This is a genomic window from Demequina aurantiaca, assembly GCF_000975135.1.
Lineage (GTDB): Bacteria > Actinomycetota > Actinomycetes > Actinomycetales > Demequinaceae > Demequina > Demequina aurantiaca.
In genome coordinates this window covers 1,439,220-1,554,562 of the sequence record NZ_BBRF01000001.1, presented here as the reverse complement: position 1 = coordinate 1,554,562, position 115,343 = coordinate 1,439,220, and the positions used below count along the sequence as shown (strand labels likewise).

Here is a 115,343-nt window from a genome sequence, read left to right as displayed (position 1 = left end):
CGTATTCCGGAAAAGGCCACCGTCGACGGACTCGAGGACCGCTGGAACGCGGCCTGGGAATCCCAGGGCACCTACCGCTTCAACGATGACGTGACGCGCGAGCAGGTGTACTCGATCGACACTCCCCCGCCGACCGTCTCGGGCTCGCTCCACGTCGGCCACGTCTTCAGCTACACGCACACTGACGTGATCGCGCGCTTCCAGCGCATGCAGGGCAAAGAGGTGTTCTACCCGATGGGCTGGGACGACAACGGCCTGCCCACCGAGCGCCGCGTCCAGAACTACTACGGCGTCCGATGCGACCCGACCCTCGCGTACCAGGAGGGCTTTGTGCCCCCGCACGACGGCGGGGACGGTAAGTCCGTGCGCGCCGCGGACCAGCAGCCCATCTCGCGCCGCAACTTTATTGAGCTGTGCGAGCGGCTGACCGAGGAGGACGAGAAGCAGTTCGAGGCGCTGTGGCGCCACCTGGGTGTGTCCGTGGACTGGTCACTGACCTACCAGACCATCTCACCGTCCTCGCAGGCCGTCGCGCAGCAGGCCTTCCTACGTTCGCTCTCCCGCGGCGAGGCATACCAGGCCGAGGCACCCACCCTGTGGGACGTGACCTTCCGCACCGCCGTGGCGCAGGCCGAGCTCGAGGACCGCGAGCAGCCAGGTGCGTATCACCGCCTTGCATTCGAGAAGGCGGCCGATGCTGAGGAGGCCACCGGCTCGTTCGATTCGGTGTACATCGAGACGACTCGCCCCGAACTGCTCCCCGCATGCGTCGCCCTGGTCGCGCACCCCGATGACGAACGCTACAAGCCACTCTTCGGCAAGCACGTGCGTACCCCGCTGTTCGATGTCGAGGTGCCGGTGCTGGCGCACCACCTGGCCTCGCCCGACAAGGGCTCCGGCATCGCGATGATCTGTACGTTTGGCGACATCACCGACGTCACCTGGTGGCGCGAATTGCAGTTGCCGACGCGGCCGGTGATGGGTTGGGACGGGCGATTCGTGTCCGAGCCTCCTCAGGGGCTTGAGACGCCCGCAGCCACGGCCGCCTACGCGGAACTCGCCGGAAAGACCGTCTTCTCCGCGAAGGCTCGCATTATCGAGATGCTCACCGAGGCGGACCTGATCGAGGGCGAGCCGCGCAAGATCAGCCACCCGGTGAAGTTCTTCGAGAAGGGCGACAAGCCGCTCGAGATCGTCACCACCCGCCAGTGGTATATCCGCAACGGCGGCCGCGATGCAGACCTCAACGCCGAGCTGGTCGCGGCCGGCAAGAACGTCGACTTCGTTCCCGACTTCATGCGCGTGCGCTACGAGAACTGGGTCAAGGGACTGACCGGAGACTGGCTGATTTCGCGTCAGCGTTTCTTTGGTGTGCCCATCCCCGTCTGGTACCGCGTCGACGGCGACGGCAACCCCGACTTCAACTCGCCCCTGGCTCCTTCCGAGGACATGCTTCCCGTGGACCCGCAGGCCGACGTGCCCGCAGGCTTCGACGAGTCGCAGCGTGACCAGCCCAACGGCTTCACTGGCGAGAAGGACATCATGGACACGTGGGCGACGTCTTCGCTCACCCCTCAGATCGTGTGCGGCTGGCGCGACAACCCAGAGCTGTTCGCGAAGACCTTCCCCATGGACCTGCGCCCTCAGGGCCAGGACATCATCCGCACATGGCTCTTCTCCACCGTGGTGCGCTCGCACCTCGAGCACGGCGAGTTGCCGTGGAAACACGCGGCCATCTCAGGCTGGATCCTGGACCCCGACCGCAAGAAGATGTCCAAGTCCAAGGGCAACGTCGTCACCCCCATGGGGCTGCTCGAGGAGCACGGCTCCGATGCTGTCCGCTACTGGGCGGCCTCGGCTCGCTTGGGCACGGACGCGGCGTTCGACACCGGCATGATGAAGATCGGCCGTCGCCTCGCGATGAAGGTGCTGAACGCCTCCAAGTTCGTGCTGGGCGCGACGGGAATTTCGACCGCCGCTGACTCATCCCTTGAGGCCGGCGTTGAGGCCGCGGCTCACGTGACCGGGGGCGCCCTGCGCGGCTCGGGTGACGCGGCCAACGACGCTGTGCCCGGCATCGTGACTGAACCGCTGGACCGCGCCATGCTCGCCGGCCTGGCCGAGGTGGTTGACGCCTCAACCAAGGCGCTCACCGCGTACGACCACACCAAGGCGCTCGAAGTTGCGGAGACGTACTTCTGGACCTTCTGTGACGACTACCTGGAACTGGTCAAGGCGCGCGCGTACGACGGCGCGGCTCCTGGCGAGGCCATCGATCCCTACGCGGACTGCTCGCGTGAGGCGGCCTCGGCACGAGCGGCATTGACCATCGCGCTCGAGACGTTCCTGCGCCTGTTCGCCCCCGTCCTGCCCTTCGCGACCGATGAGGTGTGGTCGTGGTGGCGCGAGGGTTCGGTGCACCGTGCTCCGTGGCCCGTCGCGGAGCCCCTGAGTGACGCGGCCGGCGCCACGCACTCCGCTGGCGCTCCCGACCCCAAACTCATCTCGATTGCCGGCGCCGCCCTGGCGACACTGCGCAAGATCAAGTCCGAGGCCAAGGTGTCACAGCGCACCGAGATTGCCTCGGTGGATCTGCTGGTGCCTGCGGCTCAAGTTGCTGCGGTCAACGCCGCCAAGCCAGATCTCATGGCCGCCGGTCGGGTCCGTGCCATGCAGGTCATCGACGCGGTCACCGCGCTGGAGCCCGGCGTGGATGGCATGCAACCGGAGGATGGTAGCCCCGACGAGATTGCGGACACCACCGTGATGCGTACGGAGAACGCGGAACTAGTCCAGGACTAGCCTCAGCCAACTCCCCCGCCACCGAGCCTCCCTAGCGGTCTGGGTCTGGAGTTGGGGCAGGGTCTGGGTCTCCTATTGGTCCGATCTCGCACGTTTTGGGGCCTCCGTGCGCCCTATTGGTCCGATCCAGCACGTGGCGAGCCTAGGCAGCAGGACTACGGCTGGCGAGAATCGCAAGTAGACGTTCACGGCACCACTGCGGTCTGTCGTGCAGGTCCCGATAGCTAAAGCGCACCGTCTGAATTCCGAGTGATGCCAGGTCCGCATCGCGGCGTAGGTCGCGTTGCCAGAGGTCCGTTCCAGAGTGGAATGAAGCGCCATCCGTCTCGACTGCGACGCGCGTCTCCTGGTCGTACATATCGAGCCGATACTCCCTGCCGTGTGCAACGACTCGATGCTGCCTGACAAGCCGATCGAAGGGCTTGCCTACAAAAACTCTTTGGGCCGCGTGCCACTCAAGATAGCTCTCAGCCCCCGCAGCACACTGAGCAACCGTGCGCAGCAATGCCCGACGGCCTTTCACTCTCGGCAAGGTATCAACGGCCTCGACAATCGCGGTCGAGCTCGCTCTTCCGGTCGCCATCGAACGCGCCACCACGCTGACCCCTACGTCAGGAGCGCACTCACCAAAGCCTTGGCAAATCGCGATCTCGGTTGGCACCACCGACCAACGCCCTACGTGCTGAACTGGCGCGTCGTAAGTCACTCGCCTCACTCGCACCCACCCGGGACGCGCACGCATGCGTCGTTCATGCCACACCACCACCTCGATCCGCGGTGGTTCCTGATCCAGTACGCCATGCAGATAGAGAGCTGCCAGCCCGCCAACGGCACTCGACGGCCCTGCCCATAAGATGGCCGCATCCACGCGCGTCTGGAAGGACGCTGCGTGAGTTGATCCGGCGTAGACATTCGGTGCAAGTCGCGTGACATGGCCGGCCTCCAGACCCGCCCGCAACTGTCTGCGGCTGAAGATCGCTTCCAACTCGGCGGCGCTGTACGCCTGCCAGGTTGCCCGGAGCCAGGTCGCCAAGTCTTGGCCCGGTGTAGGGATGTTGAGTGCTCGCAAAGTGACCATCAACCCAGTGCAGTACTGACAACGGCATTCGGCGCGTCAAGGCTCCAACCTGTGGACAGGCGCAATGCACGTGCACGATGTGCACATCAGTCTCGCGGACGACAGATCTCGTGTCATATCGGACCAACAGCGCGCAGAGACCGCTGAGAGCGTGCGAAATCGGACCAATAGCGGGTTGAGGGGTGGGGCCGAGGTAGCGGGTTGGGGGTGGGGCGAACCCCGCCGGGCAGAACTAGGCAAGCGGAACTAGGCAGGCGGAACTAGGCGGCGCCTGATTCTTCTATCTGCTCCACCGAGCGAGCCACGAAGGCCGGGGTCACGCGGTTGAGCACCACGTCGCGCGTGACTAGCACGCTGCCGATGTCTCCGCCGGGGACCTCGAACATGGTGTCCTGCAGGACCTCTTCGAGGATGGCACGTAGCCCACGCGCACCCGTGCCGCGCTCGAGCGCCTGCTCGGCAATAGCCGCAACGGCTCCCTCGTCGAACTCCAACTCGACGTCGTCCAACTCGAACATGCGCTGGTACTGCTTGACCAGGGCGTTCTTGGGCTCGGTGAGAATCCCCACCATGGCGTCCACGTCGAGCGGCGAGACGGTCGCGATCACGGGCATGCGGCCGATGAACTCGGGGATCAGGCCGAACTTGTGCAGGTCGGCCGGCGTTACGTGGGAGAACAGATCCGAGTTGTCGGCCTCCTTCAGCGAGGCACCGAACCCAATTCCCTTGCGACCCACGCGCGACGAGATGATCTCCTCGAGGCCGGCGAACGCGCCTCCCAGGATGAACAGCACGTTGGTGGTGTCGATCTGGATGAATTCCTGGTGGGGGTGCTTGCGCCCACCCTGCGGCGGAACGGAGGCCGTCGCTCCCTCGAGAATCTTGAGCAGCGCCTGCTGGACACCCTCACCGGAAACGTCGCGTGTGATGGACGGGTTCTCCGCCTTGCGCGCGACCTTGTCGATCTCGTCAATGTAAATGATGCCGCGCTGAGCCTTCTCGACGTCGTAGTCGGCGGCCTGCAGCAGCTTGAGCAGGATGTTCTCGACATCCTCACCCACGTAGCCCGCCTCGGTCAGCGCGGTGGCGTCGGCGATGGCGAACGGCACGTTGAGCATGCGGGCCAGCGTCTGCGCGAGATAGGTCTTACCGGTTCCGGTGGGGCCAATAAACAGCACGTTGGACTTAGCGATGTCCACGCCGTCCTCGGTGGCCTTAGCCTCACCTGCGCGCACACGCTTGTAGTGGTTGTACACCGCGACGGACAGCGCGCGCTTGGCCTGGTCCTGACCGATGATGTATTGGCCCAGGAAGTCGAAGATCTCGCGTGGCTTGGGCAAGTCGGTGAATTCTGCCTCGACCGCCTCGGCAAGCTCCTCCTCGAGGATCTCGTTGCACAGTTCGATGCATTCGTCGCAGATATAGACGTTGGGGCCCGCGATGAGTTTCTTGACCTGCTTCTGAGTCTTGCCGCAGAACGTGCACTTCAGAAGGTCACCTGTGTCGGTGGGACGAGTCATCGGAAAAGCTCCTTTCGCGCCCTCAGCTGCAGCGCCATCTTTACCAGGCTACAGATGCCCCCTGACACGCGCCTGCCGACTCGCCGCTACGTTTCAGGCGAGACACATCACAGATTCGGAACCCGCGCCCCTTTGGATGGGCCCAACGCCGGCCGATGCGCCGCCCACCTCCCCATGTACCTCCCCATTCGGGTAAGTTTCCAGTAGGCACAAGACCACGCGCAACGCATCCGGACGGAGATCCCATGACCGCCACTTTAGGCCAGCACACGGCAGACTCTCACGACCTGATCCGAGTCCGCGGCGCCCGCGAGAACAACCTCAAGAACGTGGATCTGGAGATCCCCAAGCGCCGGCTCACTGTATTTACTGGCGTGTCCGGCTCCGGCAAGAGCTCTCTTGTCTTCAAGACCATCGCCGCGGACTCGCAGCGCCTCATCAACGAGACCTACAGCGCGTTCTTGCAGGGCTTCATGCCCACCCTCGCCCGCCCGGACGTGGACTCCCTCGAGGGCCTTACCACCGCGATCATCGTCGACCAGGAGCGCATGGGCGCCAACTCGCGCTCCACGGTCGGCACCGCGACGGACGCCAACGCCATGCTTCGCATCCTCTTCTCCCGCCTGGGTGAGCCGCACATCGGCTCCGCGCAGGCCTTCTCCTTCAACGTCGCATCGATGTCCGGTGGCGGAGCATTCACCACGGAAAAGTCGGGCAGGACAGTCAAAGAACGGTCCAGTTTCTCCGTCACGGGAGGCATGTGTCCGCGCTGCGATGGCATGGGCGAGGTCACCGACATCGATCTCGCGGAACTCTACGACGATCAGAAGTCCCTGGCAGATGGCGCCATCACCATTCCCGGCTACACCGCCGATGGCTGGGCCGTCCGCCTCTACTCCGAGTCCGGTTTCTTCCCCGCGGACAAGCCCATCGGCGCCTTCACCAAGAAGCAACTCAACGACTTCCTATACAGGGAGCCCACCAAGATCAAGATCGGCGGCATCAACCTCACCTACGAGGGCCTGATCCCCAAGATCCAGAAGTCCATGCTGTCCAAGGACCGCGACGCGATGCAACCGCATATCCGCACGTTCGTCGACCGTGCCGTGACCTTCCAGACCTGCCCCGAGTGCGACGGCAGCCGCCTCAACGAGGGCGCGCGATCGTCAAAGATCAACGACACCAACATCGCCGATGCGTGCGCCATGCAGATCACCGACCTCGCCGATTGGGTGCGCACCATTACGGACGATGCCGTGGCTCCCCTGCTCGTCACGCTCCAGGAGCTTTTGGATTCCTTTGTTGAGATTGGGCTCGGTTACCTCTCCCTGAATCGCCCGGCGAGCACGTTGTCCGGTGGCGAGGCGCAACGCACCAAGATGATCCGCCACCTGGGGTCCTCACTCACGGACGTCACCTACGTGTTCGACGAACCCACCGCCGGGCTGCACCCGCACGACATCGAGCGCATGAATGCCCTGCTACTGCGCCTGCGCGACAAGGGCAACACCGTCCTGGTGGTGGAGCACAAGCCGGAGACCATCGCGATAGCCGACCATGTCGTGGACATCGGCCCCGGCGCCGGTACGGACGGCGGCGAGATCTGCTTTGAGGGCTCCGTGGACGGACTGCGAGCCTCGGACACCATCACCGGCCGCCACCTGGACGACGCCGCCGACACCAAAGAATCTGTCCGCAAGCCCACGGGCGCCATCGAGATTCGCGGCGCCAACTCGAACAACCTCCAGGACGTCGACGTCGACGTCCCCCTGGGCGTCCTCACCGTCATCACCGGTGTGGCCGGCTCCGGCAAGAGCTCGCTCATCCACGGCTCCATCGCCGCACAGGACGACGTCGTCGCCATCGACCAGGGCGCCATCAAGGGCTCGCGGCGCTCCAACCCCGCGACGTACACCGGCCTGCTCGACCCCATCCGCAAGTCCTTCGCCAAGGCCAACGGGGTCAAGCCCGCCCTGTTCAGCTCTAACTCGGAGGGCGCGTGCCCAGTGTGCAATGGCGCCGGCGTGATCTACACCGACCTCGGCGTCATGGCCACCATGGAGACACGCTGCGAGGAGTGCGAGGGCAAGCGGTTCCAGGCCGCGGTACTCGAGTACACGTTTGGCGGTAAGAACATCTCCGAGGTGCTCGGCATGTCCGTCGCGCAGGCGGAGCAGTTCTTCCAGGAACCGGATGCCAAGACCCCCGCCGCCCACACCATTCTCAAGCGTCTGCACGACGTCGGCCTCGGCTACATCAAGCTGGGCCAGCCCCTCACGACCCTGTCCGGCGGCGAGCGTCAGCGCCTCAAACTCGCCACCCACATGTCCGAGAAGGGTGGCGTCTACATCCTCGACGAGCCCACCACCGGCCTGCACCTCGCGGACGTGGACCAGCTGCTTGGCCTGCTCGATCGCCTCGTCGACTCCGGCAAGTCGGTCATCGTGATCGAGCACCACCAGGCGGTGATGGCGCACGCCGACTGGATCATCGACCTGGGCCCCGGCGCTGGCCACGACGGCGGCACCGTGGTCTTCGAAGGCACGCCCGCGGACCTCGTCAAGGACGCCTCGACGCTCACCGGCCAGCACCTGGCCGCCTACGTCAAGAAGTAACGCCCACACGGCCGATGCCACGGTCACCCGAGCGCGCAGCCCCGTCACGGCATCGGCTTGGAAAGAGAAAGGGCGGTCCGGGCCGAAGCCCGAACCGCCCTGCCCTATTGAGTAAGTCTTAAGATTCGATGCCCTCGACTGCCTTGACCTTGCGGCTCTCCAGAACCTGGTCGACGAGGCCGTACTCCTTGGCCTCGGCTGCGGTCAGGAAGCGGTCGCGCTCGATGTCCTCGCGGATCTTGGACGACTCCTGACCCGTGTGGAACGCGAGGGTGTCCTCGAGCCACTCGCGCATGCGAATCATCTGCTCGGCGTAGATCTCGATGTCCGAGGCCTGTGCGCGCGAGCCACCCTCAATGCGAGGCTGGTGAATCATCACGGACGCGTTGGGTAGCGCGAGGCGCTTGCCCGGGTGTCCGGCGGCGAGCAGCACGGCAGCTGCCGAGGCGGCCTGGCCGAGGCACACGGTCTGGATCTGCGGCTTGATGTACTGCATCGTGTCGTAGATCGCGGTCAACGCGGTCTGCGAGCCACCAGGGCTGTTGATGTACAGCGTGATGTCGCGCTCGGGGTCCTGGGACTCGAGCACCAGCAGCTGCGCCATGACGTCGTCCGCGGAGGCGTCGTCGATCTGCACGCCGAGGAAGATGATGCGGTCCTCGAACAGCTTCGCGTAGGGGTCCTGGCGCTTGAAGCCGTAGGCCGTGCGCTCCTCGAAGGTAGGCAGGATGTAGCGCGATGAGGGGCCGGCGGGTGCCGCTCCGCCAAAGTCGCCAGCGGTGCGACCCGCAGCCTGAATGGCCTGGTATTCGTTGGTCACTTCTTGCCTCCCTGCGACGAGTCGCCAGCATCGGCCGCGTGCGTGATGACGCCGTCGATGAATCCGTATTCGAGTGCTTCCTGGGCCGTGAACCAGCGGTCGTGGTCCGCGTCCTTGGTGATCTGCTCGACGGTCTTGCCGGTCTGCTCTGCGGTCAGTGCCGACAGCGTCTTCTTCATGTGCATGATGAGCTCGGCACCGATGCGGACGTCGGTCGTCGTGCCGTAGATGCCGCCGGACGGCTGGTGCATCAGCACGCGGGCGTGGGGCGTCGCAAAGCGCTTGCCCTTGGCACCGGACGCGAGCAGGAACTGCCCCATCGATGCCGCCATACCCATCGCCACGGTGGCGACGTCGGGCTTGATGTACTGCATCGTGTCGTAGATCGCCATGCCAGCGGTGATCGAGCCGCCGGGGCTGTTGATGTAAAGGTAGATGTCCTTGTCGGGGTCCTCCGCGGCCAGCAGCATGAGCTGCGCGCAGATCGCGTTCGCGTTGTCGTCGCGAACCTCGTCCCCGAGCCAGATGATGCGCTCGCGCAGCAACCGGTTGAAGATCGAGTCGTTCAGAGCCATCCCGGCCCCGTCACCCCTCGCGGTGATCTCTTGTGACGTGTTGTCGTTCACGTGTGTCCTCCTATAGAGCGTCTTGTGAGACAGTAACGCGACCCACCCCCCGTCCGATGCCCATTTGGGCCTGGTTTCGCTACGGGGTGAACGTTTTTGCGCCGATGCCGGGGTGGGCACCCCAATAGGCCCCACCATGGCGCTGGGTAGCCTATTAGTCAACGTGTTAGACGACCACGTAGGCTTAACTCAGCACCCAATCGACCCCCGTGAGGCCCTGGCCTCGGGAAAGGCACCCATGGCTACGCCCAACAACACCACACCTGACAGCTCGGATTCCGAGAACCTCACCCCCAGCTCCGAGCCGATGATCATCGACGGCAAGGTAGTCGATGGTGCCCCGAGTGCCGAGTCGAGGGCCGCGGAGTACAACGAACGCAGCAACCACTTCCCCGACGCTGACTCCAGCGTCGAGCAGACCATCCTGCCTCCCGCGGAAGCCGAGGACGCGGACGGAGACGACGCCCCCGCCCCGCCTCCGCGCAACGCGATGGCTCAGATCGGCATGCTCGCCGGTGTCGGCTCGCTGATCATCAACCCCTACGGCGTCATGTCGCTCGTCGCGATCGTCGTGTCGTTCATTGGGCTGCGTCGCTCAATCGCCATGTTTAAGAGCGGCGAGGTCCCCGTGGGCCGCATTCCCGCGACCATCGGCCTCGCGTTCGGCGTGGCCACGGCGGTCTTCGCGGCCTGGATTATCTTCACGAACCCCACCGTCTCGTAACGCCCCACCACACGGCGTAACGCAAAGAAGGGCGGCACCCAGTGGGGTGTCGCCCTTCTTTGCGTGTGCGGCCCTGCCTGTGACCAGGCGGTAGCCGCGAAGAAACTAGGCGATCGGAGCGCCCTCGGCTGCTGCATCGGCTTCCGCAGTCTCGTCCTCTATGGAGCCGATGACGCCACTGAGGTCGACCTCGGCGCCGGCGGTGTCCTTGATGGTCGCGCGACGCAGGGCGTACGCGGTGGCCTTCGAGCGAGCAACCTCGGACACGATGGCCGGAATCTGGCCACCCTGCTCGACCTGCTGGATGAACTCGTTGGGGTCCATGTTGTACTGACGCGAAGCATTGAGCAGGTAGTCGAGGAGCTCGTTCTGCTGAACCTCGATCTCGAGGTCCTCGCCAAGCTGGTCGAGGAGGATCTGCGCGCGCAGTGCCTTGTGAGCTTCCTCGGTGACCTCGGCACGGTGCTCGTCGTCCTCAAGGCGGTTCTCGTTCTCGAGGTGGCTGTGCACCTCTGCCTCGATGACCTTCTTGGGGAGCTCGAAGTCGGTGGCGGCGATGAGTGCTTCAAGCAGCTTCTCGCGTGCCTCGACGGCCTGGTTGTTGGTCTTGATCTTGGCGGCCTGCTCCTTGAGGTCCTCACGGAGCTCTGCAACCGTGTCGAACTCGGACGCGAGCTGGGCGAAGTCGTCGTCCACCTCGGGGAGCTCGCGAGTCTTGACGGCGGTCACCTTGACGGTGATTACGGCGTCCTGGCCGGCCTGGTCGCCTGCGGCGAGGGGACCCTCGTACGTGGTCTCCTCGTCTGCGCTGAGTCCGAGCAGCGCGTCGTCCAGGCCCTCGAGCATGTTGCCCGAACCGACCTGGTAGGACGTGCCCTGAACGGCGTCGACGTCCGCGCCGTCAACCTTGGCGGACAGGTCGATGGTGACGAAGTCGTCGTTGGCCGCAGGGCGGTCAACCGTGACGAGCGAACCGAAGCGCTCGCGCAGTGCGTCAACGCGCTCGTCGACGTCAGCGTCGCTGACCTCGATGGGCTCGACCTCAAGGGTCAGCGTGTCAGCGGCGGGAAGCTTGACCTCGGGGCGGATCTCCACGATGGCGGTGAACTCCAGTCCCTCGTCTCCCTCAACGGAGCCGGGGATCTTGGTGACGTCGACCTCGGGCTGGCCGAAGGGGCGCAGCTCAAGCTCCTGGACGGCCTCGGAGTACCAGCCGGGCAGACCGTCGTTGACGGCGTGCTCAATGACGGCACCCTTGCCTACGCGCTGCTCAAGAATCTTTGCGGGCACCTTGCCCTTACGGAAGCCGGGAATCTGCACCTGCTCGCCAATGTGCTCATAGGCGTGCTTGAGGGCGGGCGCGAGGTCCTCCTCGGTGAGGTTAACCGTTACTTTGACGGTCGTGGCGTCGATGGTCTCGAAGGCGCTGGTCACTGACGTACTCCTGGGTGCTGGAAGAAGGCTCAGCCATACACGAGGGTTTCCCGCGGCAGAGCAACCCGGCAATTCTACCGGTTATAAGCGTGCGTCCCCAATCGGGGGGTGGCATTCATCGCAGTACGGCTCAATTGACCTGAGTCCGGTGCCGAGCGACCATGCGCAATATCAATCCAATAGTGAGAGCGAGAGCTGCCACCACCACCAGCCAGAAGGCCACCGTGCCGCCGGTTGAACTGAGCTCACCGCTCACTGGCCCCCCACCTTGGGTGGTGGCCGGGCCGGTTTGCCCAGCCTCGCTGACGCCTCCGTTGGAACCGGCGCTGCCAGTGCCCGCGTCGGGGTCAAGGTCGGAACCATCACTGCTTCCTGGCTCGCCATTTCCGTCGCCAGGCGTTCCAGCATTGCCGTCGGTCTCGCCTACGGGCGGCAGCACTCCGTCCGGGTTCAGGAGCTTCAGGTACGGCTCGGCACCGCTCACCGCGAGCGACAGAACATAGCCCTCCAAATCTGCCTGGGGGAGCTCCATCACGAACTCCAGGGCTCCAGCCGCATTAAGGGTTGCCTCGTCTACAAAGACGATGCTGGTCTCACGGGGCGAGGTCCGGTCAGCGTCTACGCCGAAGACGAGGATTGACACTGCCCTCCCCGCGCCGTCCGAGCCTGCCGCCACCTGCACAGTCGCCGTAGAGCCGTCTAACTGCGCATCGTGGTCAAGGACCGGCACCGCGGAGGCGGCGCCACCCGCAGCGACTGCGAGGCTTAATCCCATCGCGAGTATGGCTGCGATCCGACTCTTTGCATTCACGCGCCTATTGGATTGCTTCACAGTCACTTCACTCTCCTCGCAGCACGGGGCGCTGCAGTTCGTCGTTCCATTGCCACACGGCGGTGAAGTTCCAGCCAAGGCCGTCTTCCCACGTTGATTGCACAGCAGAATTCTCACTCGTGACCGTTTCGCCGTTAAGTGTTGCCGCCCCCACGTCGGTGACACGTTGGACGCTCGCTTCCACCACGTCACCAGCACGGTTATCGACAATGGGCGGAGTCGCGTCACCGCCCACTCTGCCCACAACTCGGTGCGTATTGCGTGAGCCGCTGACAGTGGGGTTCAATGCGAAGCTCTGTTCGAGTCGGGTATCCGTATAGACATAACCCGCAATTCCACCAGCGGTATTGCTCGATTCGACTGCACCCGTGGCGTAAACCCGCTGCACTGTCGAACCGTGGTCCGCAATACCCACCACGCCACCGGCGTAACTGCTGGAGGAACGCACCTCTGCTTCCGAATAGCTGTCCCGTAAGTTCCCGGTCAGGTTCCCTACGATGCCGCCGATGCGTTGAGTGCCAGTCACTGATCCGCTCGTGTAGATACGGTCTGCGTCGCCCGCAAAACGGTTCGCGAGGATTCCCACGTGCGAAGTGTCTACCTCGACGCCCGCGCCCATTACTGACAAGTCAAATACTCTGCCGCCCACACCCACTTCGTCAAAGAGACCCCCGGACGTCGACGTCAGGCCCAATATTTTGTAGCTGGCGCCGTCGAAGGTGCCGGTAAAAGGGACCGTCGATCCTAAGGGCACAAAGTCATCCACGCCCGAAAGGTCAATGTCCCCGCTCAGCACGAACCAGTAGTCCGGATGATCGGCAACTGCCTGGAGCTCCGCGACAGACGAGATCTGTATCGCGACATCCACACCCGGCACCTCGGCGGAACTCAATGGCTCCGGCGTTGACTGGAGCAGCGGGCGAAGCGCGCCGGAATCCCACTGCCACACCGAGTCGAAATCCCAACCCAGGTCACCCTGATAGAGCGAAGCCGACTTGGCGATAGCGTCGGGCACGCTGGTCCCCATCAAGGCGGGTATTTGAGCGTCGAGCGCGGACACCGACACAGCGTCGGAATGCACATTTGCGCGGAGAGTCGGAGAACCCTTGACCTTTCCTACAATCGCGTTCGCGCCGTTGCCGCCGGCGGCGACCCCCTGGTTAATTGCCACAGCGTCCGCGACGGTGGTGTCGGTATACGCGTAGCTGGAGATGCCCCCAGCGCCCGTGTGCCCTGCGCTCACTGCCCCACTCGAATAGACCCGTTCAGTCAACGTGCCTGCCGACGTAATTCCCACGACTCCACCTGAGTAACTACCGTCAGCCCTAACCGTCGCGGTGGAATAGGCGTCACTCAGCACACCATCTGTGTCGAGCTGCCCAATTACCCCACCCACACGTTCGGAGCCATTGACGACGCCTGTAGTGAACACTCTCTCTACCGTGCCGCTCGAACGATCCGCCAAGATTCCTACGTATGTCGCGTCGGCGTCGATTTTCGCTCCGACAATGCCTAGGTCAGTGACCGTGCCTGCCATGGAGCTGAAGAGACCTCCCTTAGTGGACGACAGCGCCTGGATTACACGGCCATTGCCGTCGAGAACCCCGCCGAACGGCGCGAGCACGTTCAACGGTTCAAAATCGCTCACACCACCGAGATCAATATCAGCCACGAGCCTGAAGTTTGCACTGGGGAACAGATCAACCTGCGCGAGGTCCTCGACCGAATCAACCTCATAGAACCCGTCACTGGCGAGAGGAAGCTCAGGTGTCACCTCGACATAAGGCTCGGGAACTGCACGAAGCATCGGCCTGTTCGCCTCAGAACTCCACTTCCACACGTCAGCCAAATCCCACTCGAGAGTCGCCGTGAAGTGGTTTGCACTTCGCAATTGCCGCGTATCGACGACCTCCCCGCGAAGAGTGTCGTGTCCAGGACCTGGAACCTCAGTTACGGGGCGCTCACCCGCCACAGGAACAGCACTGCCCACTTCGTTGCCCTCAAGTGAAGCCACCTGTCCGGCTGCCACGCGACCCACAATTGCGTGGCTCCAGTCAGGCGATGTCACTTGAGAATTCAGCGAAACTGACGTCTTCACAATGGTTCCTGTGTACCCGTAACTCACCACGCCACCAGCGTTCCGGTCGTCAGCGACGACTGCGCCCAAGGCATACACATCTTCGACGTGTGCCCCACTTGAGGCGATGCCCACGACTCCGCCTGCGTAGCGATACGTCGCCCGGACATCGGCAAGGGTATAGCTGTCTCGCACCGTTCCGCTTCCCTCTCCTACGAGGCCGCCTACTCGATTGGTGCCTGTCACACTTCCCGTGACGTACACACGCTCAATAAGGCCGGAAGACTCCCCGGCAACAATGCCGACTCGATCTCCATCGACGTTGACGTCGGCGCCAACAAGCCCCAGGTCGTGAACCGATCCCGCCAATATGGCGAATAGTCCTCCGCGGCTAGAGGTGAGTCCGCGAATGACGTGCCCGTCGCCGTTCAAATCACCCGCGAACGGAACCGTTGCGTTGAGTGGTTCGAAGTCACTTCCCGTGAGGTCCAGGTCCGTAGTGAGGATGAAGCGTTCACTCGGGAAATCGGAGAGCGCGCTGAGATCCTCGACCGTTCCGATTCGATAGGCACCGCTCGCGTCCCGCGGCAAGTTCGGACCAACCGAGGTTACTGCCTCTGGATTTCCGGTCAACGTTGGCCTACCCGCTGCATCGTTCCATTCCCACGTCGCCGCAAAGTCCCAGCCGAGCCCAACGAAGAGATCGGAACTCTGCGTCGCCGCAGCAGTCACGACGGTACCCATGAGGGTTCCGACCCCCGTGACCGGCTGGCTCTGGACTGCCACGTATGTCAGTTCAGACACCGAGTTGTCTTCCAGTGCCGCTTCCTGGCTCCCATAAGCGCGCCCCAGGATGGCGTGCGACCAACTGGGGGCCCGCACGGCCGAGTTGAGTGAGACGCTCGTGCGAATCGTTGGCTCGTCACGTGCGTAGCTCACGAGCCCTCCCGCGTTGCGCACTGCTGCCTGCACCAGCCCAGTGGAATATACGGATTCCGTCAGAGCGGCCTCGCCGCGTTGCAACGCGACGATCCCGCCTGCGTATGAGCCAGTGGCCGTGACGTCGGCCGTGGAGTAACTGTTAAGCACTGCGCCATGCGATTCGCCTGCGATACCGCCAACGAGGTCTAGCCCAGTGATCGAGCCGGAGGTCCAACTGTTTTCAACAGTTCCGTAGTTTAAGTCGACTATCATCCCCACGGTCGATGCAGTGGACGTGAGATCGCTGTCAACATGAACGTTGCGAATAGTGCCGTGATTAACCGCGAAGAGTCCCATCCCCGTGTCGTTCGGTGCGACGTAACCCGTGATCACATACCCAGCACCATCGAACACTCCAGTGAAGGTCTGGCTGATCCCGATTTGATCCACGTCAACCCCGCTGAGGTTGAGGTCATTTGCGAGAGCGTAATACCCCTCGGGGTCATACCCGATCTTTGAAATGTCTGTCCCGGTGCGGATGAGGTACGGATCGTCAGCAGTTCCTGCACCTTCGAGACCCTCGCGCAGGGTCATCGCGGGAAGCGCTGAGGGTCCACCCACTAACGAATCCCACAGAAAAATCTTGACCGTATCGCTTGGCCCCACAGGAAGCGGGCTTGCGAACTCCACGAACTGTTCCACGCCGCGGCCGTCAAGCGCGACGTCCACCGTGCGGACGTGGATAAGACGAGCCTGGCTCGCATCGTAAGTTGCCGCGGTGACCGTGACGTTGTCGCGTGAACCTTCGTAGCTCAGCAGACCCACGCCCGGCAGGGCCTTATCGACTAGGTCGGTCGACGAGACGCGCCAAGTTCCGGTCGGCTTTTGTACGGTGAATTCGTCGACGACGTCGCCGTCGATGGTGTACGAGGTGAACTTCAGCCCATCGCCCTCCACTTGAATGGCAGCGCCTAGTTGAGTGTCTTCGTCAAACACCACGTCATCCCAGGGATGAACCACGTTGTCGTAGAACTTTGGGCCCGAGGACCCCATCGTCACATAAGTGACGCCAGAGGCCACTTCCTCTGGAGTCTGCGCCAACCTTCCGTCGTAAATCACCGAGCGCTTGTAGACGTGGTCGTGCGCTCCGAGGTACATGTTCACGCCTAAGTTGGCTAGCACCTTTGACACCTTCGCTCGGTCGCTCGCCATCCCTGCGTCATTACCGTGAGAGCCGCCGTAGTAGGAGAAGTGGCCCATCACCACGTGCCAGGGCGCATTGGACTCACGCACGTCCTGGACGAGCCATTCGAGTTGCTCGTCGAGGTCAAAGTTGGAATTGAGGACGGAGTAATGCACATCCCCGCGGTCGAACGAGTAGTTCGATTCGCCAACCACCCCGTTGTCAGGAGTGGCAAACATATTGGAGAAGATCGCTGTTCGGTCCGTTGTTAGCGAGTTGTAATCCAAGTCTCCATAGGTTTCGTGATTCCCCGCCACCGGCGCATACTGCACGTCAAGGCCGCTAAATACGTTGTCCCACACCTCTTGCCAATATTCCCCGCGCCCGCCGTTGTCGACCAGATCGCCTAGCTGGACCAAGGTCTCTCCCCCTGGTTGCGCAGCGCGCACCGTGTCTAGGGTGTCGCGCAAGAGCCCTAGCCCCTCGGTGGAGTGGTCGGTGACTTGCAAATCGCCCACCACGTAAACGGGTTCGTTCTCCGCGCCACCCGCGACGAACTCACCGCCCACGTCGCTCCAGGCACCCGCTTCGGCGCGATCCGCGGAGACTCCAAATCGATATTCGTAGCGCTTGCCCCCATCGAGACCGTCTACCCGGAACTCGTGGCTGCGCAACGGCTGACCCGTGATCTGATCCTTGTACTCGGCCGCGTCGCGGCCGATGGTGGAGACTTCATAGACGTCACCAGAGTCCTCCCGGAGTACGGGAGTGTCCACCCAAGCCGAGCCGCCGACGGGCCGCACCTGGGCGAACACCTGCGGGATGGTGACATCCGTTGAGATTGAGATTCCAGTTCCGCCAGCCTCCGCCGCGACGACTGCGGTGGAACCGAAGTACTGGAAGACACCCGTCGGGTCCAGGTCGTCAGTGTTGACCGAAATGCGGAGGAGCTCTGCGTTGATGTTCCCCGTAGAATCCTCCGCTTTCACCACGATGAAATGGTCGTCGTAACTGCGCACCTGAAACTCGCCGTCACCGACGGGCACCTCGCCGGCGGAGTCGTAAACCTCGAAGGTGACAGCGACTGGATTTCCTGAGCGATCGACGGCGGTGACGTTCGGTAACTCAACAGAATCGTTGTAGTTCGCGCGTGCCGGCACCCCTGCCGAAACCGAAATCACGGGCGCATATTCGGCACCTCGTGTGGTCTCTCCGATCCACAACGGGGCAGAAACGACGAAGTCCCCATCCGCCTGGACGGCCTTCACGAAGTAGTAGTCACCGTCCTCCACTGCGAACGTGTGGTCGAGAGTCAGGGAGTTGCCCGACACCGCCCCAAAATCATGCGCCACCTTGCCGTTATTGGTCAGGATCTTCACGGAAGTGAACTCGTCCGTGGAGTCCGCGTCGTGTAGCGCAATATCGGCGGCAAATGTCCTGGTGGTCGACGGCAGGACCGTGCCCATCATCCGACCGTTGGCGCCGAACGTGAGCTCGATGTTTTCATCGAGAGTCGAGTAGGTGCTACGCGCCCTCATGGCCGAATAGAGCCCGTCCAACGTCTGCTCCTCGGCCCAAATCCCAGTGATCGCGTCCGCCCCCGTCACCCAGTTATCCCCGTGCTCGTCGCCGTTGTACGTAGGCGACAGGTGCCAGCCCTTGTCTAACGCAAGTTGATACTGCTCAAGCTGACGGTCGATCTTGACCTCAATGAGGTTCATGCGGGCATCCACCACGGGGTCCAGACCGTTGAAGTCGAAGAAGTTGCCCTTGCTGGTCGTAGAGGGGTGATTGAATTGACCGATCGCTTCGGGATCCAACTTGAGGCGCGCGAAGTACGTGTACATGTCGTACTTCAGGTCCCCAGTTCCGAACCTGTTGACGAAACCATCAATGGACCCCTCCGACTGGGCGCGGGCAGTAGCTTTCCATTCCGTATTAAAGATATTGATATGACCAGTGCCGTCGTACCAGGTGGTCTCGTAGGCAGGTACCGCGACAACATCCTCCTGCGCTGCATTGAATTCACTCGCACGCTCGTGGAGGTATCGCCACTCGTCAGACTCCGCGTCAGCCCAGTCCTCCGCAAAACTGTCCGTGTTGCGTAGGTCGAACATCACGTCATGCTCCGTCACAGCAAAGAAATCAGCTGCGTGCTCGTCACGAACATGAGCGAATGCGTCGGGAGGTAGATCCACTCCGTCGCTTACTCCCGTGTGGGAGTGGAACTCGCCAAAGTAGAGCTGCTGACCCAAGTAAGTGGCACGGTCGTCGGCGGTCGCCGCAGATTCAGGGGCATTGGGCCCGAGCGCTACAACCGATATAGCTGCAATCGCTGATGCGAACATGACCATGAACTTGCGTGCGTGCGCTGAGTAAGACAAAACCAGAACTCCTCCGAAGGTGACGTCGGAGAACCTACGGCAGCAAAGCAAACAACTGGTTGGCACAAGACCACGAACAGATGAACGGGACGCGAACACCCGGCTCTGGCTCACCACGAAGCAAGAAACGCCAGGGACCACACCTCGGGCGGTATTGTCGTCCGGTCAACGTCTGGGAACCTCGGTATGGCGCTCCCGCGCCCTGACGTGAGACACCTTTTGGGTGAGGCCGCCATGGCCCGTGGATGCAGGTTCCTAGCGCGTCGAGAGAGTTTACTCACGGGTGCCTCGGCGGGAGCACTCGTTACGGCGATCGGGTACGACCTGCCCTCGCTCATCCCAGGGGCATCTGTCACGACGCTCGTGCGCGACTGTGGCGGGGCCTACCTGCCCTCGATGAGCGACGACCAACGGGTACGCGCCGACTTCGCGGACACCGAGGAGATTGGGCTGCGGCTCGCCTTCGTCGTTCCCGCGGCGGAAAGCTCGCGGTGGACCCCTATCGTGCTTTGTGGTGGCTACCTCACAACGTCATATCAATCTCGTCGCGCACCCATCCCCCGCCACCGCGCACCACATTCACAGCCAGCGGCAACTGATGGGAGGCGCTCTCCAGGATGTGCATCAGGTATCCGCCGGTGTTGATGAACGCTGCGATGTCGCCGCGCGCGACCCCGTCGTCGAATCGCAGGCGTCGTCGCATTAGCAACTCCTCCTCGACGCAATAGGCGCCCACCAGGAAGCCGTGAAAGGGCGCGCTCGGCTGGCCAGCATCGGCGGGCCGTACCCAGCGAAGATCAAGTAGGAAGTCAACGGACGTGGACCGCACTTGTGTGCGGTTCATGTGTAGCCCGACCAGCGGAATCCCGTCGCTGGTCGACTTGCGGAACGCCACCTGGGCCAGGGTCATGCCGCACCCGTCCAGGACGGAGCGCCCAGGCTCGCATCGCAGTTCGAGGCTCCGCTTGGCTAGGTCGGCCGCAATGGTCTCTCCGTTGATTCCCGGCGCCCGCAATATCTCTCGTAGCCAGGCACCCCTGACCGGTTGCTGCCAATACGGGTAGAGCGTGCCCGATGGACGTTCGGCCTCCGGGTCGGTGAGTCCCAGGCGGTCCCCGCGCCACGTGAGAGTGCCGGCGCCGTCGGCCGCGAGGCTCCTCCAGAAGTCGCGCCACTGGCCCTCGTCTGCCAGGTAGCTCATGGGAATGCCACCACCCATATCGATGAACGCAATGGGGTGGCCAGCGACACGTAGGCGGTCCGTCCACCCGAGGGCCTCGCGCAAGACCACCGCGCGATCCTGGGCACTGTAGGCGTTGAGATGGAAGTGAATGCCCTCGATTCGCAGTGTCTTGGCGTCTACTTTGGCAAGCGCGCTGTCCCACTGAGTCGCCGTGAGGCCAAACCTTGTAGGCGGGATCGATGGGTCGGAGGACGCCAGCCGCATTGCCACCTTTGCGCGGCTCCGGCCCCTGCTCGATTCCATCACCACGTCGTCGAGCTCGTCGGCATTGTCGAGGCTCACGGTCGCCCCAGCATCGATAGCGAGCCGAATGAGCGCTCGCGACTTCACGGCCGCGGTGACGATGATGGCGTCACCTGCAACACCCAAGTCCAGGCACTGGCGTAGCTCGGCGAGCGACGCGACGTCGAGTCCCAGGCCGGCGGCACTGGCCGCCTTGACCAGTCCGAGCGCCTTATTTGCCTTGCGCGCGACGTAGACGCCAAGCCTCACTCCGTCCTGTTGCGCAGCATCGATCAACTCGGATGCGTTGCGGGCAAGCGGCGAGAAGTCGAGGACGTTGAGGGGAGAGCCATGCTCTTCGAGCAGCGTGGCGCACTCCTCAGCGTCGTCGAGCAGGTCTTCCATCCACGCCTCTGTTCGTGCTTTGAGAGGAACCATCCCCTCGCACCTCACTTGCGCCTGATCAGTCACGTGTTCCCACCTTTGTCGGTTCAGCAAATTTCTGGTCGAGTTCCTTGAGCCACGTGCTCGCGAGCGCCCGGGCCCATCGCCGTGAGTCACCGTGCAGTCGCCTCTGGAGAGAGTCATGACCAATCACCGGATCCTCAGTGGGCCTACCTAGCGTCGCGAGTCCCTCACTCAAGGCTCCGTCGGAGTTCACGCAGGTCGCCTCCCGCGAGGTCAGCACCCCACGCTCGCCAGGGCGCACCATCACGTTTCCATCAGCCAGCAGTCCGTCCCAGGGCTCTCTGCCCGGTCCTTGCTGCTTGGCCTCACCATTCCAAGGCTGTGGGGAGTCACTGACACCTGGCGCTCGGGTGAAGGCGTCGATCACGACGGCTTGGGCGCCATTCACGGCTGGGCCCGTCCCCCGCACGACGCGCAAGAGTCCTGCTTCCCGCAGGGCAAGCAGCCGACGATGTGTGTCGAGTGGCGGCCCAAAGGCCCACCGTTCGAGCGTCACGGCGCGGGCGCGCCATCGCATCCATGAAGCTCGGTCGCGCGGGGCTCGCTCGAGTGAGCGCACTACGTCCGCGTATCCCGCGGACCAGGCGCGACCCCACCACCAGGCGGGGTCGTCATCGACCTGGCCCACAGCACGCGCCACGTCGCGGTCCCAACGCTCGTCAACGCGCTGCGGCGCGGGACCGTCAAGACGCTCCCAGAGTCGTCCCGCGCTTACGTTCACCCCGGCCGCCTCTGCAGCCGCCACCGCCGCATCGGCCAGCACTGACCACCACGCGTCATCCGGGGTTGAGCCAGATAGCAAACCCGACGTATGTTCCCGCACCGCCTCGGGAACTGAAGCTGGAAGGTTGACCGGCTTGGGTAGCATCGGCTCCCCGGAGCGCGAAACAAGCGTGATCGACGAGGGCTCGGCCCCCGCTCGGACGTAGCGGACACCGGCAATCACCGAGTCGTCCTCGACCCACGCACCGCCGCGCCCCACCGTCAGGTCCATGACCACGTCGAACGCCGTGAGCGATGCCCCAAGCACCACCACCTCCACGCCTGGAGCCGGCCCGCGCGACGCATCGGCCATGGCGGCATGGTCGATATTCGCGCCGCCGGCGTGCCCAGTGGCGAGCAAAACATGGCGCGAGCGCTCAGGGGCGGCCCGCTGTCCGTCCGCATGCTCCGTCTCGCACAACCACCACCCGCCATCGCTGCGCACGGCAGTCACCCGAGCACGTCGGCGGGTCACCTCGAGGCGTGGCGACTCGCTCAGACGCGAAAAGGCCCACGCGAGGTAGCGCCCCACCTCCGCGCGCGGTGGAAAGGACGGTCGGTCGCCCCCTTGCCACTGTTCGAAGGTGTGGGAAACGGAAGCGCACGAGGCATCGACAATCCGCGAATCGACGTTCATGAGTAGGTGATCGGGTTGGCTGGGCTCCCACACGGCACCAGCTCCGGTCGTGCCGGTCTCGAGCACCGTCACGCGCAGTCGGCGGCGGCCGGCCACGCAGTCGCGGCGCGCCAATTCGTCGTCGAGGTCTGCGAGCGCGTAGAGCGCACGAGGCCCCCCGCCCACTACGACAAGGTCGGCCACCTCGCGCCTCGACTCCAGACTCATGCCTTGCCGGCGAAGGGATTGGGTGCTTCGGTCACCGCGATGGCCGCCTCTGCGCCAGCGATCTGGGCGCGCACCCAGTCGTCGTCGTACACCGTGGGAAGGTAGGCGCCACCGCCGTCATGCACAAGCATCGCGACGGACGCGCCGGGCCGCAACGTGGGCAAGTCGTAGCCGATCGCGGCGACGATTGCTCCTGTTGACGCACCCGCCATAAGTCCCTCTCGGCGAGCAAGGAGCCGGCACCCGCGGACCATGTCGGCCTCGCTGATGCGATGTATCGCGTCGGGACGAGCCTGCTGTGAAAGGGGGGTGGCGAACCCTGCGCCCAGGCCAGGCAGTTTGCGTTCCCCCAACGCTCCACCAAAGAGCGCCGAGCCCTCCGCATCAACTCCCACGAGTCGCGTCGCCCAGCCTGCACGCTCAATAGCCAGCTGGCAACCGAGCAGGCTTCCGGTGGTGCTCATCGCGACGTAGAGGTGGTCAGGCGGGCCGCCCAGGGAGGCGACGAGTTCGGGCAGCGTGGTGCTGGCATGGGCGGACGGATTGGCGATGCTGCCGTACTGATTGGTGGTCACGGCCCCGGGAATCTCCGCCAACAACTGCTCCACTCGTTGCACACGGGCGCGTAGCCGGTTGCCGTCGGAAGGAGTCGCGACCATTTCCACTCGTGCGCCAAAGGCCGCCATGGTCTTGGTCGCCGCAATGTTGGCACGCCCATCGATCACCGCGACAAATGCGTAGCCTCGTTGCGTGCATTGGCGTGCAAGTGCCATACCTAAGTTTCCCGAGGTCGATTCCACTACGGTTCCGCCTGGAATCAAGGCTCCGCTGTGCTCAAGGGAGTCCAGCAAAAACTGCGCAGTGCGCTCCTTGGTGCTGCCCGACAGTTGGAGTTGATCGAGCTTGGCATGGAGCCGCACTCCGCTGCCAGGAAATAGCTTGTCAAGCTGGGTCGCTGGCGTGGGGAGGTAACCCCCATGAATCGCGACGCTCGGCATGCTCAGCGCCTGCACTGTTCCATCAGTTGTCATCGCCGCGTTCCTCCCTTGGATCGCCCCGCAATGGGACGGTGAGCGGATCAGGCCGTGAGACCTAAGGCACTGTCCTTAGGATCAAACCTTCTCCCGTTCATCCGCATTCCTCACGACGAACAAATTGGGCAACGTCACATCAACGGATTTTTCTGGGGAACACGAGACATCGACGTCCCGCCAAAACTCCGCTTGCCTAGATCCTGCAGCACATTCCAAAAAAATGACTAAGGGACCACCCGCAGGCAGTCCCTTAGTCAGTATGTCGGGGTGACAGGATTTGAACCTGCGACCCTCTGTTCCCAAAACAGATGCGCTACCAAGCTGCGCTACACCCCGTCCGGCTCAAACTTCGATCCGGTTTCCCAACATCGGCCAGGCTCCGCTACTCTAGTACGCGCCGGTGATTCTTCCTAACGAAGGTCCCCGTCAAATGCGGGTGTAGCTTAGTGGTAAAGCCTTAGTCTTCCAAACTAATGATGCGAGTTCGATTCTCGTCACCCGCTCCACGAGCAGCGCGGCCGGACTTCTCATCCGGCACGACGCACGTGATTGAGACAGCAGGAGCCGGGTCCCTAGGGCCCGGCTCCTCGTCTTTCTCCGGGCACCTCGATGAGATCCCTAGATAAACGCACCGATAACAGCGCCCACGGCAGCAAGCGCCACCATGTCCTGCAGGCCGTCAATGACGGACAGGCGCTGGCCGCGCAGCGCGAAGCCGTTGTGAATGACGTGGGCACCGAGGCGGAATACTGCGCCAACGAAGAGCCCAAAGACGATGCCACCGACGACGGAGCCGACACCAAGCTCCCACATCAGTACGTTCATGACGACGGCGGTAATGAGCGCCACTACACCCGTGGCCACATAGCGACCGGGCCCACCATCGGCGGACGCTACGTCCTGCTCGTTGAGCCCTACCTGCTTCATCCAGGCGCGCCCCACCACCCTGGGGTGGTACCACACGGCGCCCACGACGAACTGGGCAATGGTCGCGACGATCACGGCTATCCAATTGATGTCACCAAAAGAAAACCAGCTCATGTCCTTACCTTCTGGCGCTCTCCGCGGCCGTGGCGATGTCTTCGAGATCCTGTTTCAGGGCATTCTCGGTGGCCTTCATGCCGATCTTGCCGAACACTGCCCAACCAACGCGTTGGCCCAACTTCGGATGGGGCGTCGATGCCGAGAACTCTACGCTCAGCTCCACGCCCAATTCACTAGGGACACACGTAAACACGGTGGTATATCGCGTGCCGCCGGAATCCGCCACGATGGTGGTGGATCGCGGCTCGATCGCCTCCGTGACCCACATCTCCTCGATCTCGACCTTGCCAAACATGCGGCGAGTCTCGCGCCACCGCGTTCCGACGTCGTAGTCGGGGCCCCCTACTCGCTCCACCGAGACGACGCTCGACAGCACTTTGGGCGCCGCATCGATATCCGTGAGCACCGCCCATACCTGTTCGGGCGCGGCCAGGATCTCCCTCGCTACCTCAACTTTATGACCAGCCATGGCCTCCCCCTGCTCGACTCCCTCGTCGACAAGACCAGCGTAGTCCCGTTTCGCCGAGTCTCGCCGAGCGGCGGCGAGGGGCGCGCGGTGCCGCTTGCCGCATCGGCCGTGCGCCGCTACTCTGACAATTACCGCACACGAGAGGTCAGTGAGATGAGCAACCGGAGCCACGTCGTCATGACGTCCGCTCCTGCCGTCCTGTCCTGTGCCCAGCCCTCCTGCATGTGCGCTTGCATGTGTACCGAGGGCTGCAGCTGTCAGTAGAGCGCTGACAACTCACGCCCCGCGGCCACTGGAGCCCCGTCAGGCACGTTAGCGCTCGCCCCGGTATCGATTCGCGATACATCTGCGTTGTTCATCACAGTTCACACACGGCACTACTCCCTTAAGGAAACCCTCATGGCAAGAATCTACGAAAACATCACCGACCTGATCGGCAACACCCCGCTCGTTAAGATCAACGCGCTCGCCGACGGCGTCGACGCGACGATCCTGGGCAAGCTCGAGTTCTACAACCCCGCCAACTCTGTGAAGGACCGCCTGGGTGTCGCGATTGTCGATGCTGCCGAGGCATCGGGCGAGCTCAAGGCCGGCGGCACCATCGTCGAGGCAACCTCGGGCAACACCGGTATCGCGCTCGCCATGGTCGGCGCGGCCCGCGGCTACAACGTGGTCCTCGCGATGCCAGAGACGATGTCGCGCGAGCGTCGCGGCCTGCTCCGCGCCTTTGGCGCCGAGTTGGTGCTGACCCCCGGCCCCGAGGGCATGTCCGGCGCTGTCGCCGCTGCCGAGAAGATCGCCGCGGAGCGCCCCGGCTCGATCCTCGCCAAGCAGTTCGCAAACGCCGCCAACCCCGAGATCCACCGCAAGACCACCGCTGAGGAGATCTGGGCCGACACCGACGGCAAGGTCGACATCTTCGTTGCCGGCATCGGCACCGGCGGAACCATCACCGGCGTAGGCGAGGTACTCAAGGCCAAGAACCCGGAGATCCAGGTCATCGCCGTGGAGCCCAAGGAGTCCGCCATCCTCAACGGTGGCGAGGCCGGCCCGCACAAGATTCAGGGCCTTGGCGCGAACTTCATCCCCGAGATCCTCAACCAGGAGATCTACGACGAGGTGTTCGACGTCGACTCTGAGACCGCCATCGCCACCGCACGCGCTGCGGCTCGCAAGGAGGGACTCCTGGTGGGCATCTCCTCCGGCGCGGCCATCCACGCTGCCATCGAAATCGCCAAGCGTCCCGAGAACAAGGGCAAGACCATCGTCACGGTGATCCCGTCGTTCGGTGAGCGCTACCTCAGCTCGGTGCTCTACGCCGACCTGATGGACTAATTCACTACCCAAAGGACACCCCAGGTCTCACTTCATGAGTACACGCATCGGCTTCCTGAAGCTCGCCGTCGAAGACATTCGCACGGTGCACGACCGCGACCCCGCGGCCCGCTCCACGCTAGTCATTGTCGCGTCTTACCAGGGCCTTCACGCCATCTGGCACCATCGTGCTGCGCACTGGCTGTGGAACCACGGAATGAAGACCTATGGGCGTTTGTGGTCGCAGGCCGCCCGCCGTCGCACCGGAATCGAGATTCACCCCGGTGCGACGCTGGGCCGTCGCGTCTTCATCGACCACGGTATGGGCGTCGTCATCGGCGAGACCGCCGTGGTCGGCAACGACGTCTTGCTGTTCCACGGCGTCACGCTTGGCGGGACCACCATGAGTCCCGGCAAGCGCCACCCCACTGTGGGTGACCGCGTGGTCATCGGCGCAGGAGCGAAAGTACTTGGAGCCGTGCACGTGGGCTGCGACGCCCGCATCGGCTCCAACGCCGTGGTGGTCAAGGACGTGCCGGATGGCGCGACCGCGGTGGGAATTCCCGCCAAGATCCGCAACCACCCCGCCGAGAAGGAGGCGTCCACCGCAGCCTCCGCGGTTGACTCCGGGGACTCGCACAAGCACCCGGACCTCGACGAGCCGCCCGAGGTGCGCGAACCTGCGATGTACTACATCTAATCGGGTTTTTGAGGCAGCGGTTTTTGGTGGGTTTCACGAAATTGCTGAATCAGGTCACGCTGAGGGGCGCTAGCGCCTAGTCTGAACCCGAACCACTGCCCCCCATTTGGGGGGCATGGCTCCCCAAACTCGGGTGTGATCCCTCAGCCACACCCGACAATGCAAGCCCTCGGCCACGCGGCCGGGGGCTTTCATTGCTTCACGGCCGCTTCTTGCGGGAATGACCTACGCCGTCGCGTGGTTTGATTCGGTATGAGCGAAACCACGATTCCTGGCGCCGGCATCACGGTCCCGTCCGATGCCCCCGCCGAGTCCTGCCCGATGCCCACCTCGGCTCAGGCCCCCGGCGACGAGTTGCTCGTTGAGGCGCTCGCCGCTGCCAAGACCATCGCAGTTGTGGGTGCCTCTCCCCACGAGGAGCGCACGAGCCACCAGATCGCAGTCTGGCTCATCGAGAACACTCCCCTTGAGGTCTTCCTGGTCAACCCTGCGGGCGGCGAGGCCGAGATCCTCGGGCACGCCTTCTACGACTCCATCGCCGACCTCCCCACGCCCCCGGACATCGTCGACGTGTTCCGCCGCGCCGAATACGTCGATCCCATTGCGGACGATGCCGTGGCGGCCGACGCTCACATGCTGTGGCTTCAGTTGGGGGTCGTCAACGACGCGGCGATCGAGCGCGCACGCGAGGCTGGCCTGGTAGGTGTGCAAAATCGCTGCATCAAGATCGAGTGGGCTCGACTGGCGGCGCAGATTGATACGGTCCGCACCGAGCGCGAGGACTAGGGTCGGTGCCAGAATTGGCTCATGGCCTCTACAGACGGCTACGAGCCGCTTGACCTGACCCCGGACCGTTGGGACGACATCGTCGACCTCGACGAGTGGGCGTTCCTCAACCCGTGGCTACCCGAGGAGCGCAGGGCGTTCAAGAGCGCCTTTCCGTGGGACCGGGGCCGCGGCATGGCGATCGCCGACCCGACTCTCGGCGAGCCGGGAACCCTGGTGGCGATTCGCGCGAGCTTTCCACTTGAGATGGTGGTTCCCGGTGGTGAGCGGGTGCCCACCTCCGCACTGAGTTGGGTGGGAGTGCACCCCGGCCATCGCCGGCGCGGACTCCTCACGTCGATGATGCGCGACCACTTTGAGCGTTCGCTCGCTCGCGGCGAGTACATCAGCGCATTGGGCGCTGCCGAGCCGCAGATCTACCAGCGCTTTGGCTATGGGGTGGCCGCGTGGCATGCGCGAGCCAAGTTCAGTCGCGGTGCGGAACTGCGCGACGTTCCCGGCACCGCGGAGCTCAACGTGCGCCTCGAGAAGCTCACCGCTGATGACCACTCAGACCTGATGGCTGACCTGCAACGCCGCGTGACCAGACCTGGGGCGATGGTCCGCGACAGCGTGCATTTGGCCCGCGAGGTCTTCGCGTCGGACGTGAATGAGCGTCGCGAGGAGGAGGGTTTGCGAATAGCGGTCGTGAGCGACGCCAGCAACGAGGCACTCGCGTACGCCATCTTCAAGCGCAAGGCGAAGTGGGTCGGCAACGTGTCGAATGGTTCGGTCACAGTGAACGAGTTCGTCACGACGACGGGTGCCGCCTCGAGACGGCTGTGGGGTGTGCTGTTCGACCTCGATCTGACCGACGACATTCACGTCGAGTCGTTGCCGCTGGATGATCGACTGATGTGGCTCGCCATGGATCAGCGCGCTCCCAAGGCTGTCATCGAGGACGATCTATGGGTGCGAATCCTTGATGTGCCGCGAGCGCTCGAGGCGCGCACCTACGAGTCTCCCGTAGACATGGTCATTGAGGTGACTGACTACCATGTGCCCGCCAATGCCGGACGATGGCGGATCACCACCGAGCCGATGTTTACCTCTGACTTTGACGACGGTACAGACGATGCCGTGGCGGGGTCTCCCGACGCCGACGGCGGTATACAACTGGCGCACGTCGCCAAGGTCGGCGAGAGCGACAACGACGCCGCACACCTGCCAGACCTCAGCATCGGCATCCAGGAACTCAGCGCGGCCTACCTCGGCGGCGTGACGGTTCAGACTCTGACGGAGGCTGGGCTAGTTCTCGAGCACACCCCGGGCGCATCACGCCTGCTATCAGTGGCCATGCAATCACCGCAGGCGCCGATGTCCTCGTTCCAGTTCTGACGACTTTCGTCGCCGGTTTCCCAAAGGCAGGTAAACCTGAAACGATTGGCAGGTGAAGAAATCAGAGGGTTATCAGTCAGTCAGCATCGATGAATCGCGTATCGACGAGCTGTTCCAGGTGGTCCAGTGGGCCTTCGTGGGCGAATGGCTCAAGGAGGATCGTCAGGACTACATCGACGCCATTCCCGTCGAGCGGTCGCGCGCGGTCGAAGTCACGGACGAGCGTCGCGGCACGGTAGGCGAACTCGCCGGCGTCCACGCCAGCTTTGGTACGGACATGATCACGCCGGGCGGCCGCCGGGTCTCCACCGCGGGCCTGTCCTGGCTGGGAGTCCACCCGGCCCACCGCCGCCGCGGGCTCATGACCACCATGATCCACGACCACTTCGCGCGCAGCATTGCACGAGGCGAGCACGTCAGCGTGCTGTACGCCATGGAGTCCGAGATCTACTCACGATTCGGCTACGGCATGGGCGCCCAGACCGTCAAGGCCTCGATCCCCCGCGGTCCCCGGATGTGGCATGTCGACGGCACCGAGGAGCTCACCGTCCGCCTCGAACGCGCGGACTTTGACCAGCACGATCAATTGGTCGCAGACCTGCAGGCCAAGCTCGAGCGCCCCGGCACCATCCTGAACCCGGTGGGCTCCGGCCGCAACGCACGCTTTACCGACCCGGTAGGCAACCGCCACGGCATGGAGAAGTGGCGAATCTGCATCATTGAGGACGCCGGCGAGCCCGTGGCGTACGCGTTCTTCCGCCGCAAGCCCGACTCCTCGCTGGGAATCCACGACGGCGTGGCCCAGGTGCGCGAGCATGGCTCGCTCACTCCGGCGGCTTCCCAGAAGCTCTGGCAGGTCCTCACGGACTTCGACCTCGTGGGCACCACGAACACCGAGAACCTCGCGACCGACGACCCGCTCCTGTTCCAGCTCAAGGACGCGCGCGGCGCACGTACCAAGGTCATCGACAACATCTGGGTGCGCCTGCTGAATGTGCCCGAGGCGCTGATGTCACGCGAGTACTTCCACGACTGCGATGTCACGTTCCACCTCAGCGACAAGCACGTGGCGGAGAACGCCGGCTCGTGGCGCATCGTCGTCAAGGACGGGGACGCCACGGTCACTCGCGTCGACGGTACCCCCGCCGATGCTGACCTCCAGATGGATATCCGTCACCTGGGCACGGTTTACTTGGGCGGCACCTCACTCGAGGCTCTCAGCGCGGCTGGCCTCGTCAAGGAGAACACCCCCGGACAGGCACGTGAACTCGCAATCGCGATGCTCTCGCCGGTCGCACCACTGACCAACTGGGACTTCTAGACCCGCGAAACGCGAGAAAGCCCCTGTCGGGCCTGGAGTCATCCGGGCGTCCGGCGGGGGCTTTCTCGCGTCGCGCGCTAGCGCTACGAAAATCTACGTGGAGGGCGTGTACGCCATCATCTCGTCGATGCGACGCTGGTGGCGCTCATCCTCACTAAACGGCGTGGCGATGAAGGCCTCCACGATCGCGGTTGCCTCCTCCTGCGTGTGAAAGCGTCCGCCCACGCTCACCACATTGGCGTCGTTGTGCTGACGCGCGAGCTGCGCGATCTCAACGCTCCAGGCAAGTGCGGCGCGAATACCCTTGACCCTGTTGGCGGCCAGTTGCTCGCCGTTTCCGGAGCCGCCGATCACGATGCCGAGTGTGCCGGGCTCTGCCATCACTGCCTCGGCAGCAGAAATGCAGAACGAGGGGTAGTCATCGAGCGCGTCGTACTCAAACGCGCCGTGATCCACGACGTCATGCCCCTCGGTGGTGAGGTGAGCAATCAAGTGCTGCTTGAGTTCAAACCCAGCGTGATCTGATCCAATGTGTAGGCGCATACGAACATTGTGCCAGGCTCCTCCTCTCCTCGCGGCGCTTAGCCGGGGGCGAAACTTGGGCCCCAGCATCGGCCGCTCGCCCTAAGGTAAAGGCATGGCACTGAACTCAGGCATCGACGCGTCCACCTTCTCCCCCACCGTGCGCCCCGGCGACGACTTCTTCCGTCACGTGACGGGCCCGTGGGAGGAGTCCCACGAGATTCCCTCGGACCGCAGTGCCGATGGCTCGTTCTACAAGCTTCGGGACGAGGCGGAGGCTCACGTGCGCGCACTGGTCGACGTGGCGCCCACGGGCAGCCGCATCGGCGCGCTGTACGCGTCGTTCATGGACGAGCACCGCATCAACGAGATGGGTGTCGAGCCGCTCGGTCCGGATCTCGAACTCATCGATGGGGCGACCACCCACGCGGAACTCGCAAGCGCGATGGGCCAGTTGCAGCGCACCGGCGTGGGCGGGGCGGTGGGCTACTACGTTCACGCAGACGCGAACTCGCCCGACGAGAACGTGGTCTACATCATGCAGGGCGGCATTGGACTGCCCGACGAGGCCTACTACCGCGAGGACGCTCACGCGGACATTCGCGACAAGTACATCGCGCACATCGACCGCATGGCGGGGCTGACTGGCCTGGACTTCACCGGTGCCCAGGTCTTCGCACTCGAGAAGCGGATCGCAAGCTTCCACTGGGACAACGTCAAGACGCGCGAGGCCGACCTCACGCACAACCCCACGACCCTGGTGGCGCTCATCGAAACCGCGGGCGGATTCCCGTGGCGCGAGTGGGCGGACGCCATCCGCATGCCGCACGCGGCCGAGGACCTGCTCATCGCCTCGGAGCCCAGCTACCTTGACGCCCTAGGCGAGCTGTGGCCCGCTGAGTCGGTCGAAGAGTGGAAGGCGTGGTTGCGCTGGCGCGTCGTGCTCGGTCGCGCCGCGTACCTGACTGACGAGATCACCAAGGCCAACTTCGAGTTCTACGGCACCGTGCTGTCCGGCGCACCCGAGCAGCGCGAACGGTGGAAGCGCGGCATCAGCCTGGTCGAGGGCCTCGTGGGCGAGGAGGTCGGCCAGCTCTACGTCGAGAAGCACTTCCCGCCGTCCCACAAGGAGCGCATGGACACCCTGGTGGAGAACCTGGTGGCCGCCTACCGCACGTCCATCGACGGACTCGAGTGGATGACCGACGCGACCAAGGCCAAGGCCCTCATCAAGATCGGTCAGTTCACCCCCAAGATCGGCTACCCCGAGAAGTGGCGTGATTACTCAGCTCTCACGCTGAGCGCGACGGATCTGCTGGGCAACATTCGCGCCGGCGCTGCGTTCGACGAGGATTGGGACTGGTCCAAGATCGGCAAGCCCGTCGACCGCACCGAGTGGTTGATGACCCCACAAACGGTGAACGCGTACTACCTACCCACGGCCAACGAGATCGTGTTCCCAGCGGCCATCCTGCAGCCCCCATTCTTCGATGCCGATGCTGACGACGCCGTGAACTACGGCGCCATTGGCTCCGTCATCGGTCACGAGATTGGTCACGGCTTCGATGACCAGGGCAGCAAATTCGACGGCACCGGCAAACTCACCGACTGGTGGACCGAGGAAGATCGCGACGCGTTCATGCAGCGCGCCCGTGTGCTGATTGAGCAGTTCGACGGCTATACGCCCAAGCAGCTCGAGGGCGAAGACGGCGACCACAGCGTCAACGGCGCGCTGACCATCGGGGAGAACATCGGCGACCTCGCCGGGGTCATGATCGCGCTACGTGCCTACGAGATCGCCTGCGGCGGTGACATCACCAACGCCCCCGTCATCGACGGCTACACCGGACTGCAGCGCTACTTCCTCGGCTACGCACTGTGCGAGCAGATCAAGGTTCGCGACGAGGCGCTCAAGACCCGCCTCGCCACGGACCCACACTCCCCCAGCGAGTTCCGCGTCAACGGCATCGTCCGCAACATGGACGCCTGGTACGAGGCCTTCGAGGTGGGAGCGGACGACGCTCTCTACCTCGCCCCCGAACAGCGCGTGACGATCTGGTAGCGCCATGACCGAGACCCCGGACCTCAACGATGGGCGCACCATGCGCGAGCGCATGGAGGCGGGCGACCTGTACCGCGGTGTTGACGACGATATGGCTGCTGCGATGCGGGGCGCTCGTGCACGTGCCTCGCGATACGGGGAGCTCTACGACAGGGACCGCCATGAGGCGACCGTGCTGCTGCACGAGCTGCTCGGCCACGTCGGAGACGACGTTGACATCCGGCCGCCGCTGCACGTGGACTACGGAAGCAACATCAGCATCGGCTCGGGGACGTTCGCGAACTTCGGGCTGATGGCCCTCGACGTGGCCGCCATCACCATTGGCCAGGACGTGCAAATGGGGCCGAACGTGCAGTTGCTGACGCCCACCCATCCCGTCGAGGCCGACCTGCGGCGCGACAAGTGGGAGGCCGCAGAGCCCATCGTGATTGGCGACAACGTATGGCTGGGCGGCGGCGTGATCGTGTGTCCAGGCGTGACGATTGGTGAGAACACCGTGGTTGGCGCCGGGTCGGTGGTGGTGAAGGACCTGCCCGCGAACGTCGTCGCGGTGGGTAGCCCCGCCCGCGTGGTAAGGAATTTGTAGCCAGCGGGGTTACAGTGTGAACAGGTCCATATTCGGGGCCTGACCTCGAGCGAAGGAGACGCATATGGCTGACATCAAGAACATCGACCTGATCGACATCAAGGCAGAGAAGCCTGCCGCCGAGGACAACACCGGCGGATGCTGCGGCGGTTCATGCGGCTGCAGCTAGTCGACACGCACTTCTAGAAGAGCGGCGGGACGGGGCGAAAGCCCAGTCCCGCCGTTTTTTTATGCCCCGACATGGGCCAGAATCCTGTCTAGTCGCGCTGCTGCTCCGCCAAGCGCGCATAGAGCCCACCCAACGCAATGAGTTCGGCGTGAGTGCCGGTCTCCACGATCCGCCCCGCGTCCACCACGTGAATCACGTCGGCGTCCGCCACGGTGGACAGCCGGTGCGCAACGGTGAGTGTGGTGCGCCCCTCGGCAGCCCGGTCAAGGGCGGCCTGCACCACTCGCTCGGACACGGTGTCGAGCGCGGAGGTCGCCTCGTCAAGCAATAGCACCGGCGGATCCTTAAGCAGCACGCGAGCGATCGCGATGCGCTGCTTCTCTCCACCGGAGAGGCGATAGCCGCGCTCCCCCACCAGCGTGTCGTATCCATGCTCAAAACTCGAGATGGCGTCGTGAATGTTCGCCTTGCGGCACGCGTCCTCGAGTTCCTCCTGGGTGGCGTCCGGCTTGGCGTAGCGCAGGTTCTCCGCAATGGTCGCGTGGAACAGGTACGTCTCCTGGCTCACCACGCCCACACGCTCCACCACGGATTCGTGGGTCAGTTCGCGCACGTCTTGCCCGGCAAAGATCACGCCTCCGCCCGATGCCTCGTGGAGACGGGCGGCCAGGTACACGATGGTGGTCTTGCCGGCTCCACTGGGGCCGACGAACGCGTGCGTGCTGCCGGGCTCAACAGTGAACGACACCCCGTCTAGCGTGGCGCGCGAGTCCGCCGGAGCATCCGGGTAGCGGAAGGTGACGTTGCGAAATTCGACACGCCCCTCCGGTCCGGGAGCCTCAGACACATCGCGGGCGTCCGGAGCGTCTTCGATGGCCGGGACCAGGTCCAGATATTCGAAGATGCGCGCAAAGAGCGCCTTGGAGGTCTGCACCTCGAGGGCAACGCGCATGAGCGCCATCAGGGGAAAGAGCAGCCGAGACTGGATGGCAGTGAAGGCGACCACCGTTCCGGCGGTGATGGCCGGCGCGGTGCCGGAGTCAGTCGACCTGGCGATCAGGATCCCAGCAAAGAGGTAGATCACCGCGGGCACCGAGGACATGATGACGGTAACCAGCCCGAAGAACCACTGGCCACTCATGGCCTGGCGCACCTGTAGCCGAATCTGGTTGCGGTTCTCCGCCGAGTAGCGCTCGGTCTCGGCGCGCTGGCGGTTGTAGACCTTGCTCAGCAGGATGCCCGAGACACTGAGCGTCTCCTGCGTGATGGCCGTCATCTCGGACAGCGACTCCTGCGTCTGTGCGGCGATGCGCGCGCGGATCTGGCCCACGCGACGCTGCACCACCACGAGAGCCGGCATCAGGACCACGGCAATCAACGTGAGGCGCCAATCCAGCAAGATCATGGCGATCAACGACGCGATCACCGTGACCACGTTGCCGACGATGGAGCTGACAAATGTCGTGAGCACCCCTGCCACGCCGCCCACATCGTTCTGCAGGCGAGACTGAATGACGCCGGTCTTGGTGCGAGTGAAGAACGCGAGATCCATGGACTGCAGGCGAGTGAAGAGCTGCACCCGTAGGTCCCCGGTGACGCGGTTTCCCACCGTCGAAGTCAGCAGCGTCTGCCAGACGCTCAGCCCCGCGACGGCAATATAGATCAGCACCATCACCAGCACGAGTTCGCCCAGCAGCGGCAGGTTGACCCCCGAGCCGTCCGTGGGGAACAGCGCGTTGTCGAAGATGCGCTCCACGATCAGCGGCGGGATCACTGCGGCGCCAGCCGTGAACATGACGAGCACGGCCGTCATTGCCAGCGAACGCTTGTACGGCGCGAAGAGTTTGCCCACGCGGCTCCACAGGTGCGGGATGACGGGGGCCTCGGCGTTCAGGCGTCGCTGGGTCTCCTCATCCATGCGTCGCCCGCCGTGGCCACCGCCGGGCGGCGTCCCGATTGCCGCGCGGCGCGAACCCGGGGGTGCCGGCGTACTCATTCGGACTCCTCACTGAGGTGACGGTTGAGGCCAGGGCCCCCGCGTTCCTCTGGGCCGCCGGGTTCACGTCGACGCCCTCTGGACCCGCCGCGCCCGCCACGACGGCCGGGACCACCGTGACCCTCCGCTTCGGGATGAAGCTCACGGAGATTGGCGCGCACTACATCAAGAACGCGCCATACGGCATCGAGGTCCGCGGGCGCGGCGCCTGCGGTGAGGCGGTCGATCTCAGCGCGGTTGCGCTCTCGTTGTTCGGCGAGCAGCGTCGAGCCCGCTACGCTCAGCGCGACGATGATACGCCGACCGTCGTCGGGGTCGTCGGTGCGTCCGATCAGTCCGTCGTCCTCCATCTGCTCGAGGCGGCGAGTCAACGTCGATCCGGCAACTCCCACCGCACGAGCGAGATCCGCCTGCGTGGTGGGACCGTGGTGGGAGAGGTGTCGCATCACGGCCCAGGCACTGGTGCGCCCGGGAACCTCGTGCATCGAGTGGTCGAGGTGGCGGCGCATCGCGTGCGCCGTGCCGCCCATAGCGCGGACGATGTTGTCGCGCCCCCTGGCCTGTGGCTCAAGGCCCTTGTGGTGGTGTTCGTTCATGATGTTCCTCCTTGGCTTCCATCAGCCGGCCACCGGACGCGGCACCATCGGGCGCGGTTTTTTAATTCGTTAGCCAACTAACATGTTTACATCGATGGCGCGCCGTGTCAACGCCAGGACCGGGAGGCCCTAGAGCCCCAACGTGAGCATGTCTGGAGCGGACGGCTCCCCCGCCGCCTCAGCGAACAGCGTCATGCCAATACGCACCGCCTCGCGGTCCGCGGGATCGAGGTCGCGCAACACGGAAGCGATCGCACGACGGCGCGTGCGCGTCACCTCCGCAACCATGCCGTGCCCCTTGTCAGACACCGCCACGATGACCTCCCGACGACTCTCCGCACTCACCTCGCGCGAGATCCAACCGCCGGCCTCTAGCCGGTCCACCGTGCGGCTCAGCGTCGACGGATGCACGCCCAGCGATACCGCGAGGTCGCCCATGCGCTGGGGCCCGGCACTGTCCAGCACCACCAGCAAACGGAACTGCACCAGCGACAGCTCCTCGAGAGCGCCAGACATCGACCTGGCGACGATGCCGAGCAGTGCCCGTGAGGACGTCACCGTGGCCGTGATGGCGGCCGATGCCGCGTCTCGCGAAGAAGTCATGCGGACATCCTACGGGTCATCGCCTGCTAACATACAAAAGTTGCATAAGTACAAATGTCTGGAGATTGAGTGTTCGCCTCCATCGGAAAAAACCTTCGTGACGCGCTCGCGTGGCGCCCCACCCCGAACGCGCAGCGCTCCGAGTACGCGACCATCATCGGCTTGTCCCTCGTGGTCGGCGTCGGTGCCGGATTTGGAGCCATTGCGTTCCGCTGGCTGATCGAGAAGGCCACCCTCATCTTCACCGGCACGGAGGACTACTCGGCTACCACCGGCCACCCGCCCAACCACTGGGTTCCCTGGCTGGGCGCGTTCTTCGTCGTCCTCGCCCCCGCCGTCGGTGGCCTGATCTACGGCCCGCTGGTCCACAAGTTCGCTCGCGAGGCCCGCGGCCACGGCGTCCCCGAGGTCATGTACGCGATCCACAAGCGCGGCGGACGCATCCCCGCCAAGGTTGCGGTCGTCAAGGGACTGGCTTCCGCCATCACCATCGGATCCGGTGGCTCCGTGGGACGCGAGGGCCCTATCGTTCAGATCGGCTCGGCGATGGGCTCATCGCTCGCCCACCTGGCCCGGCTGCCCGAGTCGCGCGTGCGCATGCTGGTGGCCTGCGGCGCCGCCGGCGGTATCGCGGCCACGTTCAACGCCCCCATCGCGGGCGTCTTCTTCGCGCTCGAGCTGTTGCTCGGGTCGTTCGCGGTGAGCTCGTTTGGCGCCGTGGTGCTGTCCTCCGTGGTTGCCTCGGTCATCGGGCGCGCCTTCCTGGGCGACGACCCGTTCCTGGTGCTGCCGGAATTCTCGGTCAACAGCCACGCCGAATACCTGCTGTACATCGTCCTTGGCCTGCTCGCGGCCGGGGTGGCCCTGCTGTTCGTCAAGGTGCTGTACGGCATCGAGGACCTGTCCGACAAGATCTGGAAGGGTCCCGAGTGGCTGCGGCCCGGCGTCGGCGGCCTGCTGCTCGGCCTCGTCCTGCTGGTCCTGCCCCAGATGTACGGAGTTGGCTACCCCGTGCTGGAGAACGCCGTAGACGGCAAGTACGTCATCGGCTTCCTGCTCATCCTGCTGGTAGCCAAGATCTTCGCCACCTCCCTGACCATCGGCATCGGCGGCTCGGGTGGCGTCTTTGCGCCATCCCTGTTCCTCGGCGCCATGCTGGGCGCAGCGTTTGGCCAGACGATGAACTATGTGTTCCCGAGCCTCAATATCAACCCTGGCGCCTACGCGCTCGTCGCGATGGCGGCGGTCTTCTCCGGCGCAGCCCGCGCGCCCATCACGGCGGTCATCATCCTTTTCGAGCTCACGGGCGAGTACTCAATCATCCTGCCGCTGATGCTCGCCGTGGTGGTCGCCACCGGCGCCTCGGCCGCCCTCAGCAAGGACACGATCTACACCAAGAAATTGCTGCGCCGCGGCATCGACATCAACGCCCGCAAGCAGACCTCCGCACTAGCCACCACCACCGTGCGCACCGCGATGGATCCTCCCCCACGCTCGCTCAACACCGAGATGAGCCTGAACGAGGCGTCCAAGGTGCTACTGAGTACCCGCCGCCGATGCTTGCCCGTCGTCAGCGCCGAAGGCGAGTTTGTGGGGGTCGTCCGGGCAGGCGCGGCCGTCTCGGCGCTCGCCGAGGACGATGACGCCCCAGCAGTCACCGTGGCCCAATTGATCGAGTGGCGCAACTACCTGTCGCCAGACGCCACACTGGACGTGTGCCTCGACGCCATGCTCGAGGAAGATGCTGATGATGGCCTGCCGGTGCTCGACGGCGACGGCGACCTGGTGGGCTGGTTGCAGCAAGATGCGGTGCTGCGCGCAGTGACGGCTCCGTCGCGCTAGATCACCACCCAGCCGCAAGCGCCAGGTATTTGCCGCATCGGCCGCCGTAGAATTACGCTCGACAGTAGATCCCCAGGGCGAAAGGCGACTCATGAGCGATTTTGAAGTGACCAACATCGGCGCGCTGCACGAGTGGCGCTCGCACTTTGGCGGTTTTACGGATCAGACCCAGCGCGAGGGCCGGCGCGTCGTCGACCACGCGCTCGACATGCAGTACATCGGCCTCACCGCGAACGCGCTTACTCCTGGCGAGCAGGCAGGCTATTGGCATGCGCACTCGGAGCTCGAGGAGCTCTACGTCTTCCTCGACGGCGAGGGCGAGATGGCGCTCGACGAGCAGATCATTCCGGTCGCGGCGGGCAGCGCGGTCCGGGTGGGCCAGGGCGTGCGCCGCACGTGGCGCTGCACTCCCGAGAGCCCCACTACCCTCAAGTGGATGTGCATCCGTGCTGGCGGCGGCGAACTCGACAAGATCCCCACAGACGCCAAGCGCGACACCGAGTCGCCGATGCCTTGGTAGCTCGCGCAACCGCCTCCCACGGCCCTCAGGGACCCAAGCTCCGGGAAGTCGAACTCGGCCACCTCACCGAAGCTGACGCATACGACATCGACGAGGACACCACCCTCGAGGGGCTCCGCTGGGCTGATGCGTCGTTCGGCGACCGGGCATTGCGTGGCGTCGCGTTCGTGGGTTGCGAGTTTGTCAACGTCGCTCTGGGTGACGCTGACCTGACCGCGGCACGCTTTGGCGAGTCACGCCTGACCCGTCTCAATGTCCCCGTTCTCCAGACGCCCGATGCCTCCTGGGTTGGCGCTGAGATCACCGCCTCGCGCATCGGCGCCTGGGAGGCGTACGGCGCGAACCTGCGGGCGACGCGCCTGACCGAGTGCAAGGTCACCTATGCGAATCTACGCGGCGCAACGCTGACCGACGTGCTGTTGACGGGCTGCACGTTCGACGAGCTTGACCTGATGGACGTCAAGGGCGCGCGGGTCTCGTTCGTCGACTGCACCATTGGCGTGCTGACCGCGCACCGCACGCAGATCTCCGACCTGGACCTGCGCGGCGCGAGCATCGGCGCGGTGTCCGGCATGGACGGGCTCAAGGGCGCGACGATGAGCGACACTCAGGTGGCGTTGCTGGCGCCGCAATTCGCGGATCACCTGGGGATTGTCGTCCAGTAGCGCCGATCAATCTTCACGCGACTTCTTGCCCCGCGTGCGTGAAGCCGTCACACTAGTCCTACCGTTCTCACCACTTCACGCGAGGAACAACCCATGCAAACGTTCGTCATCATCGTCCTCGTACTCGCGGGCCTGCTCTGCATCACGGCGCAGATCGCCATCACGTATCTGAACTCGCGCCCCACGCCGGCAGCGCCGGAGCCCCCCATAGCCCCCGCCGCCACTCGCGCGAAGCCGGCCCGAGCATCGGCCGCGAAGACCGCTGGCGCCAAGACCTCCGCGGCGAAGGCGGCAGCAGCAAAGGCGGAGGCGGAAGCCGCCGAGGCAGCGCAGGCGGAGGCCGACGCGGAAGCCGCGGCAAAGGCCGCAGCAGAGGAGTCCACTAAGGACCGTCTGCTTCGTCACGCGACCATCGCGCTCGGCTCCAAGCAGGCCTCCGATGCCAAGCTCGGAATGCTCGGCCTGGGCCTCATGCTGATCGCCGTGGCGCTGGTGGTCAACATCTCGATCTCGTTCACGATCGCGACCTAGGGCAGGCATGGCTGCTGCCGCCGACACGGGTGCTCAATCGCTGAGCGCCGCACCGTCGCTCGCCTACTATGAACCGCGCATCCCTGAGAACACGGGTGCCGCCATTCGCCTCTCCGCGGTCACCGGGGCGCACCTGCACCTGATCGAGCCGCTGGGATTCGACCTTTCAGAGCCCAAACTCAAGCGCGCGGGGTTGGACTATCACGACCTCGCGACCGTGACGGTGCACGCCTCATTCGAGGCCTTTCTGGCGGCCGTGCCCCACGCTCGCGTCTTCGCGTACACGGCCAAGGCCGACACCGTGTACTCGGACATCGAGTACCGCCCGGACGACATTCTGCTGTTCGGTCCCGAGCCCACCGGCTTGCCCGAGGAGGCGATGGCCCACCCGCGCATCACGGATCGCGTCCGCATCCCGATGCTGCCCGGACGCCGCTCGCTCAACCTCACCAACGCCGCATCCCTGGTGGTCTACGAGGCTTGGCGGCAGTCGAGTTTCGCCGCCACATTGGACACCCCGTGAGCGCACGCCTGGAGGAGCTCGGCTACGCGGATACACCCATCGGCGAGGTGACCCTGCGCCGGCGCTACGACCTCGTCACCCAGCAGGACGTCTTTGAGGTCAAGCTGAATGACGAATGGCTCATGTCCAGCCAGTTCACCGCCGCCGAGATCGCGCTGTCCCACCTCGGTCTCGCCAGGCTTGCGGCAAATGCCTCCCAAGCGGACGATGCTGCGGCCGGGCGCCGCTTCGACGTCGCCGTGGGCGGCCTGGGGCTTGGCTATACGGCCGTCGCCGCACTGGAGCACCCGGAGGTCGGCAGCCTGGTCGTCGTCGAGCTCGTTCAGCCGTTGATCGACTGGCACAACGACAACTTGGTGCCTGCTAGCCCGGCGCTGACCGGCGACGACCGGTGCAACTTCCAGCAAGGCGACTTCTTCGCAATGTCCTACGGCGAGGGCTACGACGCCTCCGAACCCGGGCGTTTGTTCGACGCGGTGCTGCTCGACATCGACCACTCCCCCACGCACCTGCTGGCGGACGGCAGCGAGGGTTTCTACGGGCTCAACGGGATGACCGCTGTAGAACGACAGTTGCGACCGGGGGGCGTGTACGCGATGTGGTCCAACGACCCACCCGAGGACGAATACCTGTCCATACTCGAGGCGGTCTTCACGAATGTCGCCACTGAGGTCATCACGTTCCCCAATCCGTTGCAGGGCAGGGACGCGACGGCGACCATCTACATCGCAAGCAAACGGGACTAGCGCGTGTGCGGAAATGCACAAACATGGACGCTCTTGACCTGTTAGATTCAGCCCATGGACCAGCCGTTACCTAGCGATCCGATGTGGGCGACGTTCCGGCGTGACCACCCTGACGTCACATTGGTACTACTCCCGCAAGATGCCTCCCACGCGCCCGACGAGAGCGAGCCAGCCTCAGCACCGGCGACCACAACAGTCGACGACGCTCAACGTGCGTTCGACACCCTTCAGCGACGCATCGCGCTGATCGCCGAGATGTTGCACCTGAATGAGACGCCGCGCGGCACTTGGCGCGGGATCGGTGACGACGCCGTCGAACCGCAGTCGTCAGTGCGCGCACCCGCCTCCGGCGACACCCCCACGGACCGCGAGATGCTTTCCTTCCGCCTTCAGCAACTGGGGTGGAAGCCCGAGGCGCGCAATGAATCCGAGGTCGTGTGGGTGGACGCGACAGCTGAACGGATGTTCGTGCGTGTCACGATCTTCGACGGCATGGTCTCGATTCGCGCTACCGGTGAGGAGATGCGTGTGGGAGCCGAATCCGCCTCCGCGCTGACGGGACGCGACGATGCCTGAACAGTTCGTCGATATCCCCGTCATCTCCAACGCGGCCCTTCTGTGGCTCGACCAGTCACAGGCGGTGACATCCGCGTCCAGTGCCGTCGCCAACGCAGACTCGTCAGGATTCGACCCCGCCGTTGGCGCGGCCGTGACGGCATTCCTTTCCACGTGGTCCGAGGCGACCCAGGGGATCGCGGAGCGCGCGGAGGACACCTCGGATGCCCTCAACGCCGCGTGGACGGCGTACATCGACAACGACTACGCGGGTCAGGAAGAGTTCAACCGGCTGTTCGGCTACATGTCATGACCCACGTCTCGGTCCCTGAACTCGTCGACTCGGTGCCTCCACTCCACGGCAACTCGGCTGCAGTCAACGAGTGCGCTTCCGAACTCCTGCGAGCATCGTCGGCACTGGACGACCTCGATACCGCGTGCGCGGCCAATAACATTCTTGATGGCTGGGTGGGCGCAGGTGCGACGGCCTACGGCGACAGAGTAAAGGCAAGCGCCAAGGACGCCGATGCCGCCTCGCTCGCGATCCGCCGCGCGGCCAAGGCGATGTGGGACTACGGCGACACGATGGAACGCCTCGAATCCACGCGCGAGACCCTGGTGGACTGGCACACTTCGCTCAACTCAAGCATTCGGTCGCTGGCGGCAGAGGTAAGGATTGCCACCGACGACGACTCTTCTGCCCTACAGGGTTGGGCGCAGGATCTTCGCCTGTCACGGCGCAACTACGTCTCCTCTGTCAATGAGTTTGAAGCCTCGATCGACGCGAATAACTCGACACTTCGCGCGGCGCTGGCAGCAGTCGACACAGTTTCTGAGGCGCGCAAGATAGCGGCCAAGGGCGACGGTGCAGATGCCGCGATGAAGCTCCCCGGCGCGCCAGGTGGGGGCTCAAGCCCGCAGGAGGTCAACGACTGGTGGGACTCGCTCACTGAGGACCAACAATTCGCCGTGATTGCCGCGTACCCGGAGGTGATAGGCGCTGCGGATGGTCTTAGCGCGGAGGTTCGCGATCAGGCCAACAGGCTCCTGCTCGAGAACGACGTCGCGCAGCTCGACCTGGCCGAAAGCCGCGGGGAACTTACCTCAGAGCAGAGGGTTCATGGGGACAACATTCGCGCGGCACAACGGGCGTTGGACGAGTCAGAGGGCCGCAGTGGCGACGACGCCACCACCATTGATCCCATCACGGGTGAACCCATTCCCGTCTCCCTGATGCTCTATCAGCCAGCGGCCTTTGGAAACGATGGTGCCGTCGCTATCGCGGTCGGCGACCCGGATACGGCAGACAACGTTTCCGTGAGCGTTCCGGGAATCATGACAGACGGCTCGAGCATTCCTGACTACGCGGCGGATGCGCGAAACCTGTACGAGTCCGCACGACTTTCCGACCCGTATAGCACCAGCGCCACCATCGCCTGGATTGGCTACAACAACCCGAGTGACTTTGATCTGGGCCACACGGTGACGGAGTCGGCCGCCATCGACGGCGGCGAGCGGCTGTCGAAGTACGTGAGTGGGATCCAGTCGGTTCGCAGTTCACATCCGCCCCTGATGACCGTGATCGGGCACTCATATGGGTCGACGACTTCAGCTCACGCCGCATCCGACGCGGGCCTCGACGTCGACAACCTGGTGCTCATTGGCAGCCCCGGCGCCGGAGGGAGTGTTGACCAGGCGTCCGACCTCCACGTGCCGCGGGTGTGGACCGGCAATTCCAGCCGCGACGTCGTGGCTGCCCTTGCCGACAACGGCTGGGTGGGAGGTCACACCTTGGGAGGCGCGGGCCTCGGCAACGATGTTGCTGAGGACGACTTTGGCGCAACGCGTTTTCAGGCCGAAGACGAATCCAGGGCATCCTGGCATCGAAATATAGATGACCACGTCAAATACTACGACCGCGGCACCGAAGCCATTTTTAACATGGGGCAGATCATGGTGGGCGACTACGACGAGGTGAACCAGGCGGAGTATGTGCATGATCCTTGGTGGGGCCCGCCGCAGGACCCCGAAGCATCCCGCACGCCCACCCCCACTTTGTCAACAGACGATGAGATTCGGATACGACGCGAATGACACGAGCAACCACAAACTGGCTGGCGACCGGCGCCGCATGTATCGCGTTGTTGTCGGCATGCACGGCCGGGGCCACCGGAGACGCGGCCGACGTCGACGCGGCGACCGCTTCGCTTCTAGACGCGGCGGAGTTGGCTCTGCCCCAGATTACCGATGACCTCGACGCGACGATTGTGCAAGCAGACCGAGGAATCGAACAGCGGGGCGGAATGGAAGGCACCAACGTCACCGTCACGGCGAAGGTGGGCGCGAGGTTGATGGGCCCGCCGCCAACGCAAGAAGACATGGAGGCGGCCTTCGTCGACGCCGGGTACGAGGAGGTCACCTCCTCGACATCCGACGGAACTGGAGCCACGGTAGCGAATATCACCGTGAACGGCGTCAGCGCGGACGGGAGCGCGGAAGCCAGTTTGCAGTTCATCGACGATGAACAGATGAAGTACGACTACTTTTTCACGCTCACCAGCACCGAGGAGTTCGTCCTCACTCCCGGCGACTTTGACACCTATCAGACCTCCGAGCACCGACAGTTTGACCAAGCACTTGTCACGCCACTCGACGAGTAATGGAAGCAGCCCAAGGCATTACGGAACGGGATTGAGCGCGTCGTAGTCGCGGAACGTCTGGCCCGAGCGCGCACGGTGGACGCGCGTCAGGATCGCGATGAGCGCGACAATGGCGATTCCTCCCACCAGCGGAGGGAACCACAGCGCAACCGCCGTCGCGAGGACGCCAGCGTACATATCCCCGATCCGTGGGCCACCCGTGACGACGACAATGAATACCCCTTGTAGCCGCCCCCGCATCTGGTCGGGCACGGCCTGAATCAGCATCGTCTGCCGGAAGATTGCGCTGACCTCGTCCGAGGCCCCCATGCCGGCTAGCATCAGGCCTAGCGTGATGAGCGCCGCCCAGTGGATACCACTCCAGCCGGGAGCGGCGGTAAAGTCGCTCACTCCCACTGCCGCGACGATGACGCCGAAGGCCAATCCAAAGAGCCCAAACACTGTGATGGAGCGCGCGATGGCGATGCCGTGGCGATGAACGCGCGCGACTGGACCGGAGAAGAGGCTGGTCAGAATGGTGCCGACGGCGCCCGCGGCCGTCAGCGCACCCACGGTCAGCGCGCCTCCGCCAATCACGGTGGCACCTAGAGCGGGAAACAACACGTATGGACGGCCGAAGGTCATGGCCACGATGTCGACGATGAAGCTCATGCGAATGTTGGGGGCGCGCTTGAGGAAGGAGAACCCCTCTCGCATGACCGCCCAGCCAGCGCGGACGGGCTCGCCGATGCGCGGTAAGGCTGGCAGCATCCATACGCCCAGGAATCCCGCCGTGAACAGCACCGCGTCCGCGGCGAACGTCCACGGAAGGCCAACGGTCGCGGCAAGGATGCCGGCGAAGGCGGGGCCGATCGTGAGGGTGAGGCCGAACGCAATACCGTTAAGTGCAGCGGCACGGGAGATCATGTCGCTGGGCAGGATGCGGCCGATCAGCGCCGAGCGAGTCGCGCTGGAGATGGTCGCGGCGACCGCGTTGATCGTCGTGATAACGAGGAAAGGCCAGGCCTCCACGCGCTCGCCCTGGGAGAGCATCACCGCGTCCCACGTGGACAGGGCTACAAGGCCGAGCGTCGACAGCCAGCCCACCAGAGACGACACGATCAGAATCTTGCGACGGTCGAACACGTCGGCGAGCATTCCGCCCCACAGCCCCGCCGCGATCATTGGCAGCAGCGCCGCTCCCCCGACCAGGCCCACCATGAAGGTCGACTCAGTGATGTCATAAATCTGCAGTCCGACCGCGACAATCGACATCTGGGCACCGATACCGGCAATCGCCCCGCCAAACCACAGCCGCGCGAACGCGGGGGATGCACGTAAGGGCGCCAAGTCCACCATCCGCCGTTGGCGAGGCTTCGACTCCACTGCGCGGGAAGCATCGGGCGTTGAATCAGGCACCCGAGCATCATAGGCTCGCGTCCCACTTCGCTGACACCAAATAATTGGCGAGATGTTGACAATTTCACACGAGCACAAACGAAACGTTTTGGGCTGCAACTTTCCCGTGTGGAGTGTGACAATGTCGACACGAAATTGTATGGACTACACAATTTTGGGGACAAATCCGTTTGACTTTATTGTGGGCCAGGCGCAGGCTGGGACCGATCACAAAGAAGCGAATTGCTAGCGCCGAGGGAACGCACATGGCTCCTGTACAGACCGCGTCAAGACCAGTTGCCGCATCAACTAGCTCCGCCTGCGCGCCGGTCACCCGTCGCCGCCGGATGAGGCGAAAGCGCGTCGAAGCCGCAATCATCCTCGGCGCATTCGCAGTGGCCTTGGCCTTCATGGGAAGCCAAACCACCGCAGTAGCACCCTCGTGGTCGTGGAGCACCGTGCAGTCGTCGCCGGCCTACGAGGCCCTCCAGTCGGGGAGCTGGGTTCCCCTTGGACAACCCGTGGATGTGAGCGACGGAGCGATGTATCAGTTCTGTGTCACGACCCAGGGAGTGGGGACGATGCTCATGCTGCCGAGTAGGTTGGTGGCGAGCGTTGCGCTCACCTCAAGCGCTCCGGTGACGACATGCGCGGACACTCACGACTTGCTTGACGTCGGAGTCATCCAGCCGAGTGCCAGCGTGTCCCACGGCGCCGTCACAGTCCTCTCAAGCACATGGCATCGGCTGGAGATCAACGGGAGTTAGTGCTCCGGTTGCGCCTGAGGCGAACAACCGCGTGCCAACGTCAGGCGAGGGTGCCAAGATAGGCACATGCCAGGAACTAATCTCACGCGCGTAGAGGCGGAAGCCCGCGCCGCCGTCATCACCACCGACAGCTACCAGGTCGAGCTGGACCTCACCACCTCCGAGGACACCTTCCGCTCGACATCGACCGTGCGCTTTTCTGCGACCCCCGGCGAAGCCACCTTTATCGACCTCATTGCTCCGCGAGTCCACAGCATCGTCCTCAACGGGACCGAGCTGCCGCTGACAGCATTTGAGGACAGCCGCATCGCGCTCAGCGACCTGCAGGCGGAGAACGAACTGACCGTGGTCGCCGACTGCGCCTACATGAACACCGGAGAGGGACTCCACAAGTTCACCGACCCCGAAGACGGCGAGGTCTACCTCTACTCGCAGTTTGAGGTCGCGGACACTCGCCGCGTCTACGCCGTATTTGAGCAGCCCGACCTCAAGGCCTCGTTCCAGTTCACCGTCACCGCGGCGGCCCACTGGCACGTCATCTCCAACAACCCCGGTACCAAAACGGCAGCCGATGGTTCAGTCACCATCGCGGGCACGTCTCACGACGTCGCGCGCTGGGAATTCACCCCCACCACGCGCATCCCCTGTTACGTCACTGCCGTGGTCGCGGGACCCTATCACCGTGTCGAGGGCACCGTGGAGTCGCGCAAGGGCACGCTCAGTGCCGACGTGTACTGCCGCAAGGCGCTCGCGCAGTACCTCGACTCCGACGTGATCCTTGGCGACACCCAACTCGGCTTCGACTTCTACGAGAAGACCTTCCAGATGGACTACCCATTTGAGAAGTACGACCAGTTGTTCGTGCCCGAGTTCAACGCGGGAGCCATGGAGAACGCCGGCTGCGTCACGTTCCTCGAGGACTACGTCTTCCGCTCCAAGACCGCTCAGGCCCGCATCGAGCGCCGCACCGTCACCATTCTGCACGAGCTCGCGCACATGTGGTTTGGCGACCTGGTCACCATGAAGTGGTGGAACGACCTGTGGCTCAACGAATCCTTCGCCGAGTTCGTCTCCACGCTGTGCGCTGCGGAGACCAAGTACTCCAACTCCTGGGTGACCTTCAACTCGCTGGAAAAGTCCTGGGCCTACCGCCAAGATCAGCTTCCTTCCACGCACCCGATCATGGCGAACATCCGCGACCTCGAGGATGTCGAGGTCAACTTCGACGGCATTACGTACGCCAAGGGGGCCTCCGTGCTCCGCCAGATGGTCGCATGGGTGGGCCAGGACAAGTTCTTCGAGGGCGTCGCGGAGTACTTCCGTAAGCACCACCACTCCAACACCACTCTCAGCGACCTGCTTGTGGAACTCGAGAAGGCATCGGGCCGCGACCTCGACGCCTGGAGCGACGTGTGGCTGCAGAAGGCCGGCGTCACCACGCTGCGCCCCGTCATTGAGGTGGACACCCACGACGACATTGCGGCGTTCTCCATCAAACAGGAGGTCCCCGAGGCCTGGCCCACGCAGCGTCCCCACCGCATCGGAATAGGTGGCTACGACGTCAAGGTGGAGACCAATGGCGAGACCACACTTGAGCGCACGATGTTCGTGGAGATTGACATCGATGGCGCGTCCACCGACGTCACCGAGCTGATCGGAGTCCACCGGCCGGCGCTAGTCCTCGTCAATGATGGCGACCTCGCCTACGCGAAGGTGCGCCTCGACGCGGACTCGCTCGCGACCGCCGTCGAGCACCTCAGCGGGTTCGAGGACCCACTGCCTCGCTCCATGGTCCTCGCCGCGGCGTGGGACATGACCCGGGACGGGGAAATGCCGGCACGTCAGTTCATCGAACTCGTGCTCAAGAACATCGGCGCGGAGGACCAGTCCACCGTCGTGATGATGCTCCTGCGACAGCTCCAGTCCACGTTGGGACTCTTCGTAGCGCCCGACGCCGCTGAGGCCGCTACTCACGCGGCGGCGGACACGTTGTGGAGCCTCGCCATCAATGCCGAGGCGGGCAGCGACAACCAGTTGCAGTTCGTCAAGGCGTTCGCGGCACTTGCCTCCACCGAGGGCCAGCTCGACACCATCCAGGGCCTGCTCGACGAGAAGGTCAGCCTGGACGACCTCGACATCGACGCCGACCTCGCGTGGGATTTGCTGACCGCGCTGGTCGCCGGCGGGCGCTGTTCCGAGATCGCCATCGAGGTGCAGCTGTCCAAGGACGCCACCGCATCGGGCGAGCGACGTGCCGCTCACGCCCGTGCCGCCATCGCGACCGCCGAGGGCAAGCGAGCCGCGTGGGACCTGCTCATCAACGCTGAGAAGGATCTGCCGAACGCGCTGCAGTCCGCGGCGACCATGGGCTTCAACCACGTCAACGACACCGCTCTGCTCGAACCGTACGTGGACGAGTACTTCGCGTCCGTGCGCCGCATCTACAAGGAGAAGACCAACGAGATGGCGGCGAACCTGATCGAGGGCCTCTACCCCACCCAGCTCGCCGGTCGCGTGGACGGCCTGCAGGCCAAGGCCGACTCGTGGCTCGACGAGAACGATGACGCACACGACGCGCTCAAGCGCCTGATCATCGAGGGTCGTGACGGCGTGCGCCGTGCGCTCGAGGCGCAAGCCAAGGACGCATAGCGCGCCACACAGCAGCAACCCCCTAGCGGTCCGCGAATGTTCGTTTCGTGGGCCGCTAGGTGCGTTTGTGGTCCCCCACTGTTTGCGTCCCCTGCCGGGGGCGCGCATGCCAGACTGGGCACATGGCCACCACCCTTACCAAAGACGAGGCTCAGACCAGGGCCCAGACCGTGTCGCACGCCACCTACGCGCTGGACTTCGATTTCACAGGGGCGGGAGACAGCCCCACGTTCCGGTCACGCACCACTCTCCGCTTTGACGCCACCGAGGGTGTCCACACGTTCGTGGAACTGGTGTCGCCATATGTCCACAGCATCGTGCTCAATGGTGAGCCTCTCGACATCCTGTCCGTCCATCGTGACGACCGCATCATGCTGACCGACCTACGCGAGCACAACGTGCTCGAGGTCGACGCCGAGTGCCGCTATAGCACCTCGGGACAGGGAATCCACCGTTTTATAGACCCCGAGGACGGCCAGGTCTATCTGTATTCACAGTTCGCCATCGACGACGCGCGTCGCGCCTTCGCGGCCTTCGACCAGCCGGACATCAAGGGGACGTTCACCACCACGGTGCTCGCACCCGACCACTGGCAGGTGCTGTCGAACACGGTCGCCCCTACTCCTGTGAGTGCAGAGGGGTCCGCCCCCATCGCGGGGCAGGACCACGGCGTGCAACGCTGGGAGTTCGCCGCATCGGTACCGATCCCCTGCTACGTGGCCGGCATCCACGCCGGTCCGTATGTCTTCGAAGAAACCACGCTGCAATCCAAGAAGGGACCCATCCCTGCCCGCCTGTATGGACGCCCCCAGCTGCGCGAACATTTCGCGGCAGACGACGTCTTCGCAGACACCCAGCGGGGCTTCACGCTCTACGAGGACATCTTCGAGACCGAGTACCCGTACGACAGCTACGACCAGATCTACGTGCCCGAATACAACTGGGGTGCGATGGAGAACGTGGGCTGCGTCACCATCTCCGAGGACAAGTACCTGTTCCGCACCCGCGTCTCCGACGCGGACCACGAGGCTCGGAGCAACGTGGTGCTTCACGAGCTCGCGCATATGTGGTTCGGCAACCTGGTGACCATGCGCTGGTGGGACGATCTGTGGCTCAATGAGTCCTTCGCCGAGTTCGTCTCGACGTACGCCTGCGTCGAAACCACTGAGTGGATCGACGCCTGGGTGGGCTTTGGCGCCTCGCGCAAGTCGGTGGCGTACGTGCAGGACCAACGACCAACCACCCATCCCGTGCTCGGCGACGTGGCGACTGTCGAGGCCGTCGCCGGCACGTTCGACATGATCACGTATGCGAAGGGGGCGTCGGCACTCAAGCAGCTCGCGCTCACTCTTGGCTACCCCACGTTCTTCACCGGCGTCGCCGCCTACATCCGCGCGAACGCCTTCGGCAATGCCACTCTGGGCGACCTGTTCACCGAACTTGAGGCGGCATCGGGCCGTGACCTTGGGCCGTGGGCAACCGCATGGCTCGAGACGCCTGGCGTCACTACGCTGTCTGCAGAGTTGGTGACGAGTGACACCCTGGACGACGCCGGGACCGAGGTCATCACGCGCCTCGCCGTGCGTGAGGAGACCCCGGCTGACTATCCATCGCAGCGCCCGCATCAGCTCGAGGTCGGCGGCTATTCATGGCGCGGCATCGAATTCATGCCGGTCTTTCGGATTCAGGTCGAGACCAGCGGCGCCGTCACCGACGTGCCCGAGGTGGTGGGCCAGCCGCGCCCAGACCTGGTCGTCGTCAATGATCGTGACCTGACGTACGCCAAGATGCACCTCGACGAGGCATCACTCGCGACCGTCGCCGATCAGGTCGGAGACATCGACGACCCCATGCTGCAGTCGGTTGTGCTCGACTCCCTGTGGCACATGTGCCGGGACGGCGCACTACCTGCCACGAAGTACATCGATGCAGTGGTGACCGCATTGCCCGTGGTGGAGCACTCGCAGGTGCGGGCCTCACACTGTGCAAACCTCATCGTCGCACTACGTCTGTACGCTCCCCCCGCCACGACCGTCGCGCTGGCTCAGGCCACCGCCGCCCAGGTGTGGACCGTGCTTCAGGAAGCCGAAGGAGGCTCGGATCTGCAGCTTCAGGCACTCGAGCTCTTCGCAGCGATTGCGGCATCAGCCACCCAGGCGGACTCCCTTCAAGCGCTGCTCAATGGCACCACTCAATTAGACGGCTTGCCCATCGATTCGGATCTCGCGTGGTCGCTCGTGTCTGGGCTGGCGCGTGCAGGTCGCGAGGGCGACGCGGAAATTGATGCCCGCCTGGCCGTTGACAACTCCGCTGCGGATGCCCGTCGTGGTGCGGGCGCGCGCGCCAGCATCGGAACGCTGGACGCGAAACGACGGGCGTGGGCGAGGCTGTCCGCCCCCAAAGGCGCTCCACTGCCCAACTCGCAGGCCTATGAGGTTGCCCTGGGAATCTCGCGAGTGAATGACCCCGCCATGCTGGTGCCGATGGCCACCGAGATTCTGGGATCACTGCGCCCCACGTATGAGTCGCTCGACTCCTTCATGGCGATGCGCGTCGTGACCTATGCGTTCCCGCATTGGGCCGCCGGTCGAGTACCGGGCTTCGTGGAGATGCTCGATCAGTGGCTCGCCGACAACTCGGATGCCGCGTCTGTGCTGATCAAAATCGTCACGGAGGGAAGGTACGAGGCACTGCGCGCCGAGGCGGCCCAGCAGGCTTAGGCGGAGGAGACCGGCGCCGCCTACTGCCTGGCGGCAGCGATTGCTTTCAATAGCCGCTGCGCTCGAGGCAGGTCGAAGAGGTTGTCCAACAGCACCGGCACCCCATTCGCGTCGCACAGCGGAATCTGCCAGTTGGGATATTCGCGGTGAGTGCCCGGCTGATTCTGGGTGCGCCGCTCCCCCACGAGGTCGGTGAGCGCCACTCCCGTGAGGAGCGCGGGGGTGTTGAGCGCCAGGATGTTCAGCCCCGCGACCAGGTCCTCGTCGTTGTAGTCCTCGATTACCCAATCGCGCTCGCGCAGGAGCGCAATCATGCGGTCGCGCTCCTCGCGTGCGTCAGCCCGTGCCGCATCGGGATCGCCCTCAAGCAACCCCAGTTCCTCACGCAATTCCACGTGCTCGCCATTGAGGTAGGCCACCGTGGGAGGCAGGTCGTGCGTCGTCACGGAGGCCAAGACATCGTGCCGGTAGTTCTCGGGGGCTCGTGGCGTGCCATCGGGCTCCTGCTCGAACCACACGATGGCGGTTCCGAGGATCCCGCGGTCGGCCAGCACCTCGCGCACATAGGGCTCGACCGTGCCCAGATCCTCACCAATCACCATCACACCCGCGCGGTGCGCCTCGAGGGCCAGGATCCCCACCAGAGCGTCATGATCAAACCGTACGTAGACGCCGTCTGCGGCGCCGTGTCCTGCCGGCACCCACCACTGGCGGAACAGGCCCAGCACGTGGTCGATCCTTAGGGCTCCAACGTTGCGCATCGCCGCGCGCAATAGGTCGCGGAAGGGGATGTACGCAGCGGCCTCAAGCGCACGCGGCTGCCAGGGTGGCTGCGACCAGTTCTGTCCCAGCTGGTTGTACATGTCCGGCGGCGCACCTACGCCGATGCCCTGTGCCAGCACGCGCTGAAGGGCCCACGCATCGGCCCCTTCGGGGTGCACGCCCACGGCGAGGTCGGCCATCAGTCCAATGCTCATCCCGGAGGCCAGCGCGGCATCGTGGGCACGGGCAAGTTGCTCGTCTGCCACCCATTGCAGCCACGCGTAGTAGAGCACCCGTGACACGTTCTCGTCGCGCCAGGCAGCCACGGCGGGCGATGCGGGATTGTCCAGCTCGGCGGGCCACGGCAGGCCCTTGTGCTGCTCGGCGATCGCGCACCAGGTGGCGAAGTCCTCGAGGGCACGGCCCTCGTGCAGACAGAACGCCTCGAACTGCGCCTCTCGACCGGCCGACCGCGGTTCCGCATACACCTGCTCGAGTGCCGCTGACTTGGCGCGCCACACCCCATCACGGTCGAGCGGCTCGTCGGTGTTGTTGACCCTGCGGGGGCGCTCCGCCTCCCACTCGATGAGCGCGCGCCGCTGGGACGGCAGGTAGGCGACCTCAGCGATGTCTTCGACGCGGATGTATAGCGGCGAGATGAATCGTCGCGAGGTGGGCAGATAGGGGCTGGGCTCGATGGGCGTCACGGGCTCGCCGGCGTGCAGCGGATTGACCAGCATGAAGTCGGCGCCGCCACGCATCTTGCCTAATGCACACAGGTCCGCGAGGTCGGCGAAGTCACCAAGTCCCCAGGACTGCTCTGAGCGCACTGAATAGAGTTGGGTAAACAAACCCCACGGTCGGTCCTTGCGGACGGAGACGGGCGGCTCCAGGCGACGCGGCGTCACCACCACATAGCCACGCCCGCGCCGGCCGGTCGTCGATGCCTCAACACGATGCCAGCCAAGAGGAAGGTCGCCGGGGACCTCAAACGTCGCTCGACCAACGGTCGTAGAACCAATGGTGCGCGGCTCGACCACACGGTCGAGCTGCTCTAGCTCGCGCACCTCGCCGCTTTCCAAGTGAAGGGTCGCTGCGGCGGGGTCGCCGTGCCGTACGTGAATGGGTAGTTCGCGCTCGTCACCCTCGCGCAGCACAGTCACCGGTGGAACCAGTCGCCGCCACGGTAGGTCCGCTAGGTCGGCCAAGGACGCGTCACACGCCTCATCCGTCGATGCGTCGATTCCCATGGCGGCCAATGCATCGCGGATGGCCGATGCCGAACACTGCTTGTTGACGCCATTCCAACTGAAGTACTCGACCGACACACCGCACTCACGCGCCAACCGCGCCAGCGCGGGCGAAGGCGACTCGGCGGGGGTTTCGGTGGTGGTCACGAGTCAATCCTGCCAGGTCTGACCCCTAAAGCAATAGTCCCGATGCCCGTGCGGGACTTTCGGCGGCAACCATAACCCGGTTACATTGGACGGGTGCTACTTTTCGCGACCGAAACCTGCCCCGAATCTGACCCCGACTGCAATCCGCTCGGCGTCATAGAGAACTTCTTCGCCGACGCCGCGTACAAGACCGTGAATTTCGGCATCACGCTGCTGATCGTGTTGATCCTCTGGGTGATCGCACGACGGATCGTCAAGAGCATCACGCGGTCGATCGAAGAGGGAACTCCTCTGCAGAACCGCAAGACGCGCAAAGCGCTCGCCAAGGCACGTATCAAGATTCCGGACCTCGACACCACCGAGGCCAGGCTAGAGGCTGAGCGCCGCCGACAGCGCGCGCACACCATCCGAACTGTTCTCAACTCCGCGGTGACCGTTGTGGCCATCGTGATTGTGGCCGTCTCGCTGCTCACGGTTCTTGGAATCCCGGTCGGACCACTACTCGCCTCTGCCGGTGTCGCCGGCGTGGCGCTTGGATTTGGCGCCCAGTCCCTCGTCAAGGACGTTCTTTCTGGAATCTTCATGCTGCTTGAGGACCAGTACGGCGTGGGCGACATCGTTGACGTCGGTGAGGCAATCGGCACTGTCGAGGAGGTGGGCCTGCGCTCCACTCGACTTCGTTCGATTGACGGCACCGTCTGGTACGTGCCCAACGGCGAGATTCGACGCGTGGGCAATATGACGCGACTGTGGTCGCGCGTGATGATCGAGGTCCGATTCAGCTACGACACGGATATCGACTCCGCGCGGCAGGCGATGCTCGATGCCGTCGCGTCTGCACGCTCCGATGAAGAGATCGACCAGTCGATCCTCTCCGAGCCCGAAGTCCCGGGCATTGAGTCCTTCGAGTTCAACGCCTTCATGCTGCGCCTCATGGTCCAGGTCAACCCGGCCACCCAGTGGGACGTCCAGCGTGCGATCCGCCGCCAGATGCGCGCCATCTTCGCCCGTCGCGGACTGCGCCTCGCCGTGCCCGACCAGGCAATGATCTACGACAATGACTCGAAGATCTCCATTGGCCAGGACGTCCTCGCGGACGAGTACGCGGCTATCGACGACGCCGACGCAGCGGCGGCCGAGAAGAAGGCTCGCGGTACGGACGATGCTGCCGATCCCGACGCGACGGCCGTTCCCAAGGCACAGGGAGACAAGCCCGGCGCGAGTGGCCGCAACATCCCCGCTGGGGACGACGGTGGCGACGAATGAACATAGGCGACGGCCCCCCAAGCGAGGCCGAGCAGAGTTTCTATGACGCCATCGGTGGCCACGACACCTTTGTGCGAATCGTCGACACGTTCTACGCCGGCGTAGCCGAGGACACGCTTCTTCGCCCCATGTACCCAGAGCAGGACCTCACGGGAGCGAAGCACCGGCTGGTGATGTTCCTCGAGCAGTTCTGGGGCGGCCCCACCACGTATTCCGACGAGCGCGGCCACCCGCGCCTCCGTATGCGGCACCAGCCGTTCCACATCAACCCCGAGGCCCGCGACCACTGGATAGGCCACATGCGCGACGCCGTCGCCGCCGCGAACCTTGCCCCCATTCACGCGGTCACGCTGATGGATTACCTGGAGCGTTCAGCTCACTCGCTCGTCAACACGTTCGAAGAGACACCCCTTCCGGAAGGACACTGACATGGATCACATCGAGGACACTTGGGCAGATCAGGCCGTTAATTCCGGACTGGCAGCACTCGACCTGCGCAAACTCAGCGAGACCGAATTCGAGGGCGACTCTTTGCCGATGCCCGGCGGCCGGGTCTACGGCGGCCAGGTGCTCGCCCAGGGACTCCTCGCCGCTGGTCACACCGTGGAGGAGGAACGCCACCTGCACTCCATGCACGGATACTTCCTGCGCCCGGGCGACGCCTCGAAGCCCATCACCTTCGAAGTGGAGAACCTACGCGACGGCCGCTCGTTCTCAGCCCGCCGCACCCACGCCTTTCAGGGCGGCAAGCCCATCCTGTCGATGATCTCCTCGTTTCAACTGCCCCAGGACGGACCCGAGCACTCGGTGAGCATGCCCGAGGTGCCAGGACCCGAGACGGTGCAGTCAGGCGTGGACATCCTGTCGCCTTTTGCGGGAGACGCGACGGCGGACTACTGGCTGGAGCGCACCCCCTTCGACATGCGCCACGTGGAGGGCTCGCTACTCTTCAAGCCCGATGCCCGCCCCAAGCAGTACCAAACCACCTGGGTTCGTCTGCGCAAGACCATCGAGGCCCCAGACATTCTTCACCGCGCACTCCTCGCGTTCGGCTGCGACCAGATCATGCTCGAGCCACTGCTACGCCGCCACGGCGTGTCCTGGCGCACCAAGGGATTGAACTTCGCCAGCCTCGATCACGCCATGTGGTGGCACCGCCCCGCACGCGCCGACGAGTGGATGCTTTTTGTACAGGACGCCCCCACTGCGCAGGGCGGACGTGGCCTTGGCGGGACGTGGATCTTCTCCGAGGACGGCCGCTTGGTCGCGTCGGCCTCGCAAGAGGGAATGTTCCGCCTGCCCACTGACTTGTCGTAGCATCGGGCGTATCCTGCCTGGTAGAACCAGGAAGCGACGATAGTAACTGTTACCCTTTCGGGGCCATTCCTTGACCAACGATTTGCTATTGGTCGCGCGACCTTGTTACGGTGAAGAAGCCGTCTCGAGGTCCGCGTCAGTCGCGATCGGGGCGCCAACGAATAGCCCAGGCCTCGCGCTGCACCACGTGTTTGATGTGCGCGCATGGCTAGCGAGGCAGCCTCCCCGATGGTGGCGCCCAGGGGTCCGTGATTGCCGTACGACGGCTGCGAGTCCGTCGCTACGCCGAGGCCGCGAGCACCACCGGGAAGCAATTCCTGGGAGCTGAGGTAAGAAAACGTGAGCGAGAACATCGCCCTGCGCGCGCAGGGACTCTATAAGGTCTTCGGCCGCCATGCGGACGATGCCGTGGCCAAGTTGCGCGACGGCGCGAGCCGCGACGACTTGGGCGGTGCTACTGCCGCGGTCATCGACGCCTCCTTCGAGGTCAAGACCGGCGAGATTTTTGTGGTCATGGGACTGTCTGGCTCCGGCAAGTCCACTCTCATCCGCATGCTCAACGGCCTACACCCGCAGACCGCCGGCACCGTCGAGATTGGTGGCACGTCCATCACCGGCGTGAACGCGGCCGAGTTACGCGACATCCGCCGCCACAAGGTGTCGATGGTGTTCCAGCACTTCGCGCTGTTGCCCCACCGCACCGTGATTGACAATGTCGCCTACGGCCTCGAGATCCAGGGAATCGGCAAGGACGAGCGTCAGGCTCGTGCCCGCAAGATCACCCAGATCGTGGGACTCGCAGGCTGGGAAGAGAAGTTCCCCAACCAGCTGTCCGGTGGCATGCAGCAGCGGGTGGGCCTTGCCCGCGCGCTCGCCGCAGACACCGACGTGCTCCTCATGGATGAGGCGTTCTCCGCACTCGACCCGCTCATCCGCCGCGAGATGCAGGACCAGCTCCTGGAGCTACAGTCCGAACTCGGCAAGACCATCGTCTTCATCACCCACGACCTGAACGAGGCCATGTACCTGGGCGATCGCATCGCGGTCATGCGCGATGGCCGCATCGTCCAGATTGGCAGCCCCGAGGACATCCTCACGAGCCCGGCCAATGAGTACGTCGAGCAGTTCGTCCAGGACGTGGACCGCTCGCGTGTCCTGACCGCGGACTCCGTCATGCGCAAGCCGCGTGCTGCCATCCACGAGGGTAGCGGCCCCCATGCAGCCCTCACCGTGATGCGCGACGAACAGCTGTCCGCCGCCTATGTGATCAAACGCGACCGCACGCTGGTCGGATGGGTACGCGATCGCGACGTGCTCGACTTGGTGCGTGCCGGAAAGAAGGACCTCACGCCTGCGATCCAGTCGGATCACGGAGCGGTAGCCGCAGACACCTCACTGGCAGACCTCTTCATCCCGTCGCTCGAGTCGGCTCTGCCACTGGCTGTACAGGATCCTCGCGGCAAGCTGGTGGGCGTCATCCCCCGTGTCACGCTGCTCGCGACGCTCGGCGGAGAGCCCGATGCCGCTGCGTCCGCGACACCGAGCCCCGACCCGTTACCGACCGCCATGGTCACGAAGGCGCTTGATGCCTCTGACGAAGGCTCGACCACCACCGCGAAGGAGGCCCGCTGATGGATTTCCGACTCAACGTAGGTGATTGGATCGATTCGTTCTTCACCTGGATCGAGGACAACCTCGCCTGGCTCTTCGACGCCCTCAAGTCGTTGTTCGTCATGCTCTATGACGCACTCAACTGGGTATTTGCCACTCCCCCGGCCTTCGCCGTCATCATCGTGATTGCCGTCGCCGCACTCTTTGCGCGCGGCTGGAAGTTCGCGGTTGGCGTCGCCATCGGGCTGACGTTCATCATCAGCGTCGACCAATGGGACAACGCGATGGATACCATTGCGTTGGTCCTCGTGGCAGCCTTCCTCGCCGTCCTCCTCGCCATCCCCCTCGGCATCTGGGCTGCCCGCAACACCACGGTCTCCAAGATCGTCAAGCCCGTCATGGACTTCCTGCAGACACTGCCTGCCTTCGTCTACCTGATCCCTGCGCTCGCACTGTTCGGCATTGGCGTCGCCCCCGGCATCATCGCCACGCTGATCTTCGCGATGGCGCCTGGCGTGCGACTCACCGAACTCGGCATCCGCGGCGTGGACTCCGAGGTGGTCGAGGCCGGTCAGGCATTCGGCGCGTCGCCGCGACGCATCCTGCGCCAAATTCAGTTGCCCCTGGCAATGCCGTCCATCATGGCCGGCATCAACCAGATCATCATGCTGTCGCTCTCGATGGTCGTCATCGCGGGACTCGTCGGCGCCGGCGGACTGGGTGGCCAGGTCGCCAAGGCGATCAGCTCGCTCGACGTGGGACTCGGCTTTGAGGCCGGTCTGTCCGTGGTCGCACTCGCCATCATCCTGGACCGCTTCACCGGGTCATTCGGCCAGAGCATGGGGCTGTTCTCCAAGCTCCGCAAACGCCGTATCGACGCAAAGTCCGCCGACGAGCAGGCTCGCCTCGATGCCCAGGAGATCATCGACAAGGGAGTGCGTTACCCCGTCGGTATGGCCAACTAAGCACCGACCGCATCGGCCGTCCTCACTGAGGCACGTTGCCGGTGCTCCCTACAAACTTCGCGGCAGCGTTTGACGCCGCCGCGCGCACCGTGCCGAATGGCATCGGGTGCAGCACAGCAAGCGGAAATTCTGCTTGCAGGAAAGGAAATACATGTTCAAGCGCACTACCGCGATTGTCGCGGCCACTGCAGCTGCAGGACTGGTTCTCGCCGGATGCTCCTCGAGCGACGACGACGCCACCACTGAGCCCTCCACCTCGGCTTCCAGCACCACCGACTCCTCGGCCATGGCCGAGGGCGGCGACATCACGATGGCCGTCTTCAACGGCTGGGACGAGTCGCTTGCGTCATCGCTGCTCTGGCAGTCCGTCCTGAACGAGAAGGGCTACAACGTCGAGCTCGCTTACGCGGACCCGGCCCCCGTCTTCCAGGGCGTCGCCGATGGCGACTACGACCTGGTCACTGACGTCTGGCTGCCCAAGACCCACGCGGAGTACATCGACACGTTCGGTGACGACATCGTGGACCTCGGACACTGGTTCGACAAGGCTGCTCTCACCATGGCAGTGAACGCCGACGCGCCGATCGACTCGCTCACCGAGCTTGCCGACGCTGCCGACGAGTTCGACAACCGCATCGTGGGCATCGAGCCCGGTGCCGGCCTGACCGGAGCTGTCGAAGACGGCGCCATCCCCACCTATGGCCTTGAGGGCATGGACTTCATCACGTCGTCCACCCCCGCAATGCTCGCTGAGCTCGACAAGGCACAGAGCGACGGCGAGAACATCGTTGTCACGCTGTGGGAGCCGCACTGGGCCTACGGCGCCTACGACCTCAAGAACCTTGAGGACCCCGAGGGCACCCTTGGAGACGCCGAGCAGATCCACACGTACTCACGCACCGGCTTCGCGGAAGACATGCCCGACGTTGCTGCCTGGATCGGCAACTTCCAGATGGACTCCGACCACCTCTACGACCTCGAGAACGCCCTCAACGGCGCCGACGAGGGCGACTACGACTCCATCGTCAGCGACTGGATCGCAGCGAACCAGGAGTGGGTTGACGCGCTGACCGCTTAAGGTCCGCATCACCACACCGCGTTGAACTAGACGCAACACAAGCGCCGGTCACCCTGCAAGGGGTGGCCGGCGCTTTTCGCGTCCGACGTTGGACGGAGGCGTCAGCGCTGCCGGAACTGCACAGGTTCGTCGATGTACTCGCCCCAGGCCCCGCGCTCGGCATCCGTGAGCCGGCGTGGGCGCTCGGTTGCTGCGTCGACCAGGACGAGCGTCGTCGAGGCACGGGCGTAGACCACTTGATCGGCGTCCCCGATGGGCGAACGCACCTCGTAGCAAATGTCTATGCTCGCGCCACCCAGGCAGCCAAGCCACAATTGCACGTCGAGCGGGCGGCGACCATACGGTGCCGGCGCGAGGTACTCGATCTGCTGGCCCGCGATCAACGTGATGGTCTCGGCACCAGGGCCCCCCGCTATGAGGGCGGTGGCGTGCGCGCTATCGTCCGTCGCCGTATCGTCCGCCCAGAAGGCCCGGATGCGCGCCTCCTCGAGCAGGCGCAGCATCTCGGCGTTGTTGACATGCCCGTAGGCGTCGATGTCGGACCAGCGCAGGGTGACGGGGACGTGGATGCGAGTCATTCCCACACGATATCCCGCACACGGTCGGGCCCCCACCGAGTGATCTGTGGGGGCCCGACCGTTGCGACGTACGGCGCGCGATCTAGCCGCGCGTGAGCTTGCGGTACGTGACTCGGTGAGGGCGGGCAGCGTCGGCGCCCAGGCGCTCGACCTTGTTCTCCTCGTAAGACTCGAAGTTGCCCTCGAACCAGTACCAGTTCGACGGGTCCTCCTCGGTCCCCTCATAGGCCAGGATGTGCGTGCACACCTTGTCCAGGAACCACCGGTCGTGAGAGATCACCACGGCGCAACCCGCGTAGTCGAGCAAAGCGTTCTCGAGCGACCCGAGGGTCTCGACGTCAAGGTCGTTAGTGGGCTCGTCAAGCAGCAGCAGGTTTCCGCCCTGCTTGAGGGTCAGCGCCAAGTTGAGGCGGTTGCGCTCTCCACCGGAGAGCACGCCGGCCTTCTTCTGCTGGTCGTGGCCCTTGAATCCAAACGTGCCGATGTAGGCGCGGGACGGCAGCTCGACGTTGCCGACCTTGATGAAGTCGAGGCCGTCGGATACGACCTCCCACACGTTCTTGTCGGGGTCGATGCCGCCGCGGCTCTGGTCAACGTAACTGAGCTTGACGGTGGCACCCACCTTCAGCTCACCGCCGTCGAGGGGCTCGAGGCCGACGATGGTCTTGAACAGGGTGGTCTTACCCACACCGTTCGCGCCGATCACTCCAACAATGCCGTTGCGCGGCAGCGTAAAGCTCAATCCATCGATCAGCGTGCGACCGTCGAAGCCCTTGTTGATGTCCTTCGCTTCGATGACGACGTCGCCTAGGCGCGGGCCGGCCGGAATCTGAATCTCCTCAAAGTCCAGCTTCTTGCCACGCTCGGCCTCTGCGGCCATCTCCTCGTATCTCCCCAGGCGGGCCTTGGACTTGACGCGCTTGCCCTTGGCGTTGGAGCGCACCCACTCGAGCTCCTCCTTGAGTCGCTTGGAGAGCTTGGCGTCCTTCTTGCCCTGAACGGCCAGGCGCTCCTGCTTCTTCTCGAGGTAGGTCGAGTAGTTTCCCTCGTACGGGTACAGGCGGCCGCGGTCGACCTCGCAGATCCACTCCGCGACGTGATCCAGGAAGTACCGGTCGTGAGTCACGGCGAGCACGGCGCCGGGGTACTTAGCCAGGTGCTGCTCGAGCCACAGCACTGACTCAGCGTCAAGGTGGTTCGTGGGCTCGTCAAGGAGCAACAGGTCGGGCTTCTCCAGGAGCAGCTTGCACAGGGCGACTCGGCGACGCTCACCACCGGAGAGGTGCGTCACGGGCGAGTCCGGCGGCGGGCAACGCAGCGCGTCCATCGCCTGCTCGAGCTGTGAGTCCAGGTCCCAAGCGTCAGCGTGGTCGAGGAATTCCTGCAATTCGCCCATCTCCGCGAGCAACTTGTCGTAGTCCGCGTCGGGGCTGGCCATCTCTTCGGAGATCTCGTTGAAGCGCTGAAGCTTCTCCATGGTCTCGCCTGCACCCTCCTGGACGTTGCCCAGGACGGTCTTGTCCTCGTTGAGGGTGGGTTCCTGCATGAGGATGCCCACGGAGAAGCCGTCTGACAGACGTGCCTCACCGTTCGACGGCTGTTCAAGGCCCGCCATGATCTTGAGGATCGTCGACTTACCAGCGCCGTTGGGGCCAACGACGCCAATCTTGGCACCAGGCAGGAAGGACATGGTGACGTCATCCAGGATGACCTTGTCGCCGTGCGCCTTGCGCGCCTGATACATGGTGTAAATAAACTCAGCCACTGATACTCCGTAGGGTCTGGGGTCGGCGCACGAGCGCCCGAGTGGGATACCTGTACAGCCTACGCGGTTGAACCCTCACACCCCAGCGCGGGCCGGCAGCTCGTCGCCACCGTCCCGCGCGGGAGCGCCTCCTGGTCGCCGGACCTAAGCGGCGGCGTCCTCCAACTCGGCGTCGCCCTCCTCGACCGCCGCTAGCTCCTCGCTCAACTCAGCGGTGTCATCGACAGAGACCTCAGCAGCATCGGACGATGGCTTCGGCTCCGCATCGGCGTCCTCTGCGGTCGCGCGAGTGAAATCAGCGACCCCTCGGGTCAGGTCGTGGCCCACGGTGATGGCATCGATCACCAGGTCGGTTCGTGGGCCGTCCTGCGCCTCCCACTCGTTGGTCTTGAATCGCCCCGTCACGCTGACCGGCTGGCCCTTCGCTATCGACTTCGAGACCATCGTCGCTGCCGCTCGGAACACGCGCACCGAGAACCATTCGGTGCGCCCATCTACCCAGTCGTTCTTGTCGCGGTCGAAGTACCGCGACGTCGATGCGAGGCGAAACGTGCACATATTGACGCCCGATGCGCTGAGTACGAGCTTGGGGTCTGTTGCTGCCCATCCTGAAACTGTCATGGTGAGATCATTCATGGCGCCCTCCTTTGACGCTGTCGCGATCTGCGACTGCGTCAAGGCTCGCGCGCTACGACCAGGCGTCACCGGCGATCCGCAAGGACAGTGGAGACGGCATCCCGGCACAGGGCCTGGGGACAACGGTCACCACAGCGCGGAGCAATCATGCAAGGCAGACCGCACCGCGCGGCTCCGTCAATCTAAGCGGGTTTGCCCATCGACTTGGCCTTGGCCGTTGCGGCGGCGATCCCCGCGCCAACGACCGCCTTCAAGTCACGATCGTCGAACACGGCGATTGCCTCGGCAGTCGAGCCACCCGGGCTCGTCACCTCGCGCCGTAGGTCCTCGGGCGCGCGACCGGTGGACTCGAGGTATTCGATGGCCCCACCGATCATGGCGGGCACCACGCGGGCGGCGACCTCAGCGGACAACCCCTGCTCGACGGCGGCGGCGCGCAGCGCTTCGACAAAGTAGTAGACGTGGGCCGGGCCCGACCCGACGACGGCCGAGAAGGCGTCAATTAGGTCTTCGTCGAGCACCTCCACGGACCCCGTGGGCGCGAGGAGTGCAGCGGCACGCTCAAGTACCTCCGGCGCCGTTCCGGGCACGACGGCGATAGCCGTCACGCCACGATTGACGGCCACCGGCGTGTTGGGCATCGCGCGCACGACCTCGACGTGGTCGGGTAGCGCTGACCTCAACGTGTCCAAAGTGATGCCACCAGCCACACTTATCACCAGAGTGCCCTCCGCGAGGGCAGGCGAGATTGCCTCAGCAAGCTCCACGATCGCGTAGGGCTTCACGCCAAGGATGACCACAGCCGCGCCCTCGACAGCGCGCAGGTTCGCGTCGGGGGCATCGGCCAGCGACTCATGCGACACCTGGCTCAAGCCGTCGATCCAGGCGGGTCGTGAGGAGCCGGTCGTCAGCCGAATCCGCGGCGCACCGGGCTCACTCGCTATTCCCTGCGCAATGGCTCCCGCCATGTTTCCTGCGCCGAGGAAAGCCACGGGTCCCTGGGTAGTGGTTTGAGCCATCGTGCACCGCCTTCTTGGTTGGGTCCCGCCGCGTCGGCTATTCGAGTTCAGTCAGCTCGTCGAGCACGCGGTAGGCCTGGTGGATCATTTCGGTTGGCTCGATGACCAGGGGCGTCACCACCTGGCGCACGGCATCGCGGCCCATCTTCAGCACCGCCTTGGATGCGGAGGAGCCGCTGGTCGCGCGCGACATCCATCCCCGGATGCCGCCCACATGCGTCACCTCGGGCCACTCGAGCGAACTCATGGTCGCATTCAGTTCGTCCGTCAGTTTGAGCGCCCCAACGACGGCCTCACCCACCACGATCCGCCACGACACCGGCAGGCCCGTGGTCGCCTCGTCCACCCAGTCCAGGCGCTCGCGCTCGACGGAGGCGAGTGGCACGGGCCGGAGGGGCGGAACACTCTTCGCGCGGCCAGCGGCGACTGCCGCGGAAGCCTCGGCGCGCGCGTCCACTCCCGCCGCTCGGGCGAGAGCGCCCACAAATTCTTCGATGTCGGGAACGCGCGGCTCGGCGTCGCGCGACAGTGCGCGGGCCAGGTCCCTGCCGGCGGAGACGAGGTCTGCGCGCACCGCCTCCGCCGCCACGGTGCGCTGCGCGGCTGCACCAGCGAGCTCCGCTCGCAGCACATCCATGCCCTGGCCGGTCTTGGCGCTCACAGGAATGACCGGCACATGGGTGAGCCCATCCTCCTCGAGCAACTTCTGGAGGTCCTTGGCCACTTCCCAAGCATCGGCGGTGGTCAGCCTGTCCACCTGATTCAGGACCACGAGCGAGGGCTGACCGTGGTCACTCGCGACGCGCAGGTAGGCCTCGTGTAGCGCGTTGTCCGCGTACTTCTGCGGGTCCACCACCCACAGCAGTAGGTCCGACATCGGCACGATGCGGTCCACCACCGCGCGGTTTGCCGACTCCACCGAGTCGTGATCGGGCAAGTCCAGCAGAATCAGTCCACCGAGCGGACCATTCTGGGCGGCGTTACCGGTGCCACCGTGGTGAGAGTCAGTCTGGGGATATGCGGCCGGCGACCGTGGCGCTGAGTCGTCAGCCTCGTCAACAACGGGCGCCACAAAAACGTCCACTCCGAGCCGCCGGTTCGGGGCGACCTCGAGCCAGTCGAGAAGCGCATCGGCCGGCGCACCAAAGGTCACCGAGCTCGTTTGCGAGGTGGTGGGGCGGGCAACGCCGGGGATAGCAAAGTCCTCTCCCGCCAGCGCGTTAAACAGCGTGGACTTGCCGGAACCTGTTCCGCCCGCGAGCGCCACCACCGTGTGGTCCACGCCCAAGGCCAGCCGCTCGTCGCAGCGCTGAATGGTGGCGTTGACCTTGCCCCGAACATCGACCGGGATGGCCTCCTTGGCCCACTCCATCGACGACCGCAGCCTGTCGACGCGGTCCTGCAGGTTGGACGTCTCATCGCGTGGGGCGACGTGTTGGAACGTAGGGCTCACAGCAGACCCCGCAGCTCGGCGCGACGCAAGCGCACGCGAGCCGACGCGTCTGGCATCAGCGACGCCACGTCGGTGGGCTTCATCATGTCCAGCGCCTCGCGATTGATCGCGTACCGGCGGGCGGCGGCGAGCTCCTCGCGGGCTCGCTCGAGTGCCTCCGACATCGATGGTGCCACCAGCAGTGACAACGCGGTGCGGGCGGCCTCAACTCCCAGTGCCGCCGATGCCATGGTGGTCTTCAGCCCCGGCTCGCCGACCACGGCGATGCCGTGCTTGGCACCAGGAAGGTTCGTGACGATCTCGTCGCACGTGGCCATCCATGCCCGTGTGGCATCGGCCGCTGCCCGTTCCCGGGAAGTGCGGGCGTCACGAGGATCACGCTGGGATGCGAGCCACTGGCCCGCCCCGCCGTCGTCTCCAGTGAGCGCGGCGACCATGGCATCGGACGCCGATGCTGCGGAGAAGGTCAGCGACGCCTCAACCGCCTCGATGACGTCCCGTTCGATCTCATGCAGTGCCTTTTCACGGGCCTCGCGGGCGGTGCGACGCTTGGTCCACAGAGAATTGCGCAGGCGGAACAGCGCGCCGCCCTCCGCCGTCGACTGCTCCCAGCGCGAGCTCACCGCTCCGGTCGGAATCTCGCGATACCAGTCCGTGCCACCCTCGGCCTCGGCCTGGGCAGCGCATCGGCGCACCTCGGATCGCACGTCCTTGGCGACGGCCGCCTGGTCGTCCATGGCCTCGGCCAGGGTCTCGAGCCACTCCTTCACCGATTCCGTGGCGCCGTGCAGCGTCCGCTCAACAATCGTGGCGGCCGATGCTGCAGCGACGGAGTCCAACCAGCGGCCGAGGCCGCCGACGACATCCTGCGGCACGGTGCCGCGTGAGTCGGCATCCTCGGGAATGACAAAAAGTGGGAGGGTCTCGAGGCCCTCGCCGCTGAGCCGATCCACAAGTTCGCGTCGCACCTGGGCCGCCACGTCCACACTGACGCGGTTAAGGACGATCGCAATGGAGGCGCCGCGGTCGGCACCCTGGCGGATGGCGTCCCACGGCACAGCGTCTCCGTAACGCGCGGCCGTCGTGACAAACACCCACAGATCAGCAGCCTCGAGCAGCATCTGCGCAACCTCGCGGTTTTCGCCGCGCACTGAGTCAAGGTCCGGCGAGTCGACAATCGCCAGCCCGCGCGGCACCGCCTCCGTCGCAATCACATCGGCGCGTTTGGCGACCTCGCTGAGGACAGCCCCGTCGAGTGGATGGTGGAACACGTGAGGCACCATCGTGGTGGGGCGCAGTACGCCCGATGCGGTGAGCTGTTCGCCCAACAACGCGTTCACCACGGTCGACTTGCCGGCGCCAGTGGAGCCAGCAACCACGACGATGGCGGGCGACGCCTCCTCGCGCACGCGCGGAATCAGGTGGTGATCGAGCTGGTCAAGCATCTTCGCGACGAGTTCGGAGATCTGTTGCTCGTTCTCGGTCGGCAGGGGCAGTTCGACCTCAGAGACCACGCGTCGCGTGTCTACCAAGGCGTCAAGGAGCGCACCGGGGTACGCCCACGTCTTGATGGGCCGAATACTCATGCGTGCCGCGCGCCTCCTTACAAAGCCTGCACAAGGTTATCGCGCCTGGCTTTACGTACAGTTCACCACTGAACGCACCGGTCGCGCGCGTCGGGGGTCGTTCACGTTTGTGCCGTCGTCCCGATAATCTAGTGCCGTGACTCGGCCCGAGCGGCCGCGGCGCACGCCCCCGTAGCTCAAGGGATAGAGCAACGGCCTTCTAATCCGTAGGTTGCAGGTTCGAATCCTGCCGGGGGCACCCAGACTCTCGCCCGTGAGCCCCCTGCGCTTACATCTCGGCGCTTGGAAGCCCAACAATGCGCCTGGATGTAAGCGCAGGGGCGACAGGTGGAAAATTCAGCTCTGTGAACCATGTCGGAATAGCCGCGGCGGCTGCGAGGTTGCCGGAGGCAGTCAGCCCCGCACTTACCTGAAAGGCCCCCATGCCCACGTCAGCCCTGTTCTCTTCGATGACACTGCGGTCGCTCACCTTCCGCAACCGCCTCTGGGTCGCCCCGATGTGCCAATACGCGGTCGAGGAGAAGGACGGGACCCCCACCCCGTGGCACCTGGTCCACTTGGGCTCGCAGGCGCGCGGCGGTGCCGGGCTGGTGTTCTGCGAGGCCACGGCCGTCGTCCCTGAAGGGCGCATTTCAGCATGGGACACGGGCATCTGGAATGACGAGCAGCGCGACGCGTGGGCCGGCATCGTTGACTTCATTCATTCGCAAGGCGCGCACGCCGGCGTGCAGCTCGCACATGCCGGCCGCAAGGCGTCGACGTACCGCGACGGGGCCGGTACCGGGACGATGCCCGAGTCGGAGGGCGGCTGGCAGGCGGTTGCCCCCTCTGCTGTTGCGTTCGACGGTTACGACACCCCGCGTGAGTTGTCCGTCGAAGAGATCAGCCAGATCGTCGCATCATTCGGCGTGGCGGCCCAGCGCTCACTGGACGCGGGCTTCGACGTCCTTGAGGTGCACGCCGCGCACGGCTACCTGCTGCACGAGTTCCTCTCCCCGCTGTCGAATAAGCGCACTGACGAGTACGGCGGCACGCTCGAAAACCGCGCCCGGATAGTGCTCGACTCCATCCGCGAGGTTCGCCGGGTGGCCGGCGAGGATGTCCCCGTGTTCGTGCGCTTCTCCGCCACCGACTGGGTCGAGGGCGGCTGGACCGTCGAGGAGACGGCGACCGTCGCGGCCTGGGCAAAGGAGGCGGGTGCCGACCTTGCCGACATTTCCAGTGGCGGCTTGACCGCCGATGCGAAAATCACCGCCGGCCCCGGCTACCAGGTTCCGTTTGCCAAGCAGGTTCGCGAGGCCGGAATCCCGGTCAGCGCGGTTGGTCTTATTACAGACGCGGCACAGGCCGAGGAGATCGTGGCGAGCGGGCAGGCGGATGCAGTCATGTCCGGCCGCGAGTTCCTGCGAGACCCGCACTTCGCGCTGCGCGCGGCTCACGAACTGGGCGTCGAGGTCGAGTGGCCCACGCCGTATGTGCGCGGAAAGTGGCACCGCTAGTCACTCGACCGTCGCCTCGTGCCCGAACGGCATTGCCACCCATGTAGGGGGCATTCCATGCGACGTCAGGTGACATTTGCGTAACGGCACAGTCCGTCCGCTTGTGGACGCACAGTGAGCATGCCAGGCTCGAACGTATGCGTTACTCGCGAACGGCAGGGTCGTGGGGACGCCGATGCTGGGGGCATCATGAACATCCGTATCGCAACACCCATCGCCATTGCTTTTGCCGCCGCCACCATGCTGACCGCGTGCAGTAATCCGCTCGACGACATTGGCAATGACATCGCCGAGGCGGGCGCCGAGAAACTCGCCGAGGGCATCACCGGCGGCGACGTCGACATTGATGTCAATATCGACGGCTCGGGCGCATCGTTGCCCGACGACTGGCCCTCGGAAGTTGTCGTTCCCGATGGCACCATCCTGGCCGCGTTCTCGGCAGAGGGCAATCATGTGGTGCAGATGAAGGTTGCCGGCCCCGAAGCTCTGGACCAGATGGTGTCAGACCTCGAGTCAAAGGGCTTTACCGAGAATGGAACGCAAGATCTTGGCGACCTGATGGTCAAGCTCATGCAGAATGAGGACCTTGCCGTGTCCATTGGCCTTACTGAAACTGATGGCGAGTATGGGCTCAACATGACCGTCGCTCGGATCGACGAGTAGGACCGACCCACATGTCTCAACGAGCACGCACGACCATCCCGTCCGCCATCGCCGGCCCGGCAGCCGCCTTCGCGGCCCTCATCCTCGTGGCGGGATGTTCTACCTCTTCTGATCCCGAACCGGCGGACGACGTCGCCGACGTGGAAGTCTCCTCTCCTGCTAACGACCCGACTGACGACACTACGAGTGACGATACGTCTGGCGACGGCGGCGCCAACAACGTCGACAAACCCGACACCGATGCGCCCGATGACGCGACCTCAGAGAACGATGCCGTCGACGACTCCGCTAGCGACGACCTGCCCGAGGGCCTGCCCCTGCCGGCCATTCCCGCGGGCCACGCCCAGGCGTTCGCGCCGGACTTCTGGATCTTCGAGTACTACGACGGCGTCGATGACACCGTCTACACGGATCTCATGTCTGACCTCGAGGCCGCTGGCTATTCGGTGACGTCCCAAACCGACGAGGTCTTTGGCACGACCACTGACATGTCGAACGGTAGCGAGTACCTGGTCCGTGTCGACTACGTGAATTCTCCGCCGGACGTCACCATCTCGTACTCCATCTTTACTGAAGACTTCGCACCGAGCGCGTAAAACCTCTAAGGAGAACACCATGACGATCAGGACCAAGATCTCTGCTTTCGCCATCACGGGACTCGCGGCCACCATGCTCGCAGGATGCGGAGGAAGCGACAACACCACCGAGGACTCCGCCGCCGTGGACGACACCGCTGCTGTGGAAGCAACCGATGCCCCCGAACCCGACGGGGATGAAGGCGACGACGCCGACGACGACCTGCAGGCCAAGGCGGACGAACTCCTCGAGAAGCTCGCCGAGGACAGCGACTCTGGTGACGACGGCGACAAGGTCGCAGCTGGCTCCCTGCCCGACGAGTGGCCAGCCGCAATCCCGACCCCCAGCGACCAGATTCTCATCGCTACGTGGACTGAACTCGGTGGCTCGTCGCTGGGCAATGCGACGTTTTACGTTGCGGATGCAGCCGCACAACGGTCCTACCTGGACCAGCTGGCCTCATCCGGGTTCACGGTAGAGGAAAGCGCCACGCAGCCCAAGGATGGTGTCATGTACACCGTCAAGTCCGCGGATTGGCTCATGAATGTGATGAACGACGAGATCGATGGAAATGCGGCCGTCCTGCTCGTCAATGTTTCTCCGCTGGGGTAGTTGGCAACACATCACGGTGCGTGATCGTTAAGAGCACGACCAACTCCTTACTCGACATCAAGTGTCGGGCCGCTCACCCAGATTTTGCTCCGGCGAGGCGCGCCCCGAGCGAGCCACTTCGGTTGATAATGGAGTGACCAGCCTTCCCGTTGCGGGGAGACGCGAGACGCACGAGGAACCTCCATGCCACGGCCAGTAACATCAGCCGGCCGTTACCGGCCAGGACTTGATGGAATCCGCGCTATCGCAGTCGCGGGGGTTCTCGCCTACCACTTCGATGCGCCGTGGCTACCCGGTGGTTTACTCGGCGTGGGCGTGTTTTTCACGCTCAGCGGGTTCCTGATCACGTCAATTCTGATGTCCACGTGGGAGCGCCGCGGCAATCTCAACCTTGGAAATTTCTGGTTGCGTCGTGCTCGTCGTCTCCTGCCCGCGCTCGTGCTGGTGCTGTCGTCGGTGATCGTCGCGACCCTCATCGTTGCACCGTCACAGGTGGGAGCAAGGCTTCGCGACTCCTTCGCTGCCACGTTCTACGTGACCAACTGGGCCGACATCTTCAGCGGCAACTCCTACTTCGAGCAAACCGCTGGCCCCTCCCCCTTTGACCACTTGTGGTCCCTCGCGGTGGAGGAACAGTTCTACCTAATTTGGCCGCTGATCCTGCTCGCGTTGCTCCACCTGCGGCGCGGACAGTACGTGCGCGTGGGCATCCTGACGAGCGGGCTGGCCGCCATATCGTTTGTGCTCATGTACTGGCTCACTGAGCCGGGCTTCGACCACACCCGTGTCTACGAGGGCACCGACACCCGCGCCGGTGGCGTGCTCATCGGCGCCGCCTTGGCAATATTCCTGCACGCCGCACGCACGCGATCCGCGCGGCTCGGCGTGCCTGCATGGGACGAACGACCAGCCCCACGTTGGCTCGACATTGTGGGCGTTACCGGCCTGGCGGTCATCGCCTACTTGGCGATCACCACCGACCAGTACTCGACCAGCCTGTACACCTACGGGATCTTAGTGCTCTCCCTTGGCACGGTGGCGGTCATTGCTGCGGCCGCCCACCCAGGGTCAAGAGTCGCCGGGTGGCTGTCGGTCTCCCCCTTGAGGTGGATTGGCGAGCGGTCGTACGGTATCTACCTGTGGCACATGCCCATCATCGCGCTGATGCCCGCAGCGTTCCTGGCTGACCAGCCATGGTTGCGTGGCAGCCTCGCCTTGGCGCTCACCCTCGCGCTAGCGACCGCCAGTTGGACTCTCGTGGAAAACCCCATCCGCATCTACGGTCTGCGTGCCTCACTCCAGCGCTCCTTCCGCTCCCCGCTGTCTCCGGTGCGGGTCACGCCCGGCGTGGGCGCCCAACACGTTCACAGCACATTCGCTGACGGCGAGGCGGATGCCTTGCGTCACGGGGTGAAGCCCCCGCGAATCCACGCCGTCGTCGGCAGCGTATTGGTGGTCGCCATGGGTGCGACTCTCGTGTCGTGCAGTGCTGTGGTGTCCAATTCGTCCGAGGCGCAGCTGGCCTCAAGTCAATCCCCTGTCGCGGAGGTGTCGCAGACACAGAGCCCGACCCCGGTGGAGAGCGGGTCGAGCACGCCGTCCCCGACCCCGACGCCCACGGACCACGTGCCCCCTGTCGTCGCGGACACCAGCGCTACGCCCAAATCCACCCCGGACGACAAGGTGTCGGCCATCGCCGATCCCCCCACGTCAGCCACCATGACCTCGTGCACGGAGGTCGTGCACGTGGGCGACTCAACCTCGCTCGGACTGATCCCCGGGGGCGGCCTCGCGGAGTCCGACCAGGTCATCGCCCAATATAAGCGCGTGGGCGTGCAAGACGCCTCTACGGACGTCAAGGGCGCCCGGTCCATCGTCGAGCGCTGGCACGACGAGCCCAACGCGCAAGAGGCCGTCAAGGCCAAGATCGACTCGGGCTACAACGGTTGCTGGGTCATCGCAATGGGCACCAACGAGGTCGCCAACCAGGCGGTAGGCGGCTCCTACCCCCTCGCCAAGCGCATCGACCTCATCATGGACGAGGTCAACGGTGCGCCCGTGCTGTGGCCCACTGTCAAGACCCTGAAGACCAAGGGCCCGTGGGACGACTCGGGCATGACCGAGATGTCGGACGAACTCAAGAAGGCTTGCGAGCGCTACCCCAATCTGAGGGTTTACGACTGGCGCTCCGAGGTTAAAGACGCGTGGTTCATCAACGACGGCATCCATTTCACGAGCGCGGGATACACCGAGCGAGGAAAGCGGTTTGCCGATGCCCTCGCCAACGCCTTCCCCGAAGGCGGTCAGCCGTCCAGCTCGTGCTTCGTTTCCTCGGACTGAGGGCAGCAGAACCAAGCCGGCCGATGCATCGGCCGGCTTGGCATTAGGCCCGCGGCGTAGCGCGGCGCAGGAACAGAAAACCAGCGACCGCGCAGATCAGGGTGAAGGGCAGCGTCCCCGCCGCCAGTTGTACTGCCGAGTGTCCCGACAGGTAGTCCCACACCGCTGACCAGTTATCCGTTGCTGTGACCAGCCAGCCGAAACCAACGACGATCACCGCCAGCGTGAGGAAGAACGCGTACAGTCCGTAGGCCTTCCAGCGGACCCACAGCGTCGCGGCAGCCACACCGAGGAAGAAGAACAGCAGCAATCCCAAAACGAACACAGCCCACACTGCGGCCAGGGGCTGATTGACGAGACCCCAGGGGGCGAAGAACGCCGCGTGCATTCCCCACCCATCCGTCGCGCGCTCCACCGCGGCCATCACGGTGATGCCGGTCGCGTACAGCACCGACAGCATCGCGAAGTACAGCGAACTACCCAGGTAGAAATCCCGTCGAGTGACCGAGAATCCCAGCGCGAAGCGGAAAGTCAGGTTCATGGCCTGTACCGCGGTGATCAGCATGAAGATGGCGATCCAGCTGATGCCGCCGTTGTATTGGAACGCATTTTCGTCGAGGTTGTCGACGCCGCCGGCGGCTCTGACCACCATCAGCTCGATGGCGAGGTTGAGACCAAAGATCGCCAGGGTGACGAGCCACGGCATGACGAGCGTCGGGAAGGGGTTCGCGACGTGCATGCGGACCACGTTCCAGATACGGTGCGGGGCCGCCGGAGCCACGCTTGGCGCTGGTGCTGTCAACGTAGAGGTCATGCGACATTCTCCTGAGGTGATTCGGTGCCACCGGTGCGGCGCACAATGAGTTCCTGCAATGACACGGGGCCGAGCTCGAGTCCGGCCGATGCCGCGGCGCGTCGGTCCGTGTCGCTCAGTCCGGCTACGGTCGCCGTGGCCAGCCCTCCGAGCCGGGACCTGTCCAGGACCTCTCGTCCTTCAACAAAGTCCTCGACGTCAGCGGCCTTGCCGGCCAGGGTGGTGGCGGACGCGCGCAGTTCGTCGGCATCCGCGTCGATGACGATCGTGCCCTCATCGATCACCAGCACTCGCTGCAACAGGTTCGCTGCCTCGTCGATGAGGTGGGTCGACATGACCACGGTTCGCGGGTGTTCGGCGTTGTCGGCAAGCAGGTGATCGTAGAAGCGGTGACGGGCCACTGCGTCGAGCCCCGCGTAGGGCTCGTCAAAGAACGTCAGGTCGGCACGCGAGGCGAGGCCCACGATCACTCCAATGGCGCTGCGCTGACCGCGCGACAGCTTCTTCATATAGCGATCCAGCGGGACGTTGAAGTCCGCGACCAGACGGTCAGCGAACTCTTGATCCCAGTTGCGGAAGAACCACGGCGCAGATTTGAGGACGTGCTTGCCTTTGAATCCGTCCGGGTATGCCTGCGACTCCTTAATGAAGCAGATGCGACTGAGCACGTCGGGATTCTCGACTGGGGATTCGCCGAAGATCCTCACGGACCCGGCCGTTGCGAAGTCCTGGCCCGTGAGCAACTGCATCACGGTGGTCTTGCCGGCACCGTTGCGGCCCAGCAGACCGTGAATGCCGCCCTCCTCTAGTTCAAAGGTGACGTCCTGGACGGCCTTGACCTTGCCGAAGCTCTTGGTGAGGTTCTTAACCTCGACGATGGCTGTCATCGCATCTCCTCTTGTGTCATGTGCTGTAGTTCCGTGATGGTGATGCCGAGCGCCTTGGCTCGGGCGGTGAGTGGGGCGACATGAGCGCGTTGAAATTCAGCTCGGCGTTGTGCCAGGAGTGCCCCCCGAGCACCGTCGGCGACGAACATGCCGATGCCGCGGCGTTTGATCAGTAGGCCCGCGTCTACCAGCATGTTCACTCCTTTAAGAGCGGTGGCGGGATTGATGCGGTGAAACGCCGCCAGCTCGTTGATCGAGGGCACCTGGGACCCCTCTGCCATCGAGCCGTCAAGAATCTGGCCCTCAAGGCTCTCCGCGATCTGCAGGAAGATCGGCCGTCCGTCGTCCACACTTGCCCCTGTCAGTTGGTTAGTTACCAGACCAACTAACCACTTCATCGGCCGACTGTCAACCGCAACTGGAGCGTGGCCGGGTGCCGCGAACGGAAAGTGAGCGTGGGCAGGGTTCGTTAGAGTGCAGGTATGCCTGACGTACCCCTTGTATGGATCGACTGTGAAATGACCGGCCTGGACATCGAAGCCGATGCGCTGGTTGAGGTCGCCTGCCTCGTCACCGATGCCGAGCTCAACGTGCTTGGCGAGGGGGTCTCGGTCATCATCAAGCCGTCGCCCGAGGCACTCGAGCAGATGGGCGACTTTGTCACCAACATGCATGTCGAGTCGGGCCTGCTTCCCGAACTCGCCGGCGGCACCACGATGGAAGACGCGCAGCGCCAGGTGCTCGACTATGTGCGCGCCCACGTGCCGCACGGCAAGGCGCCCCTCGCGGGCAACACCGTGGGCATGGACAAGATGTTCCTGGATCGCGACATGCCGGAACTCATGGACCACCTGCACTACCGAGTCGTCGACGTCAGCTCCATCAAGGAGCTCGTCCGACGCTGGTACCCCCGCGTCTTTTTCAACGCCCCTGATAAGACAGGCAATCACCGCGCCCTCGGAGACATTCAGGACTCGATCCGCGAACTGCGTTACTACCGCGAAGTGGTCTTTGTGCCGCAGCCAGGACCGGATTCCGACACCGCAAAGGCGGGTGCCGCTGCGGTGAGTGACGACCCGGCGTCGTCGGCATCGGCGTAATCAAGGTACACTTTTCGCTGGCTCGCTTATGCGGCCGATGGTGGCTATAGCTCAGGTGGTAGAGCACCTCGTTGTGGTCGAGGGGGTCGCGGGTTCAAGTCCCGTTAGCCACCCACAAGTACGTAGGCCCCGGAACCTCACGGTTCCGGGGCCTACGTCGTTTTACTGCCCTAGGGCACGAACCCGCTCGACGTGGTCGTGAGCGCTCAGGCAGGCTATCGTTGAGCGGACGCCACCGGATGGGGCAGCAGGAGGACAACGCATGATCGCAGCACTTACGGGCGCGGGCCTAGCGGCCGCGGCAGGGCTCAACGCCTTCATTCCGCTCGTCATCGTGGGCCTCTTTGCACGCTTTACATCCTTCATTGATCTGCCGTCGCAGCTCGCGTGGCTCGAGTCGTGGCCCGCGATCATCATCGCTCTCGCGCTGCTCGCGCTCGAGCTGGTACTGGACAAGATCCCCGGTGTCGACCACGTCAACGACCTCTTGCAGTCGATCGTGCGCCCGGTCGTCGGCGGCATTATCTTCGCGGCCGCAGCAGCGTCGACCGTCGTCGATGACTCGAACTTTTGGAAAGAAAACCCTCTCATCGCAGGTGTCGTGGGCGCGCTCATCGCTGCGGCCGTGCACATGGGCAAGGCCGCCTCTCGGCCCGCCGTCAATGCCGCCACGGGCGGCACCGGCGCCCCCCTCGCATCGTTCGCCGAGGACGCCACCGCTGTGGCACTGAGCCTGATCGCGATCTTCGTCCCCATCCTGGTCTTCTTCATCTTCATCGGCATGGGCTTTGCCTTCTACCGCATCATCACGACCGGGCGCCGCCGCCGTCGCCGGCGGCTCGAGCTGGAGGCCGAGGGACGCGCTGAGCGTGAGGCCGAGGCCTTGGCCTCGGGGCGCGGTTCCTGGTGGCGTCGTCGTTGGCGTGAGGGCCGCGACAAGGAACCCCGTGCCGCTCGCGACCGTGGAACATCCAAGTCGTCTAAGTTGCGCGACTCCCTCAGTTCCTCAACACTCGCGGCCAAGACCCGCGCGGCGAAAGCGGGCGTCAGCAAGTCAACGACCAGCAAGTCTCGTGCCGACAAGCCGAGTGGGGGTTCACGACGAGAGCGGCGCGTGGCGGCTGCCGAGGCCGCCGCCACGCCGGACGCCGATGCCGTAGTGACCGACCAGCCCACCACGGGCACCGTAGACGCGCCCCTCAGTGCCGATCGTCAGCACACCGAACAGGCCGGCGACCGCGACAACTAGCCCAGCGTTGCCGCTGCGGACTTACTTCTTGGGCGCGGCGTCGAAGTCGGCGAGGAAGTCTTCGACGAAGTCATTGGCCGGGCGCTCCGTGACATCCTCCGGGGTGCCGAGCTGCTCGAGGACCCCTCCACGGGAGAACACCGCGATGCGGTCGGCCAAGAGCACGGCTTCACGAATGTCGTGGGTCACCATCATGACGGTGGTGCCAAGGGACCGCTGGAGTTCCCGGAATTCGCCCTGCAAACGGCGGCGACCCTGCGGGTCCACCGCGCCGAACGGCTCATCCATCAGTAGCACGGGCGGGCGCACCGCGAGCGCTCGGGCCACCCCCACTCGCTGACGCTCGCCGCCGGAGAGTTCGTGCGGGTACCGGGGCCCATAGGTATCCACTGGAAGCCCCACGAGGCTCAGCAACTCCTCTACCCGGGCGGTGGTGTCCTGCTTGGACCAACCGAGCAGTCCGGGCACGGTGGCGACGTTCTGGGCGACCGTACGGTGAGGGAACAGCCCCACATGCTGAATTACGTAGCCGATGCTGCGGCGCAGTTCCACCGGGTCCTGGCTCAAAATGTCGGTGCCGTCAACGGTGATGCTGCCGGAGGTGGGCTCCACGAGCCGGTTCACCATGCGCAGCGTTGTCGACTTGCCGCACCCCGATGGCCCCACCAGCGTCAGCACCTCGCCCGGCTTGACCGTGAGGTCGAGCGAGCCCACCGCGACAGTGCCGTCGGGGTATTCCTTGCGAACGTCGGTGAACGTGATTCCGGAATGCTCCATGCCGACACGCTATCGCGTCCGGACCCGCGGCGAATATGCGGAATCGGTGTGTCGCGCGGTAACGTCGGGCGTATGGATGCGCCTCCGAACCCGTGGTTCTCGTGGCAATACCTGGAAAGAAACTGGAGCGAGGTGGTCGATGCGCTCGTCATCCACATCGAACTGACGGTGCTCGCGGTGGTCATCGCGGTCGCAATTTCGCTACCCCTCGCGATCCTCGCTCGTCGCATCCCTCGCCTGTCCGGCCCCATCATGGGCTTCACCGGGGTGCTGTACACGATTCCGTCCTTCGCCCTGTTCGCGCTTCTCGCCCCCTACACCGGCATCGGCCGCACCACGGTCCTCATCGGACTCGTCATCTACGCGCTACTCATCTTGGTGCGAAACATCGTCGTCGGTCTCGAAGGGGTAGATCCGGACGTGGTTGATGCAGCAAAGGGCCTGGGCTACTCCCCCACCAAACTTTTGTTCTCGGTCGAACTTCCGAACGCCCTGCCCAGCATGATCGCTGGGTTGCGCCTCGCGACCGTCTCCACCGTTGCGCTGGTCACTGTTGGCGTGGTGGTGGGCTACGGCGGGCTCGGTCAGTTGATGTTCCGCGGCCTGCAGTCCGACTACCGCGCCCAAATCGCCACCAGTGCACTGCTCTGCTTGGCCCTAGCACTGATTCTGGACGTGCTGCTGCTGGCCGTCGGGCGGCTCGCCATGCCGTGGAACCGGCCCCAGGGTAAGCGCGGCTCCCGCGCGTCTCGTCAGGCGGCACGGACCCAGGTGGAGAGCGCCTCATGAGCACCATAGAAGACGCCTGGAGCTACCTGACGACCGCCCAGAATTGGACCGGCGCCAATGGAATCACCACCTCCACATTCGACGGCGGCTGGACGTGGGCGAACGACTCGATCATCGCACTCGGCATCGAGCACATGCTGATGTCGATCGCCGCCGTCACGATTGCCGCGATTCTGGCGCTGCCCCTCGGCGTCTACCTAGGTCACGTGCGCAAGGGCGGAACCGCCACCGTCATCGTCTCGAACGTCTCCCGCGCGATGCCCACACTCGCGCTCCTCACCCTGTTCGCCGCATCGGCTATTGGCTTTGGCAATAAGGCCGTCATCATCGCGGCGGCAATCTTCGCGTTCCCACCCATCCTGACCAACTCCTTCACTGGGATGGCGGACGTCGACCCGGATGTACGCGACGCCGCCCGGGGCATCGGGATGACGCGCTTCCAGATTGCCACCCGCGTGGAGTTGCCGCTGGCGGTGCCACTCATCGCCGCGGGTCTGCGCACGTCCTCGGTACAGACGGTCGCCACCGTGCCACTGGCCGCGCTTGTCGCAGGCGGCGGGCTAGGCGTCATCATTAACACTGGAATCGCCACACAGCGCTACGGGCAAGTCCTGGCGGGCGGCATCATCGTCGCAGTCGTGGCGTTGACCACCGACGCGGTGCTCGGGCGCCTGCAGCGCCGCGTCACGCCTCCACAGTTACGGGCCGTCGCGGCCGCCGCTAAAGCGAGCGCGTAGACCGTCAGTCACGATGTGGTCACGTTCGCCCCATCCGGACTGCAGCGGGCCGCGAACGTCAAATACCCTGGAAATGTGCGCCGCGGGGAACAATTGCCCTCGCAGCGTGGTTCTCAAGGTGTCCGTCCCTAATATCGAGGAGTCCCCATGCACATCCGACAAGGCCTTATGGCCGCTTCGGCAGTAGCAGTTCTTGCACTTGCCGGCTGTTCTTCCAGCTCCGACGACGACGCATCCGCGGCACCGTCAACGTCCAACACCTCGGCCCCCGCGACGAGCGACTCGGCCATGGCTCAGGAATGCCTGCCCGTCCCCGGCGACAAGCTCGTGGTGCTCGCCGACGACCAGCAGCTACAGAACTCCGACAACCTGATCCCCGAGATCGGCGCGGAGTTCTACGACGCGCAGCCCGCCGTCGCCGAGGCCCTTAACGTGGTGTCCGCCGCGCTCGACACCGACCAGCTCATTGCCCTCAACAAGGCCGTCGACATCGACCGCCAGACGTCCAAGGACGTCGCCCAGCAGTGGGTGGATGACAACGCGCTCAAGGCGCCCAGCACCGGCTCCGGTGACGTCATCGTCGGTGCCGCGAACTTCACGGAGAACATCACCGTGGCGGAGATCTACGCCGTGATCCTGCGCGACGCGGGTTACGACGTCGAGGTCCGCGACGTTGGTAACCGCGAGACCTACATGCCGGCTCTCATCTCCGGCGAGGTCAACATCGTGCCCGAATACGCCGCCACCGCTGCGGAGTACTTCAATATCGCTGCCAACGGCGACGATGCTGAGCCGGTTGCTTCAGGTGACATCACCGAGACGGTCACCGCACTGACCGAGCTTGGTGGCGACGCAGGACTCAAGTACGCCGAGCCCTCGGCCGCTCAGGATCAGAACGCCTTTGCCGTCACCACGGCGTTTGCCGACCAGTACGGCGTGACTTCGCTCAGCGAGCTCGCCTCCACCTGTGGCCCCATCTCGCTTGGTGGACCTCCCGAGTGCCCCGAGCGCGCATTCTGCCAGCTGGGACTCCAGGACACGTACGGACTGGAGTTCAACGACTTCCAGTCGCTGGACGCCGGTGGCCCGCTGACCAAGACCGCGATCCAGCAGGGACAGGTTGCCCTGGGACTCGTGTTCTCGTCGGACGGTTCGCTCGGCTAGACGTTCCCCCAACGCAAAGAGGGCCCGGTCCACGTGGACCGGGCCCTCTTTGCGTTGCCTGCCTTCGCTCGCGAGCCGCGCATTGCCGCGACACAATGAAAAAGTGACGGAAGGACCAACATCCCGCATCTCACAGGAAGGTAGGCGAAACCCATGAGCACCACACCTGAGCACACTGAGCCGCACCGTGCGTTGGAAGTATTCCTGGGCGACTGGCACGCCGAGGGAAGTTCGTACGGCGGTGACGACCAGTCCACATTGAACCCCCATGCCGGATCCACGCCGTGGACGAGCATCCATTCGGCGCGATGGCATTCCGGTCACTACTTTGTGATCCAGGACGAACGCGCAAACGGCCCGTTCGACACGTTGACACTGATGGGGTGGGACGACGATGCCGAGCGATACTTCGCGCGCAGCATCGAGAATCACGGCTTTGCGCGCGACTACACCATGACCGTGGATGCCTCCACCTGGACAATCACCGGACCACACGAGCGCGCGACGATTGTGTTTAGTAGCGACGGGAACACTCAGCGCATCTCGTGGGAGTGGCGTCCTGAGGACGGCTGGCTGCCCCTGTGCGATCGCACCGCCCATCGCATCACTTAGCCACACGCAGAAGGGCCCGGTCCGTGTGGACCGGGCCCTTCTGTCTATCGGTGCGCCATCAGGGACTCGAACCCCGAACCCACTGATTAAGAGTCAGTTGCTCTGCCAATTGAGCTAATGGCGCATTTGCACCGGCAACCGGTGCGACTGACAACTTTAGCAGGCAGATGGGCGAGGTGTGAAATCCACGTGTGCTGGCGCTGTTCTGCTAGCCCCCCACGGGCGATATCGTGGATCGTATGAGCGAAAACAAACTGAGCATCGGCGATGAAGCTCCTGACTTCACCGCGCCCACCGACGAGGGCACGTTCACGCTGTCCGAGCACCGCGGCAAGAACGTGATCCTGTATTTCTACCCGGCCGCGATGACTCCCGGCTGCACCACACAGGCCTGTGACTTCCGCGACTCGCTGAGAGCGCTGGCCGCCGCAGGCTATGAGGTTGTGGGCATCTCCAAGGACACCCCCGAGAAGCTCGCGACGTTCCGCGCCGAGGAGGGGCTCACGTTCCCTCTGGTGTCTGACCCGGAGAAGACCGTGCAGGACGCCTACGGCGCGTGGGGCGAGAAGAACTCGTACGGCAAGATCGTCACCGGCTCCATCCGGTCCACCTTTGTGGTGGACATGGACGGCCGTATCGCGCTGGCGCAGTACAACGTCAAGGCGACCGGCCACGTGGCCAAGCTCCGCCGCGACCTGGGGATCGACTCCTAGCCGCGACGGACGATGTGCCGAGGCACACGTGGGACGATGCGCCGAGGCACACGACGGACGATGCGCCGGTGCAAACGCGCGCGAGCGACGTGCGTTGAGCCATGGCCCGGCCATCGCGTATTCTTTACGCGCGGCCTGCCTCGGTAGTGCTGCGCACGCGCGAGTGGCGGAATTGGCAGACGCGCTGGTCTTAGGAACCAGTGTCTTCGGACGTGCGGGTTCAAGTCCCGCCTCGCGCACCACCCCAGCGGTGTTTCTGGCCCGCTATGTTCCTGCGCTTGCATCTGGGAGCAAGAACGTCGAAAAAGTGGCGCTGATGTAAGCGCAGGTGCAGCACCACCGCTGAAAAGCGACGTAGGCCCCCACCCGGTACCGGGTGGGGGCCTACGTCGTTGAGTCTTCCGAGCGCCTCTCGGCGTGGCGGGGACTTAAGTCTTAGTGCTCGGTCGCGTCGTGCTCGTCGATCTTGGCGCGGACCTCGTCCATGTCGAGCGTCTCGACGGCCTCGACCAGCTGCTGAAGCGCGGGGCCGGGAAGTGCGCCGGCCTGGTTGAAGACCATGACGCCGTCGCGGAATGCCATCAGCGTGGGGATAGCGGTGACGCCGAACTTGGCGCCGAGCTCCTGGTGGGCCTCGGTGTCAACCTTGGCGTGCACGATCTCGGTCTTGTCCTCCGAGGACTGCTCGAAGATGGGCGCGAAGCGCTTGCAGGGGCCACACCACTCGGCCCAGAAGTCAACGAGGACAATGCCGTCCTTGCTCACAATTTCGTCAAACGTCTCGGTGGTCAAATCTACGGTTGCCATCTGTTCCTCTCTTGTGGGGGCTGTCCCTCTGGTCGCTGTAACGCGACTTCGCAGCGCTTCATTCCCACCCCAGGTTGGCATGCCACGGCGCGCATTGTGTGGGCCACGCGGAGACCCTGTAGAACAGAGGGTATGACCGACATGGCCGAACTCCCGTCCGAACCCTCAGGGTGGCTCTCCGAGAACGAACTTGAGCAGATTCGTGGCGAACTTCCGCTGCTCTACATCAACGCGATTCCCGTACGGATCAACCCCATGGGAGAACTCACCGAGGTGGGGCTCTTGCTGCGCGTGGACGACGGAGTGATGTCCAGGGCAATCGTGGCTGGGCGCGTCCTGCACCACGAGCGGATTCGCGAGGCGCTGATGCGAAACCTTGAGAAGGACCTGGGTGGTGTCGCGTTGCCGCGCATTCCCACGAACCCCCAGCCGTTCGCCGTTGCCGAGTACTTCCCGACCCCCGGCTTTGGCCCCTTCACCGACACCCGTCAGCACGCCGTCGCGTTGGCCTTTGTGGTCCCCGTCGATGGCGACTGCGAGCCCAGCCAAAACTCCCTCGACATTGTGTGGCTCAGCCCCGAGGAAGCCGCCAGCGAAGAGGTGGCTCGCGAGATGACCGGCGGCCAGGACGTGCTGCTGCGCCAAGCCCTCGCCCACTGCGGAGTGTTGCCCTAGCTCTCGCCATCACCACCTTCTCCCCGAAATGCAACTCCAGGGACGCCAAGGTGCGCCTTAACGACCACTGAGTTGCGCCGGAGGAAGGACTAGCCGAGCACGGCGGCGACGTGGGGCGCCAGCGCGCGAAACGCGGCTCCACGGTGCGAGATCTCATTCTTCTGCTCGGCGGTGATCTCCGCGGTGGTCACGTCGAAGCCCTCGGCCACAAAGATGGGGTCGTAGCCGAATCCCCCGCCGCCGGCAGGCTCGCGCGTCACGTGACCCAGCATGCGACCCACCTCGACGTACTCGTGGCCGTCAGGCGTCACGAGCGCCGCGGCGCAAACAAACTGCGCGTCCCGGTGTTCGTCGGGCACGTCGCCCAGCTGGTCGAGCAGCAGTTGCAGATTCGCCGCATCGTCCCCGTGAGACCCCGCCCAGCGGGCGGAGAACACTCCGGGTGCGCCACCGAGGACGCCCACCGAGATGCCGGAGTCGTCCGCGATCGCGGCCACTCCCGTCGCCTCGCACAGCGCCCGAGCCTTGATCAGCGCGTTGGCCTCAAAGGTGACCCCGTCCTCGACGGGAGCCGGGGCGCCAAGCGAGCCTGCATCGGCTACGGCGTCGCGGGTCAGCCCCGGGACGAGCGGCTCCAGGATGGACCAGATCTCCCCCACTTTGTGCGCATTGTGCGTCGCGATCGCGAGACGCACGCCGGCGGCCGTGCCGCCCGATGCATGGGAAGCCATGGCTACTTGCCCAGGTCGACCGCGAGCGCCGCCTGCTGCATCAGCGTCAGCTCGAGGTTGCCGGTGGTCGCGAGTTCAAGAAGCTCGTCGAGCTCGGGCTTGGAGAACGTCTTGCCCTCCGCAGTGCCCTGCACCTCGACGAAACCGCCGGAGCCGGTCATCACCACGTTCATGTCGGTCTCCGCACGCGAGTCCTCCTCATAGGGCAGGTCAAGCATGGGCAGGCCATCGATGATTCCTACCGAAATCGCGGAGATGGAGTCCGTCAGTGGGTTGGCGTTTGCCTTGATGGCGCCGCTGGCCTTGCCCCAAGCGATCGCGTCCGCGAGCGCCACGTAGGCGCCGGTGATCGACGCGGTGCGCGTGCCGCCGTCGGCCTGAAGCACGTCACAGTCGAGCACGATGGTGTTTTCGCCCAGCGCCTTGACGTCGACGATGGCGCGCAGCGAGCGGCCGATCAAGCGACTGATCTCCATGGTGCGGCCGCCGATCTTTCCACGCACGGACTCGCGACCGTTGCGCGTGTCGGTGGCGCGGGGAAGCATCGCGTACTCGGCGGTGACCCACCCCTCGCCGGAGCCCTTCTTCCAGCGCGGAACTCCCTCGGTGAACGACGCGGAGCACAGCACGCGGGTGTTGCCAAAGGTCACGAGGCACGAGCCCTCCGCGGAGGGCTGCCAGCCGCGCTCAAAGCTCACAGGGCGGAGTTGGTCAAGGGAACGGCCATCGGCGCGGGGTGTAGTCATGGCACGAGCCTAGGCGATGAGCGCTTAGACGACGATATGCATGCCTGGGCGCGCGATGTCGAGCGCCCCCCGGTAGTGCATCCCGACCTCCACGCGTGTGGCATTGGGATCCGCCCACGGGGGAAGATGCGTCACAACCAGCCGGTCGCACGCCGCCTGCTGCGCGACTTTGCCCACGTTCAGCGCGGTGATGTGCATCCCCTCGGGCGCGTTATCGCTATCGAGAAAACTGGCCTCGCACAGGAACACGTCGGCGCCGGAGGCAACCTTCTTGAGACCGGCGCACACGTCCGTGTCGCCGGAGTAGGCGATGACGGCAGACTCGCGCGACTCCAACTCGCTCGGACCCTCGATGCGCATCGCATACGCGGGTACGGGGTGAACCACGGACTCCACCTCGATGGTGATGGGACCAACCCGGACGGGTGTGCCCGTCTGCCAGGCAAAGGTCGTCAGCGCGCGGGTGTGGGTACCCTCACCGCGCAGTTCGTCGATGCGGCTCGCAGTACCGAAGGGGCCGTAGACGAGCGTCTCCGCCGGTCCGTCGGGGTGGTACGAGAGGTACGTATGCAGGCCCGCAAGGTCCGCGCAGTGATCGGGATGCAGGTGCGAGATTGCCACCGCGTCAATCTCCAACGGGTCGCAGTAGCGCTGGAGCGCCCCGAGCGCGCCGGAGCCCATGTCGAGCACCAGTCGCCAGGTGCGACCGTCCGCGTCGTCGGCTTCGATCAGGTAGCACGATGCTGGTGATGCCGGGCCCGGGACGGCGCCGGAGCAGCCCACAACTGTCAGTCTCATGCGCCCAATGATTCCACTTGGGTGACCACGGGACCTAAAAACCGCTGCGCGTGGGACTCAAAGTCCGCGCGTTCCCCGGTCGCAAAGAAGCGGTGGATCGGTGGCGCTGACGCGGTGCGCTCGAGGCCGTTCGCCGCCAGTGCGCGGAAAACGTCGATCGCGGTCTCCGTCGCGCTGTCCACCAGCGTCACCCGTTCGCCCATCACGTAGCCGATCGCGCCCTGGAGCATCGGGTAGTGCGTGCAGCCCAAAATCAACGTATCGATGTCCGCTTCCTGCAGGGGCACGAGGTATTCGCGCGCCACCTCGACCACTTGTGGGCCCGCGGTGATGCCACTCTCGACCAGCGGCACAAAGCTAGGGCAGGCCTGCGAGAACAGGGTGACGTCGGGTGCCGCCGCCAGCGCATCGTCGTACGCACCAGAGGTGATGGTGGCGGTCGTTCCTATGACGCCGATGCGCCCCGACTTAGTCTGCGCGGCGGCGCGCCGGACGGCTGGCACGATGACCTCGACCACGGGCACCCCGCGTTCGCGGCTGAAGCGCTCACGGGCATCCCTCAGGACGGCGGCCGATGCGGTGTTGCACGCAATGACCAGCAGCTTGACCCCGTCCTCGACGAGCTGGTCCATGATGTCAAGCGCGTGCGTGCGTACGGCCGAAATGGGCAGCGGGCCGTAGGGACCGTTCGCGGTGTCTCCCACATAATGGATGGACTCCGCCGGCATCATGTCCATGATGGCCCGCGCGACCGTCAGGCCCCCCACGCCTGAGTCAAAGACGCCGATCGGTGAGTCATTCATTGCTGTCACTCTCCTCGCTGTTCACGACGAACGTGACGAGAGACTCCTGCAGCCACGTGAGCGCCTGGTACAGCATTCCGAGCCACACGCGCTCGGGGTCCACCATCAGGTCGTCCTCGGCGTCCGTGTCGAGGGCATGCTCGGCAAGTTGAATCTCCGTATGGAGCCGGTCCGCGTCCTCGTCGGTATTGAGCGAGAGTCGCGAGGCAAGCACGAGCCGAATGTCGGTCAGTGCCGCAGCGGTCGCCATCGCGTCCTGCCGCTCGACTTCCCACTCGGGTCCGTCCTCGCTCAATTGCTCCCACATGGTGCGCAGTCGGCGCACCTTGGTGTCGCGCAGATCGCCTTCGGTCAGGCGACGGAACTCGCTCGCCACCTCGCGGTCGGTGGGTGCGGCGTTGGGAAGCAACCGCAGGATGGCCGGGTCGTTCGGCTCGGCGAGCGAATCCTCCAGTCCGGCCAAGTGAGCGAAGATCTCGTCTGCCTCGTCGCGTTCGGGGCGGACGGGCTCGGACTGCATTCCGAAGGCCTCTCCCCCGAGGAGTAGCCCCACGTCGGCGACGATGCGCGCCACGACCGCCCGTTCATCCTCGTCTAGTTCGGCGACGGCTACCCCGTCGCGCTCGGCGAATCCTCTCACTGGCCACTCCGCTGCATGGTCGCCCATAGTCCGTAGCCGTGCATCGCCTGCACGTCGACTTCCATCTTTTCGCGACCCCCGGAGGACACCACGGACTTGCCGTGCTCGTGAACCTCGTGCATGCGCGCCTCGGCCGCCTGACGAGTGAAGCCAAAGTAACTCTGAAATACGTGGGTGACGTAACTCATCAGGTTGACGGGATCGTTCCACACAATGGTGACCCAGGCATCGTCCAGGCGTGTTACGACGTTGCCCTCGGGCTCGAGCTGTTCCTGGGAATCCACGCTCTTAGCCTACGGCGCGGTGGCCACACCTTCAGGCATTGAGCCGATGCGTCGCCGCCTCAGCGGCAATCGTCAGGTGGTTGGGGGCTACTCGCCGCCGTCCTCGGGACCAAAACGGCCGTCAATGATTTCCTTGCACTGCGGGCACACGGGGAACTTCTGCGGGTCGCGACCTGGCGTCCACACCTTGCCGCACAGCGCAATCACGGGCTCGCCACTCATCGCGGACTCCATGATCTTTTCCTTGCGCACGTAGTGCGCGAAGCGTTCGGCATCGCCGGGCTCGGCCAGTTCGCGCACCGTGGTGCGCTCGATCGTGGCGGTGCCGCCCTGCGGGAGGTCGGTCTGGGGCGCGGGGGTCATGGGCTCACTCATGCGCACCATGGTACGACGTGTGCCACCAACATGCTCGCTCTCCTAGGTCACTGCCCCGAGCAGTTTGCCCGCACGGGAGTCGTAGGCCCGACCGGCGAGGCGCACGCCGGCAATGTACGCGGCGGGCCCCAGCGCAAGTCCCGCGATGCATGCAAGCCAGGCCCAGCGGGGATCCACCGCGAGCGCGAGCACCAGTGGCGCGATGACCAGTGGCAAGAGCACGACGGTGGCCGCCGAGGACACGAGTTGGGCCACCAAGCCCGCTCCCACGGATCCCACCTCCGCCCCGAGGGGGTTCTCCCCCGGCGCCGGCGCTCGGTACGGGAACACCACCGAGGACACCGCGGATACTCCGAGCGTGAGCCCCAGCACCCCTACGCATGCCCCCACCAATGCGGGGGCAACCTGCCACAGCCCGCTCCACGCGACTATTGCGGCGCACGCCACCAGGGTGGCGGGCAGTGCCCAGGCCACGATCGCGGACATTCTGCCGCGCAGGACGTCAACACCGATGCGGCCCGAGACCACGTCCAGCCACAGCGCACTCGAGTCGTACGCCACGTCGTTGTGACGGCCCCAGCCGATGGAGGCGGCGAGTAGCACGGGCGCCAGGAAGGACCAGCGGACGTCCAGGCCCGTCACCGGCATCACCAGGGCAACAAAGACCACCGGGAAGACGAAGACACCCATCATGTTTGCCAGGTAGCGCGGGTCGGAGAACCAGTAGCGCAGCAAGCGGGCGCGCACGGCGGTGGCCGCCATGGACCTGGTCGGAAGCACCCCGCGCATCGGCGCATTCTTGACGGCGGCGATGATCGTGTCGTCCCTGCGGCGCGTTCCCGCACCACGAAACTTGGGGTTGACGAGCGCATACGCGACGTTTGCTCGCCATGCGCCCCACAGCAGCAGGACCCAGAGGGCGAGCTCGCCGAGCCGCCACGTCACGCCAAACCAGTCGCCCACCGCGGCGGCATTGGGAGCGGACATGCCTGCCCCCACCGGCGTCACAGCCACCTGGTCGAGGAACACCACCAAGTAGTTCTCGAGCACCGCATCCAGTCCGTCGCTAAACAGCACCCACGCCAGCGGCGCCATCAGCCCGAGTCCCACCGCAATCCCCGCGACGGCGGCCCCACGTGCGCGGCGCGACGCCAGCACCCTGGTGCTCCACATCGCGGCCACCCGGGCGACGAAGACCAGTGACAGCACCGTGAGCACCGCACCCACTATCGCCACGATCACCGGCCCAGCCCCCAAGTCCCGCCATACCGAGGTCAGGATGAGGAAGAACACGGTGAAGAAAGCGACAGGGATGGTGAGCAATGCCGCGACGGTGAGCCCAGCCATGATCCTGCGCGCGCCCACCCCAAAGGACGCGAAGCGTCCCGGGTCAAGCGTGTCGTCGAGCCCCGTGATGAGCACCGGCACGCTCACCCAGCCGAGCGTCAAGATCAGGGTGGCCCCCACCAGCACGTCCTCGCGAAAGTCCGAGCCTTCCGCTGCAAGGGCACTCGCCCCCCAGAGAGTCCAGGGCAGCAGCACCACCGCCCAGAGAGCGCCACCGATGACGATCAGGATTCGCCAGCGTTCACGCTCCAGCACATGGCGCTGCGTGCGGAACTTGATGGCTAGGACTGACGCAACCACGCCAGGTCCCGCTGATCTGCTACGTCGCCAATCAGGTCCACGAACCGGTCCTCAAGCTCCCGACCGCCCCGCACCTCGTCAAGTGTGCCCTCCGCGAGGATGCGGCCCCCTCCGATGACGGCCACCCGGTCACACAGCCGCTCAACCAGCGCCATGACGTGCGAGGACATCACGACCGTCCCGCCCGACTCGACGAAGGCCGTGAGGATGCGGCGAATCGCGCCCGCTGAGACGGGGTCGACGGCCTCGAATGGCTCGTCGAGCACCAGCACGCGCGGGGCGTGCACCAGTGCGCATGCGAGAGAGATCTTCTTGGTCATACCGGCGGAGTAGTCCGTCACGAGCGTGCGCCCGGCCCCCTCGAGATCAAGCGCGGCGAGCAGGTCGTCGCGCCGAGCCTCCACGGTGTCGCGGTCCATGCCGCGCAGCAAGCCAGCGTAGGAGATGAGTTCGGCGCCCGTCAGCCGGTCAAAACTATGAAGCCCGTCAGGCAGGACACCGAGCATGCGCTTGGCCTCCTCGGGTACCGCCCAGAGGTTGACGCCGTGGATGAAGGCGGTGCCCGAGTCGGGAGTCAGGAGTCCCGTGGCCATCGACAGGCTGGTGGTCTTGCCGGCGCCGTTGGGGCCCACCACGCCGTAGAAGGAGCCCGCGGGGATGTCCAGGTCAATCGTGTCCACCGCGAGCGTCGCCCCAAACCTCTTGGTCAGTTTGCGCAATGCGATCGCGGGCACGTCCACGCCAGGGTTCTCGCCCGGATGCGGGGGCGCCGTTGCGCTCGCGTGACTCATGCCGTCAGGCTATACGGCGCCGTCAGCCCGCCGTCACCAACAGCAGCGTGGTGTAGGCCAGCCACGCGGCGAGCAAGACGGCACCCTCGATGCGGTTGATGCGCCCGCGCCCCACACGCCCCCACGCGAAGACCACCAACAGGATCGTCATGATTCCAACCATGGGCAGATCTCGCGTCAGCACCTCGCTGTCGACGGCGATGGGCGTGATAACACCCGCAATTCCGATGACGCCGAGCGTATTGAACAAATTTGAGCCGATGATGTTGCCTAGTGCCAGGTCATTCTCACCCTTGCGCGCGGCAGCTAGCGACGCGGCCAACTCCGGCGCGGAGGTACCGATGGCCACCACCGTCAGGCCGATGACCAAGTCCGACCACCCCAGGGATTGTGCGATCTCCACCGCGCCCCACACGAGCAATCGCGAACCGGCGACGAGCAGCACTAGTCCGACCACGAGCCAGGTCCACGCGGCCTTCTTGCTGAGCTTGCTGGTTTCGGTGTGCTCGGCTGCCTCCTTGGCGAGGTTGTCGCCGCGATGAACGCGCGCGGACATCACCGACCACGTGATGAGCACCACCAACAGCACGAGCAGGATGGACGCATCGGCAATGGAAATGGTGCCGTCGAGCATCAGCAGCCATGCCACAGCGGTCGCAGCAATCAGTACTGGCAGCTCCTTGCGCAAGATCCCGCGGTGAACCATGATCGGCAGCACTATCGCCGTGACACCCAGGATCAAGCCAATATTCGCGATGTTGGAGCCCAGCGCATTGCCGATGGCGATTTCGGGATTCCCGTCAACGGCCGCGAAGGTGGAGACCACCATCTCGGGCGCGGAGGTGCCGAATCCGATCACCAACATGCCGATGAGCAAGGGGGCCATGCCCAGGTAGCGAGCAACGCTTGCAGCGCCCAGCACAAACTTGTCGGCACTCCACGCAAGAATGGCCAGTCCGCCGATGGTGGCGAGAATCGCAAAGGTCATGGCATGAGCGTAACGATCCCCGGCATCGGGCGCGGTTTTGTGGCTTTTTCCGGTGAGGCGTGTCGCTTTGCCCCACGTAGAACGGCGACTTTCACAAACCCGGCGTTCCGCGCTAGCCATCTAACCTACGGCACCGTAGGATAGGGGCAACTGAACCACGGGTGTTCCGCCCAGTCCTCGACTGAGAAGTCGTTGTCCGACATCTCAGGAGAGACATGCCGAATCAAGCCGCACCCGAAGCAGGGTTTGCTCCGACCGCGACAGTCACGTCCTGGCCGTTCCCCGTGAACTCGATCACGTCGACGTTCACCGAGCTCGCCAGCACTGTCCGCGACTTGGGCCTTCTCCGCCGCCACTACGCCTTCTACATTGGCTCCGCGGCCGTGCTCACCCTCGCTCTGGGCGGAATCATCACCGGCTTTATCCTGTTGGGCGACTCGTGGTTCCAGCTCCTCATGGCGGGCGCGCTGGGTCTCTGGCTCACGCAGGCCGCCTTCCTCGGACACGAGGCCTCGCACCGCGTCATCCTCGACTCGGGCCCCAAGAATGACCGACTGGGCCGCTGGATCTCCACGCTCGCCGTGGGCATCAGCTACCAGTGGTGGATGAACAAGCACTCGCGTCACCACCAGAGCCCCAACACCAAGGGCAAGGACCCTGACATCGAGAAGGACACGATCTCCTTCATCGACGAGGACGCCCAGGAGGCAAAGGGACTCATTGCCGCGATCACGCGCAAGCAGGGCTACCTGTTCTTCCCGCTGCTCACCTTCGAGGGCTACAACCTTCACTACCGCTCCGTCGCGTCGCTGTTCGCCAACGGCACCACCAAGCAAAAGTGGACCGAGCTGTCGCTGATCGTCGCGCACTTCGTCATCTACCTGGTGCCCGTATTCCTGTTCCTGCCGCTGGGCATGGCCTTCGCATTCGTGGCAGTCCAGATGGCCGTATTCGGCGTCTACATGGGCGCATCGTTCGCACCTAACCACAAGGGCATGGCGATCATTCCGGCCGATGCCAAGGTTGACTTCTTCTCCAAGCAGGTCTTGACGTCGCGCAACATTCGCGGCGGCTGGTTCATGACCATTCTCATGGGTGGCCTGAACTACCAGATCGAGCACCACCTGTTCCCCAACATGGCGCGCCCCCACCTGGCCAAGACTCGCGAGCTGACCATGATTCACTGCGAGACGCACGACGTGAAGTACACCGAGACCGGTCTCTTCCAGTCCTACGGGATCGTCATCGACTACCTGAACCGCGTCGGCCTGCAGGCCCGCGACCCATTCGACTGCCCCATGGTGAATAAGTGGCGTAGCTAGTCTCGCGCAAGTTCGCGCAACACCAAGAATGGCCGTCAGCTCACGCTGGCGGCCATTTTTGCGTTCTCGGCGGGCGCGGTTCCCTGCGCTTACATTTCGACCAGTTTTTTGCGCAATAGGCGTCGAGATGTAAGCGCAGCAAACATGGCGCGGGCAATCGAACTCGCGGCGCCCAACGCATCGGCGGCTGGCGACCTCTCCGTTGCCACCTCTGAGACGGCGTCTGCGGTCAGTCCGGAACTTGCAGGAACTGGTGTCGATGGGGCACGTCAGGCCGGAGTCGCCTCAGTTCTACTCGCGGCTGGGCTCGGGTTGCTTGCTCTGCGCAGCAGAGCATTCACTCGGTAGCTCGCGCCCCGCCTTCAACCCCATTGTGGTGGACTCAAAAGTCCGGTAGTGTTCACCACACACTCACTTGGGGGATCAATGCAGATTTTGAAGAGACTCACCGTCGCCGCGTGCCTGGCGGCCATCACCGGAGCCGTCGTCACTGCGCCAGCGAGCGCCGCGGCAGTCGAGTCAGATGGGGGATTCGCCTTCACCTGCGACTCCTCTGACAACGCCAACATCACGGACTACTTGGCGGCCTCCATTCTGGACGTGTCCATTCCCGCCACGCTCACGACTAGCGGAGGGACCAACTGCGACGTCATTTCCATCGACTCCGGCGCCTTCAAAGAAAACGAACTGAACTCGGTGGAGATCCCGGCGAGCGTGACCTTCATTGGCGGAGAGGCCTTCGCGGGGAACGAGCTCACCAGCGTGACCTTCCTTCCCCGCACGACCAATCTGTCGGTTTTCGCCGGCGCATTCGACGGACAACAGAATTCCAACGGCATTGTCACAGGGTGGCTCAACGACAGCGGAGGACTCCTCAAAGCAATCCCGACGTCGTATTCGGCCGGGGATACGTTCACGGCGGTCTACACCCCGATCTACAACGTCACCCTCGACTACGCGGACGGGACTCCCACCGTGAGTTATCTCGTCCCTCAAGACACCCGGCTAGATGGCACCGAGATTACCGGGCCACTCCTCACCGGGGAGAAGTTCGACATTCTGTTCGATGCCGTGATGGACCCAGACCACCCGCTCACCGGATGGAAAAACAGCGCCGGAGCCGACTGGGATCCGGCCACTCCCGTCACGAGTGACATCACCCTGACCGCGCAGTACGGCGATGGCTCCACTCTGCCGCCGGAATCCCTTCCCGAATGGGTCGTTACGTTCGATCCCGCCAACGGCACCGCCACCATCTCCACGACGGTCAAGGACGGCGCCACGGTGAGCGCGCCTGCAGATCCCGTATCAGGGGACAACGGTGACTCACCTTTCCAGGGATGGTTCGATGCAAACGGCAGCAAATGGGACCCCAGCACTCCGGTCACGGGAAATGCCACTCTGGTGGCGAAATATACGTCGACCGAAACCACAGAGCCGGCCGAGGAGCCCCTCAAAATGGAAAGCGTCACGGTCCCCGTGATCACCGGGAATTTGTTCCCCGGAGGAACCTCGACAGTTGAACTCAACTTACGATTTGATGGCGAGACTCTCAGGATCCTCGAGATCGACAAAGCTGAGTACGAAAAGGCAAGCGAGAGCAAAACGCCCGGCACCTATCTCTTCAGGCGAACGGGCCGCGACCTCGAAGTGACAGGGTGCTTTGTGCCAGCTTCCGAAATCTCCGCTGACGGACTGATCAAGCTCGAGAACCTAAGCCCCGGTTGCCGCACCCCCGAGCCAGCGACCGTCACCGTGCCACCACTGCATGCGACAGCAGACGAGGCATCATGCAAGCCACAGCAGGTGCTCGGGCAGTTTTTCTTCTACTCCGCCGTCTGCCTCAACATCCACTCAGAACCGCTGTTTCTTGGCGCCACCACGCTGTCCGCCGACGGTAACGCAACCTTCACCTTCACGCTTCCTGAAGGCTTTCCCCCCGGCAAGCACACGCTGGTCTTTTCAGTTGCAGGCGAAGAAGTGAGCGTCCCCGTCACTGTCGTTCCGGCACTGGCCGGCACTGGGCCCGAGGACGCGGTGCTGCTTGGCAACGCCGCAGCGATGTCAATCGCGCTCGGCCTGTACTTGGTGTTCCTGGGACGCTCGCGCAAGCGCGGCTTCGCAGGACGCAGCAACGGGTCGGGAATGGCATAGCAACCACAAACAGCACGCGAAAGTGGCCACTACCCCTATCGGGGCGGCGGCCACTTTCGCGTAACAACAGGGATGATCTGCCGTGGCAAAACGACAGAGTGGTGGAGATGCCGGGAATCGAACCCGGGTCCGCATGTCCATAACCAGGTCTTCTCCGGGCGCAGCCTGAAGAATATTTCTCGGCCCCTCACCAACATCAGGCAAGCCGATGAGATGGGCCCAGTCATCTAAAAGTCCCGAACCTCCCGATGACGGAGAGATTCAGCAAGTTCCCTAGATGACGCCAGGAACCAGGTCGGGAACTACCCTGGGCTGACGGACTTCATTGCGCTCGCTTAAGCAGCGAGGGCGAAGTCGGTGCGCTTGGAATCGGCACCTATTAGTTTGCTGGGAGCGTTAACGAGATAACCCAACATCCTCGGCCCGCTTCCCCTGGGAAGTAAACACACGTCGAAACCGATCATCCCCTGTGCAGTTATGTCTCCAGTCTACCGGGGACGCCCGACAATCAACACCCCTACTCTTCTGGGTCAGCACAAAGAGAGAGTCGAGGCCCAATAGCAAGGCGACTCAGCTGACTTGGCCTCACACTAACGCTTCCATCTTGGATTGCTCTGATTGCGGATGTGACGCCCTACCCGGGCGCCACCAATTCCACTGACCTAGCAAAGTCATGGTCGCAGGCAGCAACAAACCACGGATCAGGGTCACGTCAATCACGATTGCGACCACCATCCCGATGCCGACCTCCTTCATGGCGGTCAGCGAGCCCAACGCGAAGGCTAGGAACACGATCGCCATCGCGACAGCGGCGAGCGTCACCACGGGACCTGTTTTTGAGATTCCTTCGAAAACAGCGATCCGGTTCGCTTCACGTGGATCCAAGGATCGGTCCCTGCGTCTCCACTCCTCGTTGATACGCGCGAGGAGGAACACTTGGTAGTCCATCGATAGTCCGAAGGCGAGCATCCCGATGAACAGCGGCGTCGTCACATCAAGGGCTCCCCAGGGATCGAACCCCAGCAACTCACTCGCCCAGCCCCATTGAAATATCGCGACGAGAACTCCCAAGGTAGCGGTGATTGTCAGGGCGTTGAGTAGCAACGCCTTCACTGGCACCACCACCGACTTCGTCAGGACAAACAGCAATACGAACGTCGACCCAATGATAAAGAGCAGGGCGAACGGCAACCGCTGTGTCAGATGATCAACCGAGTCCACCACCTCGGCGGCGGGTCCGCCTACCGCAAATGCAAGTGAAGAGTCGATCTGACGAATAGCTCGCACAAGCGTTTGAGCCTCAGCTCCCGTAGACGTTCCCAGCGGGGTGAACTCCACTACCGTCACCGAATTCGGAAGGTCGGGAACCTGCCGCGCGTCATCAACCATCGCGAGTGACGCCGCCTCGTCAAGGAGAGCATGGACGTCCGGGTCGGATACAGGCGCCTCGACAATCACGGTCACCGGTTCAACTCCGAGATCGTGGAATCCGGTAGTGATCGACTCGTATGCCCCTCGCTCCTCGGTGTCGGCCGGAAGTGAGTGGATGTCGGAACTGCCAAGTGTGAGTGCCACCAAGGGCGTAGCCATGAACAACAAAACACCTGTGACAGTGACTGAAACGTAAATAGGTCGGCGTTGAGCAACCGTGGTGAGGCGCGCCAAAAGTCCTCGTCGATGCTGTGCCGCTGGGTCTCGGCGGCCCCACCTTCGCTCTCCTCGTGCCGGAACTCGAGCGTGAATCACGGCAATGATTGCGGGTACGAGAGTCAACCCGACTGCCGTCGCTCCGATCACCGCTACCGACCCACCGATGGCCATGCCACTGAGCATCGGGTCACCCAGGACGAGCATCCCGCCCAGGGCAATGCAGACGGCAATGCCAGAGACAAGGACAGCCCTGCCAGCTTGCGCCATGGTACGACCCAGAAGAACCACCGGACTTGCTCGTGGATCAAGCTCGCGTTCTTCCTGAAAGCGGGCAATCACCAGGAGGCTGTAGTCGACGGCCAAACCGAGGCCCAGAATCGTCATGATGTTGATCGCAAATTCGCTAACCGAAACTACTGTCACAGCCACCCTCATCAGGAGCAAAGCACTCGCGATCGCTACGAGCGCCGCAAGGATTGGCACACCTCCCACTCGAAAACGCCCGAGCATGAGAGTCAGCAAAACAATCAAAACTAAAATTGCGCCAGCCTCACCGATCGACGCCTCGCGCACAGCTCGGTCGACGAACTCCTGCTCGCCGAGCAACTCTCCGCCTACTTGGACGAGCGGGGCTGGCATAGTACGGAGGATCTCCGCTACCTGATCTGCCACCTCAAGCGCGTCCTCGTCCTCCAGGTCGCCCGAGAGTTCGACGCTCACCAGCGAACTGCGACCATCGTCGCCGATGAGACCGCCAGCCGTGTATGCGTCAATTACCTCAACGACGCCCGGCACTTCGCGGACGCGCTGCATCACGACGGGCGCAGCGGCGACCAATGGTGGCGAGTAGAAATCCTCGCCAGAAAACACTCCCAGGACCATCGGCCCCTCAGGATCCAGTTCGTCTAGGTGCGCGTCGACCTGCATTGACTCAACACCTTGTGGAGCTGCGTCAATATCGACCGTCTTGTCGAAGACAGCGCCACCGAAGATTGCGCCAACGAGGGCAATGACAGTCCACGCCCCAATAAAGACGTACGGGCGGAGCGCCACGGACTTGCCGAGTCTCTCAAGCATGAAATCGAGCCTATCCGCACCATTGATGTGAAGCGTCAGGGTCCCGGCATCGTCTCGATGCCGGGACCCTGACGCTTTAGGTGCTACTTGGTGTACTGGTCGTAGCGGTACAGGAATGCCGCCATGGCGTCACGCTTGGTCAGTGCAGTGGGACGGAACTCCTTAGAGTTGCCCACCGCCCAACCAGTGGTGATGCCGGTGTCAGCAAGCCATGTGATCTCCTCGTAGAACTTGTCGCTGGACTTCAGGTCCTTAAACGGCGACTTCTTAGGAGCGGTCCACGCGGGGCTTCCCGCCGAGCGGTACAAGAACGCAGCGATCGCTTCGCGCGTGATGGGCTCGTAGGGTCGGAACGTCCTGCCCTCCCCAGGTGAGTACCACCCTCGCGAGATGCCTTCCTGGTTCAGCCACACCATCTCCTTGTAGAACTTGGTACTTGGAGTGATGTCCGCAAACGGCGACCGGGCGGGCAGCCGTACTGCAGGCGAACCGGCCTGCCGGTACAAGAATGCTGCCATAGCATTCCGGTCGATCGAATCAAACGGACGGAACTCCTTACCGTTCGGTGTCGACCAACCAGTCGAGATACGCTCAGCGCTCAACCACGAGATCTCCTTGTAGAACTTCGTCGACGCATTCACATCGAGGAACTTCACAGGAGTTGGCTCAGGGTCCGGAGTAGGCTCCGGATCGGGAGTCGACTCCTTGGAGACCGTCACGTCGAACGACGTCGTGATCGATGCGTCCGCGTCGTAAGTCACCGTGAGCTTCACGTCACGTGCAGTCGACGAATCGAATCCGGTCACGGTGAACTCGTCATCGGTCAGAACGTCGGTGGCCGAGTCGGTCCACGTAGACGTGACCTCCAAGCCATCGAGATCCAGTTCGTCACCCACCGTGTAGTCGGTCTTGGTCGGCAACTGCGTAATCTCGATCGACTCCACCGTGGCCGGCTCCTCGGTGTCCTGGCGTTCGCCGAGCGACAGCACGTCGAAGTTGACGTTGCCGTCATCCCCCGACTCGAAGCTCAGCTCGATGGTGTTCGCACCAGCATTGAGTTCCACGTCACGGGTGACGGTCGCCCACTTGTTCCAGGCCCCGGTCCTGGGGAATACCCAGTCCCCGAGGTCCTCACTATTGACGAACAGGCTCACGGCCTTATCGCCGTCGAACGGGTTGGGCCCGTTCGCGTAGCGGACGTTCACCGGATAGGTGCCTGCCTCGTCAACATTGATCGTGACCGAGGTGGAAGAACCTTCGTTCCAGGTGCCGCCCACGTAGCCGGCGCCCGAGTAGCCACTGTGCTCGGTGTCGACGAACGCGCCCGAATCGAGCGTGCCCTCCTCCGCCTCGTACCAGTCGTTCTCCTCAAAGACCGAGACATCAAACGTCGTCGAGATTGACTCGTTCGCATCATAGGTCACCGTGAGTGTCACGTTCCCTGCGCCCGACGAATCGAAGCCGGTCACCGTGAACTCTTCATCGGTCAGCACCTCGCTGGCCGAATCCGGTCCATTCGCCGTGACCTGCAGACCACCGAGGTTGAGTTCTCCACCCACCACATACTCGGTTGTGGTCGGGAGCTGAGTCACCTCGATCGACTCCACGACAAATTCGGGGGCCTCGATCGCCTTGATCTGGATGTCGCGGAACGACACTGTTTCGTTGGAACCGTGGTTCTGGATACCTACGAAACCCCGGGTGAGGTCACGGGCCGGGTCGGTGCTCGCAAAGTCGTTCACGAGCGTCCCGTTGAGATAGACCTTGATGTTCTGCCCGGTCACCTGGATGTCGTAGGCGTTCCACTGACCCACGGGGTTCAGCGATGCCTCGACAGCGTCCGCATCGGCGCCCTGGAACGTGTAGATAGCACCGGTGGTGCGATCTGCGGCGTCTGTTGCGTCGATCTGAATCTCGTAGCCTTGGTTGATGGCGATGTTCGGGTCGGTCCCGGGGTTCGGGAAGCCAACGAACACGCCAGCGTTGTGGTCTGCCACGAGCTTCCAGTCAAGCGTGAGGCTGTAGGACTCAAACTCCTGCTCCTCGTACCACAGGAGGCCCAGGCCGCCCGAGGTCATCAGAGTGCAGTCCGCCTGCCGTCCGAATGAGCCAGTTCCCGCGTGCTTCCAGTTCTCGAAACTCGCGAGAGTGCCGTCGAACAGTGAGGTGTAACCCTCGTCGGGATCCAGCGGTGTGCAGATGTCGAGCGTATCCCCCACCGACAGGGCGTCGATGTTGACGTTGCCGTCATCGCCCTCGTCGTAACGAAGGGCGACGGTGTTGACGCCCGCGTTGAGCTCAACGTCTCGAGAGATCGTCGTCCAGGTCTTCCAGTCGGGAAGGCCCGGCAGCGTCCACGGTCCCACCTTCTCGCCGTTGACGTACAGGGACAGATCCTTGTCACCGGGAGCGGGATTTGGTCCGCTTGCGTATCGCAAATGGATGGGATGCGTCCCGGCTTCATCGACGGTCACGGCGAAGGAAACACCGGTGCCGACCTCCTGGATGGCGTCAACGAAACCGGTACCGGAGTAACCGTTGTGCTCGGTGTCCACTCCTGCGGTGCCGGTCAGCGCCGACTCCTCGGCCTCGTACCAACCGTTGTCGGCCGGGGCCTCGTGGCCGGGAAGCGAGTTGAGCGTGTACCAGGCTTCGGTGCTCCACAGCTCCTTCTCGGTCGCGGATTCGAACGGTCGCGGGGACCGCAGGTGAACCACATGTCCTGGCTGGAGGCCGTCGACCGCGAGGGTGACCGTGCTGCCGTCCTCCGAGACGGTGGCATCGGTGACGAACAGCGACTCTTCGCCGATCTTCGGTCCGCCGTACTGAGCCGTGGGCGTGTAGCTCCACTGCTTCACTGCGTAGGAGTCCGCGATGTTTGTCGCCGTCTCCGCGGAGATGGGCTCCGTGTACTCGATCTCAAAACCGCCCTCGACGACGCGCATCTCCTTCATGTCGAAGGTGTCCTCGCTCAGGGGAGAGAGCTTCTGGAGGCCGTAGCGCAACTTGCCCGACTCTCCCCAGTTGCCACCCTCACCGGTGCCGCCGATGTACAACGAACCGTCCGGGCCGTAGAGCACGCGGTTGACACCGACCTCGAGCCCTGCGGTGTGGCGGAAGGCCGCACCCTGGTACTCGCCGTCGACCTCTTCAATGAAGGCGCGCTGCACACCGCCGTAGGTCACATCTCCGAACAGCATCTGTCCGGCGAAGTCACCGTTCTCCACGAGCACGGGCGTGCTCGGGGAGTTTCCGATCTCGTTCTGCGGCAGCCACACGACGGGCGGCGTCACCGGGTTCGAGTCGAAGGGTCCGGCCGGGTTGGTGTAGTGGTTGAAGAAGCGATCCTGCTCGACGTGCACGAGCTTCGAGCTTGGCAGCCATCCTCCCTGGTTGTCCATCGCGAAGATCTCGCCGTCGGGGCCGAAGCCGATGCCGTTAGGGGTACGCAGGCCACCGGCGACGTAGGACAGGTCTCCGGTTTCGCGATCAATCGCGATCGTGGTGCCACGGTTTTCGGCAGGCTGCGGGTTGGTAGTCGCACCGCCGTTGTTGATCGCGACCGACAAGTTGACGTAGAAGTTGTCTTCGTCGTGGATCAGGCCGAAGGCAAACTCGTGAAAGTTGCCACCATCGGGCCATTCCGCGAGCGTGGTGTGCACGTCGTAGAAGCCATCGCCGTCGGGGTCGGTCAACTCGGTGAGCTGGTGTCGCTCCGAGACGTAGATCGAGTCGCCGATCACATCGACGCCCATCGGGTTGAGCAGGTCGGTAGCAACCTTGGTTGCGGTGACATCCTCGGGTCCGTTGGCGTCGCCCGCTCCCTCGACAAGGAAGACCTCGCCAGGCTCTGCGTTTGGCACCCATCCACCCGAGCTCACGGATCCGGTGGTGCTGACGATCAGCTCGCCATCGTCGTTGAACGCCATGCCGGACACCTTGGGCTCGAAGCCCTCGGGACGGATATCCACCAGGTCGTAGTTGGGGTTCACGGTGTCAAGGCGGAGGCCGTCACCCGCGGTGTCCTGCGCACCCTCGCAGTACTTGAAGCCCGGTGCGGTGACGCGGACCACGTTCGCTTCGGTGCTAAGCACGCTCTCGGGAACCACGTTGTACTCGCTCGTACCGGGCGGGCTCCACTCGAGGGTGAGCACCTGGTCGAATCGGTCGTCGAAGTGCTCGACGAACAGGTCATGCTCTCCGGCGGTCAGTGAAACGCTGCCATCGACCGTTTCGGGACCGTGGAGGCCGTCGTTGATGATGATCGGATCACCGTTGATGTGCAGTGCCGAGCCGTCGTCGCTGGTGAGGCGGAAGCCATAGTCACCGTCGGTCGGCACTGTGAGCGTCGCCGTGATGTGGGTGACGAAGTAGTCCGTGCCACCGAAGTCCTCATTGGACTCGAGGTCGATAACGGAGATAAGCCGGTCAACGTTAGGGGTCTGACCTGACTTCAGCGTGCAAAGTTCGGTCATGCCGGGCGGCATGTGATACGTGCGCATGGTTGCGCCAGGTTCTTGCTCTGTCTCGGCTGCGGCGGGAGTGCTCAATCCGGCGACGAGCAGGCTCGCGCACAGCGCGCCCACCCCGATTGATCGAGGTTTCACACCTTGGTAGGTGGTGCGCCGATTTGGCGCTCCATGAAAGAGGGGCATCGTTGCTCCTTGTCGTAGGGAAACTGGAGATCGAGGCATCCTTGCCACCTTCTCCAGCACATTACGTCGCCACGCTACACAACTTTTGCCTCAAAAACGACCACTTATGTACTTTCTTCGACAAAGGCTCGTTGCTTCCCATTTTGTAGGGACATCAACATGGCAAGAGAGCATTCTCCATACGAATCCGCCCAAGATTGGAAGGATTTGGTAACGATAGATAACGGTGGGACAGCGAAAGTTCGGTACTTGTGTATCGGCCCGCCAATCTTTGGTTTTTAATTGACCATCTTTTGCGTGTCTAAAACCATATCTCGACACGAGATTTGGTGAAGCCCGTCATTTTGAGTGTCTTTGGACCGGTTCTCACTACCGTGTTCGTCTCTCCCCGGCCGACGCTTCTCCTACCAGAACCGCGTTTGTCTGAGGAGATCCGCGGGCGTCCTCAACGGTCTCGGCGTATCTTCCATCGCCACCCACTCGGGCGGCACCTCGTGGTCGCCAGACGGCGAACGATATCGATGGCCGAGCAGTGGGTCCCAGTAGCGGTGCAGTCAGAGGGTCCGGTCTACCAGCCGCCGCCACCGCCGCCAAATGAGCCCCCGCCGGAGAACCCGCCGCCGCTGAAGCCGGAACTTCCACTCGTGCTGGGGGTCGGGGCGCTGATGGCAGAGTCGACCTGCGAGGCGAAACTGTCCATCTGGTGTCCGAAGCCCTGAGACGCGAGCCAGAAACCGCCAATCGCATAGCCGCCGTACCAGGCCGGCTCAGGCATCGAGTACCCCTGAGCGGCGAGCGCCTCAAACTTCTTGGACCACTTGTCCGCGATTCCGAAGGCGATCGCATACGGCAGGTAGCGACTGAAGATGTCCTTGCCCTCTTCAAAACGCAACTGTTCAGCATCGGCCGTCTCGAGGTACAGCTCGAAACCCTGGGTCTGCGCGAGGACACGCGTGCCCTCAGCGGTGCGCGCTGGGGCTGCCTTGATGGTGGCCAACATCATCACACCGAAGATCACAAAGGGAACTGCGATCAACGCGTACGTAGTCGTGGCGAAGAGGAAGATGAGCGCGCCAAGGCCGAACAGCAGCATGAAAGTGCCCTTCATCCCCCACGCCATGCGCGCCGTCGCTGGGTTTCCTCGGAACCACCCCAGGTCGGTCACGTTCGCGTACATCTGGGACTGCACCATCCCCATGTCCGCGGCGAACGTCGTCTTCAGCGCGGAGAGCGTCACACTCTCGCGGCCCTCGAAGATCGCCTCAAACAGGCTGCGCTCGTACGCGACCATGCGCCCGTCGGTCGGGAGTAGCTTGACGAGCGTGTAGTCGGACGGTTCCGCCTCGGGGCGAGTCGCGTCCACCACCGGGTCGATGCGCAGGAATCCTCGCACCGCGAGGTCGACGATGGTCGCGGTGACGTCGCGTGGGTCGGCCTTCTCGTCGATCAATGTCCCCAACTGTCCGGGGTGCAGGCCGGGCGGCGGTTGAAACTCGACCGCAACGGGAGTCTTCTTGTCGCGCCTGGTGACCCCGGCATCGTCTCCCAAGCCGGGGCGCAGCCCCGGGGTGAGGTCCGCGAACTGTTCGTCGGTCGCCTTGCGCCGTAGTGACGGGATCAGAAGCAACAACCCACCGGCGAGGATGACGAGGCTGCCACCCACCGTCAGTGGCGTAATAGCGACCAGGTCAGAGAAGTCCTCGCGCTCGTGCAGCGAGGGTGTCGTGTCGAACGAACCCTGCGGGTACAACGTGTCGACGGTGAACGGCGTGTAGGCATCGATGTGCCCCTGTCGGAATACAGTGGTCGCACCGTTCTCGGTGACGGCGTCACATGCTGTGTCACCGCCGGCTTCACCGGTGAAACACTGTGCTCGGGTCGCGTCGATGGGCGAGTTGACGGTGACCGTCATGCCCGAGATAGGGGTCGCCCACGAATCGCCCACCACGTTGAGATAGAACTCGTCGCCGAGGTCCGATGTGTTCATGACGTGGTCGACCGTGTACGTCAACACGTAGGTCTGGGTGCCAGAGACATCGTCCACATACTGGGAGCCCACCCGGAACTCCATCCAGTTGTCGCTGTAGTTCACGCTGAGGGTGTCTGGCGCGCCGGAGGGCGACGTCACCGCTACATCGGTAATGAAGTAAGAACGATCGTAGTCATCGTCATAGTGCACCCGCGTGGGGAAGGTCCAAATGACCCCGTGACCCGGGTCGTCGCCAAAGTCGAAGTCGATGTCGGTCGTCACGTGAATCGGCCCCTCAGCGGTGAGGTCGTACGTGGCATCCCAGCGCGTGACCTGGCGGCCCGGAAAGTCGTCCGGCTCTGTCGTGGCTGCGCCATGTGCCGCGGTAGGGACGAGCACCGCGACTGCGGCGAGTACGAGGGAGCCAAGAATACGCATGGCTCCCATCATGCCGTGGTTAGTGGCCTTGCTTGCGCAGGCTCATCGCCCGCTGGGCCTCACGGTTGTCCTGCTGCTCGCGCAGCGTCTGGCGCTTGTCATGCAACTTCTTACCGCGGCCGATGCCGATTTCGATTTTGGCGCGGCCCTTCACGAAGTAGAGCTTCAGCGGGATGATGGAAAAACCCTTCTCACGGGTCTTAATCGCCAACTCGTGAATCTGAGCGCCATGGAGCAGAAGCTTGCGCCGACGCTTGGCCGCGTGATTGGTCCACGTGCCCTGCGCATACTCGGAGATGTAGACGTTCTCGAGCCAGGCCTCGCCGTTGTCGATCGCGACATAGCCGTCGCCGATGGTGGCTCGGCCCGCACGCAGCGACTTGACTTCGGTGCCCGTGAGCATCAACCCGGCCTCAAAGGTCTGGTCAATGAAGTAGTCGTGGCGCGCGACGCGGTTCGTTGCGACGACGTTGATCTTTTCCTCGGCCATGACTCACCTCCTCGACTCGTAACGACGCATGGCTTGCGGTGCGACCTACGAGTGTATGCCCTTCTGTCAGGGTATGGACCCCAGCAGGCTCATCGGATCAACCCAGGAGCCATTGACGTAGACCTCAAAGTGCAGGTGGCAGGCGGTGGAGTCGCCGGTCGTGCCGGAGTAACCAAGCAACTGGCCGACCTTAACTTGCTGCCCAGTGCTGACCGCGAAGCCGGAGAAGTGGTTGTAGTCGGACATCACGGAGTTACCGTTGACGATGCCGTGGTCGATCATGACCTGGTTGCCGTAGTGGGGGCGGTACTCCGCCCACAGCACCTTGCCATCCGCCGCTGCGTAGATGGGAGATCCGCAGTACGCCCGGAAGTCCGTACCCGAGTGCAGACGCGTGTAGTGGAAAATCGGGTGGTAGCGCATCCCGTAGTTCGACGTAATGTACGGGACTTTAGTGGGGAACTTGAGGAACCCGGACCCCACGACGCCCTGCTCGCCGGCTGCCTTGGCAGCGGCCTCGGCCTCTTCCTGGCTCTTCTTCTCGGCTAGCGCCTTCTTGCGAGCGGCCTCCTCGCGGGCCTTCTTCTCCGCGGCCACCTTCTTGGCCGCGAGGTCCTTGACCTCGGCCTTGGCCGCGGCCTCGATGGCCTCCTGCTTCTTCTGGTCCGCGATGAACTGCTGGCGCTTGGTCTCGAGGAGGTCCTTCTGCTTCTGCACCTGGTCGAGCAGCGCGTCGACAGCGTCCTTCTTGCGCTGGGCCTCGTCGCGAGCGGCGTCGGCGATGACGACCAGCTCGTCTGCCTGGATCTTGAGGTCGCTGATGTAGTCGCGCACGGCCACCTGGCGCGTGCCGCGGTTGCGGTTAATGGCGGCGATCTCCTCGACCTCGCCCAGCGCGTTGGACTCGACTCGCGACAACGAGTGCTGCACGGTGAAGTCGTTCACAAACTCGGAGGAGGTCTTGGCGCCAAACACCACCGACAGGCTGTCTTCCTGACCGGCGCCCTTGTAGGACTCGCGGGCTAGCGCTGCGACGGTGTCCTGGAGGGCGGCGACCTTCTCGTTGTCGCTGTCGATCTCCTTGGTCAGAGCCTCGTCCTGCGCCTCCGCAGCGTCGAGTTTGTCAGCGACGATGCCCTGCTGAACGATCGCCGAATCGACCCGGTCCTGCGCCTCCTTGAGTTCCTGCTGAAGCGGAGGTAGCTGCTCGTTGAGTTCGGTCAGTTTGTCGTTCGCCTCGATGATGCTGGCGTCCGTGTCCTCGAGCGCGGATTCCAGCTGTTCCTGACGCTTCTTGGCGGCCGCAGCTTCGTCGTTCTTCTTGTCGATCTCCTTGTCCCAGTCGGTCTCCGTGCGGACCTCGTTGGGTGACGCGATGGCGGTGGAGAAGGCGTAGCCAGACACCAGCAGCACCAGCACGATGGCTGCGGCCAGGGCGATAATTCTGCGGGAGATGATCATGCGCGCGTGTACTTTCCGAGCGTGATAAACGAGGCGACAGCCGCGAGCCCGATGGCGATCACGAGCAGCCACGGCGCCACGTTCAGGACATCATCACCGCCCACGTATTGGACCCAGTCAACCGACTGCTTGAGCCAGTCCTCCACCAGGTAGCGCACGCCAAACCAAAGGGTGACGACGGCGAGCACGGCACCGGCAGTCGCGGCCACCGCGCCCTCGAGCATGAACGGCAACTGGATGAGCGAGCGCGAGGAACCTACCATCCGCATGATGTTGGTCTCCTTGCGCCGGCTCAACGCGCTCAGCCTGACGGTGGTCGTGATCAGCAGAATGGCGGCCACCAGCATCACGATGGCGAGCCCGGCCGTCACGAGCGTCGCGGCGTCCATGAAGCGGAAAAGATCGGAGAAGATTTCCCGTTGGTCCTGCACTGTTTCTACGCCGGGTAACCCGGCCGTGGCATCGGCTACTACCTGGAACTGTTCGGGGTCCGCGAGCTTGACGCGGAAAATGGGCTGCATCTGGTCCGCGGTGAGCGAGGAGAAGACGCCGTCGGAGTCTTGCGCAATGAACTTCTCGTAGGCCTCTTCGCGCGACTCGTAGTAGACGCTCTGCACCAGGTCGCCCACGGCGCCGTTGTCGAGCACTTCCTTGATGGAGTCCTCCTGCACGGTGGTGACGGGACCGGCGGCGCACTGCTCGGTGCGCGCGTTCTCCGGACACAGGAAGATCGACACCTCGACCTTGCCGTACCAGTCGTCCTGCAGCTGGCCCAGCTGCACCTGGATGAGCGCGGCGGAGCCCACAAAGGTGAGCGACACAAAGGTGACCAGGATGACGGACAGCGCCATCGTGGAGTTGCGGCGCAGTCCATTCCAGACCTCACCAAAGATAAATCGGAGCCTCACGCGCGCTCCAATCCGTACACACCGCGGTCCTGGTCACGTACCACGTGTCCGCCCTTGAGCTCGATCACGCGCTTGCGCATCTGGTCCACGATCTCGTCATCGTGGGTCGCCATCAGGACGGTGGTACCGGTGCGGTTGATGCGGTCCAGCAGGCGCATGATGCCCACTGACGTGCCGGGGTCCAGGTTTCCCGTGGGCTCGTCGCACAACAGGATGGGCGGGTGGTTGACGAACGCGCGCGCGATCGCGACGCGCTGCTGTTCACCACCGGAGAGCTCATGGGGCAGGCGCTTCTCCTTGCCGGCCAGGCCCACCAGTTCGAGCATCTCCGGGACAGAGGAGTTGATGGTGGCGCGGTTCTTGCCGATCACCTGTAGCGCGAACGCCACGTTTTGAAACACGGTCTTGTTGGGCAGCAGGCGGAAGTCCTGGAACACGGCGCCAATTTCGCGGCGCAGGTGAGGCACGCGCCAGCTCGACAACTTGTTCAGGTGGCGTCCCGCGACGTACACATTGCCGGACGTGGGTCGCTCCTCGCGCAGCACCAACTTGAGGAACGTCGACTTGCCGGAGCCGGACGAACCCACCAGGAAGACAAAGTCTCCACGCTCGATTTCGACGTCCACGCCATCGAGGGCAGGACGCGCACCACGGGTGTAAACCTTGCTTACGTTATCTAGTCGAATCATGTTTCCGGGCGCGAGGGGAAGGACTCGTGCCACCGGCATCGTAAGCAAGCCCCTCGAGGCGCTCGGGAAGGCGCGCCGATGCGTGTCGTGTGGGGGTCGTCACACGCTCGTTTCCCGTTCGGAAACGCGTTCAGGCAGACGATGCCGGGGCCGGCTTTCCCTGTCGCGCTCACCAGTCTTCCGTGGGCAACCCGCTTCCGCGCGTTCCGTCGTGAAGGACCGCATCCACCTCGTCCTTCGCGAAGGGCACTACGTCCCGTAGAGAAGGGGCAAGTGGCAGGACGTCCTTCACGACGGCACGCAGGGCGCTTCAGTATTGATTGGCTCGGTGCATCGTGGGGAAGCCCCGGAGTCCAGAGAGGCCAGGAGCCGGGAGCCTGGTGCCGCGCGCGGGGAGCGGTATGCGGGGACCTAGTCGTCCTGGCCGCGGCGCCAGCGAATGCCGGCGTCGATGAAGGCGTCGATGTCGCCGTCGAACACTCCGGTGGTGTTGCCCGACTCGTGCTCCGTGCGCAGGTCCTTGACCATTTGGTACGGGTGCAGGACGTAGGAGCGCATCTGGTCGCCCCAGGACGCCTTGATGTCGCCCGCGAGCTCCTTCTTCTGCGCGGCCTCCTCCTGCTTCTTGAGCAGCAGCAAGCGGGACTGCAGCACGCGCATCGCGGCGGCACGGTTCTGGATCTGGCTCTTCTCGTCCTGCATGGACACCACGGTGCCAGTAGGAAGGTGAGTGATGCGCACGGCGGAGTCGGTGGTGTTGACGGACTGGCCGCCGGGGCCGGACGAGCGGAACACGTCCACCTTGATGTCTGTGTCCGGAATCTCGATGTGGTCGGTGCCCTCGATCAGGGGGATGACCTCGACGGCGGCGAAGGAGGTCTGGCGGCGGCCCTGGTTGTCGAACGGACTAATGCGCACCAGGCGGTGCGTGCCGGCCTCGACGGACAGGTTGCCAAAGGCGTAAGGGGCGCTGACCTCGAAGGTCGCGGACTTGAGTCCGGCCTCTTCGGCGTAGGACGTGTCCATCACCTTGGTGGCAAATTCGTGGCGCTCGGCCCACCGCAGGTACATGCGCAGCAGCATCGCGGCGAAGTCGGCGGCATCCACTCCGCCTGCACCCGCGCGGATAGTGACGACGGCGTTGCGCTCGTCCCACTCCCCCGTCATCAGGGTGCGCACCTCCATCGCAGTGAGGTCCTTCTTGAGGGTGGCGAGTTCACCCTCCGCCTCGGTGAGGGTGTCGGCGTCGTCGCCCTCCGTGCCCATCTCCACCAGCACCTCGAGGTCGTCGATGCGCTGCGTGAAGGAAGCGAGCCGGTCCAACTCACCCTGCGCGTTGCTGAGCGCGCTGGTCACGGCCTGAGCATTGTCCTGGTCGTCCCACAGGTCCGGCGCGGTGGCCTGTTGCGAGAGGTCGGCGACCTTCTCGCGCAGTGCATCCGGGTTGGAGACGGCCTCGATCTGCGCGAACGTCGCGCGCAGCGCGGAGATTTCAGCAGGAAAGTCGATGGCAGCCACAACGAGCCATTCTAGTCCGAGCGCGAGGCAGTGCCCGTATGCTCGACGCATGAGTAGCGAAGTAGCCGAGAAGCGAATGCACCGTCAGCTCATGCGTCTTGCTATCCCGGCTATCGTGATCGGCATCCTGTCTGCGGTGTTGCTGTGGGCGATCGACACCTTCGCGGAGGTCATCGAGCACGCTATTTGGGAGTCGCTGCCCGATGCGCTGGGCGCGGCACCCGACGCTGCGTGGTGGATCATCGGCGTGCTGTCCGTGACGGGCGTCGCGGTCGGCGCGATCATCAAGTTCGCTCCCGGCCATGGTGGACACGACTCCGCGACTACCGAGTTGATCGCGCCCGTCCTGAAACTTAGCGCGCTCCCTGGGGTCGCCGCCGCGCTGATCCTGGGCCTGGCCGGGGGCGTCAGCCTGGGCCCCGAGAGTCCCATCATCGCGATCGCCGTCGCCCTCGCAGTCGCGCTGTGCCGCAAGTTCGCCCCGCGCGTTCCTCCGGCCTATGTACTGATGATGGCCGCCGCCGGAATGCTCGGCGCGATGTTCGGCACGCCCGTCGCCGCCGCCCTGCTCCTCACCGAGACCGTGGCCGCCGCCAAGAAGGGCGGGCTGCTGTGGGACAGGCTCTTTGGCCCCGTCGCCGCCGCGGGAACGGCCGCGCTAGTCGCGGACGAGCTTGGCATCTCGATCGCGGGTGGCGGATTAGTCCCCACCTACGCAGGGCCCGAGTGGTGGCACGTCCTGCCCGCCATCCCTATCGCGCTGGTCGCGGCGCTCGTCGGTATCGCGGCCGCGTGGGCCATGCCTCGACTTTGGCGCCTCTTCCGCACCCTGAAGAACCCGCTGCTCTACGTGACCGCCGGAGGCGTCATCCTAGGGATCCTGGGAGCGATCGGTGGTCCCATCACCCTCTTCAAAGGAAGCGACCAAACCGCCGAGCTGATCGGACAGGCGGACTCCATGAGCGCATGGGCGCTCATCGGCGTTGCTGCGATCAAGGTGGCGGCACTGGTTGTCGCCGCCGCTGCGGGGTTCCGTGGCGGCCGCATCTTCCCCTCACTCTTCATCGGCGTCGCCATTGGTCTCACTGTCCACTCGCTGTTTCCCGGCGTTCCACTCGCCCTGTCGTTGGCATGCGGAGTCCTGGGCGTAGTACTCGCTGTTGGGCGCGACGGCTGGCTCGCCCTATTCTTGGCGACCGCCATTGCCGGCGACGTGTCGATCATTTCCATCATGTGCATCGTCGTGTTGCCGGTATGGCTCCTGGTCACGTCAGCCCCGGAGATGATCGTTCACGATGAGAAGGAGCTCGAGGCGGAGAAGGCCGACCCGCTCTTCTAGCCGCGGGCCCCTCCCTCCCAGCTACGCAGCGGTGCGAATGAGCTTCTTGTTCACGAACTCGTCCGCCGCCAACAGCCCCATCTCCCGCGAGGTGCCGGACCGCTTGACCCCGCCAAAGGGCAGCTAGGGACTGTCTGCGAGCACGCAGTTGATATAGACCATGCCCGCGTCAATAGACTCCGCAACTCGCGTGGCCTGGTCGGGGTCCGTGGTGTACACGTAGCTGCCCAGCCCGTAGTCGGTAGCGTTGGCGAGGTCCACGGCCTCCTGCTCGCTAGTCACCTTGTAGATCGTCGAGGCCGGCCCAAACAGCTCCTGGCGGCACAGGTCCATCTAGAGCGTCACATCAGTGAGACCGGCACGGCGTCCCCACGGAACTCAAAGTGATAGGAACTGGGCGCAGCAACATTCTTCCAAGCCAAACCCGAAAAGCTAGCCAAGTGAATTGTCACCAATCGGTGCGGCAGTCCCGTGCGGCAGACCCGTCGGGTCTGAGAGCGCTAATAAAGGTGCGGCCCTGGAAGGTACTTACAAAGTTTGCTGCGGGATTCGAACAGCAAACGGTAATGACCCAGTCCACTTGGCCAACTGACGACGGGTGAGTTTACCATCGAGCGGTTTACCGTTGGTCGGATGGCCATGTAATGTCCGGGTCTTTTCGCTCCCAGTCGGTTGACCTAGTTTGGCAAATTTATACAGCACTTATCGGGTCACTTTGGCTGCTCCGGTCGTAGGAGGAACGGACTTAGGAACCGACTTGCCTCGAGGACCTCGATGCCAACGAGTAAACCTTCTGCGTCAAAGTCGAGGTTGATCATCCCATCGATCTCCTGGGGATCAACGGGAACGGTTCTGCTCACGCTCCCGGAGTCAATCTCTGAGGCGAGGTAGATATACGCCGCGTCGACGTCAGCATCGTAACTGATTTTCATGGTTTTGCTACCTTCAAGTTGTCGATGTACTTGGAGCTGGCCCCTTTTATGACTGTGGTTAACTTTCCGCGCACGGAACCTAGAAAAACTTGAGTAGCCGGGTCATAGAAGCCCGTTTTCCAAGTGCCTTGGTGGAAATAGGAGAACGGCTGGTGAGCCAACGCGGACTCGGCCGCTTCAATGGAAATTCCTCGCTGTGTCATGCGCAATGCAGCATGTTCCGACACTTCGAGTGAAGAAGGGCCGGCGCGCAAGTACATGGTCGCTTCACCAGCAGAGTTGACTATAAACCTTGCAGCGACAGGTCCGGCCGCTCCCGTTCCGAGCTGTGAAACTATCGCGCTCGGCGCTCGTGTAACGAAGGCTTCGGCTGCCGCGCCGGGTGCAATTAAACTAGCTACGAAAAAGGTACTGCTCCCAGACCAACTGGAGTACTTCTGTGTGTTGTAGTCCCCTGCGATACCGACAGAAGGGATGTCAAAACTCATCCCAGTTGCACATTCGACGGCGTAACGTTGAGGAGTCATGGTGGCGCCATTCATCAACGAGATCGCGCCGTTAAGCGCACCGCCTCCGAAGTTCAATAGTCCCAAACCACCCGCCTTGACGGTCGACCCATCGGGTGTGAGGAATGCCTCTAATTGCGATGGTGCATTGGCTTGCTGTCGGTTGAGTTGTTTGATCGTGGTGAGCGAACGTAGCGTGCGGGAACTGTTTTCCGGGATGCCTGAGATCCGCTCGTCACCCCAAGCGCGTGCCTCGAGACCGTTCGCGTCGGTGAACATCAACGAGTTGCTATGTGCGTATGAGTAGCCCGCGAAGAATGGGGTTCCTGTGGCCACATCGACGGGGTCGTTGGCGGTGAAGGCACCGGTCGATGGCTGGTAGTCGCGGGCGCGCATGTCATACAACCCGGTCACACTGTCGAGGTATTGGCCAGCAAAGCCAAGCTGACTGTCGGCCATGGTGCCGGTGGGTGCATTCAGGTTCACACCAAACGCGTCTGTGGTGCGTGTTCCCGACAACGCGGTGCCAGTCGTGGAGACCGACGCAACAGTGTTCGCGAACGGGTCAGACAACAACCAATCACTGACACCACTACTGGTGTGTGCCAGGGCAGATCCAGTGGCGGAGGTCGGGTCAGGCAACCATGCCGTCTCCAACGCACCGGTGTTGTCGTATTGACCCACACGGGTCGGTAGTGCGGATATGGTGTCCCACACCCACGACACATCCAAGCTTCCGTTCACAGTGCGTGAGGTGCGATTACCGGCCGTGTCATGGGTATACCCCACGACAGTGCCATCCACCAGCGTGCTCGAGACCAGTTCACCAGACAGGTCAGTGTCATACGACTGCGTGCCCGCCGTAGTGGTCGACGACGCGAGTTCACCGTTCGGTGTCCACGTATTCGTTACTGCTGGGGCGCCATCAACACTTTGAGTGAGCAGCTGGTCACCGGCATCAAAAACAGAGGTCGTCACTACCGTCGTAGCGGTAGTGCCCACCACGGTGCGACTAGTCACACCGGTGCGGTTACCGACCGTGTCATACGTGTACGTGTTCCTGGGTGACTTTCCCGTGCATGAGTTACCCGCGGTCGGGTAGCACTCATACTTGAGCCTGTTCGCCGGGTCATACGCATACAACGCCGTCGACTCAGTCGCACCCTTCGTGGTCGTCACCTGGGTCGGATTACCCACCAGGTCACGGGTCACATCAAAGCCCTCAAGAACCGTGCCACCAGACGCATGCTGGAGAGGTTCAAGCTGCCCGGCAACGTCGTAACCCACGCTCGTCACCAACGGGCTCGCTCCTTGACGAGTCACCGTCTTGACGCGCCCCGAAGGGTCATACGCGTAAACAACCACGGGCACAGCACCCACACCCGACGACGTGACCTTCGTGAGTTCACCCACCGCGTTGTAGTCATAAGAGGCCGACATTCCAGTCGAGAACGCCGCCCCCGACAACCTACCCGCCGACGAATACGAATAATTCGCATCCGAATCAACACCACCCGTGTTCACTGCGGCCACCACCCGACCAGCACCGTCATACGTGAACACACTCGACGCGATGACACCGGATCCTTGGACCCGGGCCGCAGTGTCCACACGGCCCGCAGGGGTGTAGTCATAGGTGAAACCAGGGGTCGCGTCGGAGAACGTCGTCGCGACGGGACGGTTCAGCTCGTCGTATTCAAACGACACGAGTCCGTCGGTCGCATCTTCGACCGTTGCTGTGCCCGAGGGTTTCACCACATCTGTCACGTTACCGACAACGTCATATGACATGGACGTCACGCGCCCAAGCGGGTCGGTCTCGGTCAGGACGTTTCCTGCACCGTCATAGGTGTATGTGGTGTGGCGTGACTTGGAATCCACGCGCGTGCGGACGTTGCCGACCCTGTCATAAACATAGCGGGTTACCCCTGAACCCGGTGAGCGCACCCATGCGAGCAACCCCAGTTCGTTGTAGGCACGGCTCGTCACACTGCCATCGGGGTCCGTGAGCGCCACCGGGCGACCGGCCACGTCATACTCGGTTGTGGTGGTTCGTCCCAAGGGGTCCGTGGAGGTCACGGCGCGACCATCGGCGTCATAGGTCGCCGTCGAGGTGAACTGTGAGGGGTCGGCGCCTGGCACGTTGCCCCGTGGTTCAACCGTCGAGGTCAGCAGACCATCCGCGTCGTAGGTATATGTTGTGCGGTCCTCGTAGTAACCAGCGACGTAGTTGGATGTGGCGCGCGGCTTGGTTTGCTCGATGAGTTGCCCCGCCAAGTCGTAGGAGTAGCCGCCA

Annotated in this window: 94 protein-coding genes, 6 tRNA genes, 1 other RNA gene and 1 pseudogene (2 of these 102 cut by a window edge); 49 read left to right on the top strand and 53 right to left on the bottom strand. The window is 64.1% G+C overall.

Going from position 1 to position 115,343, the window contains the following annotated elements; all coding sequences use genetic code 11:
* On the top strand, positions 1 to 2,802 hold the 3' portion of the coding sequence (valS, locus tag AOP73_RS07035) for a valine--tRNA ligase (RefSeq protein WP_084626623.1). It extends 9 nt beyond the left edge of the window; 2,802 of the gene's 2,811 nt are visible here — the last part of the coding sequence; its start codon lies off the left edge, out of view; it ends in the stop codon at positions 2,800 to 2,802.
* A gap of 142 nt (positions 2,803 to 2,944) precedes the next feature.
* Here the strand turns inward: valS and AOP73_RS11765 are convergent, their stop codons facing one another.
* Together AOP73_RS11765 and clpX are read right to left on the bottom strand one after the other, a co-directional pair.
* Positions 2,945 to 3,880 carry a DUF559 domain-containing protein gene (locus tag AOP73_RS11765; protein ID WP_084626622.1) on the bottom strand — a complete coding sequence of 312 codons (936 nt, stop codon included), beginning with the start codon at positions 3,878 to 3,880 and terminating at the stop codon, positions 2,945 to 2,947.
* 260 nt (positions 3,881 to 4,140) lie between these two features.
* On the bottom strand, positions 4,141 to 5,400 hold the full coding sequence (gene clpX / locus AOP73_RS07025; RefSeq protein WP_061964178.1) for an ATP-dependent Clp protease ATP-binding subunit ClpX: 1,260 nt from the start codon (positions 5,398 to 5,400) through the stop codon (positions 4,141 to 4,143).
* Between the two features lie 245 nt (positions 5,401 to 5,645).
* On the opposite strand from clpX, the gene AOP73_RS07020 reads away from it, so the two are divergent.
* Positions 5,646 to 8,015, top strand: a complete 2,370-nt coding sequence (locus tag AOP73_RS07020) for an ATP-binding cassette domain-containing protein (RefSeq protein WP_061964176.1) — start codon at positions 5,646 to 5,648, stop codon at positions 8,013 to 8,015.
* A 118-nt stretch (positions 8,016 to 8,133) separates the two neighbouring features.
* Here AOP73_RS07020 and AOP73_RS07015 read toward each other — a convergent pair whose 3' ends face one another.
* Both AOP73_RS07015 and AOP73_RS07010 read right to left on the bottom strand, forming a co-directional pair.
* Positions 8,134 to 8,814 (bottom strand): ATP-dependent Clp protease proteolytic subunit, encoded by a 681-nt coding sequence (locus AOP73_RS07015; protein WP_236683557.1) that lies wholly within the window; start codon positions 8,812 to 8,814, stop codon positions 8,134 to 8,136.
* 17 nt (positions 8,815 to 8,831) lie between these two features.
* Positions 8,832 to 9,410: an ATP-dependent Clp protease proteolytic subunit gene (locus AOP73_RS07010; RefSeq protein WP_061964930.1), complete on the bottom strand. Its 579-nt coding sequence runs from the start codon at positions 9,408 to 9,410 to the stop codon at positions 8,832 to 8,834.
* Between the two features lie 289 nt (positions 9,411 to 9,699).
* Between AOP73_RS07010 and AOP73_RS07005 the strand changes: the two genes are divergently transcribed.
* The gene (locus AOP73_RS07005) at positions 9,700 to 10,185 is read left to right on the top strand and encodes a hypothetical protein (RefSeq protein ID WP_061964172.1); all 486 of its coding nucleotides are present in this window, start codon (positions 9,700 to 9,702) and stop codon (positions 10,183 to 10,185) included.
* Between the two features lie 105 nt (positions 10,186 to 10,290).
* Here the strand turns inward: AOP73_RS07005 and tig are convergent, their stop codons facing one another.
* From tig to AOP73_RS06970, 7 genes are all read right to left on the bottom strand, one after another.
* Positions 10,291 to 11,619 carry a trigger factor gene (gene tig / locus AOP73_RS07000; RefSeq protein WP_061964170.1) on the bottom strand — a complete coding sequence of 443 codons (1,329 nt, stop codon included), beginning with the start codon at positions 11,617 to 11,619 and terminating at the stop codon, positions 10,291 to 10,293.
* A 130-nt stretch (positions 11,620 to 11,749) separates the two neighbouring features.
* Entirely contained in the window at positions 11,750 to 12,430 is a 681-nt protein-coding gene (locus tag AOP73_RS06995) for a hypothetical protein (protein WP_152650565.1), read from the bottom strand.
* Positions 12,431 to 12,458: 28 nt separating this feature from the next.
* Positions 12,459 to 18,980: a metallophosphoesterase gene (locus AOP73_RS06990; protein ID WP_160295446.1), complete on the bottom strand. Its 6,522-nt coding sequence runs from the start codon at positions 18,978 to 18,980 to the stop codon at positions 12,459 to 12,461.
* 559 nt (positions 18,981 to 19,539) lie between these two features.
* Positions 19,540 to 20,952 (bottom strand): type III PLP-dependent enzyme domain-containing protein, encoded by a 1,413-nt coding sequence (locus AOP73_RS06985; RefSeq protein ID WP_201774497.1) that lies wholly within the window; start codon positions 20,950 to 20,952, stop codon positions 19,540 to 19,542.
* Positions 20,945 to 22,531 (bottom strand): FAD/NAD(P)-binding protein, encoded by a 1,587-nt coding sequence (locus AOP73_RS06980; RefSeq protein ID WP_061964162.1) that lies wholly within the window; start codon positions 22,529 to 22,531, stop codon positions 20,945 to 20,947. Before AOP73_RS06980 ends, AOP73_RS06985 begins: the two co-directional genes overlap by 8 nt.
* A 20-nt stretch (positions 22,532 to 22,551) precedes the next feature.
* On the bottom strand, positions 22,552 to 23,586 hold the full coding sequence (locus AOP73_RS06975; RefSeq protein ID WP_152650564.1) for a pyridoxal-phosphate dependent enzyme: 1,035 nt from the start codon (positions 23,584 to 23,586) through the stop codon (positions 22,552 to 22,554).
* Positions 23,587 to 23,851: 265 nt separating this feature from the next.
* A tRNA-Pro gene (locus tag AOP73_RS06970) sits at positions 23,852 to 23,925 on the bottom strand.
* 96 nt (positions 23,926 to 24,021) lie between these two features.
* Here AOP73_RS06970 and AOP73_RS06965 point away from each other — a divergent pair.
* Positions 24,022 to 24,095: transfer RNA gene (locus AOP73_RS06965), tRNA-Gly, on the top strand.
* 112 nt (positions 24,096 to 24,207) lie between these two features.
* Here AOP73_RS06965 and AOP73_RS06960 read toward each other — a convergent pair.
* Both AOP73_RS06960 and AOP73_RS06955 read right to left on the bottom strand, forming a co-directional pair.
* Entirely contained in the window at positions 24,208 to 24,630 is a 423-nt protein-coding gene (locus AOP73_RS06960) for a DUF1761 domain-containing protein (RefSeq protein ID WP_061964160.1), read from the bottom strand.
* A 4-nt stretch (positions 24,631 to 24,634) separates the two neighbouring features.
* Positions 24,635 to 25,102, bottom strand: a complete 468-nt coding sequence (locus tag AOP73_RS06955; RefSeq protein WP_061964928.1) for an SRPBCC family protein — start codon at positions 25,100 to 25,102, stop codon at positions 24,635 to 24,637.
* 399 nt (positions 25,103 to 25,501) lie between these two features.
* Between AOP73_RS06955 and cysK the strand changes: the two genes are divergently transcribed.
* The 5 genes from cysK (at position 25,502) to AOP73_RS06930 (ending at position 30,600) form a co-directional block, all read left to right on the top strand.
* A complete protein-coding gene (cysK, locus tag AOP73_RS06950) occupies positions 25,502 to 26,437 on the top strand; it encodes a cysteine synthase A (protein WP_061964158.1) in 936 nt (311 codons plus the stop codon).
* Between the two features lie 34 nt (positions 26,438 to 26,471).
* A complete protein-coding gene (gene cysE / locus AOP73_RS06945) occupies positions 26,472 to 27,116 on the top strand; it encodes a serine O-acetyltransferase (RefSeq protein ID WP_084626620.1) in 645 nt (214 codons plus the stop codon).
* A gap of 252 nt (positions 27,117 to 27,368) precedes the next feature.
* Complete coding sequence (locus tag AOP73_RS06940; protein WP_084626619.1) at positions 27,369 to 27,902, top strand: CoA-binding protein; 534 nt, start codon at positions 27,369 to 27,371, stop codon at positions 27,900 to 27,902.
* Positions 27,903 to 27,923: 21 nt separating this feature from the next.
* Complete coding sequence (locus AOP73_RS06935; RefSeq protein WP_061964156.1) at positions 27,924 to 29,279, top strand: GNAT family N-acetyltransferase; 1,356 nt, start codon at positions 27,924 to 27,926, stop codon at positions 29,277 to 29,279.
* Positions 29,280 to 29,331: 52 nt separating this feature from the next.
* Complete coding sequence (locus AOP73_RS06930) at positions 29,332 to 30,600, top strand: GNAT family N-acetyltransferase (RefSeq protein ID WP_061964155.1); 1,269 nt, start codon at positions 29,332 to 29,334, stop codon at positions 30,598 to 30,600.
* Positions 30,601 to 30,693: 93 nt separating this feature from the next.
* Here the strand turns inward: AOP73_RS06930 and AOP73_RS06925 are convergent, their stop codons facing one another.
* Positions 30,694 to 31,143, bottom strand: a complete 450-nt coding sequence (locus AOP73_RS06925; protein ID WP_061964153.1) for a ribose-5-phosphate isomerase — start codon at positions 31,141 to 31,143, stop codon at positions 30,694 to 30,696.
* A gap of 94 nt (positions 31,144 to 31,237) precedes the next feature.
* Here AOP73_RS06925 and AOP73_RS06920 point away from each other — a divergent pair, with 94 nt between their 5' ends.
* Both AOP73_RS06920 and AOP73_RS06915 read left to right on the top strand, forming a co-directional pair.
* Positions 31,238 to 33,184, top strand: coding sequence for a M13 family metallopeptidase (locus AOP73_RS06920; RefSeq protein WP_061964151.1), 1,947 nt, complete (start codon positions 31,238 to 31,240; stop codon positions 33,182 to 33,184).
* A gap of 4 nt (positions 33,185 to 33,188) precedes the next feature.
* On the top strand, positions 33,189 to 33,770 hold the full coding sequence (locus AOP73_RS06915) for a sugar O-acetyltransferase (protein ID WP_061964149.1): 582 nt from the start codon (positions 33,189 to 33,191) through the stop codon (positions 33,768 to 33,770).
* Positions 33,771 to 34,027: 257 nt separating this feature from the next.
* Here AOP73_RS06915 and AOP73_RS06910 read toward each other — a convergent pair whose 3' ends face one another.
* The 3 genes from AOP73_RS06910 to AOP73_RS06900 form a co-directional block, all read right to left on the bottom strand.
* On the bottom strand, positions 34,028 to 35,935 hold the full coding sequence (locus tag AOP73_RS06910; protein WP_174435866.1) for an ABC transporter ATP-binding protein: 1,908 nt from the start codon (positions 35,933 to 35,935) through the stop codon (positions 34,028 to 34,030).
* Complete coding sequence (locus AOP73_RS06905) at positions 35,932 to 36,531, bottom strand: MarR family winged helix-turn-helix transcriptional regulator (RefSeq protein ID WP_061964147.1); 600 nt, start codon at positions 36,529 to 36,531, stop codon at positions 35,932 to 35,934. The genes AOP73_RS06910 and AOP73_RS06905 overlap by 4 nt, the downstream gene beginning before the upstream one ends.
* Positions 36,532 to 36,660: 129 nt before the next feature.
* Positions 36,661 to 37,134 carry a MarR family winged helix-turn-helix transcriptional regulator gene (locus tag AOP73_RS06900; RefSeq protein WP_061964145.1) on the bottom strand — a complete coding sequence of 158 codons (474 nt, stop codon included), beginning with the start codon at positions 37,132 to 37,134 and terminating at the stop codon, positions 36,661 to 36,663.
* 69 nt (positions 37,135 to 37,203) lie between these two features.
* Between AOP73_RS06900 and AOP73_RS06895 the strand changes: the two genes are divergently transcribed.
* The 10 genes from AOP73_RS06895 to AOP73_RS06850 all read left to right on the top strand — a co-directional run bounded on the left by AOP73_RS06895 (position 37,204) and on the right by AOP73_RS06850 (position 45,176).
* Entirely contained in the window at positions 37,204 to 38,976 is a 1,773-nt protein-coding gene (locus tag AOP73_RS06895; protein WP_201774496.1) for a chloride channel protein, read from the top strand.
* 91 nt (positions 38,977 to 39,067) lie between these two features.
* The gene (locus tag AOP73_RS06890) at positions 39,068 to 39,496 is read left to right on the top strand and encodes a cupin domain-containing protein (protein WP_061964143.1); all 429 of its coding nucleotides are present in this window, start codon (positions 39,068 to 39,070) and stop codon (positions 39,494 to 39,496) included.
* Positions 39,490 to 40,161: a pentapeptide repeat-containing protein gene (locus AOP73_RS06885; protein ID WP_061964141.1), complete on the top strand. Its 672-nt coding sequence runs from the start codon at positions 39,490 to 39,492 to the stop codon at positions 40,159 to 40,161. Before AOP73_RS06890 ends, AOP73_RS06885 begins: the two co-directional genes overlap by 7 nt.
* Before the next feature lie 93 nt (positions 40,162 to 40,254).
* Complete coding sequence (locus AOP73_RS06880; RefSeq protein WP_061964139.1) at positions 40,255 to 40,692, top strand: hypothetical protein; 438 nt, start codon at positions 40,255 to 40,257, stop codon at positions 40,690 to 40,692.
* Positions 40,693 to 40,699: 7 nt separating this feature from the next.
* Entirely contained in the window at positions 40,700 to 41,215 is a 516-nt protein-coding gene (locus tag AOP73_RS06875; protein ID WP_061964137.1) for a tRNA (cytidine(34)-2'-O)-methyltransferase, read from the top strand.
* Positions 41,212 to 41,961 carry a polyamine aminopropyltransferase gene (locus tag AOP73_RS06870; RefSeq protein ID WP_061964134.1) on the top strand — a complete coding sequence of 250 codons (750 nt, stop codon included), beginning with the start codon at positions 41,212 to 41,214 and terminating at the stop codon, positions 41,959 to 41,961. The genes AOP73_RS06875 and AOP73_RS06870 overlap by 4 nt, the downstream gene beginning before the upstream one ends.
* 54 nt (positions 41,962 to 42,015) lie before the next feature.
* Positions 42,016 to 42,537: a hypothetical protein gene (locus tag AOP73_RS06865; protein WP_152650562.1), complete on the top strand. Its 522-nt coding sequence runs from the start codon at positions 42,016 to 42,018 to the stop codon at positions 42,535 to 42,537.
* Positions 42,530 to 42,829 (top strand): hypothetical protein, encoded by a 300-nt coding sequence (locus AOP73_RS06860; protein ID WP_061964131.1) that lies wholly within the window; start codon positions 42,530 to 42,532, stop codon positions 42,827 to 42,829. The genes AOP73_RS06865 and AOP73_RS06860 overlap by 8 nt, the downstream gene beginning before the upstream one ends.
* Positions 42,826 to 44,610 carry an alpha/beta hydrolase gene (locus AOP73_RS06855; RefSeq protein ID WP_061964129.1) on the top strand — a complete coding sequence of 595 codons (1,785 nt, stop codon included), beginning with the start codon at positions 42,826 to 42,828 and terminating at the stop codon, positions 44,608 to 44,610. The genes AOP73_RS06860 and AOP73_RS06855 overlap by 4 nt, the downstream gene beginning before the upstream one ends.
* Positions 44,607 to 45,176, top strand: a complete 570-nt coding sequence (locus AOP73_RS06850) for a hypothetical protein (RefSeq protein WP_061964127.1) — start codon at positions 44,607 to 44,609, stop codon at positions 45,174 to 45,176. Before AOP73_RS06855 ends, AOP73_RS06850 begins: the two co-directional genes overlap by 4 nt.
* 18 nt (positions 45,177 to 45,194) lie before the next feature.
* Here the strand turns inward: AOP73_RS06850 and AOP73_RS06845 are convergent, their stop codons facing one another.
* On the bottom strand, positions 45,195 to 46,574 hold the full coding sequence (locus AOP73_RS06845; RefSeq protein ID WP_236683523.1) for an MFS transporter: 1,380 nt from the start codon (positions 46,572 to 46,574) through the stop codon (positions 45,195 to 45,197).
* 812 nt (positions 46,575 to 47,386) lie between these two features.
* Between AOP73_RS06845 and pepN (AOP73_RS06835) the strand changes: the two genes are divergently transcribed.
* Together pepN (AOP73_RS06835) and pepN (AOP73_RS06830) are read left to right on the top strand one after the other, a co-directional pair.
* Positions 47,387 to 49,969, top strand: a complete 2,583-nt coding sequence (gene pepN / locus AOP73_RS06835) for an aminopeptidase N (RefSeq protein WP_061964121.1) — start codon at positions 47,387 to 47,389, stop codon at positions 49,967 to 49,969.
* 122 nt (positions 49,970 to 50,091) lie between these two features.
* Complete coding sequence (gene pepN, locus AOP73_RS06830) at positions 50,092 to 52,689, top strand: aminopeptidase N (RefSeq protein WP_061964119.1); 2,598 nt, start codon at positions 50,092 to 50,094, stop codon at positions 52,687 to 52,689.
* A gap of 20 nt (positions 52,690 to 52,709) precedes the next feature.
* Here the strand turns inward: pepN (AOP73_RS06830) and malQ are convergent, their stop codons facing one another.
* Positions 52,710 to 54,848 carry a 4-alpha-glucanotransferase gene (gene malQ, locus AOP73_RS06825; protein ID WP_084626617.1) on the bottom strand — a complete coding sequence of 713 codons (2,139 nt, stop codon included), beginning with the start codon at positions 54,846 to 54,848 and terminating at the stop codon, positions 52,710 to 52,712.
* Positions 54,849 to 54,941: 93 nt separating this feature from the next.
* Here malQ and AOP73_RS06820 point away from each other — a divergent pair, with 93 nt between their 5' ends.
* From AOP73_RS06820 to AOP73_RS06795, 6 genes are all read left to right on the top strand, one after another.
* The gene (locus AOP73_RS06820) at positions 54,942 to 56,114 is read left to right on the top strand and encodes a mechanosensitive ion channel family protein (protein WP_061964117.1); all 1,173 of its coding nucleotides are present in this window, start codon (positions 54,942 to 54,944) and stop codon (positions 56,112 to 56,114) included.
* Positions 56,111 to 56,542, top strand: coding sequence for a globin (locus AOP73_RS06815; protein WP_061964115.1), 432 nt, complete (start codon positions 56,111 to 56,113; stop codon positions 56,540 to 56,542). Before AOP73_RS06820 ends, AOP73_RS06815 begins: the two co-directional genes overlap by 4 nt.
* 1 nt (position 56,543) lies before the next feature.
* Positions 56,544 to 57,431: an acyl-CoA thioesterase gene (locus AOP73_RS06810; RefSeq protein ID WP_061964113.1), complete on the top strand. Its 888-nt coding sequence runs from the start codon at positions 56,544 to 56,546 to the stop codon at positions 57,429 to 57,431.
* 339 nt (positions 57,432 to 57,770) lie between these two features.
* Positions 57,771 to 59,063 (top strand): quaternary amine ABC transporter ATP-binding protein, encoded by a 1,293-nt coding sequence (locus AOP73_RS06805; protein WP_084626615.1) that lies wholly within the window; start codon positions 57,771 to 57,773, stop codon positions 59,061 to 59,063.
* Complete coding sequence (locus tag AOP73_RS06800) at positions 59,060 to 60,007, top strand: ABC transporter permease (protein ID WP_084626614.1); 948 nt, start codon at positions 59,060 to 59,062, stop codon at positions 60,005 to 60,007. The genes AOP73_RS06805 and AOP73_RS06800 overlap by 4 nt, the downstream gene beginning before the upstream one ends.
* 151 nt (positions 60,008 to 60,158) lie before the next feature.
* Positions 60,159 to 61,085 (top strand): glycine betaine ABC transporter substrate-binding protein, encoded by a 927-nt coding sequence (locus AOP73_RS06795; protein WP_061964111.1) that lies wholly within the window; start codon positions 60,159 to 60,161, stop codon positions 61,083 to 61,085.
* Positions 61,086 to 61,186: 101 nt separating this feature from the next.
* Here AOP73_RS06795 and AOP73_RS06790 read toward each other — a convergent pair whose 3' ends face one another.
* The 6 genes from AOP73_RS06790 to AOP73_RS06765 all read right to left on the bottom strand — a co-directional run bounded on the left by AOP73_RS06790 (position 61,187) and on the right by AOP73_RS06765 (position 68,122).
* Complete coding sequence (locus AOP73_RS06790) at positions 61,187 to 61,663, bottom strand: acyl-CoA thioesterase (RefSeq protein WP_061964109.1); 477 nt, start codon at positions 61,661 to 61,663, stop codon at positions 61,187 to 61,189.
* Between the two features lie 82 nt (positions 61,664 to 61,745).
* Positions 61,746 to 63,428, bottom strand: a complete 1,683-nt coding sequence (ettA, locus tag AOP73_RS06785; protein WP_061964107.1) for an energy-dependent translational throttle protein EttA — start codon at positions 63,426 to 63,428, stop codon at positions 61,746 to 61,748.
* Positions 63,429 to 63,572: 144 nt separating this feature from the next.
* The gene (locus AOP73_RS06780; protein ID WP_061964105.1) at positions 63,573 to 64,064 is read right to left on the bottom strand and encodes a single-stranded DNA-binding protein; all 492 of its coding nucleotides are present in this window, start codon (positions 64,062 to 64,064) and stop codon (positions 63,573 to 63,575) included.
* Positions 64,065 to 64,246: 182 nt separating this feature from the next.
* Positions 64,247 to 65,083 carry a pyrroline-5-carboxylate reductase gene (gene proC, locus AOP73_RS06775; RefSeq protein ID WP_061964103.1) on the bottom strand — a complete coding sequence of 279 codons (837 nt, stop codon included), beginning with the start codon at positions 65,081 to 65,083 and terminating at the stop codon, positions 64,247 to 64,249.
* Between the two features lie 37 nt (positions 65,084 to 65,120).
* Positions 65,121 to 66,536 carry a GTPase family protein gene (locus AOP73_RS06770; protein ID WP_061964101.1) on the bottom strand — a complete coding sequence of 472 codons (1,416 nt, stop codon included), beginning with the start codon at positions 66,534 to 66,536 and terminating at the stop codon, positions 65,121 to 65,123.
* Positions 66,533 to 68,122, bottom strand: a complete 1,590-nt coding sequence (locus tag AOP73_RS06765; RefSeq protein ID WP_061964099.1) for a hypothetical protein — start codon at positions 68,120 to 68,122, stop codon at positions 66,533 to 66,535. Before AOP73_RS06765 ends, AOP73_RS06770 begins: the two co-directional genes overlap by 4 nt.
* 165 nt (positions 68,123 to 68,287) lie before the next feature.
* Between AOP73_RS06765 and AOP73_RS06760 the strand changes: the two genes are divergently transcribed.
* From AOP73_RS06760 to AOP73_RS06735, 6 genes are all read left to right on the top strand, one after another.
* Positions 68,288 to 68,360: transfer RNA gene (locus AOP73_RS06760), tRNA-Arg, on the top strand.
* A 184-nt stretch (positions 68,361 to 68,544) separates the two neighbouring features.
* Positions 68,545 to 69,621, top strand: coding sequence for an NADH:flavin oxidoreductase/NADH oxidase (locus AOP73_RS06755; protein ID WP_061964097.1), 1,077 nt, complete (start codon positions 68,545 to 68,547; stop codon positions 69,619 to 69,621).
* Positions 69,622 to 69,810: 189 nt separating this feature from the next.
* The gene (locus AOP73_RS06750; RefSeq protein WP_061964095.1) at positions 69,811 to 70,284 is read left to right on the top strand and encodes a hypothetical protein; all 474 of its coding nucleotides are present in this window, start codon (positions 69,811 to 69,813) and stop codon (positions 70,282 to 70,284) included.
* An 11-nt stretch (positions 70,285 to 70,295) separates the two neighbouring features.
* The gene (locus AOP73_RS06745; RefSeq protein WP_061964093.1) at positions 70,296 to 70,880 is read left to right on the top strand and encodes a hypothetical protein; all 585 of its coding nucleotides are present in this window, start codon (positions 70,296 to 70,298) and stop codon (positions 70,878 to 70,880) included.
* Positions 70,881 to 70,899: 19 nt separating this feature from the next.
* Positions 70,900 to 71,472 (top strand): hypothetical protein, encoded by a 573-nt coding sequence (locus AOP73_RS06740; RefSeq protein ID WP_061964091.1) that lies wholly within the window; start codon positions 70,900 to 70,902, stop codon positions 71,470 to 71,472.
* A 183-nt stretch (positions 71,473 to 71,655) separates the two neighbouring features.
* Positions 71,656 to 73,812, top strand: a complete 2,157-nt coding sequence (locus AOP73_RS06735; protein WP_084626613.1) for an acyltransferase family protein — start codon at positions 71,656 to 71,658, stop codon at positions 73,810 to 73,812.
* A gap of 43 nt (positions 73,813 to 73,855) precedes the next feature.
* On the opposite strand, the gene AOP73_RS06730 is transcribed toward AOP73_RS06735, so the two are convergent.
* From AOP73_RS06730 to AOP73_RS06720, 3 genes are read right to left on the bottom strand one after another with little or no spacing between them, the layout of a single operon-like run.
* Positions 73,856 to 74,626, bottom strand: coding sequence for an ABC transporter permease (locus AOP73_RS06730; RefSeq protein ID WP_152650560.1), 771 nt, complete (start codon positions 74,624 to 74,626; stop codon positions 73,856 to 73,858).
* Positions 74,623 to 75,513: an ABC transporter ATP-binding protein gene (locus tag AOP73_RS06725; protein WP_061964085.1), complete on the bottom strand. Its 891-nt coding sequence runs from the start codon at positions 75,511 to 75,513 to the stop codon at positions 74,623 to 74,625. Before AOP73_RS06725 ends, AOP73_RS06730 begins: the two co-directional genes overlap by 4 nt.
* Positions 75,510 to 75,911, bottom strand: coding sequence for a GntR family transcriptional regulator (locus tag AOP73_RS06720; RefSeq protein ID WP_061964083.1), 402 nt, complete (start codon positions 75,909 to 75,911; stop codon positions 75,510 to 75,512). The genes AOP73_RS06725 and AOP73_RS06720 overlap by 4 nt, the downstream gene beginning before the upstream one ends.
* Before the next feature lie 84 nt (positions 75,912 to 75,995).
* Between AOP73_RS06720 and orn the strand changes: the two genes are divergently transcribed.
* The 3 genes from orn to AOP73_RS12200 all read left to right on the top strand — a co-directional run bounded on the left by orn (position 75,996) and on the right by AOP73_RS12200 (position 77,862).
* Positions 75,996 to 76,613: an oligoribonuclease gene (orn, locus tag AOP73_RS06715; RefSeq protein ID WP_061964081.1), complete on the top strand. Its 618-nt coding sequence runs from the start codon at positions 75,996 to 75,998 to the stop codon at positions 76,611 to 76,613.
* Between the two features lie 40 nt (positions 76,614 to 76,653).
* Positions 76,654 to 76,726 (top strand) — tRNA-His (locus AOP73_RS06710).
* Between the two features lie 149 nt (positions 76,727 to 76,875).
* Positions 76,876 to 77,862 carry a DUF4126 domain-containing protein gene (locus tag AOP73_RS12200; RefSeq protein WP_084626612.1) on the top strand — a complete coding sequence of 329 codons (987 nt, stop codon included), beginning with the start codon at positions 76,876 to 76,878 and terminating at the stop codon, positions 77,860 to 77,862.
* A gap of 21 nt (positions 77,863 to 77,883) precedes the next feature.
* Here the strand turns inward: AOP73_RS12200 and AOP73_RS06700 are convergent, their stop codons facing one another.
* Positions 77,884 to 78,639 (bottom strand): ABC transporter ATP-binding protein, encoded by a 756-nt coding sequence (locus tag AOP73_RS06700; RefSeq protein ID WP_084626611.1) that lies wholly within the window; start codon positions 78,637 to 78,639, stop codon positions 77,884 to 77,886.
* A gap of 72 nt (positions 78,640 to 78,711) precedes the next feature.
* Here AOP73_RS06700 and AOP73_RS06695 point away from each other — a divergent pair, with 72 nt between their 5' ends.
* The 4 genes from AOP73_RS06695 to AOP73_RS06680 all read left to right on the top strand — a co-directional run bounded on the left by AOP73_RS06695 (position 78,712) and on the right by AOP73_RS06680 (position 81,941).
* Positions 78,712 to 79,428, top strand: coding sequence for an ABC transporter permease (locus AOP73_RS06695; RefSeq protein ID WP_061964079.1), 717 nt, complete (start codon positions 78,712 to 78,714; stop codon positions 79,426 to 79,428).
* Positions 79,425 to 80,165, top strand: coding sequence for an ABC transporter permease (locus tag AOP73_RS06690; protein ID WP_061964078.1), 741 nt, complete (start codon positions 79,425 to 79,427; stop codon positions 80,163 to 80,165). The genes AOP73_RS06695 and AOP73_RS06690 overlap by 4 nt, the downstream gene beginning before the upstream one ends.
* 147 nt (positions 80,166 to 80,312) lie before the next feature.
* Positions 80,313 to 81,329 carry a glycine betaine ABC transporter substrate-binding protein gene (locus AOP73_RS06685; protein WP_152650559.1) on the top strand — a complete coding sequence of 339 codons (1,017 nt, stop codon included), beginning with the start codon at positions 80,313 to 80,315 and terminating at the stop codon, positions 81,327 to 81,329.
* A 153-nt stretch (positions 81,330 to 81,482) separates the two neighbouring features.
* A complete protein-coding gene (locus AOP73_RS06680; RefSeq protein WP_061964076.1) occupies positions 81,483 to 81,941 on the top strand; it encodes a DUF1579 family protein in 459 nt (152 codons plus the stop codon).
* A 51-nt stretch (positions 81,942 to 81,992) separates the two neighbouring features.
* On the opposite strand, the gene AOP73_RS06675 is transcribed toward AOP73_RS06680, so the two are convergent.
* Positions 81,993 to 82,065 (bottom strand) — tRNA-Lys (locus tag AOP73_RS06675).
* A 115-nt stretch (positions 82,066 to 82,180) separates the two neighbouring features.
* Between AOP73_RS06675 and bcp the strand changes: the two genes are divergently transcribed.
* Together bcp and AOP73_RS06665 are read left to right on the top strand one after the other, a co-directional pair.
* Positions 82,181 to 82,654, top strand: a complete 474-nt coding sequence (gene bcp, locus AOP73_RS06670; protein ID WP_061964075.1) for a thioredoxin-dependent thiol peroxidase — start codon at positions 82,181 to 82,183, stop codon at positions 82,652 to 82,654.
* A 157-nt stretch (positions 82,655 to 82,811) separates the two neighbouring features.
* Positions 82,812 to 82,896, top strand: a tRNA-Leu gene (locus AOP73_RS06665).
* Positions 82,897 to 83,089: 193 nt separating this feature from the next.
* Here the strand turns inward: AOP73_RS06665 and trxA are convergent.
* Positions 83,090 to 83,461: a thioredoxin gene (trxA, locus tag AOP73_RS06660; RefSeq protein ID WP_061964074.1), complete on the bottom strand. Its 372-nt coding sequence runs from the start codon at positions 83,459 to 83,461 to the stop codon at positions 83,090 to 83,092.
* 132 nt (positions 83,462 to 83,593) lie between these two features.
* On the opposite strand from trxA, the gene AOP73_RS06655 reads away from it, so the two are divergent.
* Positions 83,594 to 84,136 (top strand): DUF4916 domain-containing protein, encoded by a 543-nt coding sequence (locus AOP73_RS06655; RefSeq protein WP_152650558.1) that lies wholly within the window; start codon positions 83,594 to 83,596, stop codon positions 84,134 to 84,136.
* Between the two features lie 89 nt (positions 84,137 to 84,225).
* Here the strand turns inward: AOP73_RS06655 and rdgB are convergent, their stop codons facing one another.
* The 10 genes from rdgB to AOP73_RS06605 all read right to left on the bottom strand — a co-directional run bounded on the left by rdgB (position 84,226) and on the right by AOP73_RS06605 (position 91,939).
* Positions 84,226 to 84,867 (bottom strand): RdgB/HAM1 family non-canonical purine NTP pyrophosphatase, encoded by a 642-nt coding sequence (gene rdgB / locus AOP73_RS06650; RefSeq protein ID WP_061964073.1) that lies wholly within the window; start codon positions 84,865 to 84,867, stop codon positions 84,226 to 84,228.
* A gap of 2 nt (positions 84,868 to 84,869) precedes the next feature.
* The gene (rph, locus tag AOP73_RS06645; RefSeq protein ID WP_061964071.1) at positions 84,870 to 85,613 is read right to left on the bottom strand and encodes a ribonuclease PH; all 744 of its coding nucleotides are present in this window, start codon (positions 85,611 to 85,613) and stop codon (positions 84,870 to 84,872) included.
* Between the two features lie 24 nt (positions 85,614 to 85,637).
* Positions 85,638 to 86,411 carry an MBL fold metallo-hydrolase gene (locus AOP73_RS06640; RefSeq protein WP_084626610.1) on the bottom strand — a complete coding sequence of 258 codons (774 nt, stop codon included), beginning with the start codon at positions 86,409 to 86,411 and terminating at the stop codon, positions 85,638 to 85,640.
* On the bottom strand, positions 86,408 to 87,214 hold the full coding sequence (murI, locus tag AOP73_RS06635; protein ID WP_061964067.1) for a glutamate racemase: 807 nt from the start codon (positions 87,212 to 87,214) through the stop codon (positions 86,408 to 86,410). Before murI ends, AOP73_RS06640 begins: the two co-directional genes overlap by 4 nt.
* Complete coding sequence (locus AOP73_RS06630; RefSeq protein WP_160295445.1) at positions 87,207 to 87,854, bottom strand: DUF2017 family protein; 648 nt, start codon at positions 87,852 to 87,854, stop codon at positions 87,207 to 87,209. The genes murI and AOP73_RS06630 overlap by 8 nt, the downstream gene beginning before the upstream one ends.
* Complete coding sequence (clpS, locus tag AOP73_RS06625; RefSeq protein WP_061964064.1) at positions 87,851 to 88,138, bottom strand: ATP-dependent Clp protease adapter ClpS; 288 nt, start codon at positions 88,136 to 88,138, stop codon at positions 87,851 to 87,853. The genes AOP73_RS06630 and clpS overlap by 4 nt, the downstream gene beginning before the upstream one ends.
* A gap of 87 nt (positions 88,139 to 88,225) precedes the next feature.
* Positions 88,226 to 88,513 (bottom strand): DUF3039 domain-containing protein, encoded by a 288-nt coding sequence (locus AOP73_RS06620; RefSeq protein ID WP_061964915.1) that lies wholly within the window; start codon positions 88,511 to 88,513, stop codon positions 88,226 to 88,228.
* A gap of 42 nt (positions 88,514 to 88,555) precedes the next feature.
* On the bottom strand, positions 88,556 to 90,160 hold the full coding sequence (locus tag AOP73_RS06615) for a hypothetical protein (RefSeq protein ID WP_061964061.1): 1,605 nt from the start codon (positions 90,158 to 90,160) through the stop codon (positions 88,556 to 88,558).
* Positions 90,142 to 90,951: an ABC transporter ATP-binding protein gene (locus AOP73_RS06610; protein ID WP_061964059.1), complete on the bottom strand. Its 810-nt coding sequence runs from the start codon at positions 90,949 to 90,951 to the stop codon at positions 90,142 to 90,144. Before AOP73_RS06610 ends, AOP73_RS06615 begins: the two co-directional genes overlap by 19 nt.
* Positions 90,952 to 90,973: 22 nt before the next feature.
* A complete protein-coding gene (locus AOP73_RS06605) occupies positions 90,974 to 91,939 on the bottom strand; it encodes a calcium/sodium antiporter (protein WP_061964058.1) in 966 nt (321 codons plus the stop codon).
* A gap of 215 nt (positions 91,940 to 92,154) precedes the next feature.
* Between AOP73_RS06605 and AOP73_RS06600 the strand changes: the two genes are divergently transcribed.
* From AOP73_RS06600 to AOP73_RS06595, 3 genes are all read left to right on the top strand, one after another.
* A complete protein-coding gene (locus tag AOP73_RS06600) occupies positions 92,155 to 93,261 on the top strand; it encodes a fatty acid desaturase family protein (protein ID WP_084626609.1) in 1,107 nt (368 codons plus the stop codon).
* 144 nt (positions 93,262 to 93,405) lie between these two features.
* Entirely contained in the window at positions 93,406 to 93,609 is a 204-nt protein-coding gene (locus AOP73_RS11870; protein ID WP_152650556.1) for a hypothetical protein, read from the top strand.
* Between the two features lie 78 nt (positions 93,610 to 93,687).
* Positions 93,688 to 95,415, top strand: coding sequence for an InlB B-repeat-containing protein (locus AOP73_RS06595; RefSeq protein WP_061964056.1), 1,728 nt, complete (start codon positions 93,688 to 93,690; stop codon positions 95,413 to 95,415).
* 99 nt (positions 95,416 to 95,514) lie between these two features.
* On the opposite strand, the gene ssrA is transcribed toward AOP73_RS06595, so the two are convergent.
* The 9 genes from ssrA to prfB all read right to left on the bottom strand — a co-directional run bounded on the left by ssrA (position 95,515) and on the right by prfB (position 110,270).
* Positions 95,515 to 95,883, bottom strand: a transfer-messenger RNA (tmRNA) gene (ssrA, locus tag AOP73_RS06590).
* A gap of 117 nt (positions 95,884 to 96,000) precedes the next feature.
* Positions 96,001 to 98,142 (bottom strand): MMPL family transporter, encoded by a 2,142-nt coding sequence (locus AOP73_RS06585; protein WP_061964054.1) that lies wholly within the window; start codon positions 98,140 to 98,142, stop codon positions 96,001 to 96,003.
* 83 nt (positions 98,143 to 98,225) lie between these two features.
* The gene (locus tag AOP73_RS11755; protein ID WP_084626608.1) at positions 98,226 to 102,797 is read right to left on the bottom strand and encodes a 3-keto-alpha-glucoside-1,2-lyase-like domain-containing protein; all 4,572 of its coding nucleotides are present in this window, start codon (positions 102,795 to 102,797) and stop codon (positions 98,226 to 98,228) included.
* Between the two features lie 568 nt (positions 102,798 to 103,365).
* On the bottom strand, positions 103,366 to 105,204 hold the full coding sequence (locus AOP73_RS06575) for a DUF2207 domain-containing protein (RefSeq protein ID WP_160295444.1): 1,839 nt from the start codon (positions 105,202 to 105,204) through the stop codon (positions 103,366 to 103,368).
* 19 nt (positions 105,205 to 105,223) lie between these two features.
* Positions 105,224 to 105,694 carry an SsrA-binding protein SmpB gene (smpB, locus tag AOP73_RS06570; protein WP_061964050.1) on the bottom strand — a complete coding sequence of 157 codons (471 nt, stop codon included), beginning with the start codon at positions 105,692 to 105,694 and terminating at the stop codon, positions 105,224 to 105,226.
* Positions 105,695 to 105,760: 66 nt separating this feature from the next.
* Positions 105,761 to 107,155 carry a M23 family metallopeptidase gene (locus AOP73_RS06565; RefSeq protein ID WP_061964048.1) on the bottom strand — a complete coding sequence of 465 codons (1,395 nt, stop codon included), beginning with the start codon at positions 107,153 to 107,155 and terminating at the stop codon, positions 105,761 to 105,763.
* Complete coding sequence (gene ftsX / locus AOP73_RS06560) at positions 107,152 to 108,063, bottom strand: permease-like cell division protein FtsX (protein ID WP_061964046.1); 912 nt, start codon at positions 108,061 to 108,063, stop codon at positions 107,152 to 107,154. The genes AOP73_RS06565 and ftsX overlap by 4 nt, the downstream gene beginning before the upstream one ends.
* The gene (ftsE, locus tag AOP73_RS06555; RefSeq protein ID WP_061964044.1) at positions 108,060 to 108,752 is read right to left on the bottom strand and encodes a cell division ATP-binding protein FtsE; all 693 of its coding nucleotides are present in this window, start codon (positions 108,750 to 108,752) and stop codon (positions 108,060 to 108,062) included. Before ftsE ends, ftsX begins: the two co-directional genes overlap by 4 nt.
* Positions 108,753 to 109,163: 411 nt before the next feature.
* Positions 109,164 to 110,270, bottom strand: a complete 1,107-nt coding sequence (gene prfB, locus AOP73_RS06550; protein WP_152650555.1) for a peptide chain release factor 2 — start codon at positions 110,268 to 110,270, stop codon at positions 109,164 to 109,166.
* A gap of 49 nt (positions 110,271 to 110,319) precedes the next feature.
* Between prfB and AOP73_RS06545 the strand changes: the two genes are divergently transcribed.
* Positions 110,320 to 111,609, top strand: coding sequence for an ion channel protein (locus AOP73_RS06545; protein WP_061964040.1), 1,290 nt, complete (start codon positions 110,320 to 110,322; stop codon positions 111,607 to 111,609).
* 21 nt (positions 111,610 to 111,630) lie between these two features.
* Here the strand turns inward: AOP73_RS06545 and AOP73_RS06540 are convergent.
* The 3 genes and pseudogenes from AOP73_RS06540 to AOP73_RS06530 form a co-directional block, all read right to left on the bottom strand.
* Positions 111,631 to 111,942 (bottom strand): annotated as a pseudogene (locus AOP73_RS06540) (aldehyde dehydrogenase family protein); the annotation flags it as partial.
* Between the two features lie 377 nt (positions 111,943 to 112,319).
* Entirely contained in the window at positions 112,320 to 112,541 is a 222-nt protein-coding gene (locus AOP73_RS06535) for a DUF2283 domain-containing protein (protein ID WP_061964036.1), read from the bottom strand.
* Positions 112,538 to 115,343: the 3' portion of an RHS repeat-associated core domain-containing protein gene (locus AOP73_RS06530; RefSeq protein WP_160295443.1), read on the bottom strand. It continues 1,886 nt past the right edge of the window; only the last 2,806 of its 4,692 coding nucleotides appear in the window; the start codon falls outside the window, past its right edge; the stop codon is at positions 112,538 to 112,540. Before AOP73_RS06530 ends, AOP73_RS06535 begins: the two co-directional genes overlap by 4 nt.

Coding starts and splice junctions, on each gene's coding strand:
- bcp (WP_061964075.1), top strand. CDS start 82,181: ATGAGCGAAAACAAACTGAGCATCGGCGATGAAGCTCCTGACTTCACC.
- AOP73_RS06755 (WP_061964097.1), top strand. CDS start 68,545: ATGCCCACGTCAGCCCTGTTCTCTTCGATGACACTGCGGTCGCTCACC.
- AOP73_RS06740 (WP_061964091.1), top strand. CDS start 70,900: ATGACGATCAGGACCAAGATCTCTGCTTTCGCCATCACGGGACTCGCG.
- AOP73_RS06735 (WP_084626613.1), top strand. CDS start 71,656: ATGCCACGGCCAGTAACATCAGCCGGCCGTTACCGGCCAGGACTTGAT.
- AOP73_RS06750 (WP_061964095.1), top strand. CDS start 69,811: ATGAACATCCGTATCGCAACACCCATCGCCATTGCTTTTGCCGCCGCC.
- AOP73_RS07020 (WP_061964176.1), top strand. CDS start 5,646: ATGACCGCCACTTTAGGCCAGCACACGGCAGACTCTCACGACCTGATC.
- AOP73_RS11870 (WP_152650556.1), top strand. CDS start 93,406: ATGGCGCGGGCAATCGAACTCGCGGCGCCCAACGCATCGGCGGCTGGC.
- AOP73_RS06875 (WP_061964137.1), top strand. CDS start 40,700: ATGGCTGCTGCCGCCGACACGGGTGCTCAATCGCTGAGCGCCGCACCG.
- AOP73_RS06610 (WP_061964059.1), bottom strand. CDS start 90,951: ATGAGTCACGCGAGCGCAACGGCGCCCCCGCATCCGGGCGAGAACCCT.
- murI (WP_061964067.1), bottom strand. CDS start 87,214: ATGAATGACTCACCGATCGGCGTCTTTGACTCAGGCGTGGGGGGCCTG.
- AOP73_RS06860 (WP_061964131.1), top strand. CDS start 42,530: ATGCCTGAACAGTTCGTCGATATCCCCGTCATCTCCAACGCGGCCCTT.
- AOP73_RS06815 (WP_061964115.1), top strand. CDS start 56,111: ATGAACATAGGCGACGGCCCCCCAAGCGAGGCCGAGCAGAGTTTCTAT.
- AOP73_RS06655 (WP_152650558.1), top strand. CDS start 83,594: ATGACCGACATGGCCGAACTCCCGTCCGAACCCTCAGGGTGGCTCTCC.
- AOP73_RS06690 (WP_061964078.1), top strand. CDS start 79,425: ATGAGCACCATAGAAGACGCCTGGAGCTACCTGACGACCGCCCAGAAT.
- AOP73_RS06880 (WP_061964139.1), top strand. CDS start 40,255: ATGCAAACGTTCGTCATCATCGTCCTCGTACTCGCGGGCCTGCTCTGC.
- clpX (WP_061964178.1), bottom strand. CDS start 5,400: ATGACTCGTCCCACCGACACAGGTGACCTTCTGAAGTGCACGTTCTGC.
- AOP73_RS06905 (WP_061964147.1), bottom strand. CDS start 36,531: ATGAACGAACACCACCACAAGGGCCTTGAGCCACAGGCCAGGGGGCGC.
- AOP73_RS06910 (WP_174435866.1), bottom strand. CDS start 35,935: ATGAGTACGCCGGCACCCCCGGGTTCGCGCCGCGCGGCAATCGGGACG.
- AOP73_RS06900 (WP_061964145.1), bottom strand. CDS start 37,134: ATGACTTCTTCGCGAGACGCGGCATCGGCCGCCATCACGGCCACGGTG.
- trxA (WP_061964074.1), bottom strand. CDS start 83,461: ATGGCAACCGTAGATTTGACCACCGAGACGTTTGACGAAATTGTGAGC.
- AOP73_RS06780 (WP_061964105.1), bottom strand. CDS start 64,064: ATGAATGATCTCACCATGACAGTTTCAGGATGGGCAGCAACAGACCCC.
- proC (WP_061964103.1), bottom strand. CDS start 65,083: ATGGCTCAAACCACTACCCAGGGACCCGTGGCTTTCCTCGGCGCAGGA.
- cysE (WP_084626620.1), top strand. CDS start 26,472: ATGAGTACACGCATCGGCTTCCTGAAGCTCGCCGTCGAAGACATTCGC.
- AOP73_RS06730 (WP_152650560.1), bottom strand. CDS start 74,626: ATGACCTCTACGTTGACAGCACCAGCGCCAAGCGTGGCTCCGGCGGCC.
- AOP73_RS07010 (WP_061964930.1), bottom strand. CDS start 9,410: ATGGCTCTGAACGACTCGATCTTCAACCGGTTGCTGCGCGAGCGCATC.
- pepN (WP_061964119.1), top strand. CDS start 50,092: ATGGCCACCACCCTTACCAAAGACGAGGCTCAGACCAGGGCCCAGACC.
- AOP73_RS06990 (WP_160295446.1), bottom strand. CDS start 18,980: ATGTTCGCATCAGCGATTGCAGCTATATCGGTTGTAGCGCTCGGGCCC.
- AOP73_RS06695 (WP_061964079.1), top strand. CDS start 78,712: ATGGATGCGCCTCCGAACCCGTGGTTCTCGTGGCAATACCTGGAAAGA.
- smpB (WP_061964050.1), bottom strand. CDS start 105,694: ATGGCCGAGGAAAAGATCAACGTCGTCGCAACGAACCGCGTCGCGCGC.
- AOP73_RS06535 (WP_061964036.1), bottom strand. CDS start 112,541: ATGAAAATCAGTTACGATGCTGACGTCGACGCGGCGTATATCTACCTC.
- AOP73_RS06700 (WP_084626611.1), bottom strand. CDS start 78,639: ATGGAGCATTCCGGAATCACGTTCACCGACGTTCGCAAGGAATACCCC.
- ftsE (WP_061964044.1), bottom strand. CDS start 108,752: ATGATTCGACTAGATAACGTAAGCAAGGTTTACACCCGTGGTGCGCGT.
- AOP73_RS06725 (WP_061964085.1), bottom strand. CDS start 75,513: ATGACAGCCATCGTCGAGGTTAAGAACCTCACCAAGAGCTTCGGCAAG.
- orn (WP_061964081.1), top strand. CDS start 75,996: ATGCCTGACGTACCCCTTGTATGGATCGACTGTGAAATGACCGGCCTG.
- AOP73_RS06605 (WP_061964058.1), bottom strand. CDS start 91,939: ATGACCTTTGCGATTCTCGCCACCATCGGCGGACTGGCCATTCTTGCG.
- cysK (WP_061964158.1), top strand. CDS start 25,502: ATGGCAAGAATCTACGAAAACATCACCGACCTGATCGGCAACACCCCG.
- AOP73_RS06925 (WP_061964153.1), bottom strand. CDS start 31,143: ATGCGCCTACACATTGGATCAGATCACGCTGGGTTTGAACTCAAGCAG.
- AOP73_RS06850 (WP_061964127.1), top strand. CDS start 44,607: ATGACACGAGCAACCACAAACTGGCTGGCGACCGGCGCCGCATGTATC.
- AOP73_RS06745 (WP_061964093.1), top strand. CDS start 70,296: ATGTCTCAACGAGCACGCACGACCATCCCGTCCGCCATCGCCGGCCCG.
- AOP73_RS06585 (WP_061964054.1), bottom strand. CDS start 98,142: ATGCTTGAGAGACTCGGCAAGTCCGTGGCGCTCCGCCCGTACGTCTTT.
- AOP73_RS07005 (WP_061964172.1), top strand. CDS start 9,700: ATGGCTACGCCCAACAACACCACACCTGACAGCTCGGATTCCGAGAAC.
- AOP73_RS06935 (WP_061964156.1), top strand. CDS start 27,924: ATGGCCTCTACAGACGGCTACGAGCCGCTTGACCTGACCCCGGACCGT.
- AOP73_RS11755 (WP_084626608.1), bottom strand. CDS start 102,797: ATGCCCCTCTTTCATGGAGCGCCAAATCGGCGCACCACCTACCAAGGT.
- AOP73_RS06975 (WP_152650564.1), bottom strand. CDS start 23,586: ATGACAACTGATGGAACAGTGCAGGCGCTGAGCATGCCGAGCGTCGCG.
- AOP73_RS06915 (WP_061964149.1), top strand. CDS start 33,189: ATGACCGAGACCCCGGACCTCAACGATGGGCGCACCATGCGCGAGCGC.
- pepN (WP_061964121.1), top strand. CDS start 47,387: ATGCCAGGAACTAATCTCACGCGCGTAGAGGCGGAAGCCCGCGCCGCC.
- rdgB (WP_061964073.1), bottom strand. CDS start 84,867: ATGGCTTCCCATGCATCGGGCGGCACGGCCGCCGGCGTGCGTCTCGCG.
- AOP73_RS06640 (WP_084626610.1), bottom strand. CDS start 86,411: ATGAGACTGACAGTTGTGGGCTGCTCCGGCGCCGTCCCGGGCCCGGCA.
- AOP73_RS06855 (WP_061964129.1), top strand. CDS start 42,826: ATGACCCACGTCTCGGTCCCTGAACTCGTCGACTCGGTGCCTCCACTC.
- AOP73_RS06545 (WP_061964040.1), top strand. CDS start 110,320: ATGAGTAGCGAAGTAGCCGAGAAGCGAATGCACCGTCAGCTCATGCGT.
- AOP73_RS06890 (WP_061964143.1), top strand. CDS start 39,068: ATGAGCGATTTTGAAGTGACCAACATCGGCGCGCTGCACGAGTGGCGC.
- AOP73_RS06920 (WP_061964151.1), top strand. CDS start 31,238: ATGGCACTGAACTCAGGCATCGACGCGTCCACCTTCTCCCCCACCGTG.
- AOP73_RS06720 (WP_061964083.1), bottom strand. CDS start 75,911: ATGAAGTGGTTAGTTGGTCTGGTAACTAACCAACTGACAGGGGCAAGT.
- AOP73_RS06600 (WP_084626609.1), top strand. CDS start 92,155: ATGCCGAATCAAGCCGCACCCGAAGCAGGGTTTGCTCCGACCGCGACA.
- AOP73_RS06795 (WP_061964111.1), top strand. CDS start 60,159: ATGTTCAAGCGCACTACCGCGATTGTCGCGGCCACTGCAGCTGCAGGA.
- AOP73_RS06685 (WP_152650559.1), top strand. CDS start 80,313: ATGCACATCCGACAAGGCCTTATGGCCGCTTCGGCAGTAGCAGTTCTT.
- AOP73_RS06960 (WP_061964160.1), bottom strand. CDS start 24,630: ATGAGCTGGTTTTCTTTTGGTGACATCAATTGGATAGCCGTGATCGTC.
- AOP73_RS06810 (WP_061964113.1), top strand. CDS start 56,544: ATGGATCACATCGAGGACACTTGGGCAGATCAGGCCGTTAATTCCGGA.
- AOP73_RS06865 (WP_152650562.1), top strand. CDS start 42,016: ATGGACCAGCCGTTACCTAGCGATCCGATGTGGGCGACGTTCCGGCGT.
- AOP73_RS06575 (WP_160295444.1), bottom strand. CDS start 105,204: ATGCGTATTCTTGGCTCCCTCGTACTCGCCGCAGTCGCGGTGCTCGTC.
- AOP73_RS12200 (WP_084626612.1), top strand. CDS start 76,876: ATGATCGCAGCACTTACGGGCGCGGGCCTAGCGGCCGCGGCAGGGCTC.
- AOP73_RS06620 (WP_061964915.1), bottom strand. CDS start 88,513: ATGAGTGAGCCCATGACCCCCGCGCCCCAGACCGACCTCCCGCAGGGC.
- AOP73_RS06790 (WP_061964109.1), bottom strand. CDS start 61,663: ATGACTCGCATCCACGTCCCCGTCACCCTGCGCTGGTCCGACATCGAC.
- AOP73_RS06765 (WP_061964099.1), bottom strand. CDS start 68,122: ATGAGTATTCGGCCCATCAAGACGTGGGCGTACCCCGGTGCGCTCCTT.
- AOP73_RS11765 (WP_084626622.1), bottom strand. CDS start 3,880: ATGGTCACTTTGCGAGCACTCAACATCCCTACACCGGGCCAAGACTTG.
- rph (WP_061964071.1), bottom strand. CDS start 85,613: ATGACTACACCCCGCGCCGATGGCCGTTCCCTTGACCAACTCCGCCCT.
- AOP73_RS06955 (WP_061964928.1), bottom strand. CDS start 25,102: ATGGCTGGTCATAAAGTTGAGGTAGCGAGGGAGATCCTGGCCGCGCCC.
- AOP73_RS06565 (WP_061964048.1), bottom strand. CDS start 107,155: ATGATCATCTCCCGCAGAATTATCGCCCTGGCCGCAGCCATCGTGCTG.
- AOP73_RS06595 (WP_061964056.1), top strand. CDS start 93,688: ATGCAGATTTTGAAGAGACTCACCGTCGCCGCGTGCCTGGCGGCCATC.
- AOP73_RS06680 (WP_061964076.1), top strand. CDS start 81,483: ATGAGCACCACACCTGAGCACACTGAGCCGCACCGTGCGTTGGAAGTA.
- AOP73_RS06940 (WP_084626619.1), top strand. CDS start 27,369: ATGAGCGAAACCACGATTCCTGGCGCCGGCATCACGGTCCCGTCCGAT.